Source organism: Sulfitobacter sp. R18_1 (genome assembly GCF_017743915.1).
Taxonomy (GTDB): Bacteria; Pseudomonadota; Alphaproteobacteria; order Rhodobacterales; family Rhodobacteraceae; genus Sulfitobacter; species Sulfitobacter faviae.
Window position 1 is genome coordinate 316,475 of record NZ_JAGHRG010000001.1, and the last position, 115,343, is coordinate 431,817.

118 protein-coding genes (2 of these 118 running past the window's edge) are annotated in these 115,343 nt (G+C 49.8%); 62 read left to right on the forward strand and 56 right to left on the reverse strand.

Translation table 11 applies throughout. The features are described 5' to 3' along the window. Positions 1–377 carry the 3' portion of a hypothetical protein gene (locus J7392_RS02260; RefSeq protein WP_209215970.1) on the forward strand. It extends 364 nt beyond the left edge of the window, so 377 of the gene's 741 nt are visible here — the last part of the coding sequence; the start codon falls outside the window, past its left edge; it ends in the stop codon at positions 375–377. A 108-nt stretch (positions 378–485) separates the two neighbouring features. Here the strand turns inward: J7392_RS02260 and J7392_RS02265 are convergent, their stop codons facing one another. From J7392_RS02265 to J7392_RS02285, 5 genes are all read right to left on the reverse strand, one after another. Beyond that, complete coding sequence (locus J7392_RS02265; RefSeq protein ID WP_209215971.1) at positions 486–1,106, reverse strand: acyl-homoserine-lactone synthase; 621 nt, start codon at positions 1,104–1,106, stop codon at positions 486–488. Between the two features lie 83 nt (positions 1,107–1,189). Then, complete coding sequence (locus J7392_RS02270; RefSeq protein WP_209215972.1) at positions 1,190–1,912, reverse strand: LuxR family transcriptional regulator; 723 nt, start codon at positions 1,910–1,912, stop codon at positions 1,190–1,192. A gap of 182 nt (positions 1,913–2,094) precedes the next feature. Then, complete coding sequence (locus tag J7392_RS02275; RefSeq protein ID WP_209215973.1) at positions 2,095–2,433, reverse strand: hypothetical protein; 339 nt, start codon at positions 2,431–2,433, stop codon at positions 2,095–2,097. 131 nt (positions 2,434–2,564) lie between these two features. Next, a complete protein-coding gene (locus tag J7392_RS02280; protein WP_348540682.1) occupies positions 2,565–3,173 on the reverse strand; it encodes a hypothetical protein in 609 nt (202 codons plus the stop codon). A gap of 456 nt (positions 3,174–3,629) precedes the next feature. Next, entirely contained in the window at positions 3,630–4,070 is a 441-nt protein-coding gene (locus tag J7392_RS02285; RefSeq protein WP_209215974.1) for a hypothetical protein, read from the reverse strand. A gap of 168 nt (positions 4,071–4,238) precedes the next feature. Here J7392_RS02285 and J7392_RS02290 point away from each other — a divergent pair, with 168 nt between their 5' ends. From J7392_RS02290 to J7392_RS02300, 3 genes are all read left to right on the forward strand, one after another. Continuing rightward, a complete protein-coding gene (locus J7392_RS02290; RefSeq protein WP_209215975.1) occupies positions 4,239–5,198 on the forward strand; it encodes a hypothetical protein in 960 nt (319 codons plus the stop codon). A gap of 37 nt (positions 5,199–5,235) precedes the next feature. Continuing rightward, positions 5,236–5,823, forward strand: coding sequence for a hypothetical protein (locus J7392_RS02295; protein ID WP_209215976.1), 588 nt, complete (start codon positions 5,236–5,238; stop codon positions 5,821–5,823). Between the two features lie 123 nt (positions 5,824–5,946). Then, on the forward strand, positions 5,947–6,318 hold the full coding sequence (locus tag J7392_RS02300) for a helix-turn-helix transcriptional regulator (RefSeq protein ID WP_209215977.1): 372 nt from the start codon (positions 5,947–5,949) through the stop codon (positions 6,316–6,318). On the opposite strand, the gene J7392_RS02305 is transcribed toward J7392_RS02300, so the two are convergent. Beyond that, entirely contained in the window at positions 6,315–7,004 is a 690-nt protein-coding gene (locus J7392_RS02305) for a restriction endonuclease (protein ID WP_209215978.1), read from the reverse strand. The genes J7392_RS02300 and J7392_RS02305 overlap by 4 nt on opposite strands. A 469-nt stretch (positions 7,005–7,473) precedes the next feature. On the opposite strand from J7392_RS02305, the gene J7392_RS02310 reads away from it, so the two are divergent. The 4 genes from J7392_RS02310 to J7392_RS02325 all read left to right on the forward strand — a co-directional run bounded on the left by J7392_RS02310 (position 7,474) and on the right by J7392_RS02325 (position 10,651). After that, positions 7,474–8,871, forward strand: coding sequence for a D-alanyl-D-alanine carboxypeptidase family protein (locus tag J7392_RS02310; protein ID WP_209215979.1), 1,398 nt, complete (start codon positions 7,474–7,476; stop codon positions 8,869–8,871). Positions 8,872–8,877: 6 nt separating this feature from the next. After that, positions 8,878–9,456: an isochorismatase family protein gene (locus J7392_RS02315; RefSeq protein WP_209215980.1), complete on the forward strand. Its 579-nt coding sequence runs from the start codon at positions 8,878–8,880 to the stop codon at positions 9,454–9,456. A 19-nt stretch (positions 9,457–9,475) separates the two neighbouring features. Then, entirely contained in the window at positions 9,476–10,000 is a 525-nt protein-coding gene (locus J7392_RS02320; protein WP_209215981.1) for a hypothetical protein, read from the forward strand. A 63-nt stretch (positions 10,001–10,063) separates the two neighbouring features. After that, positions 10,064–10,651, forward strand: coding sequence for a hypothetical protein (locus tag J7392_RS02325; RefSeq protein WP_209215982.1), 588 nt, complete (start codon positions 10,064–10,066; stop codon positions 10,649–10,651). Here the strand turns inward: J7392_RS02325 and J7392_RS02330 are convergent. After that, complete coding sequence (locus tag J7392_RS02330; protein ID WP_209215983.1) at positions 10,638–11,219, reverse strand: RNA 2'-phosphotransferase; 582 nt, start codon at positions 11,217–11,219, stop codon at positions 10,638–10,640. The two genes, J7392_RS02325 and J7392_RS02330, sit on opposite strands and share 14 nt — an antisense overlap. A gap of 143 nt (positions 11,220–11,362) precedes the next feature. Next, entirely contained in the window at positions 11,363–11,644 is a 282-nt protein-coding gene (locus J7392_RS02335; protein ID WP_209215984.1) for an HU family DNA-binding protein, read from the reverse strand. A 631-nt stretch (positions 11,645–12,275) separates the two neighbouring features. On the opposite strand from J7392_RS02335, the gene J7392_RS02340 reads away from it, so the two are divergent. Together J7392_RS02340 and J7392_RS02345 are read left to right on the forward strand one after the other, a co-directional pair. Continuing rightward, positions 12,276–12,974 carry a metallophosphoesterase gene (locus tag J7392_RS02340; RefSeq protein WP_209215985.1) on the forward strand — a complete coding sequence of 233 codons (699 nt, stop codon included), beginning with the start codon at positions 12,276–12,278 and terminating at the stop codon, positions 12,972–12,974. Between the two features lie 706 nt (positions 12,975–13,680). Then, complete coding sequence (locus tag J7392_RS02345) at positions 13,681–14,223, forward strand: hypothetical protein (protein WP_209215986.1); 543 nt, start codon at positions 13,681–13,683, stop codon at positions 14,221–14,223. 163 nt (positions 14,224–14,386) lie between these two features. Here the strand turns inward: J7392_RS02345 and J7392_RS02350 are convergent, their stop codons facing one another. Beyond that, on the reverse strand, positions 14,387–16,030 hold the full coding sequence (locus J7392_RS02350; RefSeq protein WP_209215987.1) for a zinc ribbon domain-containing protein: 1,644 nt from the start codon (positions 16,028–16,030) through the stop codon (positions 14,387–14,389). Positions 16,031–16,253: 223 nt separating this feature from the next. On the opposite strand from J7392_RS02350, the gene J7392_RS02355 reads away from it, so the two are divergent. From J7392_RS02355 to J7392_RS02375, 5 genes are all read left to right on the forward strand, one after another. Next, complete coding sequence (locus J7392_RS02355) at positions 16,254–16,640, forward strand: hypothetical protein (protein ID WP_209215988.1); 387 nt, start codon at positions 16,254–16,256, stop codon at positions 16,638–16,640. A gap of 87 nt (positions 16,641–16,727) precedes the next feature. Continuing rightward, positions 16,728–19,739, forward strand: coding sequence for a hypothetical protein (locus J7392_RS02360; RefSeq protein WP_209215989.1), 3,012 nt, complete (start codon positions 16,728–16,730; stop codon positions 19,737–19,739). Between the two features lie 78 nt (positions 19,740–19,817). Continuing rightward, positions 19,818–20,213, forward strand: a complete 396-nt coding sequence (locus J7392_RS02365) for a hypothetical protein (protein ID WP_209215990.1) — start codon at positions 19,818–19,820, stop codon at positions 20,211–20,213. Positions 20,214–20,215: 2 nt separating this feature from the next. Next, positions 20,216–20,776: a hypothetical protein gene (locus J7392_RS02370; protein WP_209215991.1), complete on the forward strand. Its 561-nt coding sequence runs from the start codon at positions 20,216–20,218 to the stop codon at positions 20,774–20,776. Next, positions 20,773–21,054 (forward strand): hypothetical protein, encoded by a 282-nt coding sequence (locus J7392_RS02375; protein ID WP_209215992.1) that lies wholly within the window; start codon positions 20,773–20,775, stop codon positions 21,052–21,054. Before J7392_RS02370 ends, J7392_RS02375 begins: the two co-directional genes overlap by 4 nt. 401 nt (positions 21,055–21,455) lie before the next feature. Here J7392_RS02375 and J7392_RS02380 read toward each other — a convergent pair whose 3' ends face one another. Next, positions 21,456–22,265, reverse strand: a complete 810-nt coding sequence (locus J7392_RS02380) for a class I SAM-dependent methyltransferase (RefSeq protein ID WP_209215993.1) — start codon at positions 22,263–22,265, stop codon at positions 21,456–21,458. Between the two features lie 52 nt (positions 22,266–22,317). Continuing rightward, positions 22,318–23,376 carry a restriction endonuclease gene (locus J7392_RS02385; RefSeq protein ID WP_348540684.1) on the reverse strand — a complete coding sequence of 353 codons (1,059 nt, stop codon included), beginning with the start codon at positions 23,374–23,376 and terminating at the stop codon, positions 22,318–22,320. A 286-nt stretch (positions 23,377–23,662) separates the two neighbouring features. On the opposite strand from J7392_RS02385, the gene J7392_RS02390 reads away from it, so the two are divergent. From J7392_RS02390 to J7392_RS02420, 7 genes are all read left to right on the forward strand, one after another. Then, complete coding sequence (locus J7392_RS02390) at positions 23,663–24,325, forward strand: hypothetical protein (protein ID WP_209215995.1); 663 nt, start codon at positions 23,663–23,665, stop codon at positions 24,323–24,325. 57 nt (positions 24,326–24,382) lie between these two features. Next, a complete protein-coding gene (locus J7392_RS02395; protein WP_209215996.1) occupies positions 24,383–24,601 on the forward strand; it encodes a hypothetical protein in 219 nt (72 codons plus the stop codon). After that, positions 24,598–25,041, forward strand: a complete 444-nt coding sequence (locus J7392_RS02400; protein WP_209215997.1) for a hypothetical protein — start codon at positions 24,598–24,600, stop codon at positions 25,039–25,041. The genes J7392_RS02395 and J7392_RS02400 overlap by 4 nt, the downstream gene beginning before the upstream one ends. 13 nt (positions 25,042–25,054) lie before the next feature. Continuing rightward, positions 25,055–25,519, forward strand: a complete 465-nt coding sequence (locus J7392_RS02405; protein WP_209215998.1) for a hypothetical protein — start codon at positions 25,055–25,057, stop codon at positions 25,517–25,519. A gap of 111 nt (positions 25,520–25,630) precedes the next feature. Next, entirely contained in the window at positions 25,631–26,239 is a 609-nt protein-coding gene (locus J7392_RS02410) for a hypothetical protein (protein WP_209215999.1), read from the forward strand. A 4-nt stretch (positions 26,240–26,243) separates the two neighbouring features. After that, positions 26,244–26,645 carry a hypothetical protein gene (locus tag J7392_RS02415; RefSeq protein WP_209216000.1) on the forward strand — a complete coding sequence of 134 codons (402 nt, stop codon included), beginning with the start codon at positions 26,244–26,246 and terminating at the stop codon, positions 26,643–26,645. A gap of 62 nt (positions 26,646–26,707) precedes the next feature. After that, positions 26,708–27,424, forward strand: a complete 717-nt coding sequence (locus J7392_RS02420) for a hypothetical protein (RefSeq protein WP_209216001.1) — start codon at positions 26,708–26,710, stop codon at positions 27,422–27,424. A 312-nt stretch (positions 27,425–27,736) separates the two neighbouring features. On the opposite strand, the gene J7392_RS02425 is transcribed toward J7392_RS02420, so the two are convergent. Genes J7392_RS02425 through J7392_RS02435 form a run of 3 tightly spaced genes read right to left on the reverse strand, consistent with a single transcriptional unit; the run spans position 27,737 to position 29,801 of the window. Beyond that, positions 27,737–28,339: a hypothetical protein gene (locus J7392_RS02425; protein ID WP_209216002.1), complete on the reverse strand. Its 603-nt coding sequence runs from the start codon at positions 28,337–28,339 to the stop codon at positions 27,737–27,739. A gap of 2 nt (positions 28,340–28,341) precedes the next feature. Further along, the gene (locus J7392_RS02430) at positions 28,342–28,656 is read right to left on the reverse strand and encodes a hypothetical protein (RefSeq protein WP_209216003.1); all 315 of its coding nucleotides are present in this window, start codon (positions 28,654–28,656) and stop codon (positions 28,342–28,344) included. Then, positions 28,641–29,801, reverse strand: a complete 1,161-nt coding sequence (locus tag J7392_RS02435; RefSeq protein ID WP_209216004.1) for an RNA ligase — start codon at positions 29,799–29,801, stop codon at positions 28,641–28,643. The genes J7392_RS02430 and J7392_RS02435 overlap by 16 nt, the downstream gene beginning before the upstream one ends. A gap of 116 nt (positions 29,802–29,917) precedes the next feature. Here J7392_RS02435 and J7392_RS02440 point away from each other — a divergent pair, with 116 nt between their 5' ends. Next, positions 29,918–30,859, forward strand: coding sequence for a hypothetical protein (locus J7392_RS02440; protein ID WP_209216005.1), 942 nt, complete (start codon positions 29,918–29,920; stop codon positions 30,857–30,859). Between the two features lie 30 nt (positions 30,860–30,889). Then, entirely contained in the window at positions 30,890–31,255 is a 366-nt protein-coding gene (locus J7392_RS02445; RefSeq protein WP_209216006.1) for a hypothetical protein, read from the forward strand. A 53-nt stretch (positions 31,256–31,308) separates the two neighbouring features. On the opposite strand, the gene J7392_RS02450 is transcribed toward J7392_RS02445, so the two are convergent. The 3 genes from J7392_RS02450 to J7392_RS02460 all read right to left on the reverse strand — a co-directional run bounded on the left by J7392_RS02450 (position 31,309) and on the right by J7392_RS02460 (position 33,883). After that, positions 31,309–32,040, reverse strand: a complete 732-nt coding sequence (locus tag J7392_RS02450) for a hypothetical protein (protein WP_209216007.1) — start codon at positions 32,038–32,040, stop codon at positions 31,309–31,311. Between the two features lie 69 nt (positions 32,041–32,109). Then, entirely contained in the window at positions 32,110–33,105 is a 996-nt protein-coding gene (locus J7392_RS02455) for a nucleotidyl transferase AbiEii/AbiGii toxin family protein (protein ID WP_209216008.1), read from the reverse strand. 46 nt (positions 33,106–33,151) lie between these two features. Next, positions 33,152–33,883: a type IV toxin-antitoxin system AbiEi family antitoxin domain-containing protein gene (locus tag J7392_RS02460; protein ID WP_209216009.1), complete on the reverse strand. Its 732-nt coding sequence runs from the start codon at positions 33,881–33,883 to the stop codon at positions 33,152–33,154. 184 nt (positions 33,884–34,067) lie between these two features. On the opposite strand from J7392_RS02460, the gene J7392_RS02465 reads away from it, so the two are divergent. Further along, a complete protein-coding gene (locus J7392_RS02465) occupies positions 34,068–34,445 on the forward strand; it encodes a hypothetical protein (RefSeq protein WP_209216010.1) in 378 nt (125 codons plus the stop codon). A gap of 127 nt (positions 34,446–34,572) precedes the next feature. Here the strand turns inward: J7392_RS02465 and J7392_RS02470 are convergent, their stop codons facing one another. The 4 genes from J7392_RS02470 to J7392_RS02485 form a co-directional block, all read right to left on the reverse strand. Continuing rightward, positions 34,573–35,418: an ATP-grasp domain-containing protein gene (locus J7392_RS02470; protein ID WP_209216011.1), complete on the reverse strand. Its 846-nt coding sequence runs from the start codon at positions 35,416–35,418 to the stop codon at positions 34,573–34,575. Positions 35,419–35,544: 126 nt separating this feature from the next. After that, positions 35,545–35,913, reverse strand: a complete 369-nt coding sequence (locus J7392_RS02475; RefSeq protein ID WP_209216012.1) for a hypothetical protein — start codon at positions 35,911–35,913, stop codon at positions 35,545–35,547. A gap of 91 nt (positions 35,914–36,004) precedes the next feature. Beyond that, positions 36,005–38,317 carry an AAA family ATPase gene (locus tag J7392_RS02480; protein WP_209216013.1) on the reverse strand — a complete coding sequence of 771 codons (2,313 nt, stop codon included), beginning with the start codon at positions 38,315–38,317 and terminating at the stop codon, positions 36,005–36,007. A 200-nt stretch (positions 38,318–38,517) separates the two neighbouring features. Continuing rightward, positions 38,518–41,355, reverse strand: coding sequence for a S8 family serine peptidase (locus J7392_RS02485; RefSeq protein ID WP_209216014.1), 2,838 nt, complete (start codon positions 41,353–41,355; stop codon positions 38,518–38,520). A 123-nt stretch (positions 41,356–41,478) separates the two neighbouring features. On the opposite strand from J7392_RS02485, the gene J7392_RS02490 reads away from it, so the two are divergent. From J7392_RS02490 to J7392_RS02510, 5 genes are all read left to right on the forward strand, one after another. Beyond that, complete coding sequence (locus J7392_RS02490) at positions 41,479–41,970, forward strand: hypothetical protein (protein ID WP_209216015.1); 492 nt, start codon at positions 41,479–41,481, stop codon at positions 41,968–41,970. A gap of 97 nt (positions 41,971–42,067) precedes the next feature. Further along, positions 42,068–42,331 carry a hypothetical protein gene (locus J7392_RS02495; RefSeq protein ID WP_209216016.1) on the forward strand — a complete coding sequence of 88 codons (264 nt, stop codon included), beginning with the start codon at positions 42,068–42,070 and terminating at the stop codon, positions 42,329–42,331. Continuing rightward, positions 42,328–42,819 (forward strand): deaminase, encoded by a 492-nt coding sequence (locus tag J7392_RS02500; RefSeq protein WP_209216017.1) that lies wholly within the window; start codon positions 42,328–42,330, stop codon positions 42,817–42,819. The genes J7392_RS02495 and J7392_RS02500 overlap by 4 nt, the downstream gene beginning before the upstream one ends. A 178-nt stretch (positions 42,820–42,997) precedes the next feature. After that, on the forward strand, positions 42,998–43,345 hold the full coding sequence (locus J7392_RS02505) for a hypothetical protein (RefSeq protein ID WP_209216018.1): 348 nt from the start codon (positions 42,998–43,000) through the stop codon (positions 43,343–43,345). A 17-nt stretch (positions 43,346–43,362) separates the two neighbouring features. Then, positions 43,363–43,626 carry a hypothetical protein gene (locus tag J7392_RS02510; RefSeq protein WP_209216019.1) on the forward strand — a complete coding sequence of 88 codons (264 nt, stop codon included), beginning with the start codon at positions 43,363–43,365 and terminating at the stop codon, positions 43,624–43,626. Positions 43,627–43,660: 34 nt separating this feature from the next. Here the strand turns inward: J7392_RS02510 and J7392_RS02515 are convergent, their stop codons facing one another. From J7392_RS02515 to J7392_RS02535, 5 genes are all read right to left on the reverse strand, one after another. Beyond that, positions 43,661–43,858, reverse strand: coding sequence for a hypothetical protein (locus J7392_RS02515; RefSeq protein WP_209216020.1), 198 nt, complete (start codon positions 43,856–43,858; stop codon positions 43,661–43,663). Position 43,859: 1 nt separating this feature from the next. Then, the gene (locus tag J7392_RS02520; protein ID WP_209216021.1) at positions 43,860–44,663 is read right to left on the reverse strand and encodes a manno-octulosonate cytidylyltransferase; all 804 of its coding nucleotides are present in this window, start codon (positions 44,661–44,663) and stop codon (positions 43,860–43,862) included. A 69-nt stretch (positions 44,664–44,732) separates the two neighbouring features. Beyond that, positions 44,733–45,464 carry a hypothetical protein gene (locus J7392_RS02525; protein WP_209216022.1) on the reverse strand — a complete coding sequence of 244 codons (732 nt, stop codon included), beginning with the start codon at positions 45,462–45,464 and terminating at the stop codon, positions 44,733–44,735. 1 nt (position 45,465) lies between these two features. Then, positions 45,466–46,593, reverse strand: coding sequence for an HD domain-containing protein (locus tag J7392_RS02530; protein ID WP_209216023.1), 1,128 nt, complete (start codon positions 46,591–46,593; stop codon positions 45,466–45,468). A 62-nt stretch (positions 46,594–46,655) separates the two neighbouring features. Then, complete coding sequence (locus J7392_RS02535; protein WP_209216024.1) at positions 46,656–47,339, reverse strand: response regulator transcription factor; 684 nt, start codon at positions 47,337–47,339, stop codon at positions 46,656–46,658. Between the two features lie 361 nt (positions 47,340–47,700). Between J7392_RS02535 and J7392_RS02540 the strand changes: the two genes are divergently transcribed. After that, positions 47,701–48,234: an NYN domain-containing protein gene (locus J7392_RS02540; protein WP_209216025.1), complete on the forward strand. Its 534-nt coding sequence runs from the start codon at positions 47,701–47,703 to the stop codon at positions 48,232–48,234. A 445-nt stretch (positions 48,235–48,679) separates the two neighbouring features. Then, a complete protein-coding gene (locus J7392_RS02545) occupies positions 48,680–49,102 on the forward strand; it encodes a MucR family transcriptional regulator (RefSeq protein WP_209216026.1) in 423 nt (140 codons plus the stop codon). Positions 49,103–49,157: 55 nt separating this feature from the next. Here J7392_RS02545 and J7392_RS02550 read toward each other — a convergent pair whose 3' ends face one another. Together J7392_RS02550 and J7392_RS02555 are read right to left on the reverse strand one after the other, a co-directional pair. After that, positions 49,158–49,937 (reverse strand): hypothetical protein, encoded by a 780-nt coding sequence (locus J7392_RS02550; RefSeq protein WP_209216027.1) that lies wholly within the window; start codon positions 49,935–49,937, stop codon positions 49,158–49,160. A 103-nt stretch (positions 49,938–50,040) separates the two neighbouring features. Further along, entirely contained in the window at positions 50,041–50,496 is a 456-nt protein-coding gene (locus J7392_RS02555; protein ID WP_209216028.1) for a single-stranded DNA-binding protein, read from the reverse strand. Between the two features lie 91 nt (positions 50,497–50,587). Between J7392_RS02555 and J7392_RS02560 the strand changes: the two genes are divergently transcribed. The 6 genes from J7392_RS02560 (at position 50,588) to J7392_RS02585 (ending at position 56,996) form a co-directional block, all read left to right on the forward strand. Next, positions 50,588–51,460, forward strand: a complete 873-nt coding sequence (locus J7392_RS02560; protein ID WP_209216029.1) for a hypothetical protein — start codon at positions 50,588–50,590, stop codon at positions 51,458–51,460. Between the two features lie 103 nt (positions 51,461–51,563). Next, the gene (locus tag J7392_RS02565) at positions 51,564–52,616 is read left to right on the forward strand and encodes an endonuclease/exonuclease/phosphatase family protein (RefSeq protein ID WP_209216030.1); all 1,053 of its coding nucleotides are present in this window, start codon (positions 51,564–51,566) and stop codon (positions 52,614–52,616) included. 80 nt (positions 52,617–52,696) lie between these two features. After that, complete coding sequence (locus J7392_RS02570; protein WP_209216031.1) at positions 52,697–53,464, forward strand: hypothetical protein; 768 nt, start codon at positions 52,697–52,699, stop codon at positions 53,462–53,464. Between the two features lie 163 nt (positions 53,465–53,627). Further along, positions 53,628–54,428, forward strand: a complete 801-nt coding sequence (locus J7392_RS02575; protein WP_209216032.1) for a hypothetical protein — start codon at positions 53,628–53,630, stop codon at positions 54,426–54,428. 322 nt (positions 54,429–54,750) lie between these two features. Continuing rightward, entirely contained in the window at positions 54,751–55,944 is a 1,194-nt protein-coding gene (locus tag J7392_RS02580) for a hypothetical protein (RefSeq protein WP_209216033.1), read from the forward strand. A 122-nt stretch (positions 55,945–56,066) separates the two neighbouring features. Further along, positions 56,067–56,996, forward strand: coding sequence for a DUF4349 domain-containing protein (locus J7392_RS02585; protein ID WP_209216034.1), 930 nt, complete (start codon positions 56,067–56,069; stop codon positions 56,994–56,996). A gap of 98 nt (positions 56,997–57,094) precedes the next feature. Here the strand turns inward: J7392_RS02585 and J7392_RS02590 are convergent, their stop codons facing one another. From J7392_RS02590 to J7392_RS02605, 4 genes are all read right to left on the reverse strand, one after another. After that, positions 57,095–57,715: a hypothetical protein gene (locus J7392_RS02590; protein WP_209216035.1), complete on the reverse strand. Its 621-nt coding sequence runs from the start codon at positions 57,713–57,715 to the stop codon at positions 57,095–57,097. Continuing rightward, complete coding sequence (locus tag J7392_RS02595) at positions 57,703–58,254, reverse strand: DUF882 domain-containing protein (RefSeq protein WP_209216036.1); 552 nt, start codon at positions 58,252–58,254, stop codon at positions 57,703–57,705. Before J7392_RS02595 ends, J7392_RS02590 begins: the two co-directional genes overlap by 13 nt. 11 nt (positions 58,255–58,265) lie before the next feature. After that, entirely contained in the window at positions 58,266–58,805 is a 540-nt protein-coding gene (locus J7392_RS02600) for a YcbK family protein (protein WP_209216499.1), read from the reverse strand. Positions 58,806–58,908: 103 nt separating this feature from the next. Then, positions 58,909–59,712, reverse strand: coding sequence for an adenylate/guanylate cyclase domain-containing protein (locus J7392_RS02605; RefSeq protein WP_209216037.1), 804 nt, complete (start codon positions 59,710–59,712; stop codon positions 58,909–58,911). A gap of 75 nt (positions 59,713–59,787) precedes the next feature. On the opposite strand from J7392_RS02605, the gene J7392_RS02610 reads away from it, so the two are divergent. Then, positions 59,788–60,747, forward strand: a complete 960-nt coding sequence (locus tag J7392_RS02610) for an ATPase, T2SS/T4P/T4SS family (RefSeq protein ID WP_209216038.1) — start codon at positions 59,788–59,790, stop codon at positions 60,745–60,747. Position 60,748: 1 nt separating this feature from the next. Here the strand turns inward: J7392_RS02610 and J7392_RS02615 are convergent, their stop codons facing one another. Then, on the reverse strand, positions 60,749–62,335 hold the full coding sequence (locus J7392_RS02615) for a hypothetical protein (RefSeq protein WP_209216039.1): 1,587 nt from the start codon (positions 62,333–62,335) through the stop codon (positions 60,749–60,751). Between the two features lie 102 nt (positions 62,336–62,437). On the opposite strand from J7392_RS02615, the gene J7392_RS02620 reads away from it, so the two are divergent. Continuing rightward, on the forward strand, positions 62,438–63,160 hold the full coding sequence (locus J7392_RS02620) for a hypothetical protein (RefSeq protein ID WP_209216040.1): 723 nt from the start codon (positions 62,438–62,440) through the stop codon (positions 63,158–63,160). On the opposite strand, the gene J7392_RS02625 is transcribed toward J7392_RS02620, so the two are convergent. Then, entirely contained in the window at positions 63,144–63,857 is a 714-nt protein-coding gene (locus J7392_RS02625; RefSeq protein ID WP_209216041.1) for a pentapeptide repeat-containing protein, read from the reverse strand. The two genes, J7392_RS02620 and J7392_RS02625, sit on opposite strands and share 17 nt — an antisense overlap. A gap of 100 nt (positions 63,858–63,957) precedes the next feature. Between J7392_RS02625 and J7392_RS02630 the strand changes: the two genes are divergently transcribed. After that, on the forward strand, positions 63,958–64,755 hold the full coding sequence (locus J7392_RS02630; RefSeq protein WP_209216042.1) for a hypothetical protein: 798 nt from the start codon (positions 63,958–63,960) through the stop codon (positions 64,753–64,755). Here J7392_RS02630 and J7392_RS02635 read toward each other — a convergent pair. Then, entirely contained in the window at positions 64,742–66,595 is a 1,854-nt protein-coding gene (locus tag J7392_RS02635) for a RecQ family ATP-dependent DNA helicase (RefSeq protein ID WP_209216043.1), read from the reverse strand. The two genes, J7392_RS02630 and J7392_RS02635, sit on opposite strands and share 14 nt — an antisense overlap. A 274-nt stretch (positions 66,596–66,869) precedes the next feature. Between J7392_RS02635 and J7392_RS02640 the strand changes: the two genes are divergently transcribed. From J7392_RS02640 to J7392_RS02650, 3 genes are all read left to right on the forward strand, one after another. Continuing rightward, complete coding sequence (locus J7392_RS02640) at positions 66,870–67,322, forward strand: MucR family transcriptional regulator (protein WP_209216044.1); 453 nt, start codon at positions 66,870–66,872, stop codon at positions 67,320–67,322. 138 nt (positions 67,323–67,460) lie between these two features. Continuing rightward, positions 67,461–68,600: a tetratricopeptide repeat protein gene (locus J7392_RS02645; protein WP_209216045.1), complete on the forward strand. Its 1,140-nt coding sequence runs from the start codon at positions 67,461–67,463 to the stop codon at positions 68,598–68,600. Further along, positions 68,600–69,517, forward strand: coding sequence for a L,D-transpeptidase family protein (locus J7392_RS02650; RefSeq protein ID WP_209216046.1), 918 nt, complete (start codon positions 68,600–68,602; stop codon positions 69,515–69,517). The genes J7392_RS02645 and J7392_RS02650 overlap by 1 nt, the downstream gene beginning before the upstream one ends. Positions 69,518–69,860: 343 nt before the next feature. Here the strand turns inward: J7392_RS02650 and J7392_RS02655 are convergent, their stop codons facing one another. Further along, entirely contained in the window at positions 69,861–71,426 is a 1,566-nt protein-coding gene (locus J7392_RS02655) for an exonuclease domain-containing protein (RefSeq protein ID WP_209216047.1), read from the reverse strand. Between the two features lie 93 nt (positions 71,427–71,519). Between J7392_RS02655 and J7392_RS02660 the strand changes: the two genes are divergently transcribed. Then, entirely contained in the window at positions 71,520–72,593 is a 1,074-nt protein-coding gene (locus J7392_RS02660; RefSeq protein ID WP_209216048.1) for a hypothetical protein, read from the forward strand. 71 nt (positions 72,594–72,664) lie between these two features. Further along, positions 72,665–73,783, forward strand: coding sequence for a flagellar motor protein MotB (locus J7392_RS02665; RefSeq protein WP_209216049.1), 1,119 nt, complete (start codon positions 72,665–72,667; stop codon positions 73,781–73,783). Between the two features lie 79 nt (positions 73,784–73,862). On the opposite strand, the gene recJ is transcribed toward J7392_RS02665, so the two are convergent. The 8 genes from recJ to J7392_RS02705 form a co-directional block, all read right to left on the reverse strand. After that, a complete protein-coding gene (gene recJ, locus J7392_RS02670) occupies positions 73,863–75,572 on the reverse strand; it encodes a single-stranded-DNA-specific exonuclease RecJ (protein ID WP_209216050.1) in 1,710 nt (569 codons plus the stop codon). Positions 75,573–75,602: 30 nt separating this feature from the next. Then, a complete protein-coding gene (locus tag J7392_RS02675) occupies positions 75,603–76,109 on the reverse strand; it encodes an RT0821/Lpp0805 family surface protein (protein WP_209216051.1) in 507 nt (168 codons plus the stop codon). 139 nt (positions 76,110–76,248) lie between these two features. Continuing rightward, the gene (locus J7392_RS02680) at positions 76,249–78,150 is read right to left on the reverse strand and encodes an ATP-dependent helicase (RefSeq protein ID WP_209216052.1); all 1,902 of its coding nucleotides are present in this window, start codon (positions 78,148–78,150) and stop codon (positions 76,249–76,251) included. A gap of 13 nt (positions 78,151–78,163) precedes the next feature. Next, on the reverse strand, positions 78,164–81,160 hold the full coding sequence (locus J7392_RS02685; protein ID WP_209216053.1) for an ATP-binding protein: 2,997 nt from the start codon (positions 81,158–81,160) through the stop codon (positions 78,164–78,166). 56 nt (positions 81,161–81,216) lie between these two features. Further along, the gene (locus J7392_RS02690) at positions 81,217–81,792 is read right to left on the reverse strand and encodes a 3'-5' exonuclease (RefSeq protein ID WP_209216054.1); all 576 of its coding nucleotides are present in this window, start codon (positions 81,790–81,792) and stop codon (positions 81,217–81,219) included. A 9-nt stretch (positions 81,793–81,801) separates the two neighbouring features. Next, entirely contained in the window at positions 81,802–84,516 is a 2,715-nt protein-coding gene (locus tag J7392_RS02695) for an AAA family ATPase (protein WP_209216055.1), read from the reverse strand. Positions 84,517–84,652: 136 nt separating this feature from the next. Continuing rightward, positions 84,653–85,471 carry an A24 family peptidase gene (locus tag J7392_RS24425; RefSeq protein WP_209216056.1) on the reverse strand — a complete coding sequence of 273 codons (819 nt, stop codon included), beginning with the start codon at positions 85,469–85,471 and terminating at the stop codon, positions 84,653–84,655. A gap of 55 nt (positions 85,472–85,526) precedes the next feature. After that, a complete protein-coding gene (locus tag J7392_RS02705) occupies positions 85,527–86,720 on the reverse strand; it encodes a hypothetical protein (protein ID WP_209216057.1) in 1,194 nt (397 codons plus the stop codon). Between the two features lie 73 nt (positions 86,721–86,793). On the opposite strand from J7392_RS02705, the gene J7392_RS02710 reads away from it, so the two are divergent. Continuing rightward, on the forward strand, positions 86,794–87,294 hold the full coding sequence (locus J7392_RS02710; RefSeq protein WP_209216058.1) for a hypothetical protein: 501 nt from the start codon (positions 86,794–86,796) through the stop codon (positions 87,292–87,294). On the opposite strand, the gene J7392_RS02715 is transcribed toward J7392_RS02710, so the two are convergent. Together J7392_RS02715 and J7392_RS02720 are read right to left on the reverse strand one after the other, a co-directional pair. Further along, positions 87,295–87,531 (reverse strand): GapR family DNA-binding domain-containing protein, encoded by a 237-nt coding sequence (locus J7392_RS02715; protein ID WP_209216059.1) that lies wholly within the window; start codon positions 87,529–87,531, stop codon positions 87,295–87,297. Between the two features lie 95 nt (positions 87,532–87,626). After that, positions 87,627–87,875, reverse strand: a complete 249-nt coding sequence (locus J7392_RS02720; protein WP_209216060.1) for a hypothetical protein — start codon at positions 87,873–87,875, stop codon at positions 87,627–87,629. A gap of 84 nt (positions 87,876–87,959) precedes the next feature. Between J7392_RS02720 and J7392_RS02725 the strand changes: the two genes are divergently transcribed. From J7392_RS02725 to J7392_RS02745, 5 genes are all read left to right on the forward strand, one after another. Further along, on the forward strand, positions 87,960–88,421 hold the full coding sequence (locus J7392_RS02725) for a hypothetical protein (protein WP_209216061.1): 462 nt from the start codon (positions 87,960–87,962) through the stop codon (positions 88,419–88,421). Positions 88,422–88,494: 73 nt separating this feature from the next. Then, the gene (locus J7392_RS02730) at positions 88,495–89,277 is read left to right on the forward strand and encodes a hypothetical protein (RefSeq protein ID WP_209216062.1); all 783 of its coding nucleotides are present in this window, start codon (positions 88,495–88,497) and stop codon (positions 89,275–89,277) included. Further along, positions 89,274–90,479: a hypothetical protein gene (locus J7392_RS02735; RefSeq protein ID WP_209216063.1), complete on the forward strand. Its 1,206-nt coding sequence runs from the start codon at positions 89,274–89,276 to the stop codon at positions 90,477–90,479. The genes J7392_RS02730 and J7392_RS02735 overlap by 4 nt, the downstream gene beginning before the upstream one ends. Before the next feature lies 1 nt (position 90,480). Continuing rightward, the gene (locus tag J7392_RS02740; protein ID WP_209216064.1) at positions 90,481–91,614 is read left to right on the forward strand and encodes a hypothetical protein; all 1,134 of its coding nucleotides are present in this window, start codon (positions 90,481–90,483) and stop codon (positions 91,612–91,614) included. Position 91,615: 1 nt separating this feature from the next. Further along, positions 91,616–93,277 carry a DNA topoisomerase gene (locus J7392_RS02745; RefSeq protein WP_209216065.1) on the forward strand — a complete coding sequence of 554 codons (1,662 nt, stop codon included), beginning with the start codon at positions 91,616–91,618 and terminating at the stop codon, positions 93,275–93,277. Here J7392_RS02745 and J7392_RS02750 read toward each other — a convergent pair. Then, positions 93,274–93,609 carry a hypothetical protein gene (locus tag J7392_RS02750; protein ID WP_209216066.1) on the reverse strand — a complete coding sequence of 112 codons (336 nt, stop codon included), beginning with the start codon at positions 93,607–93,609 and terminating at the stop codon, positions 93,274–93,276. The two genes, J7392_RS02745 and J7392_RS02750, sit on opposite strands and share 4 nt — an antisense overlap. Positions 93,610–93,627: 18 nt before the next feature. After that, the gene (locus J7392_RS02755) at positions 93,628–94,311 is read right to left on the reverse strand and encodes a ParA family protein (protein ID WP_209216067.1); all 684 of its coding nucleotides are present in this window, start codon (positions 94,309–94,311) and stop codon (positions 93,628–93,630) included. 531 nt (positions 94,312–94,842) lie between these two features. Here J7392_RS02755 and J7392_RS02760 point away from each other — a divergent pair. The 3 genes from J7392_RS02760 (at position 94,843) to J7392_RS02770 (ending at position 99,722) form a co-directional block, all read left to right on the forward strand. Next, on the forward strand, positions 94,843–96,249 hold the full coding sequence (locus J7392_RS02760; RefSeq protein ID WP_209216068.1) for an AAA family ATPase: 1,407 nt from the start codon (positions 94,843–94,845) through the stop codon (positions 96,247–96,249). Then, positions 96,249–97,298, forward strand: a complete 1,050-nt coding sequence (locus J7392_RS02765) for a ParB/RepB/Spo0J family partition protein (protein ID WP_209216069.1) — start codon at positions 96,249–96,251, stop codon at positions 97,296–97,298. Before J7392_RS02760 ends, J7392_RS02765 begins: the two co-directional genes overlap by 1 nt. A gap of 444 nt (positions 97,299–97,742) precedes the next feature. Further along, positions 97,743–99,722: a calcium-binding protein gene (locus J7392_RS02770; RefSeq protein ID WP_209216070.1), complete on the forward strand. Its 1,980-nt coding sequence runs from the start codon at positions 97,743–97,745 to the stop codon at positions 99,720–99,722. Positions 99,723–99,905: 183 nt separating this feature from the next. On the opposite strand, the gene J7392_RS02775 is transcribed toward J7392_RS02770, so the two are convergent. Next, entirely contained in the window at positions 99,906–100,499 is a 594-nt protein-coding gene (locus tag J7392_RS02775; RefSeq protein WP_209216071.1) for a hypothetical protein, read from the reverse strand. Between the two features lie 72 nt (positions 100,500–100,571). Here J7392_RS02775 and J7392_RS02780 point away from each other — a divergent pair, with 72 nt between their 5' ends. The 3 genes from J7392_RS02780 (at position 100,572) to J7392_RS02790 (ending at position 106,452) form a co-directional block, all read left to right on the forward strand. Continuing rightward, on the forward strand, positions 100,572–100,859 hold the full coding sequence (locus J7392_RS02780) for a hypothetical protein (RefSeq protein WP_209216072.1): 288 nt from the start codon (positions 100,572–100,574) through the stop codon (positions 100,857–100,859). A 16-nt stretch (positions 100,860–100,875) separates the two neighbouring features. Beyond that, the gene (locus J7392_RS02785) at positions 100,876–102,171 is read left to right on the forward strand and encodes a hypothetical protein (protein WP_209216073.1); all 1,296 of its coding nucleotides are present in this window, start codon (positions 100,876–100,878) and stop codon (positions 102,169–102,171) included. 99 nt (positions 102,172–102,270) lie between these two features. After that, entirely contained in the window at positions 102,271–106,452 is a 4,182-nt protein-coding gene (locus tag J7392_RS02790) for a bifunctional DNA primase/polymerase (RefSeq protein WP_209216074.1), read from the forward strand. On the opposite strand, the gene J7392_RS02795 is transcribed toward J7392_RS02790, so the two are convergent. Further along, on the reverse strand, positions 106,453–107,268 hold the full coding sequence (locus J7392_RS02795; protein WP_209216075.1) for a hypothetical protein: 816 nt from the start codon (positions 107,266–107,268) through the stop codon (positions 106,453–106,455). Positions 107,269–107,430: 162 nt separating this feature from the next. Here J7392_RS02795 and J7392_RS02800 point away from each other — a divergent pair, with 162 nt between their 5' ends. Next, positions 107,431–108,405: a hypothetical protein gene (locus tag J7392_RS02800; protein WP_209216076.1), complete on the forward strand. Its 975-nt coding sequence runs from the start codon at positions 107,431–107,433 to the stop codon at positions 108,403–108,405. A 90-nt stretch (positions 108,406–108,495) separates the two neighbouring features. Here the strand turns inward: J7392_RS02800 and J7392_RS02805 are convergent, their stop codons facing one another. From J7392_RS02805 to J7392_RS02815, 3 genes are all read right to left on the reverse strand, one after another. Continuing rightward, on the reverse strand, positions 108,496–109,095 hold the full coding sequence (locus J7392_RS02805) for a hypothetical protein (RefSeq protein ID WP_209216077.1): 600 nt from the start codon (positions 109,093–109,095) through the stop codon (positions 108,496–108,498). A 65-nt stretch (positions 109,096–109,160) separates the two neighbouring features. Then, on the reverse strand, positions 109,161–109,733 hold the full coding sequence (locus J7392_RS02810) for a hypothetical protein (RefSeq protein WP_209216078.1): 573 nt from the start codon (positions 109,731–109,733) through the stop codon (positions 109,161–109,163). Positions 109,734–109,841: 108 nt separating this feature from the next. Continuing rightward, complete coding sequence (locus J7392_RS02815) at positions 109,842–112,406, reverse strand: TraM recognition domain-containing protein (protein WP_209216079.1); 2,565 nt, start codon at positions 112,404–112,406, stop codon at positions 109,842–109,844. A 159-nt stretch (positions 112,407–112,565) separates the two neighbouring features. Between J7392_RS02815 and J7392_RS02820 the strand changes: the two genes are divergently transcribed. Together J7392_RS02820 and J7392_RS02825 are read left to right on the forward strand one after the other, a co-directional pair. Further along, on the forward strand, positions 112,566–112,739 hold the full coding sequence (locus J7392_RS02820) for a hypothetical protein (RefSeq protein ID WP_209216080.1): 174 nt from the start codon (positions 112,566–112,568) through the stop codon (positions 112,737–112,739). Positions 112,740–112,742: 3 nt separating this feature from the next. Continuing rightward, positions 112,743–112,973 (forward strand): hypothetical protein, encoded by a 231-nt coding sequence (locus tag J7392_RS02825; RefSeq protein ID WP_209216081.1) that lies wholly within the window; start codon positions 112,743–112,745, stop codon positions 112,971–112,973. A 28-nt stretch (positions 112,974–113,001) separates the two neighbouring features. On the opposite strand, the gene J7392_RS02830 is transcribed toward J7392_RS02825, so the two are convergent. Beyond that, positions 113,002–113,682 (reverse strand): hypothetical protein, encoded by a 681-nt coding sequence (locus J7392_RS02830; protein ID WP_209216082.1) that lies wholly within the window; start codon positions 113,680–113,682, stop codon positions 113,002–113,004. A gap of 146 nt (positions 113,683–113,828) precedes the next feature. Between J7392_RS02830 and J7392_RS02835 the strand changes: the two genes are divergently transcribed. Then, positions 113,829–114,926, forward strand: a complete 1,098-nt coding sequence (locus tag J7392_RS02835; RefSeq protein ID WP_209216083.1) for a hypothetical protein — start codon at positions 113,829–113,831, stop codon at positions 114,924–114,926. Here J7392_RS02835 and J7392_RS02840 read toward each other — a convergent pair. Both J7392_RS02840 and J7392_RS02845 read right to left on the reverse strand, forming a co-directional pair. Beyond that, the gene (locus J7392_RS02840) at positions 114,923–115,246 is read right to left on the reverse strand and encodes a hypothetical protein (protein WP_209216084.1); all 324 of its coding nucleotides are present in this window, start codon (positions 115,244–115,246) and stop codon (positions 114,923–114,925) included. The two genes, J7392_RS02835 and J7392_RS02840, sit on opposite strands and share 4 nt — an antisense overlap. Before the next feature lie 71 nt (positions 115,247–115,317). Further along, positions 115,318–115,343 carry the 3' end of a helix-turn-helix domain-containing protein gene (locus J7392_RS02845; RefSeq protein ID WP_209216085.1) on the reverse strand. It continues 976 nt past the right edge of the window, so the window shows 26 of its 1,002 coding nt (coding positions 977–1,002); the start codon falls outside the window, past its right edge — the gene reads right to left on this strand; the stop codon is at positions 115,318–115,320.

Here is a 115,343-nt window from a genome sequence, read left to right on the forward strand (position 1 = left end):
TCTCACCAGAGGCTTGCATCGCTTTTGTGCCGCAATACTCCATGCATCCCCAGATCATGCCAGGAGAACGGCGCTGGGCAGCCTATGCACGCAACATCACTAAGTGGAGCATTCCTTCCTTGGAAGGTTACTTTGGTCAAGAGACGCAGTTCTACGTCTTCTTCACGGCCGATCCGATGGAGCGACAGCATCTCGTGAAGTTTCCTGACCAAGACAACATCCAGACTTACATGGTGCGGACAAACGGTCACAATGTCGGGCAAGCCATGAAAGATGCAGGTATCCTATACCCCACGATTGAGGCCTGCATGAAACTGGCCCAGCCTGGGGAGATGCCTTTCTCTTTTGAGAAGTCCGGGCACATCCACGTCATCTGAGCAGATGTTGTTCATTACTTTGAACAACAAGAAGCTTTATGTGCAAAATAGTGAACAACGGCATAAGCAATAGATTGAGATGCCGTTGTTTTAGTTAAAAGTTTCGGTTCAACGCTGAAAACGCATCGAAGGTGTAGACATAGGAACTCCTTGTCGCGAAAGCAAAGACCGCATATTCTCTTCGACGTCTGCTAGACCGGCAATGGTTTTCAGTCCGCGATCATAGCGAACAACAGGACCGATCTGGTCGAACTTATATCCAGCGCGGCGCAGAATTCGTTGAACAAAAACATCGTATACCCCTATCAAATGCGAAATTCCCGAGTCGTACGCCACTTGAAAGCATGCATCTAGTAGCTGGTAGGTCGAGAGATTAACCCCTTGATGGCTAATCATCGCGTTCGACTTTACAACTGACAATCGAGACAACTCCCAAACCAAGGGGCTTCGAACGAACTCACCCTCCCCCATGACCTCGGGAAAGACGTCAGACAGCATATGGGGCCCACTGGTGGGAAGAATGCGTATCGAAGCCTGTAGCTCACCCGCGTCGCTGGATACAACGACATAAAGGGGGTCCATGTCATCAAATTGGTCATATTCGCGACCATCTTGTACTGTTACTGACCACTCCCGACGAACCTTGAAAGCCTCTGCTCGCTCGATAAACATCTGATCCAAGAGGTCTTTCTCGAGCATGTTTTTTGGTTTTGAAATGTAGTGTATCATATTGATGGTCCAATCTTAATAAAATCAGACCATCTGTATCTCAGGGAGATTAATTTCGCGTTAACGATTTTAGCGAAATCAAATCATATACTTATCAGCCCGTAGCTAATCGCTTTCGCAACAGCTGAAACCCGGTTTCCAGCGTGAAGCTTCTTGCATGCATTGGTAAGAAAGAAGTTGACGGTGCGCTCCGTTAAGCCGGTAATCTGAGCTGTCTCCCAAGAAGTTTTCCCGATAGCAGCCCAACGCAACATTTCGGTCTCCCGAGGAGTGAGTTCCACTTCCTGTGAGATAGACGCGTCGTTCTTTATGACATCGTCATGAATGAGATAGCTCAAATATGTAAAGTCAGCCACAAACTCCCGTTGGTACTTATTCCATTCCCTTGTGTTCATCTCTGTGTTCACCGAGAGGATGGCGCGTCGCTTCGCAAAATCTCTGATCGGTATGGTAAGGCCGTTTTCACAAACCCCCCACTCGGCAGCTTCACCAAAGAAATCCTTCGTGAGCTTATCCTTTTTTGTAAGCTTGGACCAATCCACGGGAAGAATACTTGTCAGTCCCTCTACTACCACCGGATCAATCAGATGGTACTTCTGCTCCTGGTATCTGTTTGTCCATCCCTCATCGTATGTCGAGAAAATTTTCGCCTCGGTGCTAAGCTGAGAATCTTCTGTGAGAGCCAAGTATGTAATGTTATTCAGACCAGCTTCATTACAAAGCTTGTGGAGAACATCCTTCATTGACACATCGGGATTTCTAGAGGAAATCTCAGAATACTGATCTGATATCTTTAAGTTTCTCAAAATACACCCCTGTCATAGTACTATAATTATATATGCATCCAGATTTTACTGTACACTACTGGAATATTAATCACGGCTATGGGCGATACTGCTGCGTACCAACAAGGACTGCAACCTAGGAGTGAAGATTCTCTGATTTTCCAGGCCTCGATGTGGCAAGAAGGACGCTTACCTTGCGTCAACTAGTTCAACTTAACGGAGTCAGCCTTATCCAGAGCTTCCATAAGGAAGCTAGGGCCGCGTTTCTTGATAACGTCACGTGCTGTCAATCCATCGCACCCAGGAATCGGTGATAACTGAAAATATTCATACGCATGATGGATATCACCGAATTTCGATGTCAATAAGCCAATTGAATAGATTACCGCTTCCGCCCCTAGGTCCTCTTGCTCCCAGGGGACAAAGATCTTTTGCTTTTCAATAGATCCAGATTGCATACGCTGCGCTTCAATAACAATGGTTCCCTGGTCGCGCTCATCACCTGAGAACGTAAGTAATTCTTGCCCGTCGCCAATGTTCATTTAATGCTCCTATATATCTATAATATATGTTTCCAAACACATGATCAATGAAGCAATAAAAGAAAGGTGCCCCGGGAGACATTTCTCCACGAGGCACCCGGCTCGTAATGTGTGTGTCCGAGCCTTACGCGTCAGCAGTTGCTGCGCGATACCGGGCCAGCAATCACAGGGTAATTGGGGCCAGGATTTGGAATGAACTCAACCATGCCAGTAATGCTGCGCATACACATGTCAGCTTGACCTGAACTCATGCGGCTACCATCGACATAAATGTCCAGCCATGGGTGGCCATCACGACCAGAATGGCATGGACCATTCTGCGGAGCGTTACCGTCACCGCATGTATCTTCAACAATGGCATATTTCTTCAGAGACGGAAGATAGAAGCGAGTTCCAGCGGGGAAGTCGAGGGTGTGTTTACGCCCAACCTTCTGGTGCCCAACAGCTATTGTCACGGGGTTGTCGTAGGTACCGGTGCCGCTTGCGCGGGAGTGGATGATCGGATGCGAAATTGCAGCTGAACCTGGAGGCGTATTGTCCCAATATGAGTAGCCGGTCAAAAAACCGGTGAAGCTATCTCGTTCCAGTAGATGTACGTACGGGCTATCACCGGATCCGATAGATGGGCGATCAATCGGTGTCGAGACACGTTGGGGTTCAGGGTCAGAGCCACAGGCAGATGCCATCGATGCCAAGGCGAGAGTTGCGAAAATGCTCTTGAAGCTAGTTTTAAGTATCACTTGAGTTATCCTTGCTTGGTGAGGACACCATGCATTACTCAAGTAAAAGTACGGTTAATTCAGAAGGGACAATCCTGCTTTACGCGGATTATTGTTGCTGGCATTGCAACAGTCATCTGTGGCACCCCCGAGATGCAGGAACCGACTACAATCCAGACCTCTCACAGCTTACTGGGAAGGCTCGCTAGCCTTGTTACTACAACGGGCGATGGGGCCGGAAGGTATGTATGGGTCTTGTTGCGCTGGAAGCTATCATAAGAAGAAACCGCAACTGGCAACACCAAAGCAGCAACAAGAGTGAGCCCGAAAAGGCGAAGGATGCCCTTATACATGTAATTTCCAATCATTGTGTCCAACTATACATGTATAACGAACTAACTATGTTGACAAGCCCAAGAATAGAAAAAGCCCACCAAGTCTGAGTTGGCGGGCTTAAAATTTCATCTGACGATGAGCTTAGTTGCTGCCGGTGCCGCCGGTGCCGCCAACGCCACTCAATGTGCTCAGGCTATTAAGAATTTGGTCGCCACCACCAGAACTAATACCAGCGGTACCGCCAATCATTGTCACCACGGCCGGGATCCCGCATAGGGCGGCTGCTACGCCAAGACGCCAGAGACCTTCAGAATACTTGACCTGTTGCCCTTGGCTGTCGGCTGCGGCTTTGAGACGCATAATGCCCATGATGACGAAGAAGACACCCACCATGAAGGCCCCACCCATACCAAATCTAACCAGAGATGCGAACGATCCTGCTACTTGGTCTGCCAATGCGCCAATATTCGCTGGACTACCTGAACCCGTGCTAGGTGCGATAGCCTGTGCCCAAGCACCTTGTGAAGTCGCCATAAATACAGCTGTTGTTGCCAGTGCTACCTTTGTCTTCAATGCTTTCATCTTTTCAATCTCCAATGTTCGCTAAAAGCGGTGTTCATGCACACCAAATAGAAGCCCTATATTTCTACATTCTTAAGAGATCCGCGAATATTTCATCAGGAACCAACTAAAGATTGTTCCCATATTTTAACCCACTGCGGATACCTTCAGCTCAAAGGGAATATTGTTATGAAAACGCTTATTACAAATATCGCGATAGCATCCGCACTATCTTCAACGCTCTCTATTGCCCCTGCGGCAGCTCAGAACGTAGCAATCAAGGCAGATTACGTATTTGCGGTGAACTCGAAATTGATGGAGAGATGTGCTGGAGACTATGAATTCAATATGGCGCTTTCCAACAATGCGACGACGAAAGATGACACACTTGCGGTGCGAGACCTCATCAGGACTTTTAGAGACTGCGAGAATAAATACAGACGCCCTCAGCACTTAGGTTTTAGCTACCTTGCCGTAGAAGCTTTGGAGTACTCACAATGCCCTGTAGGTACCTGCTCTGAGACAACCAAGAAAAAGCTCGCAGAGACAACCTTTGAGCTGTCCGACCAGTTCATCAAGGACTACGCTGAAGTCTTGCGTATTGAACTTCAGGACCACTGCCTCCGTGACAGCGACTTCCAATGTGCCATTTCCGCTGTGAAGGAGGCCAATTATCGCATTGAAGGCGCGGAGTTTGACTGGCTGTCTGCCGATGCGGAAGGACGCGTTTATACGGTCAGCGACACTGCGCCCGAGAAGGCCCTCAAGCCTCTGCCTGGTCTGACAACCTTTACTGAAGATATGATATCGTCAATTGAAGCGGTCTTCCCAGATGGGATAGAGGAAACGGGCGAGATTACCGCAAGCATTATCGATGACTTATCGGATCGCGGCTACGATGCAAATGAAGGCGGGATCTATATAGATGATATAGAAAACCCCATTCAGGTTTGGGCAAAAGGGGACATCGTGAAGATTGTATTCGATGCCAATTCACCAACCTGCTCATGGGTTGCAAAAAATTATGATAAATTGGGAGCCATTGAAGCGACTGTTGATCGGGAACTAATTCGTCCGTTCGATAAAGACATCTGTTCTGGTATCGACGAAATGAACATCTCGATTGCCTTCGACACCTCGAAAGAATAATGTCACCGTAAATATTAACTGACTATCGGAGACACACATGGAAACTCTGTCCCTCGGAAACCCTATTCCTGAACGCTGGAGGGGCAAATTCCCTAGTGAGGGAGGAGGTATTCTGGCCTTCAGCGAACATGATTTTCACATTTCCATCGGATTCCCCCTTTTATCTAGAAAAGAGGTGGTAGCTGGTAGAGAAGGCAAAATCAGGGCGGGGCTGCTGCCTCAGAAGGATGCCTTGATCATGCTCGCCGATATCGGTGGCGCCATTGTTGTGGATACCAGCTTTGATCCCTCCAAGGTGCATCCTGATGACCGGGGCATGCCGTCACGTAAAGAAGATGAAGGCTTCGCGGTGTCTTTTGCCCTATTTGATACCGCACAAGATATGACGATGGCCTTGCGGTTTGCTTCTGTCACTCCACAGTTCAGCTCCCTTCTAGAAAATATGATTTCTGATCTCTACACTAGGCTGAAGGAAGACCCCCGTTTTGATGGGGAAAAGTCGGTTCGTGAGGCTTACGAAAAATACCCCTCCCCGGCTGACATGTGGAAAGATTGTGTGGCAATCGAATATCTCGGCCAGAAGTTCCGCAAGGATGATCCTGCCCCCGCCAGCCCTGCGCTATAGTCGCGACTCTCAGGTGCCCAGGGAAGTGAGCGATACCGTGCCGTCAAGTGCTTTCGTGGGTCTTGCCTATCGATTTCATTTCTGTAGTAAGCAGGCAACCTTTTGAACTGGAATGATAACTCGATGACGCCACCGAACGCCCTGCCCCCGAAAGATGACGGTACACCCAACATGGATTACCCGAAGTTTCGCCTGCGTGAGATCAGAGACGAGCAGGGCATAACTCAAGCCGAGCTGGCCCGGAGAATTGGTGTTTCATGCGGATATCTGTCCCAACTAGAAGGCGGCTATAGACGAGTAAATTCGGACCTTTTGTTCAACATTGTATGTGCTCTCAACGTCTCGCTCTGTGAGCTCTATGACCCCATGGGCCTGATGATCCCAGAGATTCTGGCTGCCTTCAGAGGTCTTCCTCAGGAACGCCAGGAAGAAGTCCTAAGGTTTGCCCAAGAACAGCTAGCCGAGCACAGGGAAGATAAGAGAACATTAGCCTAGTTTCCGTAACCTGTTCTCTGACGCGTCAAAAGGTGCTGGTCGGACTGAGGTATGTCGTAATGGGTCATCAGAACGATATCAGTACTGGTTGCCAGCTGCTTTGCTGCTCTGGTGAAACTTGATGTGGTCAACACGGCCGCAACATCAAGACCATGAAACTGCTTCCCAGAGATAGCCTCTTGGACCGATTTGTTGCCAACTGCCGACGAATATCTCTTGCACTGTATCCCGACCTTAATGCCGTGCTTCTCCGCGATGACATCAATTCCTTGATCACCGGCGCCTGCCGTAGCCCGAGCCTTCCACCCGAAGCGCTCCAGCTCGCGCGCCACCCAGTGCTCGAAATCATGCCCTTTAACCGGTGCCGTGTCAGGTGAGAACCCAATTTTGGCAAACTCGATCTCCAGCTCAGAGATCACCTTAAGAACAAAGCTTACATAAACAGATTGCATCTCCGGTTCGGGTCTAACCCCAAAACTATCTAAGAACTCTAGTATTGCCTGGGGGCGAACATCAGAGATTACTGCTCCGTAATCATTGATTTTCAGGGACTTTGCGACATTGCGAGAGAGCGCCGGGAAATGATCAGTCGCCTGCTCAATAATATGATCTTGCACCCTCACCGGGATTTTATCCCTCTTAACCCTAAAGACAGCATGCAGCCATGAGGGCAGCCATTTAGACATCAACCGTCCCATTATTGCAGATACCAACACACCGGCCGCCACTGACCAGAGCGCGACTTGCCACCACGGTCCCGACAGATGTGGGGCAAGAGACCACCACGTATATCCTGTCACGGCCAGAAAACTCATAAACTTTAGAACGAGGGCCCCGGTTACTTCGGAGTTTTCTCTACCAGGTTCGTCATCCGAGGAAGTCATAGGGCACCAATATTCACGCTTCGTTCTTCAGCAATATGATGCATTGAAACTTCGGTTTCCATCGAAAAGGCTCCCTTCAATAAAAATATTAAGTTTACCAGCAGGTTATTGCTGAGCGCTCACAAGATCAGGCCAGTAATCGTTTCTGCCGCCCCTCTATCGCCACCGTTGTGACGATGAGTTTTGTGAAGATATCGATCTAATCTGCTGCACCCTTTACTTCTGTGAAGTAAATATAAGCTACCTTCCCCTCATAATAATGAGGCAGAAAATGCGTGAGCGACGGTTAACAATAATTTCGGCAATGATGTTCTGCATCGCGTTAGCAGTTACCATTGCTCAACCAAACACTGCCGCCGCAGCCCCAAAATCGATCTCATATATCGCAATAGATGTGAACACCGGGAAAGTTCTGGCGACAAAGAATGCAAACAGCCTGCGTCACCCGGCATCCCTAACAAAAATGATGACTTTGTACGTCTTGTTCGATGCTCTTGAAGAGGGTCAGGTGACCATGAACACCCGTCTCAAGGTCTCGAAGAACGCAGCATCAAAGCCTGCGTCAAAACTATACCTGAAGGCAGGCAGCACCATCACGGTGAATGAAGCCATAGATGCGCTCATCGTGAAATCAGCGAATGATGTCGCCACCGTTGTTGCTGAAAACCTATCTGGCACCGAGACAAACTTCGCTCGCACCATGACTAAAACAGCTCGCAATCTCGGCATGGACAAGTCTACTTTTATCAATGCGTCAGGTCTCCATGACGAACGTCAGGTAACTACCGCCAAGGACATGTTCATCTTAGGTCTCGCTCTGCAAGATCGCTTCCCGAGAATGTATGATCGTTTCGGAAAGAATAGCTTTGTCTACAGAGGAAAGAGGATCGGCGGTCACAACCCATTTACAGGGACCTGGAGAGGCGTCGATGGCATCAAAACAGGATACACAAATGCTTCAGGTTTCAATATTGTTTCCAATTACAATTCTGGAAGACGCCATATTTTGGCAGTCGTAATCGGTGCCGATACGAGCGCAAAGCGCAACGCAACCATGCGCTCGGTCCTTAATCATTCAATCCGCAAATCGACCAGCACTTGGCGCCGCACCGCTATGCTTGATCAGGATCTCGCGATCAACACTCAATACGCTACTGTGAATGTGGCGTCAAAAGGAACGCTCGTTACCGCATCACTGCTTCCTAGAGCCCGCCCAGGTACTGAAGATAACCTAAGTCCGGAAACTAAGGATGACCTCAAAAGCACTGTTGTTGCAGCTGTCGCTGAGGCCACCCGGCCGCTGCCACCAACCAAGCCCAGACTCTTCAAGGATCACCCCAACTTTTTTGCGCGCAACACCGAAATGATAGTCGTCATGGTCGAGTCATATGACAAAGCCTATGAAGAGCTACAGGCAGAGCAACAACAGATGTCAGCTGGTATAGAACCGGAGCCTAAACAACCCCGTAAAGCGCCACGCTGGCGTGCAGATGTCGAGACTTATCACATGAATACCTCAAACGTGAGCTACTCAAATGATAGCTTTGAGACTGTTTCATGCATGCAATCTAATACATGCTTTGTATCGGGGATAGTCCAAACCAAGGGCGGTCATTACCGCGTAGAAGACTCTGAAATCTTCGCCTTGATTACGAGTTCCGGGGGGTAGTAGGTCATGATGAAGCACACTGAGCGAAACGATGCCTTGCTTATCGTGAACGTCCAGAACGGCTTCCTCAATAGCCATACCAAACATTTGCCAGCACGTATCGAGTTCCTTGCTTCCTGGTTCGACACGGTAGTTATCAGTCGTTACTACAACTGCCCTCAAGAGCCTTCAGAAGATCTCATTCACCTGCTTGTTGACTGGGCCGCCATTGCACCAGAAGAGATCGAGTTTGATCATGCATTCGAGGCTCCGAGAGGCGCCATAAATATCGCAAGCCCAACATACTCCATACTAACCACGGACCTCATGTCGATGCTGACAGAACGAAATATTGGTCACGTGAACATCGCCGGTATGGATACAGATATCTCCATCAGAATGTGCGCCACTGAACTACTGATTGCTGGATTTGATGTATCCATACATGGCGACTACTGCGCCTCTACGTTGGGCCCATGGCGTCACATGAGTGCCCTTAAGCACATGCAGGATCTGTTGGTGAGCCAAGACGTACTCAAGCAAGAAACCCGGTCACATCACGTAAAACACGACAAGTTGCCACTAGGCAGGGGCGCTCGTCACTAAGAAAAAGGAGGAACCTGCCATGACACACGATATCGAGCGGCCCCAATGGGAATTCGATGCCATAGAATTCATTCGAGACGAGTTTCTTCAGGTTGGCTTAGCTATGCCACGCTTTGGCGGGGATCAATCCTTGTGGATCGCCACCTACGCGATTGCATATGGCTTCAATGAGGTGTGTCTAGAAACCAGTGATCGCGTCGAACTTGTTCTGAGCTACAACAATGGAATGCTTGGCTACCAAGTCGACTGCCGAGACGACAGGAACCTCGAGACATATGAGAAAATCCTCATGACCGTAGGAAGCGGTGACATTGATGGCGTCTTAAGTGGCGAAGCCCTGCCAGAGGGTTGTGATCTTCTTGATATCGACCATGAAAAAAATATCCGCATCATAATGTGCTTGGCGGACGGAAATGATGAGATTGCAGAAGAACTAATGGCTATCGGTATCGAGGACTACCGGGGAGGTGAACAATTTATGCCTCCAGCTCATCCTAAAGACGGTATAACGATAACAAAATTGCCATTTGGATCAGGCGATTAAGGTAAATTTGTCGAAACCATATTTTCTCATATCAATGATATGAATCTAAATCGTGGTGGGGCCATGGACAGCGAAGACATCAGTCAATCCGAGTTTGATCTCGTCGACTTCTTAAGGGAAATCTTTCCGCATGTTCTATTCGGGATGCCACGACTGGGATGCGACGAGGCAAACTGGAAACTGACCTATGTGGCGCTCTATGGCCTCAACGAGATCGCGCAGTGCTTCGGAGATCGGGTAGAGCTGGAGATCATCGTTTATGATGACCGGGTTCAATACGAAGTCCATACTAGGGTTGAGCGACTTCGAGAACTGTACCGTGAGATCATCTCTATCGTCGAGGATGGTGATATCGAAGACATCATAGAAAAGCGTGTTTTCCCAAACCTAAACAGTGGCGCTAGCATCAACCATAACCAGAACTTCGAGGCTATCGATATGCTCCTAGAGTTTGATGCCAATGATCCAGGGCGCCTACCCGATGAGCTACTGGATGCTGAAGATATCATCCTGTTCGGATCTGCATCCGATAAGATGATTGATGATGCTAATGAGTATCTTTACGAAATGACGATGTACAATGGCCTGAATTCTGGGGAGGTCATTCGTCCACGACACGGAATTGAGATCAGTAAGCTTACATCGGTTTGATTTGAGGCGGCGAAAAACCAGATATATGAAAGTAACCTGGCGCAACTTCGTCGGTAAGCCAAACGCCGCTTTCACTTCTGAAAAACGATTTTCCCTCTTCGTGAAGCCTTTTCGCTTCCACTTCTAAGATAACCGGGGCTCCATGTCTGCTCCCCACATTAATAGCCTGATCTACCGTTTCCGATAGATGCACATATTGCCTTTTCATAGGGACAATGCCGATTTCAAATATTGCCTCAAGAGACTTACCAGTAGTGCCATGATATAGAACTTCTGGCGGAGCTTCGCGTTCGGATCCAATATCGACTTCTATGGAATGCCCGTGGACGGCTCGCATTCTCTTACGATCTTCACTGAGCGCAAACCTGCCCTTGTTATCAGCTAGAATGATATCGATCACCTCTTGGTATGAGTACGGCTTTCCCGAGGACTTGAAAGGAACCCCATACTCACCACACTGAGAAATGAAGTGATCTATACGAACCCAACCATTTCTATCTATGTCGAGACCAATCAGGCCAGGCTCATGACGCAACACCCGCGCTATGAATTTAGATTTCTTGCTCATTAAATGGGCTCACGCCTCCTGATTTCGATATTAGGGATGTATCTGTTTCGATCCCATAAATCTAGCATAGCTAAATATACTCAAACTAAAAAAGGGGCCGAGATATAATCCCAGCCCCTTTAGTATAGGTTATTGTTGAGGCCTTAGGCCGCGTTCAGCGCGTCTTTCAGCTGCTTACCAGCTTTGAATGCCGGAGCTTTCTTTGCCGGAACATCGATGGTTTCGCCGGTGGCGGGGTTGCGTGCTTTACGGGCCGCTTGATCTCGTACCGAGAAAGAACCGAAACCACGGACATCGACTTTTTCGCCGGACTTCATTGCATCAGCAATTGTATCGAACACAGCATCGAATGCTTTCTCTGCCTGATCGGCGTTCATTTCCGGCAGCCGATCTTTCAGCTGCTTCACGAAATCAGATTTCTTCATTGTAGTCTCCATTAAGTTACCCGCTTTGAATATACTTTCTTCAAGACTTATGCAAGCAAATTCGTGGTTTTATTGATGATAACACCGATTTGCTTTTTATAGGTTCTTGACAATATCCAATCCACACCATCTAGCGGGCTGAATAATGTTATCTTCAAGAAAGGATAGAAAGAGTTCCATCAAAACTGTCAGTAAGGCTGCTGGCAGACGGGAATTTCTTATTCATCTCGCGCGATGTAGTTGCGTCCCGGCTTCCATTGGGTTTGTCATGTGGACACTTAACCGCAGCGAGTATGTGATCTCTAACATAGAGCCTATACATCGGATCGCTTTATCGGGGGCCTCCATTTCTGTGGCTATATGTATCTCGATAGCCTTGATGGTGCCCATGTCAGTACGCAGATTGAGGCATATTGGGCTTCATAAAAACTGGATAGTCGTCTGGCCTGTAGCTGTAATAGTTTCAATGTTCCTTCCTGGGGCATGGTTCAGCCTAACAAATCTTTTTCTCTACGGCGGCCTAGCGTTCCTATGCTTTACCCCCGGAAAAAAATGAAGAAAGTCTTCTTTCAATAAATCGGGTGTTTACCAGCGCGTGTCATATTGTATGCAACAAATAAGGCATAATAATATGACACAAAGTGTAGTCGCATACGGAGACCCCCACGGAGAATACGAAAACCTTTTCCGAGAGCTTGATAAAGAAACACCTGACGCTGTTATAATTCTTGGCGACATGACCAAGGACTCTCGCATTGGCGAGAAGGTTACACCTATTGATGAGGAGCTGGCTCCTTTGCTTGATGCAGGGATACCTACGTTCTGGATCCCAGGAAATCACGATAGCGACACAGAAGAACAATATGACGCTACCTTCGGCGCTCTGCCAGAGCAAAACCTGCATGGTAAGGTCCGCTCGATCTTTGGAGGGAAACTTCGCGTAGGGGGTCTGGGCGGCGTCTTTAGAGGTCGCATCTGGTTCCCGCACAAGGGGCTGAACGAGACACCAGCCTATTACTCCCCGGAAGATCTATTGGAAGACCTGCCGAAGTTCCAGCAGTGGAGAAACGGCATCCCGCTGAGACATCGGGCATCAATATTTAAGTCGGATGCTGATGCCCTGAAGATGGCTGGCGCCGACATCCTGGTGACCCACGAAGCTCCGTCGTCAATGCAATACGGGTTCCATGGACTAGACCAGCTTTCGGAAGATATGGGAGCCAAAGTTATTCTGCACGGACACCATCACATTGGATATGAGAAGGATCTCCCCAACGGACGTCGTGTGCGCGGGGTCGGCCTACGCGAAGCCATTCGCATTCGACTTTGATAAAAAGAAGGGGTCTCAGGCAATAGCTCGAGACCCCTTCCAACTAAAGTATACTTTAGAGATACAATAAGAACAGGAATTCCTCCCTGCCCGCCTCTATATATAGCAGGAAGTGCTACGTTTTTGTGAATAAAATATGATTGCCCGAGACCACAATTAGTGGCCCCATCATACCCAAGCATGCACTATACGTGGTACATATTCAGACTTACTAATATTCACATAGCATGAACCGATGATCGCTCTTCCCAGTTTTCGAGAATCGATTCCCGAGCTTCCCCGAAGAACTCAGTGACCCGCTTATCGGATAGAACGACGAAGACGCGGTGGTGACCCCCTTGAAGCTGCCAGATGAGAAGATCCCCGGGAGAGGTCCCACGAGAACACTTCCGATACCACATGGTGTGCTCAGATGGATCTAGCAGCATTGTCCGCTGGATTGCCTCAGCCGGGTCTTTAGCCAAGACATCTGCAACAGGGTGATAGAAGCCTCTCCCGATACTTTCCATTACCAGCTTAAGGGCAAAGATCGATCCCGCTCTGTAATGAATGGCCTCTAGTAGCTCACGCTGCTCCCGCTGTTCTGCGGTTTCCGGGCCTGTGTATCTCTGAAGCACTGTAAACATATGCGCAATATCTCAGTTTGCATTTGTATAGGCAAGGACAAACATGTATAGAGCGCGATATTAATTCAAATGAGTTTGTAATGCGCATTATTTTTAGTCGAAAAGGCTTCGACAGCGGGTCAGGTGGGGTACCTTCTCCAATTATCGATGGTTGCCCTGTAAGCCTACCTATTCCAAAGACGCCGCAGGAACCTTTTCGATATACCGACATTCAACATCCCCGCGCTGGAAACCTTGGCGACATTGTCTCTGATCTCACCAAGGAACGCTTCACGGGCGCCTCTCACGCGCATTATGATCCCCAGCTGCCCTGGGATACCGGAGTGGCATCATTAGGCCAGGATGGGGCCGCTCAGAGCCATTTGGTGAACCAAGGTGTGTCGTCCGGTGACCTGATCGTATTTTTCGGCCTCTTCAAAGATTATGACGCCCCCAAGCATAATGCTAACTCACGCCCTCACCATCGCATCTTCGGCTACTTGGAGATTGACCGGATGGAAGTTATCGGGCCAAAAGGAGCGACGACTCGATGGCGCCAGATGGGACTTCCCCGTGCTCACCCCACACCGAGCGTAGCGACATGCACACCTGATTTAGATCGCAACCAACACAGCATGCGTTAAATTGCCCGATCATGGCCCAGGTTGCTGCCCCCCCCTGAGCCCGGAATTGCGCCTAAGTATCGTAGGTCGACCTCCATCTTTTTGGAAACCCCCTATTTGGTTGCAAAGGCTTGGTCTAAGTTATCATCACACCTGATTTAAGTCGCAACGAACGCAACATGCGTTAAATTGCCTGACCATGGCCCAGGTTGCCATAGAGAGCGCGCAGCAGAATGCCGCGTGCTCCATTTACGTCTCGATCAACTACAATACGACCGTCACTGATCTGTTTTGCACCACCCAACTTGTCATGAATAACCCCATCCCAAGATCTGGTCTTGGAAGTATAAGCTTCATTCACCAGAACGAGGCGTTTACCATATTTACGGCACATCCAGTTTAGTTTCTGTTGAAACCGATAATGTCCCAGACCCAGCATAGATCTAGCAGTCTTCGTCCGAAGCTTCCGCTTCTGTTTCTCGACCATCTGGGACGTTTCAAACGTTGGCAAAAGCAGAACATCAAACCGTTGGACCAAGTCATACGCCACACGTCTGTGTAGATCATCGACCAGGTTTCTGGCTTTGATCATTAGCTTATTCAGGCGTTTTTGGTAGTGGCGCTTCCATTGATCATTACGGGCTTTTACCCGTAATGAGACCAACTTGTAAATCTTCTGAATCAAGGGCCAGATACGCTGGGCATAGAACCCTTCGCCGTAGGTGGTGCATTGGTTCTCTGAATATACAGTCCCGAAAGTCCGTACACCGGGGTCGATAGCCGCTATTGTTCGGACTTGAATTTCGTCCTGCCCAATCGTGGTAATGTATTTCTGAGCACAGATGAACCACTGCCCCCGCTCAGAAACAATTCTGGTGAGTTTCTTGAAGGCTTCCTCAGGAAGGTCTTCTGAAACGTCGAAGTGGCGTGTGACGAATCCAGGCGCCAACTTTTGGATGATGAAGCTCTGCCTCACATCCTTTAAGCTTTTGAAAGTAAATCCGCACTTCTTGCCTTGCCTGCGCTCACGGATGATCGCGTCTCGCGTGTTGAAGGCGCTAAGGACGGCTTCATCGCAGGCGGCCGAGGCGAAGCCCTCGCCCCTTTCTGCGACCTCCGAAGCGACAAACTCCCTAATTGTTCTACGTAGGTTGATCTTTTTCAGATCGTCGCCTTTTCGATCCACCAAGCCACGATCTGCTTCGATGAAACACGCAATAGTGAGGTTGTATGCGCGCCGATGTTGGCGGCATAGCTCGATCAGGTATTCCTCATCCTTCGGGAATACTCTGATTTTTCGCGTGCCTTTGATGCGCGCGCTTTCCGTGAATGGAGTTGCAGAAGGAAGTGATAAACGCAACGAGTTCTCGAACATCGAACGGATCGGTTTGATCGTCTTCTTCCAAAAGCTCGATTCCACCTCCCGATAGTTCAAAGATGTGCCTGATGAGAGGGAATCCGGATCTGGTGATGCGATCCGATGTGGTAGCCACCACTCGGACTGGTTCGCCTCGCAATGCGCGTTCCAATAAGGCGATAAAGCCTCGTCGTTTGAAATTGAAACCAGAGGCAACGTCACTGACAAGCTTTGCTTCTGGGTATTTTTCCCGCAAGATTTGCTCTTGGGTGTCGAGTGAGGATTGCTGTTTTTTGCTTGAGACTCGAGCGTAGATAACGATATCTGGATCGACGTCGATCCAGACCCGGAGGTGACCCCCATCGGTGCGTGCAACTCGCTCGTATTTTCCTGCTTCAATCCATCTACGGATGGTTTGAGACGTGACTTTCTCTCGTCGCGCGAGATTTGTTGTTGAGAGTCACATGTCATAATTTCCGAAACTATTTCCGTTTATTCATGCATCTATCTATAGTATGTTGCGTTCGTTATCAATATGCTGTTCAGCCCGGATCGCGGGCAGGCAGATCACCTAAGACTTGTTGCCAGAGGACAGGAATTCGTTTCACATGTTGGCGCAGATAGCGAAGCGCTTGCATGGGCCGATAACATCAAAAGCCTTATGGCCAACCAATGACGAGAAGAGACCAATTACATGCAAGAGTTCACCGATCAGCTAGAAGCCTACCTTGACGCACAGAGCGATTGGATGCCGCGCGATAGTAAGCGAGGGTTCAAAAATATGATCAATGCGTACAAGACTATTGAAAGTGAACTTGGCGAAAATCCTAACTGGGAAAAGATCGTCGATACCTGCTCTGACATCCGAAATATGAATGGTTCATTCTGGGGGCATCTCGCGGAGATGCGTGAAGCCGGTGGCGAGAGAGCGTCCGAAGCTGAAGCGCTATATCGCAGCCTCCATGAAAACCTAGAAGTGATCCGGGTCTGCAAGGATATGCCTCTCGACATCGTATTGGATCAGCTTGCTTTCCCAGAGGACAGCATTCCCGACTTCCCAACCAGCACAATGAGACCATAATTAATCGGGTCCAAGGTTATCGTCATGAGAAATGTTGACAACCAAGTACAATACATGCATTAATAGGGTAAGTATTCGAGGTTATACATGCTCCCTATCGTACCCGGCTCTGAAAAAATTGATCGCGACGAAGTTCTGCCCAGCGCAGGTAGCTACTGGCGGTTCAAAGGTGAACTGAATGAAAATGGCAAGTTCTCGCGCTGGGATGTACCGGAGCATGGCCTCGTCCTTCTCGTAAAAGAGGTTCGCGTTGTTGATGGAGACATCCATACGATTGTGATGAAGTCTCATCCGACTTGGGAAAACGGTAACGCATTTACGATCCGCATTCTGGCCGACGAGTTCTTCGAGAATTGGGCCCTGGAGCCCGAGTGGGAAAGCATCCGCGAGCACGAGATTGCGGAAGTCCAATCGCGCATCAATGGTATCACCTCTCGCATTCAGTCAGGCCCTGAGGAAGAGACTTTGCAGCTCCTTATCGCAGAGCAACGCGAGAAGCGCGAAGAAAAGGATGATAAGGCCGCAACCAAGTCAACCGAAGGGAGCGCCAATGTCCCGGCTGCCCTACTGCCTTCCGGTGACGTCCTGGCAACCCAGAAGAAGATCGAAACCGGACTCGATCTTGCTAACGCACAAGCCGCTTTCATTCAGGGACAAACCAAAGAAATCCAGAGTGAAATGAAGCTTCTGGTCGGTTTCCAGACTGAGAAATCAGAACAAGCTTTGGCCTCGGTTTCCGACGCCCAGTCGCAAGCTGAGGGACTTCTAAAAAATGTCCGGACGATGCGCCTATTCCTCGGTGAGGATAGTGCTACCCACACGCTGGTCACCGGCAAGGGCGCCCCTAAGGATGAGCCTCTCACGCTCTTACAGCAACTCCTGTACCTTGATGAAGAGGTCTTCGTTGAGGGTCAGTTTGCCGATGGCTTTGACCACAGTGCAGTGGGCGATATCGACACGTTGTTCCGTAAGCACCCCCAGATTATCGACCGCATGATGCCCTATGAAAGATGTGTCGTGCTGGCTCGCGTGCGTCGCCACAACCGATCCATCGATCCAGAAGCTAAGATGACGTTGACCGAAGCCTTTGAGCTGATCCAAGAGCGGGAACTCGACACGCGGGTTTTCCTGTTTATTCGGGATGGTGAGAACGTCCACATGGTCATGGCTGATGAGCAAACAAGTTCAGCAAAGCGCTTGTTTCCCTCGGCCGACGAAATCAATGCCATCTTCACTTCCGGATTGCATGGCAAGCGTGAAATCACAGTGAAAGACATCGAGTACAGCTATGCTCGAGAAAAACACGATGATCGGGCATTGCATTACAAACGCTTCTTGCTTCTCCTGTGGGGGCTACATGAGCGCGAAGGGTTGCTTGGTGACTTCATGCCCAAGGGCCAGAACTGGCTGACCGAAACAGTACATAACGAGCGTTTCCGCTTCGTCCACGACGAAGAAGGCGTGCTGGATGACGGCCGTCCCTCGCTTTCTGAGTTCATCAAGTCTGCCAACGAAAATATGACGGAAGGTTCGCGCATCGCCGTGAACTGGAATGAGGCAATCGACGAGTATTCTGCCCCGCAGGTCTACGATAGTACTTACCGAAAAGTAGATCCGGTAAATCAGTTTGAGATCGCAGTGCTTCGTAAAGCCGATAAGAATAAGCTTACCGCTAAATGCCTTTCTGAAAGCCGATGGGATCCAAGCGCTAAAATTCGCAACACAACCGTCGTTATCCAAAAACGCGAAAAGGGACGCCCTGTAGAACTCAATGGGCGCACAGAGTATCCTTTGCGTCCCCATGTTGCTGAAGGCGTGATCTGCCTCGATTTTGTCGACCTCCACGACATTGAGTATTACCTCAACAGCCGAGCGGCCCGAGTTCAATATCTGCGCTACATCCATTCCTTTGCGGAGGCTAGAAAGCTGCTTAGTGCAGAGAAGGCATCTTTGGATGCGGTCGCGAGGGATCTTCTCGCGAGCAACCCGCAAGCTAACGAGAGCATGATCAAGGATGCCATCGTTTTGTGGCGCAAGTGGAAGAACTGGGCACTGCCCGAAACCAATGCCCATGTGAAGGCTATCCAGAAGATCGTTGCCGCAATGCTTGCTGCACAAAACATTCGACGCCCTGAGCTGATCGAGCTTCAAGTCACTGGCAAGGGTGAGATCGTTGAAATTGAGCCTGTAGACCCAGGTTTCATTCCTGGCTTCGATATGGGGTTTGTGGTAGCTCGAACTCTGCTACTGGGCACCAAAGGTAATCTGACAGAGGTCTCTTCAAAGACAGTGGTGCGCAGCCTTACAGAGCCAGGCAAGTCCTCTCTCACAGTATGGCTGCGGGACGAAACCCCAAGGTTCGCGTACCCTTCTGAGATTAGATCGGTTCGCGATAACCTGTCTTCTGATAACGCATCTGCGGAGCTTGGAAAGATTGTAGATAGGGCATCCCGCTATGCCAAGTCAGCTAACCCTAATATTATTGGTGATAGCGTACGGACAAAAGCGTTCTCGAGTATTGATGTCGAGACAGCTGACGCGCTGATGGAGAACTTCTATAGATATGTCTTCTCGGATAAAAGAGATGCCGTACCTGGTGATATTATTCATCACACACTTGGACTGTTCGCTCTTACCCCAAAAACGGAGGGTTCTTCCTCTCACGGAACTTCGCTTTTTCAAGTTAACCTGGTTGTCGACCTGACGTCCCGACTTTGGGCCCAGGGGCATAGCGACACCGTGAAAAAGTGGATTAAGAGAATCTATCGACCTGAAGGCTACATTCGTCAAGTAGCCAACTTTGAAGACAATGCAGATAAGAACTGCGGTTTCTCCATTCGCGTTTCCCGTATCGACGAAGATGCTGTAAAAGGTGAGGACTACTTCGGCGGATTCAGCAATACCTTGGATACTGATGAAGTTTTAAGCCGTGGTCTTGATCGCGTGATTGCGGAGCACTTCAATCCAGCCACGTTCAGCGTCTTGTCGGCCAAGCATGTTGAGCCCACAGAAGAAGAAATCGAGGAGACACGATCTCGAATTCTGATGTCTCCCAACCTCAAAGAAGCTGCGGAATCTATCCTTAAGTCGGCCAAATAGATCGCAACTAATGCTTAGTTACTCTTGCCTACGTAAGTGATTTGCCGTAGTCTATTCACAACAAAGAAGGATATATCAATGCTGAAAACGTTGCCATTTGCGAATGCTTTCGCCATCACATGTGCAACCAGCCTGGCTGATGCTGTGAATAGTGTCTCCTATGAAAGCATCCTGGTGGGCGGCCATTTTGTTATCCTAATGGTGGTTATTCTGGGGCATAATCTTGCAAAGAATTGTCAGCACCCCTTCTTCAATGTTTTCCAGTGCTTGGTGGCGGTGATCTCAGGCTCTGTTTTGGTGAAGTTCGTTCCGGTCCAATTCCTGGATGGAAACTCGATCCTCTCTACTGCAATCACCATCATGTGCTTTGTGCTTGCCTTCTTCCGCATCCAAAGCATCCTGCGGAATCTCATCAATAGCCATGCTAAGCCGACGAAAGAGGCTTCCACCCAAACTGCCATGACTGGAGCCTGAAAATGGAAAACTCGAAAGAAATCAATCTGAGCAACGAATTTCAGGTTGGCCTATTAAAGAATTTTGCCTCAATCTCTTGGAGATACGCGGTTATCCCAGAGGAGACAACTAATCTGAATATGTACTTTGGTGGTGATGGAGAGCCGCATACATTTGAATGCGTCGCCGATAAGTTTGGCCTCCCGGCCGCAAAAGCATGGGAACAGGCTGTCAAAGCGCGACAGGATTTCTTCAGAGAAGCTTACGCACACATCCACGCTGTTGAAGATGGCACTTTTGGTACAGAGCCTCCCGCCAAAGAAGTTTCTGTGAAGCCACTTCAGTGGTCTGATGACAACGGCAACCTTTGCAGAGAACAGCAGGATGGTCAGATCGAACTCTACACATTCTGCGGCCGGTATGTCATCCGCCACCGATCCAGCGTGGATGGTGCCATGTGGGTGCCCCGATATCTAGGTCATCTGCCCTTGGCGGCACGTAGGAAGCTGTCAGAGGCTAAAGTAGATTGCCAGAAGGATCATGAGGCCCGCATCCGTGCAGAGGTCGGAGAAGACGCTCCATGACCGACAAGGTTCATGCTGATTACACCGCTGATCGCATCATCAAAGCTCTAGATAGCCAATTCTGGCTCGAGAAGGATGTATGCGGACACTGGCGCCTTGGCCTAGGTATTCGTGGTGTTGGACGTGGAGTTCGCGTTCCAACTAAAGAAGCCAGTAAAGCGACCAAAGATCCCCGCGTCGAGACCCGGGACACCGCCATGGGGGTCATCTACGTGGCAAAGAAAACTGCTAACGAACGCAACAATCAGGAGAATGCCCATGGGACGCCCCATCGTTAAGTTGCCCGACGGCCGGTATCTAGAATGGAGCGAGATTGTAGATGCTCCGGTATGCTACAGTGTTGATCGCGAGGAAGCTGTAGCAGAATGGGGTGAAGACCGCATTGCTCGGGCAGATCGATGGGGCACGAGCCTCTTACACAGAACATCCGTTGAAGAGATGATCGTAGCCAACCGGGCAGGCGACGGTGAGTCCAATCTTACCATCGAAGAGATCTGTGAAGCATACCATCCGAAAAACGCGCCAGCAGACGCGTAGCATTTTTGTTGTCATTCTGTAGGCATTAGGTTGTCGTTCCGTGGGCGCGTTGTGATCATTCAGTTGTCACAATGCGTCCTTTTGTGGCACTTGGGTAGGCAACAGGTGACACCAGATCGTTCTCGGGTATCACCTGGTCCAATTAGGCGGCAACTGCTTGAGGAAGAGCATACCGTCCTGGACCGGTTTGCTGGAAGTGCCGCCGTGCCATCTGACGGATCTTCTCTTTCCACCAGTTCGTTTCTGTCGGTCGCTTAGTGCTGATCTCTTCGTAAATGTCAGAGAGCTTCGCCTCTCCGCCCAGCGCGTGCAGAGCCTGTTCAAGCGCGGCCTTCCATACCGAGCCAGTTCCATTTTTGAGAGTGGCCGAGTATTCCTTCTTCATATTTTCGATATCTCGGGTTTCAGGATAGAGGGTCATCCCCACCCACTGCTGGCCTTCCTGTCGGAACATGGCGAACATCAGCGGCATCTTAATCCCGGGAAACAGTGTACGGGGCAGAAAATGAGGCTCCAGGCACCAGTCCATTGCATAACGAACCACTCTAGAGGGGGTCTGAAAGGTATAAGCGGGAAGGATGAAACCACAGCGGCCATGCGGCTTCAGTAGCTCCTTTGCCCGCTCCAACATCCCGTCAACGATACTGAGCTCGAAAGGCGGGTTACCTGCAATGAGATCGGCCTTACCTTCAATCTCAACCTTACGGAAGTCTCCAGTAATCACCTGGCGCCCAGTACGCTGCCGTGCGCGCTCGGCCATAACAGGGTCGATCTCTACGCCAACAGCATGCACGCCTTCAGGAATGGCTTGTAGGAACCGGCCGTCGCCACAGGAAGGCTCGATTACATAAGCGCCCTCCTCGATATCGCTAAAAAACGTCTCGTAGATGCGCTCAGCCGCCCATACAGGAGTAAAATACTGGTTCAGAAGCTTGGTGTTATCAGCAGGCATTAGGTACCCTCAAAGTGCTTGTTTCGTATATTTTAGCGAAGTGGTTCCCGCTTTAGATCAAATGAGGCTGCCCTGCTGTCTTACGGACGTCGACCTCGATCAATGATTTGATCTGATCGAAGTCAGATGCCTTCATCGCGACAAGACCTGCTTCCTGCGCATAGACTGAGATGTCAGCAGGAACCGCATGCGCGAATACAATGACCCCTTGATCGAGGTCATATTTTTGCATGCCCTGCACAGCCTCACGGACAAGGCGCTCACTAGACCCGGTATTGTGGAACTCACAACGCAAGCCAACCTTCTTGGCGCCTACCTCAGTGATCACGTCGATACCTGCATGATCACCTTGAGGGCTCAAGAGCGCTGGGCAGTCCATCGTACGCATCCGTTCCGCACACCAGATTTCGAAATCAAAACTGGACTGAACTTCCTCGAAGGACGAGAAAATGAGTTCCGTCTCTTCAATTTCAGACATCTCCATGAGCAGACGCATTGTGAATTTGGCCAACGTATCCTCAGTCATGGTTGTGATCTGAGCGCTGTTGTCGTTCTCTTTCCAGAAACGCTTTACAGCACGCATCCCACCGGCAAGGTCAGCTACCTTTGTGTCGGCAGACAGCGCCCCTTGCATTTCCGGGAGAAGCTTCGGCGCATTAAGGATCGCGATTTGTGTGGCCACTTCAGTGTCGTTTTCTCGCAACGACATGACCAAGGCACCTACCTCATTCCAGAAACCCTGAGAAACAAAGAACGGAGCTTGCTCAGCGATACCATCAGCGGTGCAATAGCCACCCTTCCAGCTAGAGAAGCTCTTCTGGTCCTCATAGAAGTCAGCTGCGATATCTTCGTCGGATGTCAGTAGTGCTGCGAAATTCTCCGCAAATTCTGCACCCCAACCAGCCGATACGACCGACCCTTGCGCACCGTAAGCTACACATGCCTGTCGAGAGATAGCCTCAAAATTACGCGTGCGGACCTCATCAGAAATCTCGTCGACGACCTCCATAAGAGAGCAGATTTCTTCAGCGGCTTCGATAGGAAGCGCAGCTGCAACAATTACAGCGATCTCGCTACGGCATTCTTCTACTGCTTCCACATCACGTCCCATCAAATGAATTCTCCTATAAATCGTTAGCCCCGTCTCAGCGGGAAATCAACTTATGCAGAGAAGATCATAAATGTTGACAATATGCAAGTATTATTTCCTTAACCTGCATGAATAACCGTTAACTATTCGGGACGTTAGCTATTTAGAGAAAGATCTCCCATAGGAATCTTAAAATCATAGGCATCTTATTCATGTATAATGTTGACAATCAATGCGGCGGCCAATAATGTTGGTGTTAACAGAGGGGCTCTCATTTGAGTTCTCGGTATTAATTGGAGTATTCAAGATGTCGAAAGAGAAAGCAGTCGTCACCAAAACCCAAATGGGCGAAGAGCACCGCCACCCAGCATTCGGGGTCGTGACTATCGCCGATACCAGTGCGCGCGGAATGGCCCTCTTTGGAACCAATATCGAGCACTCAGACTTCATTACAGTTCGGGTGTCTGATGCACTTCGGTTCCGCAGCAACAATCACGACAAGGTCCATGAAGAGAAGCAAATCGTTGAGTTCATGATGAGCCGCCAGCAGTTTGCTTCGCTTGCTTCCGGCCGCAGTAAGGCCAATGGTGTTCCCTGCACATTGCGCTGGGTCCGTCACGAAGGCAGAAAGCCCATGATCGATCCCGAAACAGAAGTTGAGCGCTTCTCCAAAGATGCTCAGGAAGAGTTCAAGAAACTGGCCCAGCAGATCGAGAGCCTTGTCGATGAGACGCGGGCTGAGCTTACAGCTGCGAAGGTCTCCAAGGTTCGTCAGGAAGCAATCCTCGCCCCTTTGGTTCTGATCTCCCGCAAGCTTGGCGGCACCCTGCCCTACCTGCAAAGCGTGTTCTATGAAACCGTTGAAGACATCGTGCACGAAGCGAAGTCCGTCATCGAGTCTTACGCCGACAGCCAGGGGATCGAGGAAACTCAAAAGCCGCGCATGCTGAAACCCTCGGAAGAGAACTGAAGTTTGCAGCGCGGGCCATACTTAGCTGGTAAGGCATAAACAAATAAGGACCTAGAGATGAGCAATCACGCCATTAAACTATTGGATGAAGTATCCCCTGAGGCGGCTGATACGGCCCTAGATCAAGGCTGGGATGAGCACTCAATTATCATTCACCTTCTTGGACTTATGAAAGATGAGGTCCCTCAGTTGAGCGATAAGCTGTCCAGTTATTTTTCGACTGTCGCCGAAGAAGAAAATGATGCCAGCGCTAGCCTTGGAGATTTTACCCGATGACAGTAAAACGACACCTTTATGATCACGAACTGGAAGCTTTCATGGAGCCGATTCAAGAGCGGCTAAACGAACTATTGGAGAGCAACGCTCGTCTTTCTGAGCATCTTTCACGGGAAGTGGAAAGGAAGATCCCTCAAACATCACTCAATCTTTCTCGGAAAATTGTGAAGAACAGTGAAGAAGCTAGGGTCCTAACCTCCATCCTAGAAAGATATGAGAAAGTACAAGCGACAGCCGCCCCTTCAAGATCGGAGGACGCCCTGGCACAAGAATGGTTTGAGTTGACAGCGTTAGATCTAGTTTCAATGATCGATCCATCTGGCAAAGAAACCGGTCATACATACCATGCTGGGCAAATCCTGAATCGCTACGCTAATCGTCGTACTCGCGTCTATCGTCGCGATAACGGTCTCGACGATTATGGCTCTCCAACACCGTAAACTGGAAGCCTTCATGCCGGTAATCAAGCAATCGTGGATCACGCGCGAAGATCTCAAATCTAATCCAGATCGCCTTTATATCTTCGGAGATAACGTGATCCGTAGAGGCTATGGCGGCCAGGCAAAGGCTATGCGAGGGGAACCGAATGCTATCGGGATCGCGACCAAACGCCTGCCCAGCCTGAAGTCAGATGCGTTTTTCTATGATACTACCTACGAAGAAAACTGCGAAATCATCGAGCATGACTTCGAGCCCGTATTCTCAGCACTGAAAGCAGGTAAAACCGTCGTGTTTCCTACGAATGGCATCGGAACCGACCGGGCAAGGATCCATGAAACTGCACCCCGCACTGCCGCCTTTCTCGATACCCTTATCAAAAAAATGATGTCCTTCGATAAGCCCGCCGATAAACCTCGACCGAGACTGAGTATTCGCCCAAGAGTGGCACGAGAAAGCAGCAGTAGTTTCAAGCCATGAGAACCTGACGAGTATTCGATATCCTAGTAGATCAGATCACGTTTTAACCTTACATAGGTTGCTCAATTCTTGACCTCTTCTACTTAAATAAGTGTAAGAAGAGGATCAAGCATGATACTTATTGGCGACGTTCATAAAGAGCACTGGAAAGAATACTTCGATATTATTTCCGCCCACCCGAAGACTGTCCAGATTGGAGACCTTTGCATTGGTCGCTCTGAGGTAGGCGCTCCTGCTCACAGGTTTCTGTACTCTTCAGTCGCGAAGGGAGATCACCGCTTTATCAAGGGTAACCGAGACAACCCTCTGGTCGCTGATAGAACCCCGTTCTGCATTCCAGACGGCACTGTCGAAGGCGATGTCATGTATATTGGTGGAGCACGTTCTCCTCACCGAGAAACTGACAACCGGTCACTCGAGTGGTGGCCCGAAGAAGAGCTACCACAGGAAACCCTAGATCATCTGATTGAAGTCTACGCCTCTGTGAAGCCTCGTGTGATGGTTACACATGATGGGCCACATAGTGTCGTTTCGCGATGGTGGCCTCAGTACAAAGATGAGCATGCCAAGAGCCGCACAGCTGCTGCCTTTGACACGATGCTAAATCTTTACAATCCGGACCATTGGATCTTTGGGCACCATCATGTATCGCGCCACGAAACCATCCAAAACACCCAATTTCGTTGCCTCGCGCGCCTCGAGACCATGGAGCTACCGTAATATTATGATCCGCAGCATCTCCGACATCGTCGATATCGACCAAGTAACGCCCTATGTAGATCGCATTATCTATATGGAGCTTGACGCAAAAAATGACGTCGTGAACTCTCATGCAACCGATACCATCAGAGATGAGATTCTCAAGCCTGCGATAGCTGAGTTCATCACTGACATCACAGGTGACCGAGATGGGTTTCCAGGCGTCTCTGCAAGTATGGTCGACACCTACTTTGAGACAGTAATGATGAGAATGGTTACTGGATCTGAATGTCCCCCGGAGAACACGACGGATAGAACGAAGGCAGCCTTGGATCAAATGTCCGATCTCATGCGTGAAATGCTGGACCTCACAATGATCCTTGATGAAGCTCCCGATCACGAGCAAAATGTGTTCATGACAATGTGATAAACCCTATTTGTACGACATCGTAAATCTTGGTGAAACCATGCTCGAAGTAAAAAACGAGCATGGTTTTTACATTTTCATCCCCCCGCATCATCTCTGCGGCATGCAAAGCTCTTACCGGTCTCGCTATTATCGGAAGCCTTTCTGCCTGCGTACAGCAGCCTACCGCCCGTTTTCAGGGCACCTCATATCTTCCGCATTCCAGCTCAAAGCCTGTCTATATCCCACAGTCCATTGATATGGACACAGCAGCTGGCCCAGAACTCTACACCTGCGCGGATTGGAGAGACGCTTATAGCGTTAGTCACTGGCCACAAGGAAACTCCTTGCAGGTGGTTTCTCAGATTGACGCGATGGTAAGAGACCGCTTCCACTACCTGCGTGAAGAAGTCGACTTTTGGCGTCCCATGCACAACACTATCCTTGGAACTCAGGATCATTTTGCGGGCGACTGCGACGATCTAGCGGCAACCACAGCAGCTATTGCTGTTTGTGCAGGCGTCCCGAAGGATAAGATCGGCTTTGCTATTAGCTCCACCCAAGGCGATCCCAATGAAGCCGACCATATGATCGCCTTCTTCAAAGACAACGATGGCACTCTCTACACCCTTGGTGATACACAAGGTGGTGTAAGACCCATGGCGAACACGCGCAACCGAGTGATTTATTGGAAATACTTCAGTACCCACGATCAGTGGTGGGCTCGAGAAGATTATCCTCTTCAGAAAGATAGAGAGAAGAACATGTCGAGCTGGGAGGTTGGCGCCAGCCCACTCTAAATATTGCGCATGCCAATGTAAAAAGGGCGCCCAGTGGCGCCCTTCATCGTTTACGGAAAAACGATAATATGCGTCCGCCCAGGATTTCTGAGCGGGCGCATATTATTTTAAAATTCTTAGGGTCTTCCTCGCAGACCGAGCCATCTGCGGGTCATGTTCCTCTATCCGGTCGCAGGTGTCCCTACAGGCTTCCCTGTGGGCCTCGTAGCGCTCTTTAAGGGTGAAGCTCCCACAGGAACATATAGGCTTCCTACAGACCCCATTCTCGCCCAGCGCTGGGCATGCAGAAGTATCAGACAATATCCACCTCCTTCAGTAGCTCATCACTGGCTGGCGTTCAAAAATATGTTTCACAACTTCCGAGAAGTCACTAAACCAGGTCAGCTCGGCAGGGGCATTTTTACGGTGCTCCAGATTGTGTGGTACCCGGCGGATCAGAACCTCATGACCAGCCTCCAGACCCGTCAAAGCATTATGGTAGTTATCCTCCACAAAAATAGTGGGCTCATACTGCTTCAGCTGGTCGAGCTTCGATGTCCCCATCGGGGTGAAATCGATCTTGGAGAAGGCACCCTCGCCGAAGACATTACTCACATTGGAAATGCGCCTCTGCATCGTCATCTCACTTTTGACACATGCTGTTACGATAACGGGATCATATCCCGCTGCTACCAATCTTTTGATGCCTTCTACGGCGCCAGGAACAGGTTCTAGCTCCCCGAAATATTTGGACGTGCTGAACTCTATGAGAAGCTCAAGGACACGTTCTTTCTTAAGTCCCGTCCATTTCAGCATATTCCAGTTACAGGGATCTCCACCCAGCGTCTTGATGCCGTAATATTTCCATAGAAACTTCGAGAAACCTTGGGGGAACTGAAGACAAATGTCGTCGCAGTCAAAAATAATCTTTTTCATAATCAATCCTTATTACAAACTTGATGGATACCGGTCAGAAACTCAGCAAGGGATCGATATCCCTCATAGAGTTCATAGTGTGACTGGCCATGCTTTGAGTTTACGTAGTCAAACAGGTAATCTTGCTGATGCCTGGTCAGGTGATGAGGACCAAACTGATCAATAAGGTCCTCTTTGAACTCGGAAAACCGAGATTTGTAGAGCTCATCCTTCTCTGGACAGATGGCAGAACTCGCGCCTTCTAGGTAATACTCCAGCGACCTTTTGAGCGAAGAACGACCGTTAAGGCGGATGAGGAAGTCTACTTCGCGAGCCATGCTTCAGCCTCCTCCCATCTGGTCATGCTTTCAGACTGCCGCATAAGGAGACGGAACATACGTTCCCGAATTTCGTCTTCATTTTTGGAACTGAGAACCAATGATCGATCTTGTTTGTCTTCGATAGTAGGAGCATATTCGGTTGCGAATTTCTTACGGTCATCGCCGCAGACTTCCTTGCCTTGCTTCCAAAGCGCCGTGAGGTGTTCCAGCTTCCCCGTGAAGGCAGCCCAGAAGTCACCTTCAAAGCTATCCAGATAGTCACGCTTTCGACCAACGGTCTGCGACTTTACGTCATCAATCTGCTCATTAATAATGAGAGCAGCGATGTGACGCTTGGATTGCGGCAAGTCAATGTTGCTGATGACTGCATGCAGACGCCCATACCAAGTATTCTTGGCTTTGAGCATATGGCCATTACGCATCCGAAATACAGCACCTTCCTCGTTGGTGCGCGCACGCAGTTGCTCTAGTTTATCCGCGATATCTCCCTCGAAGTGATCCCACGCCTCATAGATTTCTACGGGCTTGGGCCCTGCGAGACCGATCTCTTGTTCATCGAGATAGTTACCTGAATAGGTGTCCCGGACTGCCAATAGAGTAAGCTCAGGATCACCATATTTTACGACTACCTGGTTATCATCCCCGGTAAACTCGTAAACGGGTGTCAGGCCATTTTCGCAAGCCTCTTGGATCTCGGAGATCTCACGGCTGGAGTACTCCTTGTAGAGGTGATCCGTAGCTAAGTGAGCGGCATCCGAATACCCACGCTTTGTCATCATCACCAGACGGTCATCAAACACAATGGGACGGACCATGGAGCCATCCAGTTTTGGATAGGCACGCTCAAGGTCTTGCCACCGGATGTTCTCTACCCGGGTCTCGTCGCGTTCACCGATATTGAAGAATTTATGAGGAGGACGGCTGAGAAGACGGCCGCTCTCAGTATCAAACATCAGACCACGACACTCACGGCGCAAGGCAGCAAGCTCCGGATCATCGGTCATGTCGAACAGTTTAGGATCTAGGATAGCGTACTGGAGACAAGTCAGATGACCTACCTCCCGACAGTTAATGCCGTCCACACCCTCAATCGCAGGAAGAACATCCTCGAGGGTCTCGATACGTGGAAACTCATAGTTCATGAAACAGTGCTATCCTTATATATACATGCCTTAGTAAAGGATAGTTATGCACAGGTCAAGTCGAGTATAATCTTGCGTTCTTGCGACCATGTATAGTTATTATACGAGGACTTGTCATGCACCCTTCCAAAGAAAACAAACTGGACGTCCATATCGTCGCCATCATGGCGCTGGACAAGAAGATCAATGACCTTCAGGCCCGTACATCTGCTGATCTCATAGCGCCAAACGATGTTGGCATCTCTGCAAAGCCTAAAGAGATCAAGGACAAGGTAGAGGACATGATCACTGACAGCTTCGGACCTGATGCTTGGTCGGTACTCGAAAAGTCACTCGGGCTAGGAAAGAGCGGCGCCCTGCTAGACATAACCGACACTATTACCTCCGCTGACGACCTTCTGTATCGAGCACGGGCGAATATGATCGCAAATGGACGGCCTGCCGCATATGCAAGAGCCGCATATGACTTGCGGCAGCGCGCTACGACACTGACACTTGCCGCCCCCGCAGCAACTGCACTGGGAACACTAACTATAGCCGCGAGCACACCGGCCGCTCTGATCGCAGGGACTGTGGTTGCTTTGATGAGGTACAAGGCCTTGGCGAACACCGCTAGGCAGCTCTGCAATCTAAAAAACTACCAGAGCATGGATGCGCTCATCGAGAAGCGCCATAAACATGTTTTCGCCGCCAAGAAACTCACAGGCCAGATTAATCAGGAGAGGGCGCCGATCCTGAAAAATCTGGGTAAATCCTTCAAGGCTATGATGAAGAGCCCTAAGAACACAGGTTCTAATGTGCTTGCGATGAGTGAGAAAGGTAAGCCAACCGATATAATGCTCGAAGAGACCGAGATGAGTTTACTGGACGTTGTCAAAGGCGACAATGAGGCCATAAATTCTATAGTGAATGAGATCAACAAGAGTGCTGGTGAAACGAAGTTCCCTACCTATGCGGAATTCGATGAAAATGGTCAGGTAACCATCAAATACAAAGAAGAACCCAGACACGACATCGACGCGCACGTTCCCGATGTTGAAGCACATATGCCCCCATAATCCTGCCCTTACTTATGACGGAATACTTATATGACCACAAAATACTACCATATAACCGCTATGGAGAACCTAGAGTCCATACTCAAGGAAGGCTTGAAGCCTCAGATCGGACCACGTGCTCGTGAGATCGGAGAGAAGGAGGCTGCTGTGTACCTGTTCCCGACGATGAGCGACTTGGAAGACGCTCTGATGTCCCCTTGGGGAGAAGAAGCTTGGGATGAAGATCTAGACCACGCGATTATAGAAGTTACGTTCCCAGAAAACGCACGCATTGGACAGAATACTGATGTTGAGTACGAAGTTTCCTGTCTCGACCACATCCCCCCAGAGAACGTAAAGCTCTTTCGAATTGAACCGGCGGCCGACACAAGCAGGATTAATTTCCCAGGTATGTAAGAAAGAAAAGGCACCCGCGAAGATCATATTTTTGGTGGGCACCTAGGAATGAATTAGGGCGCTGGGCTCTCTACCGGTCTTGGCGTAGGCTCTTCTTTATGAACATCGGCGCCCGGCAGAACCTTCAACAGCTTCTCGACCTTTTCGTCGATCTTCTCTTCGGTAGCCGCCTCGAACTCAGCCAATATGGCATGCGGAAAGTAGCTTCCCGCAACCTTGGCTAACGCTGCCCAGTACTGCACTTCGTCTTCATACTCAGCACACCCTTCACTGCCATCGGCATGGGTGGTCATTGGAACGACGTCGATTTCGAGATAGGAGTGATCTTCCCAGCCGGAAGCCATAGTGTCCTCATTATTCACAAGGCTAACGACAAAGTCTCGTGCCTCAACTGGCCATAGAGCATTGGTATCCAGCTTAGCCTGTCTCGTCGGATTACCGTAGGTTTTATAGCCATCGGCATCTTCGTGTATGACCGTCGCGCCATTCAACCTTGGATCATCATAATAGATTATCTCTTCGCTATCGCTGAGATCCATCTGCGCGCGTGCCACATCAATCTGCTCTCTAGTCAGTGCCACATCAGGTGTTGGAACAGGCACCCAATCGAACTCGCCATCGAATTTAGACGGCCTCAAGTACACCGTACCCCCTCTCTTTTCGTCCCAGCGAGACACCCTCATCTTGTGCGGAGGAAGGAAAGACGGATCACCGTCAAAAATATGAAAGGTGTCGTTCAGGTTAGCGAGGTCTTCTAGATACTCTTCTTCGTTTTCAATAGGCATATTTCAAACTCCATTTGCTTTTATCTACGGCCAGGCCCCATACTCCAGGACCTCGCGAAATGTCGCACCCTACGAGAAGGTGTTTTCCATATTTTTTGACCAACCAGTGTCTGGAGACCAAACACCCGGTGACGGCCCTTCATCTCGCACATAGTCGACAACGGGACCGATGAATTCTCTGATTTCCTTGACACACTCCACGAAGTCCGGGATGTCACCACCATATTTTTCGCCGAAGGCATGCCACTGACGTTTTAAGCTATCCCCGTCGTATGTATTGAGCACCTCCGGATCGAGCACATCAATCTCACTCATGGGTGGCAACTCGACATTCAACTGCTCCAGGGTTCCCCGAACCTCTTCGGCTATTACGTCAGCGTCGATCTCAAGAACGGATGCAAACCTTTGCACATCGAAGAAGTCCTTCACGCGGCTCGTGGATAGCCCCCATACAACCATTGCTCGGAACTTCTCTGCTATGGCATTCTCTGGCGGCACAGCCAGCACAGTCACAGGTTCCTCACCCTTGATCATGGGAGGGAACTCAATAGTGCGCAGAGGAGCATGGATCTTATTCTCAAAGCCGAGATCAATATCCAGAACATAGGCCGACTTACCAACCTTCGCCTTCAAAGACAGCTTCTGACCGGCAATGGTCGCATGCGTACGATCCTTCTTGAGGCTCACTCCATCTTGAAGAAGGAATTCTACGCCGTCCGGTACCTTCGGCTGCTGGGTAAGGATATCTTTCAATGCAGCAGCGAGCTGCTTATCGTCCATAGCCTGGCTCACATTGAAGTCGATATCTTGGGTCGCACGCCAGTCTTCATTGGTAACTTTTCGCATCATCTGCGCGCCTTTAAGAGCAAACTGATCTCGATAGGAACTCATCTGTAGTCTTCGCATAAAAGCGCGATGAATGAATTCATAAAATAGGTTGTCAGGAGACTTGTCCGCTTTATGCTCACGACCCCTGATCTCAGCCTTTTCCTTGGCACGCTGCTTACTCAGCTCTTTGAGCTTGTCGCTGGCACCATGACCTGAGAGGCCTTTATTTTTAAGCATGACTACATCTCCATCTGTAAGGTGGAAATGCGTCTAAGCTTGCAAGCTAGAACTTCAGTGTGACGCCTTCGTCCTCGATGCTGCGAGAGGAATTCTTCATGGCGATACGAACTGCGTTTTCGACGCCGAACTCACGAGCCATCTTATCGAGCAAGGCAGGGTTCTTGTCGGGGTGACAGGCATACCTATTAAGAGCATCAACGGCCGTTTCCTCATCAACGTCACTGCGTCCGTTCAAAGGGCTATAGTAGACGAGATCAACGACCGTGCGTTCGAGATTGGTAATCCGGATAGGAACCCCACGGTGCTCCCCATAGACTTCTACACCTAGGTTGGTCTTTGGCCCTTCACTAAGGCGCCTGTATTTGAAGTCATCACCGGCAGGAAGACCTCTGTCGCGGTCGAGCCCCAGGGTCACATATTGGACGTTGCCGTCGACATTCAGCTCATGGAAGGATGCCGCTGAGTAAAGATGAACGAAGGCAGTATCTCCGCCGTTCTTGAGACCTAGCGAGAATGTCTCGAAGTTTGGATGAGGAGGATAGTTGCTCTCCTTTACATATTTTTCGTCAAGGTAATACACTCCCCGGATGAGCGTATGCACGATTTCTTGTTTCTCGAGCCTTTTTAGCACTCTTCGGTCGATCCCCGCTTCATCAAGTGCTGCTGTTGAGAAGAACCGGCCGCTTTTCATAACCTTTACGGCATCGCGCATTTTCGGACCCATGATAACCTCTATCTGTGCTTGGCTATCTGCAAGTAAGTCTCTCTTCAGCAAGATAGTAGTCAATTTTTTTGACTTTCTCATGAATTGTCAGGAACAGATCTGTGATTTATTTGTTTCATACATGTAAACAACATGGCCAGAATGGGACATTCTTTGGTGTTCAAATTGACAAGCGACCATCAATCCGTCTATATCTGGCTTTAGTAAGAAAAAATATAATTAGAGGTATCCTTTTATGGAACGTTTCTCGGCAGAGAATGAATTCGACCACGACGCACTCATGTCGAAGGTCACAACGAATTTGAACGGATCCAAAGATCGGCTAAAGAGCATTGAGAAATCACTGAGCGACATTTCGAAAAGAAGCACAGAACTCATGTCGGATTATAGCGATTGTGACGATATTGTAGAAATCGTAAGTGCTGCTATTTCAGCGAAAGCTGAGGCTCGAATGAAAGTACGGCTGGCCAAGAAATTCGTAGCGAACCCGATGCCACGGTATCAGGCTAAGTTTTCTTCTATTGCGGATGATGCTGAAGCCCACCTAAGGGTGTCTAAGCACCACCTCGCTAAGGCCGAGGGACTGGTTCCTAAAACGACTATGAAGATGTAAAAAATAAGGCCTCCTACTTTAGGGGGCCTTATTTTTAGTGGGTAGATAGGTAACGCAATTTCCACCTTATGACTACTAATTGCCTACTGTATGACTACAGAGCGACCACACCGGGGCCACCTGAACACTATTCAGCAGCGGGCAACCCAAACATCGCTGGCAACGAGCTCAAAAGCGCGGTCACGTCCATCCCGTCATAAAATCCAGATGTTGTAAGCCCATTCAGCTCCACGATCTTCGCCCCGTTGGGCGTGTCAGCCATGTCGATCACGAGGCTATCCTCGTATCCATCCAGGTATCGGATAGCCTTCTCTACAGCAGGGATCATATCGGCCGGTGGAGATCTCTTCTCATCTGGGAGAGTTGACCAGGAATAGGGTGCGTAAGTAGCGATCTCGCCCGCTACGATCCAAAATCTCCACTCCACCACATCAAGGGTCTTGCGCGGGAACAGAACGCAAATTTCCCCTGCGTCAATAGCTTCAAGCTGCTCGTAGGCAGACAGGTTGTGGGCATACTGATCCCAGGTGGTGTCAAACCCAGCGAACGGCTTCCATGGGCTATTAGGGCGGATGAAAACTCCGTCCTCACCAAAAGCTTTCTTTACTGTTCTGACCGTCATTGGATCACGCAAATACCCCCAGGGAAATAGAATGCCAAATGGATTTAGAAGCATGTCGTTTGGCAAATGCGTTGCATAGGATGACCACGTGAGTTTTGCCTGATCCGCAATTACACCAGATTGAACTTTGGTAAGCTTTTTATACTGGAGATGGCTGGCAAGTCTGATACCTGCGAATACCATGATCGGGTCATTAGGATCGAGAGCTGTCTTGAACAGCGTACGATCAATATCTTCAATGGAGTGTGAAAATCTTTCGGTTTCGATCTGATGCCCCTGCCATCCGAGAGATGAAATGGCTGAGGAGATATCCTGCCCTCTGATGATCTCATTCTGAAATACGATATGCATATGCTTTCCTTACAATTTGAAAATATGATCGATCACCACACAAAGCAACCGACCCCCAGACATGCGAAGGGCGCCAACTGAACATGAGTTGCAGCTGACGCCCTTAAAAGCTGTCTAAATTTGCAGTCAGCCCATCGCTGGGGCAGCCATGTCCCGTGCATTCTCGACTGCTTGAGCCAGAATATCATGGAGGCGGTTGTCCATGTGCAGATTAGCATCCTCGTTAAGGAGGTCGTTTACTGCCCGCGCAACTTCATCAAGAGTACCAAAAGACTGGTCTTGCTCGACACCGCCCACTTCGATCACGAAGCGACCGTAAGCTTCGACATGAACGATTGCATCCTCGATTTCGTGATGCTGGATAATCCGCTCGCCATTCGCTGTTTGAATTTTCGGAAGAATACCGACTCTGTTATTGACCGATTTTGTCATCTGTCTATTTTCCTGCTTCGCCGTAATGATTTCGGCGGTTTCGTTTATGGGTTCAACTAGCAAGTACAAGCTTCTTGTGCCTGTGCTTGCAACTTCTCATATTAATCTATGTCGTGCAAGATCAAAATACATTTGTTCTTGCTTTTCTTTGTTTTTAGTTAGCCATTCCAGGTGCATTATCCGCTGACGGTCTGGCGCTTAGCCCAGGACGCCGACGCAGCAAAGGACGCCGGGTAGCGGGCGCGAACCTAGAAGTCTTCGGAACATCAGATTCCAGCAAGAACGGCTCAAGCTGTTTCAGCTTACGAAGAGAAATCGACGTGTAGGTAAGGCGACGATTGCCCTCAACTTTCTTGATACCCTCCTCGAAGGCCCGTCGGCTGCCGATATTGACGCAGATATCCTTCATGCGCGTCACACCAGTATAGATCAGGCTACGCTCAAGCATATAGCTGTGCTCTGGCGTAACCACCATAATAATACCGGGGGCCTCTCCCCCCTGCATTTTATGTACCGTCTGGGCCCAAGCGTGATCCAGATCGTTGATGTCGGAGCCATCAAACTTAACCGTTCTGCCCTCGAACTCGACGAAAATCTGCTCTTTCCCTTTTTGCGGCATGGAAGTTTCCACCACGTACCCGACGGTACCGTTCATCACCTCTTTGTCGTAGTCGTTACGCGTCTGCATAACCTTGTCACCCACACTCCATTTACGACGACGGATTTCCACCGAGTGACGATAGTTGCCTTCACGGAACGGGTTCACAGAATCCTTGATGATCTCGTTCAAGCGAGCGCAGCCCAAGTCACCCTTTCTTTGAGGTGAGATGACCATCGTATCCTTCACCGGATCCAGACCGCGCTCAACGAAGTCCATATTGAGTGTCTCAAGAATGGCAGCTGTGATTTCCGCAGCATTGTCCGCTTCGATGAACCTAAAATCATCGTCATTGAACTTAGGCATCTCACCTTTTGAGATAGCTGCGGCAGCCGGGATAAGGCCACTGGAATCGGCTTGGCGATGGACGACCTTCAGGCGAGACACTTCGATTGCTTCACTTCTAATGAAGTCCGCCAGTACCTGACCTGGACCGACACTCGGAAGCTGATCGTCATCACCCACGATAATGAAGCGAGAACCGCTCTTCAGGGCCTGAAGGAGATCATAGGCAAGGCTGGTATCAACCATCGAGAATTCATCCACGATAGCAGTGTCTGCCGCCAGAGGATTGAATCTATTATACACGAACCCAGCGGACATCGGATCGTACTGAAGACCGCGATGGATAGTTTTACCTTCACCACCGGCCGCCTCACCCAAGCGATGAGCAGCACGACCAGTAGGAGCCATCATCGAGATGCTTTTTTCCTGTTCCTGGCGCAGAACGTTCAAGATAACCGACTGTGTAGTGGATTTACCGGTGCCAGGGCCACCCGTGATGATGGAAACCCCTGTACAAAGGCTGGTGATAGCAGCCTCGCGCTGACTGGGATCTAGAGTAATACCAATTTTGGCTTCGACCTGCGCGACCTGATCCTTGTATGCCTCTCGCTGCTCATCGCTGATCACAAAGCTTTCTTGCAGACGAATAATATCCTTAACAATATCACGCTCACGCTTAGCAATGTAGGACATCGTGTAGGATTCAACATCGTCATAATATGTAAGGATTTTCGCCTCGACCAAAGCGTCCAAGCGCTCGTCAATTCTTTGCTTATCCGAGATACCAATCCGGGTCACAGAGTTGATAACCTTGGTTTTACGCACCCGAGTATAGCCGGAGTTTTTCATCTCCTCTTCGATTGTAAAACGGATACCAGCATCATACCGGCTGTCTTTCTCCATCGAGACGCCAAGCTTTCGGGCAACCTCGTCCATGATCTTGAAGCCCAGCCCCTTTACCATCGTGGCAAACTTCCACGGATCCTCATGCAGTGCACCGGAGACCCCACCCATCGAATGCGCCATGATTTTCTGCAAGTATTTCATTGGCAAGATGTCATCGGCGACCAACTCGAGGATTTCATTAGGAATGCTCATCGACAACCAAGCTGCAACCAGATCCTCTGCCACTCCGGCCTTAATGTTGCCCTGCTGAGCCAATCGCTCCGGGTCTTGGAGTGCCTCATGCAAATCATCCGGAAAGGCTGCAATCAATTTTTCAGCCGACTTTACACCAAAGCCGCAAACCGGAGCTTGAAGGACCCATCCCTGCGCTCCCTTGTTGGTAGCCTCGGCATGCAGGGAAATGTAGGTCGCCGCGATCTGTGGCGCTCCCTTGTACTCTCCTTGCTCTCCCGAAAACTGGATTTTGCTGCCAGGCGAAATCTCGTGAATCGAAGTTCCCTTAACAGTAATTTCTCCGCCGAACACGTCACCCTCATCCACGAGCAGAATGAAGAATGCTCCGGCATCGTTAGGTGTCTGGAAAATAATCTTGCGTACGGTGCCCTTGAAATCAGCCATGGGAACTCCCCGAAATTTTGAAGTATCTGTTCGATCCGCTAAGCATAGCGGCTATACATGAAGTAGTAATGCATAATGTTGACTAGCGCAAGCGACAAACGCGGCAGACTCAAGCATTGTGTAGAACTATTCTTCTGTGTTCTTGCAAAACAACAGGGCCCCACCAATCTGGCAGGGCCCTGAAAACTAGTTTGCGCTCTTTACAGGATGAAATCTGCGTCGCTCAGCAGGTTGATATCAAAATCCGAAAGAGTGCAGATCTCGTACCCAGCCGCTGATGAACCACCTGGATTATAGCTCAAGTCCACATCTGAACCGTTCTGAATCATACTGATATAGCCACCTGAGATGGCGCCACCTGTATGGATACCAAGGTCGGTGATATCGATGAGATCGCTACCATCAGTGAAGTCGGTGATCTCATCAGCATGCCCAGCGCCCTCGTTGAAATCGAAGACGTCAGCTCCGAGGCCGCCTGTTAGGACATCGTTGCCCTCACCCCCTGCGATGGTATCGTTTCCGCGACCTGCATCCACGACATCATTCCCTTCGGCAGCATCGATCCTGTTGGCATACGCGTTGCCCCAGATGGCATTGTTCTGAGCATTCATCGTCAAGTTTGCGTTTTGTGCGCTATCAAAGATGCGTGCCAGTTCGGTGCCATTCCCTCCATCGAAGGATCCAGTGCCAGTAATGAAGACTGCATCGTAACCTTCGCTTGGGTTGTCCTCGCGAACACGATCACCCTCATTGTCGACAACATAGACGTCATCACCTCTGCCACCGTACATGTGATCGGCACCCTCGCCTCCATCAAGGCGGTCGTTACCGACGCCACCAAAGAGAAGGTCGTTGCCAATACCGCCATCGAGCTTGTCATTGCCAGAACCACCGGTCATGACATCGTAGCCTTCACCGCCATAGATCCGGTCATCACCATCATCACCATGAAGGAAGTCACGCCCTGCGCCGCCAGAGATGTGGTCGTGGCCAGCGCCGCCACGAATATAATCCCAGCCTGCTTCACCCCAAAGGCGGTCGTCACCGATGCCACCAGAAATATGATCATTCCCTGAACCGGCTTTGATGGTGTCATCACCGTCGTGTCCCCAGATGCGGTCGGCGCCACCTCCGGCGAAAACCATGTCATCACCCTCACGGCCGAGAACCCTATCGTTACCGGAACCAGTCATAATTCTGTCGTCACAGCCACCACCGTCAACGAGATCGTCGCCCTCACCGGAAATAATGCGGTCACATCCTTCGCCACCGGCAATAGTGTCATCCCCACCTCCAGTAACGATGTAATCAGAACCATCGAAGCCGAACACCAGGTCTTCACCGTCGCCACGACCCGTAAAGATCGTATTGTGCTCATCATTGCCCCAGATGCGGTCGCTCCCCTCACCCGTGATAATGTTTTCGATGATTGTTCCAGCAGCAATCTCCAACGCAGCCCCGTCGAAGCTGGTGCCTCGGCCTTCTTTAAGGGAGAAGACCACGTTCTGTCCCGAGGAGGCAAAGTTCAGAGTGTCTTCTCCGCCATCCAAATCAGTGATGAAACGGATTGCGCTATCATGATTGAAGCGATCACCGTATTCGTCGGTAAAGTAATACACGCTGTCCGGGCTGGCATTATCGCCGTAGAAGTTGATTCCGGCCTCCTCAGTGGTCACTTCGATAGCGTCCCCAGTCTCTGCATGACGGAACTCTACACGCCACACACCTGAGCTGCTCTCGCCCCAGAAGGCGTTCGAAGTATAGGTCCAATTCAGGCTGCCGGTATGATCTTGTGCGTGCGAAAGTCGAGATTCAGTGCCCTTTGGAGAAACCAAGTATAGCGAGACCTCTGAAAAGTCGTGGTAGTTCCAATCCAAACTCAAATCAACCATATCCAGTTCTATATCCTGACTGATGGTCATCTCAATTTCTGATACTGCCATCCCCCAGTTGTCTATCGTGCGGGACGCTTGAATCATATTATCGTAAGTCGACTGACCTATCCAATTTTGGGCCAAACGCGTTGCGGCAGACATGTCGACAAGACCGTGACCGTAATCACCTGAGAAAATCATACCGCCACCATTCCAATTCCCGGAACCATTCTCGACCCAATCGGACGCGGACAGGTCGTTGGTGTTTCCATCTGTCGCAAGCCCGTCATCAATGCGGCGACTGGTAATAGCCAGGATCTCTTTCACATCACGGAAACCTAGGTTCTCATTAGCCTCTAGCATGGCCGCCACTACGCCAGACACCAGTGGAGCCGCATAGCTTGTCCCGCTGCCGAAATAGGCAGTGTTACCCTCCTCACGCAGAAGAACAGTCTCCCCTGGCGCGGTGACGAGAAGGTTGGAGCCACGACTACTAAAATCTGCAAAATCTCCGTCTTCACCAATCGCACCAACGGTAATAGTCCCCAAGTGGTTCTGTAGCCAATGGGAGGTTGTCTCTACTCCAGTGTCACGGTCGTTACCCGCTGAGAAAACTACAACCTGGCCCAAACCATCACGACCATCTGACAGTGCCTCGGTAAAGTTAGCGCTGTAGTTGATACGGGGATAATGACTGAAGTCGCTATCATAATTTAGAGACCAACTGTTGTTGAGGATATCCGAACTGTTCAGGCCAGCACGAAAGCCCTGAGACAGTGTGCTCATGTCTGAAAAGCCTACACGGTAGCCATGCCACTCTACATCAAATCCGCTTCCTACAACCCCTTCGCCATTATCGGCAGCTACCAAAAATCGAGCGACTCTCGTTCCGTGCGCCTCTTTGCTTCCTGTACCTGAATCGTGAATGTAGTTATCACCATCTGCATAATCATAAGACCGCGAGGCGTTAAAATTCGCAGTCAGGTCGCTATCTGTTAGATCGAAACCATCATCCACGATACCTACTGTAATACCACTACCGGTAAAGCCGGTTTCCCAGGCTTCCTCTGCCCGGATGCCGTACTCTCCATCGAAATGCCAAGATCTTCCATACCCCGGCTCATCTGTCGGATCTGCGGGAATTGCTTTGATTTGATCGTTCATCGTAAAACTCCATTCTAATATGAATAATATACACGATGAACTTGAAGATACGTTTTCTGTTCTTGTTTTTCCTTGCTTGATCGCAAATTTTACTATAACACAACACCGATTACTGGATTAAGCATGCATAAATTTATTGTACTACCTCATAAGATCATCGAAAGCAGAAAGGCGGGTACGATGCTTCCCGTCTTCCACGACATTATGAGCGGCGACGAACATGTCTGCGCTGAACTCTTCGGGCCGGTCACCCTTAAGCAAGCGTCAGACTTTGCAAGAGACCCTCATTCAACCTGGTTTGAGACTGACGGAGACGTGCGACCTCTTAAAGGTAAGCCCAACCACTCCAGCAAACCCCATATCATCCACGTGAACCGATCCCACATCTCTATGAACAAGAGAGATCGCACAACGATCCCAGTCTTCACTGTAAAAAGCCCCGGGATGAAGGCACGCTACGGGCACCGCATCGAGATTGATGGACCAGTCTTGCTTATCCACTCTGCAACGCCCCTATCGTGCGGCGCAAGGGCTTGGATTGAGACGTTCACGCCCCCCAAAATCCATGATGAGAAGACGTTCGGGGAGGCTAGATCAGAAACTATTCATGGTTAATCATGAAAAAGATGTTGACTGAACCTGTCTTTGCTTGCTAACAGAAGAACAACGGGCCACATGTTGGCCCAATCACAAGCAAAAAACGGATTTTTTCATGCCCTTCGACGTAGCTGACGTAGCAACCCCTTCAACCGACCTGATGATAGAAGAAATCGCCCGACTAGAAGACGAAGCCTTCCAATCCGAAAAAAAGCTTCGTGAAATCACAAACCTGCTCGACCACGCTCGGAACATCTTGGCGTGCGACCCAGAAAACTACGACGACGCAAAAGAAATGATGACGGACGCAGACCAAATGCTGGCGGTCTGCATCGCTATCGGACTTAGAGGTCCGAAATACAGCGGTAAGTCCGCATGAAAAATAAGCACATCGAAGCTTATATGAAAGCGGCCTTCGTTTTCGCCAATCTTTCACACTCGAAGCGCCTGAAGGTTGGCGCCGTAGTCGTGAAAGACGACCGCATCCCCTCCTATGGATACAATGGAACTCCACCGGGATGGTCTGAACCCTGCGAAACCACCGTTTATGCTGAGACAGATACCGCCTGCGTAGAGGAGTTTCCCCATGTAAGTGAAGATGGGCGCCGGTATAAGCTGGTGACCAAGCCAGAAGTCATGCATGCAGAGTTCAATGCTATCGGAAAACTTGCAGGCTCAGGTGAGAGCTCGAAAGATGCCGTGATGTTTGTCACCAACCAGCCGTGCTTTGAGTGCGCCAAGCTCATCCATCGCGCTGGGATCAAAGAAGTATATTATGCAGAGCCCTATCGGCTCAAAGATGGGATCGAGCACCTTCGTAAAGCTGGCATCAAGGTAACCCACGTGGACGTCAAGCGACCGGAATAAGGTACCGTTCACAGAACTGATCGCCAGATGCCTGGCACCAAGGACCGCCTTCGTGGCGGTTTTTTGTTGCCTATATTTTTGAAACATGAACTATTCTTTAATTCAACCGTTGACAGACCATGTTAATGATGGATAGAACCCTATTAATCCTTGCAACACCAAGAATAGAGCAAACAACATGAACACTCCTCTTACAACCTTCGCACCTACTGCTGAAAAGACCATAGACCTCGACGTTCTTGCAGATGGCAACACTGCCCAACACATCGGCCTCGCTCTGCAAGCGGCCGTAGATACCATTAAAGAAGAGAATGATGTCGACGGAGACGTTCGCTTCTACATGGGCCCCAATGGTTTCACAGCATACTGGACACCTGTAAAAAAGCCCTGCGAAACCGCAGTAAAGCTTGCCGAGACCCGTGAAGAGACAATGGCACGGCGCCAAAAAGCAATCCGCACCAAAGCGAGCGCAAAACTCGCCTCAGCCTGCAAGGCCCTCGGTATTGAAAAAGGTGAGATGAAATGAACCGGGGACTTATCTACATGTCCCCGATTGATGTGCACTCGATCCTAACCGGTCACTGCACAATCATCAAAGGGATCGAAACCAACCTATCCGGCGCGATGATTATCGACCTAGTGGCAACCCACCCCACCAACAAGATGATGGGGCACGTTGTTGCTCATGTGGAGGAAAACAGCCTGGTTCTATCCAAGCCATTCCGCCTAGGTGAGCCGGACCCTATCCCAGTCACTCACGAAAATTACGTTATCGTGGTTAACGACCGGCCTTCTTTCAAAAACTGATCGTTGCTTTCAGTATCAGCTAGGGTCCGTCCTATCACGTTCGATCATCTTTTCTAAAAAAGCTTCTTATTTTACTGATAATCTTGGCGACGAAGACGACAACTAGATACATCCACATGGGGGCCGTAAAAACACAAATTGCAGCCCCCATAGCTTCCAGCCCCAACATTCCAGCAACCAAAAATCCCATAAAAATTGAGAATGCTACGAAGAGGAATTCAGTAAAGGTCATATTACTCTATGCCAGCCTCTCTAAGCATCTTCTCGATGATAGGCACGTCAGTCGGGTTGTTGAGTTCCCAAAACTGATAACCACGCCCCATTTCAACGCACTTCACCTTCACGCTATTTTCTAGGAAGCGAAGCTGCTCGAGACCTTCCCATTTTTCCCAGCGACCCTCACGAAGATCCATGTACCTCGCCAAAGCTTCGCGGCGGTAGCCATAAACACCAACATGGTGGAAAACAGGCATGCGCATCTCTTCGGGGACGCCCTCTCCCGTGTAAGGGAGAACTTCCTTAGAGAAATAGAGAGCTTCCATCTTATTATTAAAGACCACAGTGGTGCCGCCTACCCGACCGTTCGCTCTGTCATTTTTAAAGCCAGCCAAAGCTTCTGCATCACAACGCAGGACAGGCGTTGCTACCGCTATATTGGGATCATCAAATGCAAGTACGAGATCTTCGACAAAGGCTGCTGGGGTCAACGGTGCATCGCCCTGCAAGTTCACGATGATATCGTAGTTGCGGTATTTCTTGGCGACATATGAGCAACGCTCAGTACCATTGGCACAGCTTTCCGGGGTCATCACGACCTCGGCCCCAAAGCTACGTGCGTGCTTGCAAATTTCCTCTGAGTCAGTGGCGACGACGACTTTATCAGCCACCTTTACCGACATAGCAGCCTCCCATGATCGCTGTACCAGGCTTTTTGTCTTTCCGGTTGCGCCAGTTAGCTCTGCCAAAGGTTTCCCAGGATAACGCGTGCTCGCATATCTTGCTGGGATAACAATCAAAACTCTTTTGTTAACAGTCATAATAATCTTTCCGATATCTATGACTGCATCATATCGAACAGAAGTTATGCTCGAATGAAAGCTAGGCTATCATTTACCGCTTATCGAAAGGTTCCAAAGGGCCCAAGTATCGTCGCCATCATAGACCGGGAACCGCGTCATAGCAATAATATGGGCCACATACTGTGCTTCGCTCACATTGGTGCCGCTGGTCATTTTCAGACTGATAGGAACAGACACTTCCACCCAAGACCGGGATTTCTCGGCGACACTTCCCCGACGGACAATCTGAGCGTCCCCATCCGGGTTGGCTTCGATATACATTGGCGCGTCCTTATCGCCCATAAGTCCGATGTCCGTCAAAGCACCTCTTGCAGAAGAGGCTGCATCGGCTGTGGCGGCAAGGAAATCGTTGCGTTGGGAGATGACCTGTAGTTCAGCAGTGATTTGGTTGGCATGCGCGATCCGATTTGGATGCCAGAATGAGAATGTATCGACGACGGTATTGGTCGCCCACCGCTTAACGTAATCCTCGTCGATACCAACCAAATCGAGTTCGCTCCAAACCCCATCTCGGTCCACATCATATTTTTTGAAGAACGGCTGATGTCTTTTTCCCCAGCGCTCATGTGTCAGATCGCTCGGAAGGTTTGCCAATTCGTCATCTAGAAAGAGTTGAGATGTATCCTGGTACGACCCTGATCCCTCTGTGATAGTGGTGCCTCCACCTTGATATCCAGATCCCGAATAGCTTAAATCTTGAGCGCTAGCAGCGCCTGCAAAACAAATACTTAGAGTTGCAAAACAAAACTTTCTCAGCATGTTATCCTCCCATGGCACCAAGGTACGAGTTTCCTTTGAAATTGCCCTGGTCGATGCACCCTTCAAGAATTAGGCCTGATCTCGTCATGGCAAAAGCTTGTTTCCCCCGGCGGAGTATCATGTGACCATGAACACTCTCGACCACGCATTCTTTGAAACCATTGAAACCACCCGCCCAGCAGAAGATAGATTTCCGCAAGAACTCTCGGTCTTCTCGACCAAGATAGCGGGCTCTTCTAGAGAAAGATGTAGAGCTTAAGGATAGATTTTCACCAAAGGCATCGCCCCATAGTTGCTCCAGCGAGGGCGAAAACTTCACACCTGATGGCGAAGCAAAGTTCCCTGTAACCACATACCTGAAAAATGCCTGCCTACGGGCCAGCATTGATAGTGAGCTTTCATGCCCCTGCCAGGCATCTGCCTCAGCGAACACCCTTTCAGATTGTTCAAAGCTTGCATCTTTGCCCAACGCTACGGAGAAGAACAGGTCTGCATCAGATAATATTCCGCACATACTGATGAGAGTTTTGTTATCACGCAACATAGATAGCTGCTCAGGTATTTTCAGAAGTGGGGAAACAATATCCAAAGCGTCCATCTCGACCGCGTCCACCAACCTCATGATAAGCCTACGGTGCGGGGCGCATGTCGCTAGGATCAAAGTGCGAACCAATAGGATATCTTCTTGAGAGAACCCATGTTTTCGCATCGCTTCTACAACTAGGTCTGCGCTCCTTGTCTCGAGATCGAAGCTACCAGAGCTATCCATTCTACCGTCATGGCCAATATCATGCCCTAGAGCGCCAATGAACAAAAGAAACTTAAGCTTCGAGCTTAGTACAACCGATTGATACTCTTGTGCTAATATTAAGGCGACAAAAGCCACATGAAAAGCGTGTTCCGGAGAGTGGTATAGGTTACCTCTCATCGTACTAATGGCGAGCCTTGAAATTTCTTTTGCAGCTTCTCTCTCAGGCTCTGTCACCCATGAGAAATTGTTATCAATTAGAAATTCTACGCATCTAATAAAGTCAGAGGTCGTGAAATTGTTATAGACGCGCAGAAGAAGCTTCCGTTGCGGCTTACCCGCCAAGGGTAGTCGAAGGGCCTCTTCCAGTTTGTCTTCCATGACGCTTCCTGCTTCGCATGCGTTGCAAAGCAATTAGCGTAGCGGAGTTAAAAACCCGCCAATTAGGAGCTAAAGTCGAGGACGTAGCCCTTACCGCGCACTGGCTTAAGAATGACACTATCCTTATAGGCTTCCTTAAGCTTCTTGCGGATATTGGAGATATGCACGTCACATGACCTATCGCCATAGGCCAACTCCCGACCTAGCGCAGTCACCGTAAGAAACTCTCGGGAAACTGGCCTACCTTGGTGTGACATCAGTTCCTGTAGGATTGCTGCTTCCTTTTTCGTAAGGCTAACAACATCCCCTGTATGACCGACAAGCTTCCGGTCGATAATCTGGAGCCCGGGCTTGGAGCTTCTGGATCCCTTTGCCTTCATGCCGAGAGCTTGCGTGATATACACGCCAAACTCCTTAATATTCACTGGTTTCTCAAGCAAGAGATCAGCAGAAAGGCGGTTAGCTTCGCTTTCCACTTGGGTAGATCGCATCCCCGTCGTGAGGATCACTTTGCAGCCCGGCTTTTTCAGGCGAGCAGCTTTAATAATGTCCTCGACGAGCACATCACTACGAACGGCGTCACATACTAGCACGTCGTAGTCCTGCTCCTCACAGGCTAGAAGGGCTGCTTTGCCGTCAATGTAGTAGCTTGACGGCGTGCCCTTACGCTGGAGAAGGTATTTCTTCATCGACGCGGCTACCGCTTCATCGCTGTCGATAATCACTACCCTGGCTGCTTCACTCATAGGGTTCTCTTCAATCCTTAAATCAGACCTAGCGCCCAATCGAATCCCCCAGACTTGCACACAAAGGTTCCAAGCAGCATGCCGGGTCCCGCGTGGAGCGTTTGAAGGTGAACTTGCTTTCTACACTTAAGAGAAAACGATGCAACACCTAAAACGTTCCTTTCTTTGGGAAACTTTAGTGGACCTTACGTCAGGCAAGAGATGGCAAGATACCCATCAAGAAACAGTTGCCGAAGACCGATTCCACACCTTTTCTCTATACTGAAAAAATTAGTTGACGGCCTTTTAATATGGACCTAACACCCGAGGTCCGAGTTATTGAACCAGACTTAGCAAATATTAAACAGGAGAAAACCCCTGAATGTTCTATAAAGACGAACGCCTGGCGCTATTGATAGATGGTCCCAATCTGCACTCTGCAACTAAATCCTTGTCGCTGGAAATAGACTATAAGCGCATGAAGCAAGAGTTTGCACGGCGCGGCCGGTTGTTGCGGATGGTTTATTACACAGCGCTTAACGAGAAAGATGAATACAACCCTGTTCGTCCCCTTACAGACTGGCTGAGCTACAATGGCATCTCAGTAAAAACCAAACCAGTAAAAGAATACACGGACGCGCTCGGACGACCTCGCTTCAAAGGAAGCATGACAGTGGAACTCACCACAGACGCGATGATGATCGCTGAGCATGTAGATCATATGGTTCTGGGGACTGGCGATGGTGACTATCGATACCTTGTTGAAAAACTCCAAGACATGGGAAAAAGGGTTTCAATCATGTCTTCCCTGAAGTCCTCCCCGCCAATGGTATCCGACGAGCTGCGCAGACAAGCAGACAACTTCATCGATATTGATGATCTCCGCGAAGTCATCGAGCGGGAAGCTCGCAGCTGATCCTCAAGCAATATCAAAAGGAACTCGGCACTTCGGGTTCCTTTTACCCTCATTAAATGTTTGCCCTGTAATGTTGCAAGTATAGCAAACTACGGGTTTAAACAGATGAACACTCCTGACAATACACCTAAGATCGCTACCGTTGCCTTGCACGGAGACTACATCTCCGCTCAAGGTACCGTCCTTAAGGAATGGGACGTGAAGGGTAAGGACACAGTTACACGATGGGCTGAGGTCGACCTTGGTAACAGGGTGGTTTCTGGCCCACTAATTACACAGACAGACCACTAACCATAGATAGATCGCAAACTATACTTGTGGCGACTCTGCCACAGTTTTGACACTCCATGATCACTTACATTAATGTTTGTTTTACTTTCATGAACCAAAAGGTTAGAAAGTAGTTAAAGAACAACAAGCATTATTTGAAAGTATGGAGAACAAAATGACAGCATTTAACGCAGAACTGAACGCAAAGATTGTTGATCTGGTATCGGCTCGTGCAGCCACGACCGAGATGACAGTCGAAGAGATCGCGCATTTCACCCTTCGTCTTCACGAAGTAATGGGCTCTTCCGATACCGCGCCTGCCGCCGTGACACCCACCAAGCAGATCCCGGCAGTCCCCGTGGAAGACAGCGTTCAGGACGACTACATTATCTGCCTTGAGAACGGCAAGAAATTCACCATGCTGAAGCGTCACCTCAAGCAGGCCTACAACATGACACCTGAGCAGTACCGCCTGAAGTGGAACCTGCCTGACGACTATCCGATGACAGCCCCCAACTACTCGGTGAAGAAGGCGCGTGCGGCCAAGTCGGTCGGCCTGGGTCGCTACGAGCGGACCCGCACGCCCGAAATGGTCTGATCGACACCCAGGTGCTAAGAAGAGCCGCTGATCCTTAACTGGGTCAGCGGCTCTATTATTTATCGAGGTACTGAGCATTCACTGCAAGAGCAGCTTCTTTGCGGACACGGATCTCCAAAGGCGAAGCACCAAGATACCAAAACACATCCTTGTGTCTCTTCTGAGCCTCAGAGAGGACCAAGGATGCCCAGCTTCTCACCTGATCCTCCGTCATCGATAGAACCTCTTCAGGAAGCGTTTTAACGAATTTGGATAGATCCCCAACGTACCGCTCAGAGCATGCATATCGACGCTCAAAGACCGCGCCTTCCAAGATATCTACGTCTTCCTGTTCAGCTACCTTACTTCTACGCTCTGATGCTTCCTGAAGATTTAACTTCATGCGTGCTTCACGAACATTTCGGAAGGTCCCATGGTTGGTAATGCGCCAATCTGGGCGATCTTTATTTAGCCAGGTTGATCCGGCAGGTATGTTCGTCTCATGATTGATCACGATTTCGAAGTAGTGGCCATCCAACAAAACCTCTTGAACAGATTTCGGATCCACCATCGGCTTCATATTCTGATGTTCTAGTACGGTAGCGCTTTCAATAAACGAAACCGGAAGACCCCACAGTGGAATCAAGTTATCCCCCCAGCTGCGACGAGCTTGCGAAACTTCTTCAATCCAGTCTCCTACGGAAAGGGCAGGATTATTTATATCCTTCAACATGTCCAACAACTGTCGGCGAACTGCTTCGGTTATGTATACTGTAGGATGCCCCAGAAAATGCACCCCATCTGTTTGACCATCAAACACGCCAAATTTGGCAAACTGAAACTGAACTTTTCTCATAAAAGCCTCAAAAATGAATTGGGCCGCCCGGCATATACCAAGCGGCCCAACCCTTTAACCATAACATGATTAAATTACGATTTATTCATCTCTATTCATGCCGTTAAAACGGAATCTCATCATCGAGATCCTTGCTTTGATCTTGCGTACTACCGGAATTACCTTGTGTATTCATGTCGTAATCCAAGCCGGAGTCTTTAGCATCGCCGACAAGCGCGTATTCTTCATCTGTCATCTCTTCGTCAGTGCGCCAGAGATCCGAGAACATAAACTCGATCTGCCCCGAAGTCTCCGCAACCGTAACCTGAGACGAGCCTCCAGCGAAGTAGGTCAGTTCGCCCTGAACTGTGACCCAAACACCTTTTTCACCGCTTTTTTCGAGGACAGGGAACATCGAAGCTTTGAAGCATACGATACGGTGTTTCTGGAAAACCCAGCGATTCTTGAAAAGGCGTCCGGTTTGCAGGTTCATCACCGCATACTTCTTGCCCTGGCCGGAAGTTTTAAACTCAGGTTTGTCGTAGAGGCGCCCCACGAGACGAACGTCGTTGATGAACATAAATGCTCTCCTTTAAAATTCTATGGGATAACTTTTAACCGATCCGCACAAATATGCAAGCATAGATACGAATTATTCATGGTTATTTGTCATGCCCGCCCAGAAATCCTTTCCTTCGACCCATAGTGAAGCCGGTGAGACACTTGCCGGTCTCATCACAGATGCGCGCACAAGTCTCAGCGAGATCGAGACTGAACATACACATACAGCTACCCTTATTACGACCACACTTGATCGCATAGAAGACCTTACAAAGGTAATCCCCAAGCGCGCAAAAAATATGAAAACCACCCTCCAGAAGTGGCAGTCACTTCCTCGCCGGGTTGATTGCCCTCCACTGCGGCTACTATTTTCTACCGAGATTGATGGACGGGGTGTCCTGAAAGCAAGCTGGACAACAAAATTCGACAGCTACGATGACCAGCAAGCCTTCCACGCATTGCTCATGACTGGATGCGGACCAGGTGAGAACTCTATTTCAGCCCCTCGTTTCCGTGAGCTTATAATGCTTTTACAACGCCAATCGCTTGGCAATCCAGACCATCTCACCCTCGCGCTGCGGTACGCTGCTTGGTCAGGAATCCTCTTGGGCAGACTGTTTGCCAATAGCCTTGGTGAGGTCGTCCCCACTGCTCAGGTACGAGACCTAGACATCGACCTGACGGGGAAAGTTCACGATAAGAACTTGGAGTATGATCTCAGGACGAACCTCACTAAATGGCTCGAAGAGCACGACCACTTGATCCCCCTGCCCTTACTTCACCACGCCTACTTAACAGGGATGAGCGCAACCTCCCTGCGGGATATGTGCCGAAGGAGTGACATAAAGGAGGTCTCTTTACTCGAGATCGGCAGGGCCCTCAAAAACATAGGGTCAATAGTGGACTACAACAGATCTTGGTGGAGAACGGGTTCTATTATTACCCTGCCAGAGGCCAAAGGCTTTGCGCTCCGAAGCAGATAGAAGTGTCCATTATTAGATGAGCACAAAGCTATCTAATGTTGACACTATCCTTATATATTGCTAAGTTACCAATAATAGACAAACACATCTGGAAGATTATTTCATGTTAAGCCATCCTGCTGAGAAATTTCGCAACCTAGTCACTTACGTAGGCATGCTTCTCCTTGCCTGTGTGATCTGGACAGCTGAAGCGGCGGCCGACACCCGCATCGCTTCTTGGAACATGAAACGACTTGATAGCAGCGATGCGGATTTGAAATTTGAAACCGCTGCTCGAGTGATGGCACATTTCGATTTTATCTCAGTCCAAGAAGTCATGGACGAGCCATCGTTGTTGCGACTTGTAAACGAGTTGCAGGAAGTTACAGGTAGCGAATGGGGGATGATGCCCTCTCATGCCATCGGACGAGGCTCCTATAAAGAGCACTACGCATTCTTCTGGCGGAAGTCTGATGTCCAATACGTGGATGGCGCTGTGGTCTTCCTCGACAGCAGGGATGTGTTTGCTCGCGAACCTCTTTCTGCTCGGTTCCGTACAAACGAGGGTGAGACATTTGTAGCGGCCAATATTCACGTCCTCTACGGTGACGGGAAAGAGGATCGGGTACCCGAGATCAAAGCTTTGGCTTCTTACTGGGCTTGGCTGGGGGAAAGCTTCCCTAACGAACAGTTCTTCCTGATGGGTGACTTCAACATGGAGCCTAAAGAGTACTCCTGGGATGCGCTAAAGCAGGTAGCGACACCTTTGATTACTGTAGGCGGTACGACACTTGCCTACAAAGACGGCGAGTATGCAAACCTCTACGACAATATCTGGGTACCGAATAATCTACGGGCTCACGTCCAGGCGGGCATCTTTGATCTTCCAAGCTATACTGGGATGTCCAACAAACAAACGCGCGATCAGATTTCCGATCATGCGCCTGTGTACATGATCCTGAGCGATATGGATGAAGAGTCCGGCCATTTCGACCCCCGGATGCTGAAGCTCGAAGAACAGACTTCGCTTATTCGAGGCAACAAAAATTCTGAAATCTACCATCTTCCAGGATGCGGTAGCTATAACGACATGGCAAGATCTCCGAATCTGCAAGAGTTCGCAACAGAACAGATGGCAATTCAGGCGGGTTACCGTCGCGCCCGAAATTGCAGCTAAAGCACAATTAATCGTTCTTAAACGTTCTAGTTACCCCCGCTGCATACTCTGTGGGGGTAACTCTTTTAAAGGACGATTGAATGAAGAAGATTTTACTCTCAGGTGTACTAGCCATGTCTGCTTTGGCCGCTCCCCTACATGCGGCTGAATCCGGCTTTCTGATGGAGAACCCTCTCCTCGATAGCCCCATTTTCGGCGGCAACTCGAATGATGATGGCACCGGAGCAACCGCAAGCCTAGACAACGGTGGAGAGTTTTCTTTTACTCCCAACGTCAGCACACTTGGGTATGGTTTTGACGTGGGCTATAAATTCAACCAAAATCTGGGTGTCCGAGGCGTTTACAGCACCTACGATTGGGATGGCACCTACGACTATGAAGGCACTGACTTCAACATTGATGCCGACTTTAACTCCTACGGTGCCATGGTTGACTTTCATCCCTTTGGTGGCGGCCTGACAATCGGTGTTGGCGCTCGCAGAAATCAGAGTAGCGTAGCCATGGATGCAGCCTTCAACGGCACCTTCAACTATAATGGCACAACCTATACTCACCCAGATGAGACTGTCGTGAATGGCGAGGTTACGTTCCCCAAATGGGCACCGGTTGTCAGCGTCGGCTATCACGGCAATATCGGTGATCATGTGTCTTTCAACTTTGATCTTGGCGCGATGCACCAAGGTGCAGCTTCAATCATGATGGCAGCTTCGGGCGGTGTTGCTGACGATCCCAGCACTTCTGCAAGTTTCAGAAATGAGATGGAAGAACAGCGTCAAAACCTAGAAGACGAACTATCTGAGTTCAAAGTTTACCCAATCGCCAAGGTTGGTCTGTCGATCCGCTTCTGATCACCGAACACCTTGCAGTCAACGGAAACCCCCACCTAATGGTGGGGGTTTTTTCTTGCGCTGGATCTAGGATGCTTTTGCACCGTAAAGTTTAAGTCTTATTAAACCATAGTGAACGTGTGCTGCCTATTTGATGACTTGGACTTTAGATAGGCAGCACATAATGAAACTACTTACCACTCTACTAGCAACAACGGTCATGATCGCTCCAATGGCTTCAGAAGCCCGCGAACGCAATGGCTCGGTATATATGGAGACCGGACATTACGCATCGCTTCCAACAGCGTCTCCGAGCGAGGTTCTGGGCTCTTCAGGTCCGGTTGATCGCTTCACACAAGGCTTCAAGAGTCTCACCCCTGACTTCACGTCTGAAAAAGACCCCAACGATCCGTCAGGTCTCTACTTCACTCCACACGCCAGTACGCTCGGTTACGGTCTCGATGTCGGCATGAGAAGCAAATATCTGGGCGTTCGAGGGTCCTATAATAAAGGCAAAGCAGACCTCGATTTTGCAGCTGAAGGCGGCGAGTTCAACATGTCTGGCAACATGGAAAGCTACGGCGCCATGGTCGAACTCTACCCAACTGGCGGTAATTTCAGGCTAAGCGGCGGCCTTAGGATGAATGATCTCTCTTATGATCTATCAGGTACCCTTCCTGATGGATATTCTCGAGGTGGCACGAGCTTTATAGGATCAGGCGATACACAGGTCGCCGGTACGATCAGATACACGGATCCAGCCAAAGTCGCCACAATTGGTTATCACGGTGAGATCACCCCGAACATATTTTTGAGCGCAGACATTGGCGCCATGTTCCTTACCGGCCTCGACGTTGATCTATCTAGCTCGGGTGGAGCATCATCCGATCCAAGGTTCCAACAGGAACTTGATGACATTGAGGACACCATCAGCAAGTTCAAGATCTACCCCATCGCCAAAATAGGGCTGACTATCAAGTTCTGAGGAACTTCGCATAGGGTCGATAAACGGAAACCCATCAACCCTATGCTTGCACACTACTAAGAATATGGGGATTGTCCTTTTTTACTCATATTTTTTCTGCCGACTATAAGTATAGAATTTAGGTTATGCTTCATTATGCTTGTCATTATGACCAGCGCCTATCTCTCTTTTTGAGAACAGAATGAGAACAATGAGAGAACATATACAGATCTTATCCACAATTCGACTCACAGATGGAACTTTTTCATTTTTTTCATCAAGGATAGCTTGACGTTTTCTTTACCAGATGATTAAAGGGTTTTAATAATTTCGAGGGACACCAATGAGCGTACAAGCTGGTAAGACTGGAACTACAAATATCGGTCAAGACATTTTGAAGGCGGCTGCCGCAAAGGCCAATGAAAACAGCCAGATGACTGGCATCACAGTCTCCATGGAGGCGATGTTTTTCATGGAGACCAAAGAAGACGATGAGGTGAGCGAGAGCAAGTGTGCAAGTTTTGCTACTCGCCTCCTGGAATCCTTTATGCCGGACAAGAAGGTAGCCGTTCTACCCGAACAGCATGCAGACATCTTCGCGACTGATATGATGACGGCGCCGACACATTCGTCGGACCTGTACCTCTGCTCGAATGACCTCGACAACGAGAACTTTGGCGATTGCGAAGATTTCAGCAATTTCCGTCACTTTTTTAGCCTAATTTCTCGTCCTACAGTTGCTGCCGACATCCCCGCTATCATGATGGGGACGATGGACCGTTTGACTTCGCGGCCCTTCGGCACCTCCGAGGCGACAACCATGCGCATCCGGGTTGGCCACAACGATCTGCGCCATATTTCCTCTCTTGCCCTGGCACTCAACACGCCGGACCAAGACTGGATGAACCGTCTCAGCCGCCATAGCGGCAAGAAAATGGCCTCAGAACCGTGGGCAGAACGCACCCTGAAAGAGCGTCTGATCGCGAATGTTCTTAGCTCCGAGATCGACCTGAATGATGACCTCACAGCATCTGAATGGGCCGAACTCTTTGAACGTAAGTGTGACTTCGGGAACGCTGAAGACGATTTCTTCGTGACAAGTCTCGATGTTGGACATGCCTTCGTATCCTTCAACCACATTGCAGGTGAGGGCTATGAGGTGGATTTCGGGACCAACCTCGAAATCGTTGAAGAGATGTGCAAAGTCGTTGATCGTAGCATCGTCAAAAATGGGGAAGACTACTGGGATAAACCGGAGAACGCGCAAAAGATTGCCGCGCTCTTGAACGAGATTTCCCAGATCAAAGCTACGGCTGACCAAATCAAGTTTGTGAAGACACCGACCAAGCAGCCATCCTACCACATTGTTTCCGAAGGCGATAAAGTCGGCAAGGTATCCATTTATAACTCCGACGAAACTGGCTTCGAAGGCATGTCCAACTCCGTACTGTCCGTCGGCCCCCTTGCCGTTTGGATTGAGGATCAAAATTCTCTGCCATTCGAAGCAGCAATCCTAATGCATCGGACAGCACGGTAAGCAGGTCCGACACTGAACACATCAATGGCTCTCGTCCGGATGCGACGGGGGCCATTTTTTTATGCTGACTAGCATTTTAATGAAACGCCTCAATATACAACCTGATTGTCTTGGAGAATAATATGAAAGAGATTATGCGAAAAAAGAATTTGAAGATCATAGGCTTCGGTGCAGGCGGTATCGTAATTGCCGTTGCGATTGCTGTTGCCGCTTCCTTCACCGAAGTTAGAGGCCCTATTGCCCCAGAATCCTCGTTTCACCAATCAGAAGGCATAATGGCCGACGTTATGAGTAGCCGAGCTGTTATGAAAACGGCACCAACTGCGGCGATGTCTTCTGGTATGGCCTCAATGTCGCCCACCCCACAGGATAATGATAGGCGCGTAGAGGGATCTCATAATTTTCGATTTAAAGTCGACCGTGATTTGGTTGCAGATCAATACGAACGGGCGTTCAGCGCCTGCTCCTCGCAGACTTGCGAGGTCGTAAATGGGAACCTGAATGTTCAGGGCGTCACCAAGAGTGCCAGCTTAACGGTTCGCATCGAGCCAGATGACTTCAATCGCTACATGGACGTTGTGGGTGACGAGAAACACGGCGTGTCTTTGGTGAACCATTCCAGATCTGCTGTTGATCGCACCAACCAGTACCAAGACATTGAAGCCCGTCTGAATAGCCAGAAAGAGCTCAGAAGCCGCCTTAAAAGCTTAGTTCACAGCTATCAGGGGCAGAACATCCGCAGCCTTCTGGAAATCGAAAGAGAGCTTGCGCGAGTTCAGGGTCAGATCGAATCCATGGAAGCTCAAATGCGTGGCATCTCCATCCGGACTGACCGCATCACAGCTTCCATCAACTTCTTCAGCGACCATCTGAGCGAGACACCGGATCACCCACCGTACTTGAAGAATGCTCTTAAGGAAGTTGGCGTCATCTTTGAAAGCAATACAGCCAAGGTTGTCCGATTTGTGGCTGCAATACTACCCTATGTAATTGGGCTTACAATTCTATTCGCGATGTGGATTGCGATTTCTGCACTGCGCAGACGTAAGTAATACTATTGTAATGGTGTTGTCTTATTGACGGCATATAATCATGAAGGCCCGCTCTGAAATAACAGAACGGGCCTTTTCTATTAGGACTCGGAAGCCAATTACAGAAGGCTCATCTGCCTCTCGGCCGGATATCTTCGATCAATAATGCACTCAAAAATATCTTCAGCGCGCATCCCTGAGTACCGCTCCTCTCCGAGATTGAATACCATTGCATCTCCTGCCGCTCTGGCCTCCTCGATGAGCCTAAGAGCCATCGCGGTTCCGCCTTTCCATTTGCCCTCTGGCGTATAGCAAACGACAGTATCGGTTCTGGAATCTAAATTCTTACCAAAAATCTGCTGTGTATTACGGGCATGAAACATAGTCGACCAATCGGGAAGATGCCTCCATTTCGGATTATCGGAGGCTCGCGGCCAAGGCGCATCACCCTGGTCTATATCATAGTAGCGTCCTGCCAGCTCATAGTACTCCTGACCAAGCGGGGTAAACTCCGCCTTACTTCCGTTGAAACCCTTTTTAGGAAGGAAGATCTCCTTCCTTCCACCTGCTTCATCGCAGCCCATCTCAAACGCTATATCAGCCCCTTTTGCATGCCCGGAACGTAGCGTCCATCCGTCCTCGGCCATCATGCGACCGATCAGGACCATAATATCAAAGATATGAGACGGCAGGTCCCGAGACCCGATACCCGCATAGGGTTTATAGTTTACGATGTCCAATATCTCTGTTCCCCAGTGTCGATGTGAATAAAGTTCTGTGTTGGGTAGTAACCTAGTCCCCCAACTTGAAAACGACGAGCCGCATTCCTTACATCTTTCAAAGGTCTCTGGGGAAGAGTGAAATCTACAGCCCGCCCGAACATATGCAGACTGTTTTTGGAAGCGTTGTATCTGGGGTCTCGACGCAGCCAGTCATTAGTGCTCTTCGTGCGATAACCAGAAAGTACGATGACCTCTTTGCCATACCGTGTATCCAAACAGACGTTATGAAGGATACCGACAAGATAGGGATCAAAATCGATGACTTCATTTTTTCGCCAGTCACGCATGAAGTGATTAATCTCTTCAATAGCGCCAGCATCAAACCAGTCTCCGCGCCAGAAAGTAGCAGTTAGCCGCTCTCCGTTATTGGCGTTCATGAGACGAATGGACTTGTTTGTGGCGGGGTCATTAACCCCCGCCATTGCCGGTATAGGACTTGCCATCGCACCCGCAACTGACAGTGCAGCTGCCCGAGATAGAAATCTCCTGCGATCCATCCGTAACCTCCTTACCAGGTGCGTACGCGACCATTGTCGACGTGAACGAAATTGCTGCCTGTGTAGTAGCCCACGCCTCCAGCCCGCAGTTTCAGAGCAGTTTCACGAAGCTTCCACAGATTAACGCCAGGAACGCGAATGTCAGCGGCGCGGCCATCCAAATGCAGGGAGTACTTCGCTACACCCGAAGAACGGCTACGGAGCATGCGGTTAGTCGCTGGGCTACGGTAGCCGGAGATCAGATGAAGACCGCTTTCTTGGACGCCCAAATGTGTCTGAATACCATAAAGGATTTCGAACACATCCAAGTCGATGTTGTGAACTTGGTTATTGCGCCAGTCACGCATAAAGTGGTTCAGCTGGCGGATACCTTCCTGGTCATATTTACCATCGCGAACGAATGTCGCATGGATGCTCTCACGGTTATTAACATTGTAAATCTTCAGGGCCCGCGTACCGCTGCTTGCGTGCGCTTGTGCTACTGCCGGGAAAGCGGCCGCCATTGCTACTGCTGCACCACCCTTGATGAAACCTCTACGATCAAAATTCATTGTGTGTACCTCGTATAATCTTGTGATGTATCGAGGTATGCCAGAGACAGTTTAAAGGAGCGTTAATTCTACATGGTTGTACTTGCAAAATTCATGATCCCTACTACTGATATCCACCTTGGGGAAGGACAGGCATAGGATAGCCGGGAACGTGCTGCGTAGGCTCTTCGACGAGGTCTTTCTCATCCATATTTGAAACACGTGTCAGATTATAAGCTACCGACCACGAGAACAGAGCGGCAAAGACAACGACACCCAAAGCAGAGCCAAAAACGATCAGGTAGCGATACTGGGCATTGATCTGTTTTTTATGACGAAACTCAACGCTTCTAGACTGTGCTCGAGCAGACATAATCTCGTATGCCTGAATGGGTGTTGCGATATTTTTCAGTGCAATCTTACCTCGATCTGCGACCGGCATATCGATGACGCTCTGATCGGCAACCGAAAAGAAGGCCTCTGACATACAGATGGCGCCAGGCTCAGTGCTACCCTCAATCCGGGCAGCAATGTTAACACCCGCACCAAGGATATCCTTACCCCGAGAAAACGTCTCCCCCATGTGCAGGCCGATGCGAAACAGTAGTTTCTTGTTTGGCGGATAATTCTTGTTCGCGCGCCGTAGAAACTTTTGGATTTCGATTGAGCATTCTAGGGCATCGGTAGCCCCACCAAAAACCGCAATGATACTATCCCCAGCCGTGTTGGCGATCCGGCCACCGTAGCTGGCGATTTGGGCATCTATCTTACGCCTCGCCCTTTCTAGGAGAGCCAAGGTGCGTGCTTCGTCCTCTGCCATGAGGCGACTGTACTCGGCGACATCCGCTGCTAGGATAACTGAGAGCTGACGGCCCTCTTTGGATTTTTTTCTTGCCTTATTAGAAGGCGCTTTCTTTGCGAGCGTCATTTTGTGAACTTCTATTAAGCTATTGTAGATACCTATGTAGGGAACGCCGCTTAATGAAATATAACAAAGATAGCCATGAAGAGTCTCTCCAACATCGGATTTATGGATCTATACATCCACGTAAAAGGTGGAAGTACTGAGATCAAACCAACGCGGATGCGCCCCTTTACCAAAGGGAAGGACCTTCCTCCTATCGTCACGGTCCCACAAAAATATGACGAATGGGTTGGACATCTTCGGAAAGCTATTCTGGAGCGAAATGGGGGAGACTTCTCGCTGGAATACGATGGTGTTCGTTATCGTGTGAGCTGCTACAATACGTCTAACCGGGAAACTTGGGCGTCATTGCGGAAGATCCCTACAGACGTGCCGCATATGAGTGCTCTCAACATTCCTGGGTATGTTCAGAAAAAGCTCAAGTTTTTCGCAAAGGATTCTGGCCTCATCCTAATCAACGGGGCAACGGGCCAAGGTAAGACAACCACTGCTACCGCACTAATTGGGCACTATCTTGAGCACTGGGGTGACGTATGTGTGACTATCGAGGACCCGGTAGAATATGATCTGCAATCTCAGACATGGGGGCAATCAGGAACCTGCTATCAATTTGAGGTTACTGAAGATGAAGAATGGGCAGAATACCTAAAAATGGCCCTTAGATGGCATCCTCGGTACATTTACCTAGGGGAACTTAGAACACCTGAAGCCACCGCTCAGGCGCTGCGTGCGGCAACCTCAGGGCACCTGGTGATCACAACCATTCATGCAGGCACCAATCAAGATGCCATCCATGCTCTCAGGCAGCTCGCAGACCCTATCTGTGGTGACCGCAAAGATGCCCTGATTGCCGAAAGCTTCCTCGCAGCTATCAATCAAAAGCTCTCACCGCATGGCGTCGACATGTCTCTGCTCTATGCTGAAGTGAACGGTAGAACAGATCCTGTTCGCACTTTGCTTCGTGACGGTAAGATCGAGCAGCTCAGCACGGCCCTCGAACGACAGAACCTACCGGCTATGACACGCCGATACGGCTAAATTACCTAAAGCCTTGGCCGACCGTCTGCTCCATTTCCCGGAGCAACTCTTCATAGAGTTCTGAAACCTCTCTTGCTTCATAGTTCTGCCCATCCTGCGTTACGAAGTCGAGACCAGCGATCATGCTAGGATTAACCCCTGCCTCATTTTCCTCACGGAAGACAGGCTCCTGGTGCATCATATTTTCGTTCTCTTGGAGATAGCTTAAGTCCATCAGCCAGGTATCTACGCCCTCATTAGAGCGGGTCACTTCCATCTCGCGATTACGCTGAATATCGATATCAGCCCTCTCCACCCCGTTCAGGGCCGCCATCCGCTCACGCAAGAACTCCCGGATACCGTCCGCGTCAGCTCCTTCACGGTAGCCTTTGGAGATGGCAAACTCCTCGTGGAACATCATATGGCAATCCACACACACCATCATGAGCTTCTTTAGTCTCTGAACGCCGATCCCTTCTTGGGCATCTAGGACTTCGAACTCCCAAACCTCATGACAGTCTACTGTATCTCTTCGGGTTTGGTCCCCTGCTTGGGTGTAGAAGCTATCCAGCATCTTGCCGCCCTGTCCGCCACAAACCGAGCAGCGCTTACCTGTGGTGCCCAACATCGTGTCACGGATGAACGACCAGGACTCTTTCTCGAATACCTTGCGAAGGTTCTGACCCCCAGCATTCTTCGGCATCTCTTCAAAAGAGAATGGCTTCTTCTTCGTCCGGAAGATCAACGGCAGCTGCCTCTCAAACCGGGTCTTAATCAACTTGAGGTCTTTAGAGTAATCCAAATACAATGAGCTGATGCCAAACTTCTTGCCAGCAACATCATCGTCGACCCGGGCCCCCATTTTCTTTAGGCGTGCCTGCACAGACAATGGCGCCGGTAAGTAGATACGCGTGCTCCCGGTTGAAGTGATCTCTGACCGTATCTTTTCGGGATCTCGATGAACCGGAGAGGGGCGCTCCGCGAGCTCCATGATTTGGACACGCACATTATCAACCCAGCTTTCCATCTCAAATTTATGACGACTTAGGAAACTGATTAGATCAGCGCCTTTGGTGTACCCCTTCGAGGCCTTAATCGAGCGTGTACCCTGCTCAAGTCGGGCGACAAGCATCTCAAAGGATCCATCAAACCAAGATGAATGATGCCTTACAAACACTGAGAACTCTCTGAACCACACTGCGTAGTCTTTGTAGGTCCTAATTCGACCCCGCCTGTCCGCTGCGCCGTCAGATATTTTATTCATGGAAGCCTTTAGCTTCTTGGCAACTCGCGTCGCACTGTCCGCACGATCCTGAAGGGATTGGCTAGCCATTCGGCCAGCTATGGGAAGGTATCTAACAGCTAAAGAAGGCTTTGCTTCTTTTAGAATTTTGGCTTCGGCAAGAGATTCCTTGTACTGTTCTTTCTTGCGCTCATAGTCAGAATACATCTTCTTCAGAGCGTAGTTTTCCTTACTCGCCTCTGACTTCAGGATTGCATAGACGGTTCGCTCGACCTCCTGAAGTTTACTAAGAATGTTACCTGCATCGCGCATTAATTCACCGAGCTGCCTCTCACCACGAGATATGGTCAATTTAAAGAAATACATATGCAAATCATGTTAATGAACCATTCATATTGTTATGCTCAGACGTTTGTTGAAGATTAACCATGATTAGATGTATAAAAGGTCGAAATTGGAGTTTTCGATATGACAGTCCCCTACATGAAAAAACCGGATAGCACCGATCCAGAGTCGCTAGCTCTCATAAATGAAGAGCTACGCAACCGACTGTATCGAGCGTCCAAAATCCTTCAGCGCAAAAATGCGGAGATTCAAGAACTGCGTTCGGGAGAGGCTACTACTCCCAGTTCGACGGAAGTTCATCGTGAAGAGGATGCTGCTCCTGATGATGAGGAAATGTTGCGTACGATCTATGGATACGCAGGTACTCAGGAGTATCTTGAGTTAACCAACAAGATCGAGTCCCTGGAGTCAGAACTATACACCCTAAGCCTGACCAAATCGGATCTGGAGCATTCTCTTGAAAAGACGTTGAAGGGCGCCGAGATGAAAGAGGCTGAGCTTCGGGAAATCATTATTGGTGTTCGCACTGAGACGCGAAAGAAAGATCGCAAGATATCTCAGATGAAGGCTACTCTGCGCCGCATGTCGGAAACTCATGAGAGTGACGCTTCCAGCAATCAGATGGCCGTAAACTCCATGCATATCGCTGGTCTCGAAGCGCAGCTTTCTGCATTCCGCAAAGGCCACCCTGAGAGCAACCTGATGCAACCAAGTACCGATGGCCTAGAGCCGAACAAAAGCAGACTTCGCCTAATTTATGAAGATGCTTTCGACGCGAAGGGTGTGGAGTTGGGTGTTGTTAACCCCAAAAGCTACCGTCTCGGCACTGTCAAATCGCCGACCTGAATATTTCACCCGAGTCTTCGTGCATCATGTACGATACTCGGGTGAGCTTTCTCTGTACCGCATTCATGCACGACCATATGCTTTTGTATGACTGCGGTATCATCATTTGAATTGGCAAGCTGACGATATTACTGATTGGATGTCCAACACGGACATTTTTGAGCGTGCTGTCTGAAAATGGATCTCCCATGTCCGGGATCGCATCCCAGGTCTGAGCGTTGCATGAGGACCGATCAAACCAGAACACATTCCTCATATCGCAATCTATGAATTTACATCTGCTGAAGGTGCATCCATGGAACTTGCTCATTACGAGGTCGCATCCCCGAAAAGTCACGCCCTCGAAACGGCATTTACTAAACAAGGTTCCCATGGACCGGTCACCGGATGAGGCTTTATCCGCAATATGATGAAAGCTTGATTGCGAAATCGTCACGTCGGTCAACGTACATTGGATAAGCGAAGATCTCTCCATATTTTCAAAATCAAGTACGCAATTCTTAAGTTCTAAATCACCTAAAGACACCTGTTCTTTGATTGCGCTTGAGAAATCCAGGCTGCGCAGCTTCTTCCCGTTTTCCATCATCAATGTAGAAAATATTTCGTTCCACGTGGGAAGTCGTCCGCTCGCCGGGTGGGGAGAAAAGCGGTGACGCACCTGACCTTCGAGATCCTTTATTATGATGTCATTCGGCATGCATCGTTCCTATCGCCCACAATTTTAAATAGTGCGCGAAGCTTGAAAAATGTTTATTGTAGTCATATGGCATGTTCAAACGATGCATTCGGAGAAAATAATGGCGACTAAGACATCACTTCCCACACGCTTCCAAGCCCACGGGACACCGGGCGAAGGACTCCTTAAAATCACCGATACAGAGACAGGAAACTCTGGCGAGATACCTCTGAGCGCTCTACCGGTAGTGACAAACCTACTGGAAGGACTTTTTAGCGCCACGGTTACTCAGGAAACTGAAACTCCCAGCGACGTTAAAGCAGAAGAAGTCAAAGATTCTGAAGAAAAAGAAGTACCGGCACCTAAGCGTAAACCCAGCAGACCAAAAAAAGTGGCCTCGGAACCAGCATCAGAGGAAACCACCGAAGCGCCCAAGCGCAAGCCCGGCAGACCTAAGAAGGTACAGTCGGAGGAAGAAGTCAAAACAACTGAAGAAGCTGCTCCCAAGCGCAAGCCTGGAAGACCTAAGAAAACAGAAGCTAAACCTGAAGAGGTAAAAGCTGACGCTGAAGCAAAACCCAAGCGCAAACCCGGCCGCCCGAAAAAAGAAAAAACCGAAAGCGCCGAGGCCAAGCCAGCACCAGCGAAGAAGCCTTCCAAAGAGACTGCGCCAGCAGCAGGATCCGAGGATGAAATCGTAAACGAGGGCTTCAAGGTTGTGCGTGACCGCGAACTAGACGGCGTCGTCTATGACATTATCCTCGATGACGGCAAAGCTGTTGGCATTATCGAGATGAACGATGATGGAAAGACCTGCACAGTTCGCCCAGGTCCTCAAAGTTCACAAAAAGAGACCACACACGTAAGCCTCAATGGCGCCCTTGCGCGTATCTACGTCGACTGGGTTATAGATCTATAGAAAGATCGAACTCCTCAGGCTCCTGATCACGTGCCCATATAGCGGCGATTTCAGGGGCCTGAGACACAATGAACGCATTTTTACTTACACGTGACACTTCTTCCTCAGACTGCGGACGAGCTTCCACCAATCGCACAAGGTCACGCACAGGTACGCTCTTATCTTCAAGCTCATCGGAAAACATATCTCTAAGTGTGTCGAAGGCTTCTTTGAGTTCGGCAGGAAGCTTATCCCGCTGACCTTCAGCCAAAGCAGTATAGCCGCCCTCTTCCACCTTAGGCGCGATATCCACCCAGCTACCGATCAAAGGTATCCGAATGGGCTTGGTCATAATCTGACGTCCTAGGACGGTAGCAGATAGAGCCCCAAAGCGATCAGCATGCAGCGATAGAAGCCCCGCCCCAATCATTTGGCGGATAACCTTCTTCCAGTTGTCCTGACTAAGGCCGCGTCCACTTCCATAAACTGATAGGTCGCGCTTTGTCTCGTCGATAGTGGCATTCAGCGAAATATCCGGAGAAATGATAGCTGCAATCGTACTTGCGCCATACTTATCGCCAGTCTTTATGACGGCATTGAGAACTGTCTGCGCTAAAGCATATCCGTCTCTCGACTTCGGAGCATCAAGGCACCTGTCGCACTTCCCGCACTTAGCCTTAAGCTGCTCGCCAAAATACCTCAGGAGCGTACCACGGCGACATGTTGGGGTCTCAATGAAGGCCATAACGTTGGTGACCTTGGTCCGAAGTACAGATTTCCGTTCGTCCGACACTTCAGTATTCATCTCAACCTGGCCCCGAAGCTTTCCAAGTGCTTTCGAGTTGCAGAACAGGACAGCGACGCTTTCCTCACCGTCACGTCCTGCCCGCCCGATCTCCTGATAGTAGCCCTCAAGAGTGCTGGGCGGATCCAAATGGATCACGTAACGCACGTCAGAGCGGTCGATACCCATACCAAAAGCAATCGTAGCTACCACAAGGATCTCTTTCTCCTCAGTGAACCGCTCCTGTACCCTCTGACGCTCTGCACTCGGCATACCCGCATGGTAGCCAACCGCATTCACGCCACGCTTCACCAACTCCAGCACGGTATCATCTACCTTCCGGCGACTGGTTCTATAGATGATACCAGTGTTACCTGCCTGAGTTTTAATGAACTCCTTCACACCAGAAAAGGCATCGCTCTCACTCTCCACTTGACGCACATGGATTTCGATATTCTTGCGATCAAAGCTGGCTGAAAACTTCCGAGCATCAACGAGACCCAGGCTTTCACGAATGTCGGATTGCGTGGCTTCATCAGCCGTCGCTGTAAGAGCAATCCGAGGAACACCGGGAAACTTCTCGAGCGCTGCCCCGACATTTCGGTAGGCCGGGCGGAAATCATGTCCCCACTGGCTCACACAGTGCGCCTCATCAATAGCAAAAAGCGCAATCTTCAGGCGTTTCAAAAAGGCGACAAACCCGTCAATCTGGAGACGCTCAGGTGCTACATACAAGAACTGGATATCGCCACTCTTGAGACCATCGAAGATCTCTCGGGTTTCTTCAGGAGTCTGTGTGCCCCCAATGTAGGCAGCCCCAACCTTGCGTTTGCGCAACTGATCAACCTGATCTTTCATCAAGGAGATCAATGGAGAGATAACAACCGTCACCCCTTCTCGAAGCAACCCCGGAACTTGATAGCAAAGAGACTTACCACCACCGGTGGCCATCAAAACAAATCCGCTCTCGCCACACGCTACATGATTTACGATCTCCTCCTGCCCCGGTCTAAACTGAGGATAGCCAAACACAGATTGGAGTGCATCGGTTGCGCTGGAATATCTTGGTTGAGTCATTACTTTATCCTGAAATCACCTTTACTATATGCTAATAACTTGGGCCCATCAAGGTTAGAAGCGACTATAACCGTGATCTAATGTTACAAGAAAAGAGAACATAAACAGAACAAACGTGTTCTTTATGTTACAAATAGAGGTTTGGTCACGATTTCTCACAAGTAAATGTGATTTCTGCAAGTAAATTTCACAAGTATGCTTGACTTGACCACTTATTTGCTCGAAACATCTAGGTGTCAGACATCATAAAAACTAACCGAAAACGGAGTTTATCATGGACACTTTCTACTCTTCCTTCGCGGCCATAGGTGCAGCCTACGCTTCTCGCAAAGACAAGACCGATGAGGAAATCTTCGACTTCCTTGCAAATCTGAAGTCCAAAATTCCCGCCAGGGACGGCGAGACACCCGTACAAACTGAGCAGACGAGTTCAGCGCCTGCGGCGGCCCCCACCAACCAAATTCCAGCAGTAGATCCCACAGAGTCCGTCACAAAGGACAAGATCATCTGCCTCGAGTGCGGCCAAGGCTTTGCTATGATCAAACGCCACTTGAACGCAGCACACAGCCTCGCCCCCGAAGAATATCGCGCCAAATGGGGCCTTGATCCCAGCTACCCCATGACCAGCGCCAAGTTCTCGAAGAAGAAGCAGTTCGCTGCAAAGCAAATCGGCTTCGGAACTTACGACCGGTCAGAATCCAAGAAAAAGTCGACAGCCAAAGCCTAAACCGGCTTACAGCGCGATAACTATCCCGAGCTCGTCATGGAATTCCATGGCGGGCTTTATTTATATTCTCATTAGAAGGCTGATTTACAGCGATTTTAATCAGAGTGTGCTCAAATATAGGTACCAATGGAGCACGCTATGAATAAGATTAGACTACTCATCACCGTCGCCGCTACAGCTATCATTGCAGGCTGCACGGTACCCGGACCTCAAATTGAAATGACAACAAGCCCTGTTCCCACGGAGGCCTTGGATGAGGCCCGTGGAAACGAAAATTATGATCTAGCGGTGAAGTACCACCATGGGTTTGGCTCTCCCAAGAACCTTGCGCTTGCCCACGAGCACTACTCGAAGGCTGTCGCTCAAGGTGACACCCGCGCCCTCAACGAACTGGGCGTACTGCTACTTGATCGTCAATCGGTTCGCCATGACCCAAAGAAGGGCTACAGGCTTATTTCCCAGGCCGCTGAGCTTGGGAACTCGAGCGCTCGCTACAATCTAGGTCTCGCTCATTTTTATGGATTTGCAGGTGTCGAGCAAGAAAAGAGCACGGGTTTTGATCTGATTGCTACAGCTGCTCACCAAGGGCACTACAAAGCTCAATCCTTCGTTGTGGACTGGATTACCTACGAGGCAACTGCGGATGTCGATAAGTCGGCTATCCTGAAAGAGCGCGTGATGGAGCTTTCTGAGGATGGCAAGATCAGCTACTGGGACATTGCTACCCTAGATACCAACTACAGATCACTCTGGGAACGCTTCTTCGAGACCGACCTACAAGATCGTGAAAAGATGCTTTCTGACATCCTGGCTGTAGAGAGCGGTTGTAAGGATTGCATCTCCGACAGCAACTTCGAGATCGCCCGCAAGCTCAAGGAGGTAGAAACCTGGCGGAGTCAGCTCGATACCGATGCTGATGACACTGCCCGTTATAACCTGGGCCTTGCCTATCTGAACGGACATGGTGTCCCTACCAATCTGGAAAAAGGTGCCACCTATATTCTGAAGTCCGCTGATAATGGATATGTCCCGGCTCAGTACCTGCTTGGTAAAATCTTCATGGAAGGCAAAGGCATCGAGAAAAACCCTGGCATGGCCTACGCGTGGTTCAACATCTCAGCCGCTGACACCTGGGGGTTCAGAGAGGCTGAGTGGGCCCGTGCAATGCGTGAATGGTCCGCTGGCTACCTCACCCCAAGCCAGATCTCCGAAGGCCAGAAATGGTCGTCGAACTGGGTGAAAGGTTCCGCATGGTATCTGGGGGAAAGAGCGCAATAATGCCTCTCACATCGAAAGCAATAAAGGTCGCCTTGCTGGCGGCCACTTGCCTTTTTGCCCCTAGTGCTCAGGCGGAACCAGCTGAGGTGTTGAAAAACTTCATCAAGTCAGCTGCGCCCACCGTGGCAATGTGTTCACGTGAAAGACAAGCAATCGAGCACACGGTCTCTTCATTGGACGGAATAAGCTTCCCGTCTGAAGGCAAGTTTGTTCTCGTGAATATCCCAACTGGCATTCTCACAGCCTACGAGGATGGCTCCCCTGTCCTTGAGATGGACATCAAAGTTGGTACTGCCGAGCATCAGACACCAGTATGGACAACACGCCTTACCGAGGTTCGTCTAAACCCTACGTGGACCGTCCCCTGGACGATTGTGAGAGATGACGAATGGCGGAAACGCCTGGTGGAGGAGCCTGAGTTCTTCACACGTAACCGCTTTGAACTCAGAACGCGGGATAACGAGCTGCTGTCGATTGAAGAAGCCTCTAAAAACCCAAACAAGGTCGCTCGATTTGTGCAAAGCCCCGGCCGCTACAACGCGCTGGGAGAATATCGCTTCAATATTGAAAGCTCCTCTGCGATCTACCTCCACGACACGCGAGATCGTCAGAATTTCCATGATGGCAGCCCTCTTACCTTGTCACATGGTTGCGTACGCTTGGAGAAACCTCTGGAATTTGCCAAGTGGTTACTCAACAAGACCGAAGATGAAATCACGGACCTAAAAAGGGACGGGTCTACTCTCGACATTCCTATTGAAGATCACATCCCGCTCGTGATGGGGTACTTCACCGCATGGCCGGACTCTACAGGCGATATTGTTGTATATGATGACATCTACGAAAAAGAGGACAAGATCTGTGGTCAGTGGGAAGCCCATAAAGAACCCGAGTTCTCGCTCGATGATTTATACTAAGGTGTAACCATGAAAATTATCAAAGACATGATTGCCGCCGCCTTGGTCTGGGCCGACTTATCCATGATCGCACTCACCACAGGGATCTGCCTAATGGCAGGCTTAACCTGCTTGAGTATGTGGTCTTCGGCTATATCGCTATGGAACCTTGTAGCGTTCCCATTGGCCCAATGGAATGATTGGCCCGTCGTAAGCGCGTGGCTAACTCTGTCGGTTTCCAACGGGTCTCTCATGTCGGCAGCCTGGGCTTGGATGTACACTTGCGCCGCAGGATTTACGGGGACCGTAAGTGTCCTGGCCGGGCATGAAGCTTACTGCCGCCTTCGTGTGCGCTTAGGGTAACCTAGAACAAGCTTAGTTGCGTACCTGGATCGCAGGCGTCGTCATCTGGGGAAATCCGCTGATCAATGTCTCTGATTTCCTGCTGAAGTCTTAGCTCCAAAGCATCCAGGTATTGAGAACACTGCTCCCGCACACTGACATCATTCACAGTGTCGAGCTGCTCACGAGCCTCTGCCATGGTGGTAACGGCACCAAAGAGTTCAGGACCACCCTCCAGTCGCATGATGATCTCCTTGCGCATGACCTCTAAGCTTTCTGGAGTTTGAAGCTCACTGGGGGCATGCATCGCGATCAGTCGGTTCCCAAAAGCCCGCAGACGCTTGTCTGTCATATTTTCGACAAGAGAGACCCTTTTCTCCCAGTTCTCGGCAGCACAGAATGCGCGTGATACAAACTTGTCCGGAAATGCCCCTCCGTATAGCGTTTGCTCATCGGTCAAAGGCGCTTCTGAAAACTTGTCCTCGCGTTCTTTATCCATGAGCCTAGCGAAGGCTGCCATTTTTTCTTTTATCTGAGGAGTGTTCATGAGCTCAATCCGCTTTGATAGCTCCTCAGGACTAAGTTCTTGTTCTTGGACCTTTGAGGTGATCAACGGATCGTCCGAGGCAAAAAGATAAGGACAGGAGTTGGGACGGACGACCCTGAACGGCACATCTTTTCCGAAAGCGCCACCTGCCTCGATGAGTTCTTCCGGCGTCGAGTTTACCCACGTCTCCGGGTCCTTCGATAGATCGATGCAGAGGATGCCCTTGCTTGCGGTTTCCAGGACGGGGATGATCGGGTGTATCTCAGGACCCTCATAATACGTAAACAAGTATAAGTGGTCGTCTGCTGAAATCATATTTTTCAGCCAACCAGAAACTCGCTTTTGGTTGGACATCTCCACCAGAGAAGCAAGCACGTCTGGTGCATGATCATGGAATCTGTGAAGAAGACCGGCTGTCATAATGCTATCACCGAGAGCGTCATGACTTTGTCCCTTTTCAATTCCGTTGGCTTCGATGACCACTTCTAGTTTCCAGCTAATCTTGCCATCAGCGTCGTGCCCCGGCTTGATGAGCCCTGGTCGCAAGAAGCTTAGAAGACGTACCGCCTGAAAAAGATCAAGCTTTCGTGATGAGGAGCCGGACGTAACGTAAGGATACTGGAAATTGCGGAAGAAAAAATATCTCAGTAGCTGCTCATCGTAGCTTAAAGTGTTATATCCTGTGAATATCCTCTTGCCATTCCCGCGCTGACCGCCCAGAATAGTGCCAATCACGTTAGCCGCTTCGAACTCTGTTGTGCGATCCTCGTTGTCTAGATCTTCTGGTGATACACCAGTAACCTCCAATGCTTTAGGACCTGGGATAGAATACTTGTTACGCCTTATGCTGATGTTTACTCGATCAGTAATATCAAAATTTTCATCGAGTTTGACAAAGCCCCCTTGGATTGGTTGGTCTGTATGAACCTTGAGACCCAAAGCCTCGAAATCAAAGACAAGGTAGTCATCTTTTCTGGCGGCAACGTTTTGCGATCTTTGCGCTCGCGGTCTAATGTTGTTTGCAAATATACGTGACCGCATTGTAGATACACCTGTGTGAATGACTAGACCCCTAGGATATAAGCACAAAATGGCAAGTGATGTAGTTTCATCAGGGTTAAATTGGGAGAAAATATGCTGAGACGAAATTTTGCCAGGAGCACTCAAGTTTCCATAGAACGCCGGGGCAAGAAAAAGCTTCATGGAAACTATCAGAAATTCGACCCAAGCAGCATCTTCTATGATGTCGAGGAAACACCCGGCAATTTTATTGGTCAGGTGACACAGTCTGGTCAGGAGCCACGGATCAGGCTGATCAGTCACGCGCTCGGGAATAAGATGAATGAATTCACTATTCAGTTTCGCAAAGACCTGAACTCAGACACTCCTAAGGAGGCGCCTTCTTATTTTAAGCCTGGCGCCATGAACGCACCTAAGAAAGTCACCTACCCTGGCGAAAAGATGTCGGTCGGTGATATCGTGGAAATGCAGGCTTGCCATATAAGAAATGGCGGCTCCATTTTATGTCCTTGGAACTTCGAGTTGGTAGCCAGAAAAGATACAGCTAACGACCACATCATGATGCCCGAAATGCCGTCATGTTTGATATCGAAAGCAAAGCCCGATGAGCCAGAAAAGCGGGACTACCAGATTGTAAGCGCTGCCCGAGGCGAAGCTAAGACGATAACGAGCTTCCTCGACAACCTATCTATGCTCAAGTCATACCTCGGATACCAAACACCTATGGTGAACGGCTTCATCCTGAGAGGGCCCCTTAAACCAGGTCACAAAGTCTGGCATGGTATGACTTGCCTCAAGACATTAAGCGATATCGAAGAAGACCGCAGCAATGAAGAAGTCATATTCAATTTCTTGAAAGCCAAAGGTCACCACGTAGTCGACCATATTTCTGAAGACAGTCCATGGCAGGTCGTTCCTCTCTATGTTGGTCGACCAACCTTAAAGGTCAGAGATCGTCTAGACCAATCCTTCCAGCAGAAGCACTACATGTCTTTTGGTGTAATGGCCGCGACAGAGCTAAAGTTCGTGAACTGCAACATCGTACTAACGCCCACTATGACAGGTGCGCCAGTTATCAAACACTTCAATATCTGCCGCTCGAAGCCGCTACAGATGGATGCTTCCATCCCAGATCGTGCAATCGAGAAGAAGATCAAAGAAATGTCTGATAACCTGATGCCTGCATGAGCTAGCAAAAGTTAACCACGCATAAAGGCCTACTCCCCACATAGTCCGTAAAGGTCTAACGGGAGCAGGACATGTCTGATAAACAACGCCCAATTATCATTAAGAAGGTGATCGAAGAGGGCGGGCACGGCCACCATGGTGGAGCTTGGAAGGTCGCTTATGCGGACTTCGTTACCGCCATGATGGCGTTCTTCCTATTGCTATGGATCCTTTCCTCAGTACAGGAAGAGCAACTCGAAGGCCTGGCTGATTACTTCACACCCACCATGTCCGAGCAAAACGGAGCTGGTGGGGATGGTCTGCTAGATGGCACGACGGTAGGAGAGCCTGGCACACTAAGCTCTTCTAACTCCCCCATGTCCACGGTTGCTCTACCCCAGTTCGGACAACAAGATCCTATGGATGTACGCCAGACCGGAGAACCTGAAGTGATCACCGAATACATCGAAGTCGAAGCTGACAAGATGCAAGGTGAGCTTGAGCAAGCTATGAAGGCGAAAGACGAACAAAGCTTCGCTAATCTCGAAGAACAGATCGTGCAAGCCATGAACTCTGTTCCAGATCTAAAGCCTCTCATTCCGAACGTCATCTTCGACAAGACAGAAGAGGGCCTACGCATTCAGATCATCGACCAAGAAGGGCAATCCATGTTCTCCTCAGGCAGTGCCGTGGTCGAAGGGCGCACCAAGCAACTAATGAAGCTTGTTGGAGGTGCCGTAGCTCAGCTTCCTAATGATGTCATTCTTTCAGGCCACACGGATGCCGTACCCTTTGCCAACGAGAACGCTGAGACCGGCTACGGGAACTGGGAGCTATCAGCTGATCGGGCGAATGCCACACGCCGCATCTTTACCACATCAGGCGTGGAAATGAATCGCATCCACCGTGTGGCTGGTCTGGCCGACACCGATCCGTTTGATACTGAGAACCCCCGCGCAGCATCAAACCGCCGCATCAGTGTGGTGCTGAAATATGCAGAAGCACCCAACGCGGAAGAGATCCAAGACGCCATGAAGAGGGCAGGTGACCCAGAGGGCCCACATGACGCACACAACACGCCCACAAAGAGCCTACAGGATGACCACAGCGTGACCACCGTAACACCACAGGTCGACCACTCAGAGGGCCCGGCAAAGCGGGAGCGCAAGAACACGATATCCATCGACGAACTACGGGATATGGGTCCTTAAGAGACCTCACCAACGAAAGAGGGGCCCGAAGCATGATGCTAACGGGCCCCTCTTCATAGGATTTATAGAATTCCGTGAATTATATGAGTTCTAGATCATTATCAGACATACGCAGATCTTCAGGATTTTTCATCTGAAGCTTCTTTTCTCCGAGATACTCATTGATATCTAGCTTTCCATAGAGATCAACCTGATGCCCATCTGCTGACAGCAAAGCATCTCCCAGTGGAGTTCCAACACAGTTGAAAAGAATGACGTCAATCATCCCTTCAGCGCCGGTCAACTTACCTTTGACGTGTTCGTTCTTAAGCTTTTTCGCGTCATTGAAAACTCCGCCGGTCACAATGACGCGGGGCTCACTATTACCCTTCCCGAACGGCTTCAGCATATTGAAAGACTCGAGAACGCCTAAGCTCATTGCTCCGCATGAGATTTCGAGGTCTGCTTCAAGTGGCGGACGTTCAAGATCACGACCGCGCTCTCGCATGAATTCCCGCAGTTCTTCCAGCTTCGACGGATCAAGTGTCAGACCCGCAGCTGGAGCGTGACCGCCACCGCCGATCAGAACACCTTCCTCCACCGCAGCAATCACCGCAGCGCCGATATTGAAGCCATCGACACCCCGACACGAGCCCTTACCGCCTTTGCCAATCACAATCGCAGACTTGTCGAATTTATCTTTGATGCGAGAAGCTACGATCCCCACCACACCAGGATGCCAGCTCTCATCGTACACAACGATGACGTTAGTGTCCTTTTGCTGATTTGCTTGCTCGTAGGCAGCTTCCTGAAAGCTCTTTTGCAAAGCTTTACGCTCATTATTGATCTCAACCAACTCGCGCGCGATAACAGCAGCCTCTTCTGGGTCTTGGGAGATCAGGAGACGCGTTCCCCGTGAAGTATCATCGATACGGCCGCTAGCATTAATACAAGGCCCAAAAACAAAACCACAGGTCTTCTCATTGAAATCTTTCGGATCGACCTCGCAAGCTTCAGCCAGTGCCATGAGGCCGATATTTTCCGTCATCCATGGGATGCCGAGCTTAACGTAGGCGCGGTTGGTTCCTACGAGATCCATCACATCGGCGACGGTCCCCAGCGCAGCAATACCGAGCAAAGGACGCATATCATATTCTTCGCGGTTCTCGTAAATCCCCTGCTCTCTCAGGTCTCGACGAAGACCGCACAAAAAGAGGAATACCAGACCAGCAGCACAGAGATAGTAATATTCACCGCTTTCATCATTTCGGTTTGGGTTGACCAAAATACCCTCAGGATGCTCATCCTTAGCTGTGTGGTGATCCAAGATCACAACACCCATACCCAGCTCAGCAGCACGCTTCATCGGTTCAAAGGCCAAGGTTCCGCTGTCCACGACGATCAGAAGCTCAGTGCCTTTCGCTGCAATCTTCTCGATAGCTGGAGTGTTTGGTCCGTAGCCTTCCTTCTCCCGGTCTGGGATATAAAAATCCACTTCCAGCCCTAGGTCTCTAAGAAACAAGACCATCATAGATGTAGAGGTCGCCCCATCCACATCGTAGTCACCGAAAACGCAGACTTTCTCTTTATTCAAGACACCCTGACGGACACGCTCAATTGCTTTATCCATGTCCTTCAAAACCAAGGGGTCAGGCATAGACCCGGCCAGTGTTGGCTTAAAGAACTCTTTGAAATCTGTGATCCCACGTGCGGCAGCCACCTGCACGACTTCAGGGGGTACCCCTGGTACGGAAATATCTTTTGTCTCCGGTACAGTCCATTCCAGACCTCGGATAGATTTATTACTCATGAAAACCTCTAAAAATATGATTGTGGCTGCTTAGTCCTGAAGGAACCAGCCACCACCTTTGTTTTTGCAGACCGTGTTATCGACGATGATCTTGCCACCATTCATCAGGATTTCGGTTTCCAGCTCACGGCAGTAGCGGCCATCTTTGTTGAGTGCCTTGGTGACCTTCACATGGCCTTCCCGCTTCGTTGAACGGTTCGCCCAGCGCACAACATCGCCGGTGGATCGAGACGAAATCGCAGCATTTGCTGCCTTCTCAATATGTTCGTAGTCCGATTTGGCAAAGACGATCTTCGCGTTCTTAAAAATGTATTCGGCGACGTCACCACCGATGCCACTGCCCTTGTAGTAGCGAGCCTTGTTCGGTTCCTCATCGATCTCAATCGCAGGCATGATCGCGGTCGGCACCTTCACGGCAGGGGGCGATGCTGTTGGCTGTTCTGGAAGATAGACAGGAGAGATGTCTCCCACGGGGGCGGTATTGATGGTGCATGCAGCAGCCAACACCAAAATGCTTGTGGCAAGCAGAGTTTTCATAGTGATATCCTTAAATCCTGGGAGCAGTCTACACTCACAAGATCAAATGTCAACTATAGTTGCTAAACCGCAAGTAAAACCATATTTATGCCGAGCACTGCCGCATCTATTCATGAGATTTGTCGCCTAACGGCTTTTGTCAGTACTGCTCTTCAGGGGGAATGAGGGATTTCCCGCCTCCCCGCCGGTAAACCTTTCGCCCAGTCGAAGAACACACCTTAGGAGCCTTAGCACTTTGTTTGACAGCAGGCTTCTCAGCGCTTTCCATCTCGGGATCTGTCCATTTAAACTGACCACTCTTGGCACCATTGGGCAGGACGCTCTCGCGCAAGAACCGCGAGGGCTTCTTGGCTTTATCGTGTCGACGTCTAGCATAGGACACAAGAAGCTGATGTCGGGCCCTAGTCATCCCGACATAGAAAATGCGGCGTTCTTCCTCTAGATTATTGTTCCGGAAGTGCGGGAGCATGTCATCCTCAGCACCCACAAGGAAAACAACATCCCACTCAAGACCCTTTGCCGAATGTAGAGTGCTCAAGAAAACTCTATTCCCTTTGGCTTCCTGACCTTCGTGTAGCTTCTGATAGGCATGATCCAGGAATGCTTTGATGTCGTTCTTCTCAAGCAGCATATTCAGAACAGCTTCGACGGATGTCATCCATGCCCCACTGCGCTCGGGATCCAAGTTGCGAGGACGGTACTCCCACAAAACACGTGCAAGTGGGTTTGCTATCACACCCAGAGGCTCCCCCTTCAACTCCTCGGCGAAGGATCGGCACTTGAAGCCAGCTTTCGTCTTTCCAAAGCCAGTCTTCGTGTCAAATCTCTCATCGCCTACAACAGCAGCGACAGAGGTCACAAACAACGACACTTCAGGTAGCGTCCAAAAAGATCCAGCTCCAACCAGAGTAAAGGGAACCCCGACCTTCTCTAGGTGACGCTGAATGAAGGTAGATATACCAGCCGTTCTAAACAGGATTGCTGTCTTTCGTAGATCTGCACCCCCGTCTACGAGCTTCTTTAGCCTCTGAGCCACCCAGGCCGCCTCTGCCTCCGCATCCACGAACCCTTTATAGAGAACGAACTCACCAGGAGTGGCCTTGCGTGCTGGGCGCATCGTTTTGTCATAACGACTCGCGTTTCTAGAAATCAGCTTGCTCGCCATCCCGATGATAAGAGGGCTACATCTGAAGCTTTCTGACAGGTGATATATTTTAGCGCCTTTGAATATCTTTGAGAAATTCAGGCAATAGTAAGGGCTCGATCCCCTCCACTCATACAAAGACTGGTTTTCGTCAGCCACGGCCCACAGCTGACCGTACTTGCCCAGCGCAGCTTGCAGGAACTCGATCTGAGTTTTGTTGGTGTCCTGAAACTCATCGACAATGAAATGCGTGAACTTGCCATGGAACCACTTGGCGCCCTCCCCGCCTGACGTGAGAACCTTGGTAGCCAAAGTAATCATATCAGAGAAATCGACCTTGGCCTCAGCTAGTCGGGCATTTTCATATTTTTCGTAAGCCTTAGCAGCTCCGGTGGTGAACTTATCCCCGAGCTGTTGAGCTTCCCGCATCGCATCGTCGGGGGTGGATCCTGAATCCTTCCAACGCGAAATCAGATCGACGTAGTTACCTTCTTCCTCGTCCCATTCGATCCCCATAGCATACAGCATCTGCCTCTGATCATCGTCACTGATGATCTCAAAGTCATAGGGAAGACCGGCGTCAGTGGGGTAACGCTTTAGGATGCGAGCACATAGAGAGTGAAAGGTACCAATATGTGCGCCCTTGAGAACCTCATCATGATCCACAGCACCAGAAGCCTGAGCCACCAGAGTCTTGCGAAGACGATCACGAGCCTCGCTCGCTGACTTCTGAGTAAAGGTCGTCATAAAAATGGCATCCAAAGGCACGCCATGGCGCAGCAGCAGGCGACAACGCTCAACAAGCGTCGTTGTCTTACCGGTTCCTGGTCCCGCCAGGACAAGAGCGTGCCCATTTTTATGAGCAGCTGCCTGCTTCTGCGCTTGCGTTATTGGCATCTTATCACCTCACTTAGCTTTCTTGAGCCGCGATCTCCTTCACCAGGTCTTCGATCACCCCTTGAGAGTTATCGTCCACCTCATGTCCCATTTCAGACAGCCGGGCGATCCGCGTTTCGATATCCTGTTTGGCACTGCCCCCGGGGTACCGCCTCGCAAGGCGCTTCCTAGCCTCTTTCGGTCCTATTTCTTGATATAGGCGATTGCGAAGCATGGCGTCTTCGGCAGTGGTCGAGAATGACCACAACTCCAACGGTCCAAGGGTGTTTACCAAGAAGTGCTCATGGGCCCCGTCTTTCATATTCAAGAGAGCTAGGAAGGGAGCACCGCGTGGGCCTGGACCATTCAGCTTGTTCCTCAGAACACGATATGCGGCTGAAGACAGACCAAAGATCTCAGCGGCTCTCTTAGCCCCTGAGTCGGTACCGACACCCATCACCCATACCCCTGTGGCCATCTCAACCATGGAGTCGTCAAAGTCATCTAGAAGCTGTGATGCCAGAGCCACGTGAACACCCCACTTACGTCCTTCCCGGAAGTCGATCATCACCTGATCGCGCACCTGGGGACAGGCTTGGGTACGGTGAAATTCGTCCAAGACGATCTTCTTAGGTGTCTCTTTCAGAGAGCGAACACGCTTTAGGTGATGCTCTCTATACTCACGCGGCATCTGTGTGACAGCCTCTTCATTCAGGTAGAAGTCACGAGCAAGAACGAAGCGTGCAAGCATATAAATGATGCCGGTCTGTTTGTCGGCCGGACCACCACCCCGTGGCGCCACCTCGTCAATATCTAGAGAAACCACACGGCTCTCACCAATATCAAACCGGGTAGGAACGCTGAGGATGTCATACTCCCTGAGAGCAGAAGAAATAGCCCGCTGGAAAACGTCGATCAGAGACTCGCCATTGGCAGTCTTAGCAGAACCATAGACGTCCATGATCTGACCTTTGCGGACGATAACATTGAGGTCTTCAAGTCTTGGAACCGCATGGCGCTGGGCAAGCATAGCGCTGTGAGCGTCGCCAGCTTCGAACAATTGATCGACAATTGACCACCAAGTCTCTTCACTTTCGACCTTTACACCATGCTTAGTGATTGCCTTATCGACCCACGCATCCTCACCTGTCGTGTAGATGCGTGGGTTACCTTTACGGGCACGGTCATCATAGTGCTCATAAAGCTCATCCACGACCATACCGACCAGTTCCGATAGACCCTGAGGAGGCTTCGTCTCACCTACGTTGGTACCCACAAGTGAAAGGAAGTTCACCAGGAAGGCTCTTTCGAGAGGAAGCGGACGGCGGCAGCCCAACTGAGTATCAAAAGGATTGATCGCGTGGTCCTTCTTCATCTGCAAACGCCTGTACTGAGCCAGGTGACGCTGATCTGGTGGAAGCGCCTCTTTGAGCAGCGATATGAGACCCGAAGAAGAAGGTCCGACATCGATAATCGCTACACGAGGAAGCTGCGTACCGGCCGACGAAGAGGTTGCCGAAGGCGATAGACACAACGCCAAGTTACAGGTGTTCAAGAAAACCGACTTTGCCATGCCCGGAGGCGCGAAGATCAGGTCAATGAAGGTCGACTGCTTGGAGGAACCTGGCTCATAGGGCCATGGGCGCCCATCCGGTGTTCTGAATAGAACGGAGCCTTTCTCCCACGGGGAGGCATCCCTATTCCAAGGCATCATGTAGAGCGCGGTATCTAGCGTTGGAGCACCTGCTGGCGCCGTGGAAGCAACATCAACACCTAATGCAGAGGACATGAACGCGGCCAGCGGATCCCCGGCAGAGGATGAGACCGCACAATATCCCCAGCTCTCAACAGAACGCTGCAATTGTGAGATGCGCTCTTCCAAAGCCTGAATGTCAGTTGCAGGGGCCCAGGTCGCAAAGGATACACGATAGCGAACAACAACGTCACCGTTTGCTTTGCGCTCTTGCATCGCAAGGATAGCATCACGGATCTGCTTATTCTCGGAGTTCGTAACACCAACAATGGCAGCTAGCGTGGATTTGACCTGCATGGCACCCGAAAGACCGTTGCCTTCAATCATATAGGATACCCGCCATGGGAACTCTTTCGACTGGATCATACGGTTCAGAAGCTCGGAAAACGGACGTACATCCTGGGGACCAATGGACATATCGAGGGTCGCAAAATTATAGCGGCCGATACGCACGATCCGGGGACTTAGGACCTCAGCACCCCGGCTGAAAATCTGATCTCTCAGAGGCGGAGCAAAAAGATGACTTACGTCGGACTGGTTCCATGACGGGTTGCGAGGGAATACTTGATCGCCATGCAGCGTTGGCTTCCATGGCGCTCCTTCGAGATCAGGGTAAAGACTACCCCGGATCGCGTTCAAACCGTCATGAGCTTCTAGCGGAACAGCACGAAGGTTTAGTTCTCTCAAATCAGCAACCATCGACGCCACATAAGAGTCGTGACGGGTAGCAATTTGCTGAGAGGCCTTGAAGATATCTTGGGTATTCACTGCTGTGGGCCAGAAAGCAGGCCTTTTCGTGGCTTTCTTTACATTCTCAAGCTCTGTCTTCGTCAACACAGCCGGGCGGGTCCAAAGAGCTAAATAGCAGCTCTCCCGGGTAATGAACTTCGACAGGTGTTCCTCACGCTCATCAAAGAGGTCATCAAGCTCTAGCCGAAGCTTGCGCGATACGATCCGTGCAGGTCTATTAAGAGTGCCTACAAGTTCTTTTGACGCATCCGGATCCCGGCTAAACCAAACCTGAAGGCAGTGACCCACCTCACCGAAGTAAGTAGAGAACTTTAGCGCCATCTTTTCGATGGTCGCATTCATCTCTTCTGGTCCCACCATTTTCTTGAGACCATCAATACGAACGATGGTCACCATGGACCCATCGGCGGCGACGATATTATTCGTGCCGGAAATGCCGCTCTCTAAAAAGAAGAAGGAATCCATATTTTTCTTGAACATGGAAGACAGAGCCGAAGAGACACCTGACGTGATGGAATTGAAACCCATTTTTACACCGTTTGTTGTTTGGTGGTCATATACGCATCAAAGGTGAAAATGCGCTTTCATGGTACGAGACCTAATTCATGCAATCCCAAGAAAATGTCCTTGCAATACTTGCTATCCGAACCAGCCAAGTGAAGACTGGTTTCATCTACTTCTTTGCCAAGTACGCCGCTCACCGCCTCACCTAGCGTGGGATACTTATAGCCAGAGCCATACCTGATCCCTACGACCGGTGCAGAGTTTAGCATGGTGCAATAACATGGAGGTAGGATTGGAGACCTATATCCGCCAAGAAAGGCTTTCTCTATTTCAAGCATGGAGAGATCGAATTTTACATGATGCGCCACAAGGATATCAGACTTGGTGACCATATTGTAGAAACCGTCCAATGCTTCGCGGGCCGGAATTCCCATAAATTCACAGTCTTCGGTGGTCCACCCATGAACCATTTCGCTATCGTAATCGATAACCCAGCCATCAGGCTTTATGAGTGTGTCCATTTCTTCAAGAATATTACCTTTTTCATCGAAAAGGTGCGCAGCAATTTGCACCATGCGCGGCTGCTCATGATGAAGGTAAGGAAGATTTTCCCTTACTAAACCCGTGGTTTCTGTATCGAATGATACGCCTATCAACTGCGTCCCTTACGGAGAAAAGCTCTTCTCCGTATCTTGGACTTCATTGTTAACCGCCGGTTTAACCGAAGGTCTACGGACAGGAGGAAGCTTTCGTCTAGGCTTGTAGGGCGTTCCGCTAGTGGTCGGTCTAGGAGTAACCGTAGGCTTCGGAGCAGGAGGTTCGCTCACCGCTGCTGGCTTTTCTTCGCGCGCTTCAGCAGGCTTCTCATTGAGACCTGGACGTCTAACTTTTGGCCGAACCGGACGTGCGACTGGTCTGCGTCCGGAACCACTACTGGATCCAGCTGACGATAGGCCAGATAGGCTCGGACGATTGACCTTTGGAGTGGCGCCACGCCTTGCCTTGCGAAATGCATTGGTAGGCGGCACCGGCAACTCTTTAGCCGCTTCACGACCACCAAACAAAGTGACCTTGCCCGATCTCACATCAGGTGCCAACCAAGCTTCAACCAAGCTACGCATAATGGTGTAACGGTGTTTGTCTTCATCGTTTTGCACAGCGTGCTCGAGAACTTGCTTCTCCCCGATACCGATCACAAAGTCCTTCGCTCTAGTCCACGCTGTATAAACCAATGATTTCTTAGCCATTCCCATGTGCATGTCAGAGAATGGCAACAGCACGAACTTGTACTGGCTACCCTGAGATTTGTGACTGGTGATGGCATATGACATTGTAAGAGTTCGCCACTGAGACGACGAAATCTCAATGCGACGACCGTTATCAAGCTCCATCTCAACGAGTGATTTAGCAGGGTTATCTGGATCTTGGCGATGGCCCACCAACACGCCGTTATCTCCGTTCACAACATCCAAAGCTTCATTGTTATCCAAGATCATGACCCGGTCACCGATGCGAGGCATCGGGATCTTTGCATTATCCGGGTGAACCTCAGGCATACCGGGAATGGCGGCCCCTTCCGGATTGAGAAATTCTGATAGCGCTTTGTTTACTTCATATGTGCCGCCATGACCCGGACCCTGCGGACAAATAACCGCCACATCTTTTAGAATATCCACGCTAGGAATATGCTTGAGCTGAGAGCCATAAATTTGAAGGACGTTTTCTGTGATCTCTCGGCTTTCGCAATCAACAAAGCCAACGCCTCCCTTTATCCCTTCAGAGAAATCTGGCACTTCGCCATTATTGATCACGTGAGAGTCAGTGATGATCTTTGAGTCCTTATCCTGACGATATACGTTAACCAAACGCCCAACTGGGATAGCAGCCTGACCATCTATGTTGATTTCCATGAGATCAGAGATCACGCGACCAACACCCACTGATGGCAGCTGGTTCGGATCACCCTGCAAGATGAGCCTGCCACTGATCGGCATAGCATTCAGCAGGGCCGCAAGAAGCTCGTTATCCATCATGGAAACTTCGTCGACGATAACCACACAGTTTTCTGGCAATGGGTTCGACTTATTCCGGGTGTAGATAGAAGTGCCATCAGCACCTTCCCGCATCCCAAGCAGTCTATGGACAGTCTGAGCTTTGACCCCTGTCGTTTCTTCAGCCCGGGTAGCCGCCTTACCTGTCGGAGCCGTCACGATAATCTCGGAAACCTCAACCAATCTAGAAGCCTTAATGACGGCATCTGTGATGGTCGACTTACCAGTACCGGGACCACCAGTGATGATCGATATAGGATGCTGCACTGCGACTTTGACGGCCGCACGCTGATACTCATCGAGTATGGAACCTTCCAGAACAGTAGCGCAGGCAGCTTCCACCTTAGCAGGATCATTCCTGCGCCCTTTCCGGATCATATTTATGATGTTTTGAGCGGCCGATACTTCGTGCCCCAAGGAAGCCTTCCTCAGAACCACATCGTGCTCATAGCCAGGAAAAGAAGCCACATAGAGCTTGGAGTTCGGATCACTGTTAATCTTGGAGCGGAGAACATCGCTGACAAGATCTGATTCCAGGCTGAGCTTGTCGCAGACCTCTTCCACAGCTCCGGGCAGGGCAACAGATGATGAGCCTTGGTTTTCAGCTATCCGAAGGTGGTGAACCAAGGCTCCGATAATGCGTCTTTCATCCTGCTCTGAGATACCAAGCTGTTTGGCCAAGCGGTCTGCGACTTCAAAGTCGATGGTCGGAACATCCAAAATTTCATAAGGGTTCGACTTGAGTGTTGGAAGAGCCTTCTCTCGAAACTTGGACATGACCTGATCAATCGACTTCTCATCGAGATCGGCACCTTTCATAAGGTCCACAGCTTCACGGCCAGAAAGCTTCATCGCAAACCGTTCACGTAGAGCGAGGTAATCCTTACCCCGATCCTCTACAGGTATCACTCCAGCGAATGTGCTATAGATGATATCGAAGAAGCCATCCATATCATCGATGATTGCATCAATTGTTTTTTCTTGGTGCTCTTCGATAAACTTTGCCAGGTTCTCACGGCGGCTTGGTGCGTGGCCAACGTTGAGCTGACGGCGCAAGTAAGCCCATATCCCTTGGGTGGTTTTCGGAACTCCAGGGCGGATATTGCGAGCATTCAAGACATGTTGAACTTGGCCCTTATATTCAGAGGTATTCCATACGCCTTCGGCATCAAAGGCATCGCCTTCTTCAAGCGCACCAAGAAATCCGCCCAAACGAGCGGTTTCAAGCTTACCGGTATCTTCGTCTTCGTAGTCGATCAAAACGAAGCTTCTAGATCCCGGTCGGCCTTGTTTTAGAACTTTCTTGACGATTCCAGTAACTGTCGTCATTACGGCGAGCCTTGTTTTTATTTCATTTATTCACTGCGCAGTGAATATGCGCTAATCACTAAATAAGTGTACCGCTGCATAAAACGCTCGCAATTGAGTAATAAATTTGTCATTGATAATGTTTGCTTGATAATTCTCAAAAGAAGATTGCGATATAAACCAAGGCTGCAAACGACAGATGCGGTCCCCAAGGCACCATGACAACGCCTTTCTTCCAACGAAGCCATCCGGAATGCACGGCAAATATAAGCGCCGCAAGGATGAGGTAATTGAAAATATGAAACACCCCTATCCAAGCACCCATCAGAGCCAGGAACGCCACGTCACCTCCAGAATATGCGTCCACTCCCGACCTTTTCTCATAGTACCAAAATACAAGTGATACGGTCGCACCGCCTAACATGGCTCCCAAGACTCTCAGAAGGATTTCGGTTTCAAATGGAGAAAGAAGAAGCCCCATCCACATAAGCGGCGTCGTAATGACTGCGGGAATCCAATGATGTTTTATGTCGAGGCCGGTGATGACGAACATGCAGGACGCCAGTAGACAGAAAGAAGCCACCTCTCCCATTGTTGAGAACCAAAGCGATGAAGCGGCAAACAATAATCCGAGAGTAGCTTCTGTCAGCGGATACACCCATGGTACTGAGCCTTTGCAGATCCTGCATCTTCCCAAGCTTACTAGCCATCCTAGGATTGGTATGAGATCAATTGGGCTCAGAACTCTAGAACAATTATTGCAGCTCGATCTTGGTGTAGAGATCGTGTAATTTTCTTTGGGGTTTTCTATCCACCCCATTTGGTGGGGAAGCCTGTCAATGCACACTCCCCCAAAGGAGGCTATGATTGCACCCAGGAGGAATAACATCGCTGCCGTAAATAGAGGAAAATCAGAATGCGTAGACGATATCAGATCGCCTGATTGCTGAGTAAAGTTGACTATAAATTGAAACATCCGGGCGCCTTAATCTATTAATTGATCAGCTAGCGCCAGGAAATGAACACCTAGTTTAGGAATCGGCCTCGAGGGCTTTCAATGCGATATGCATACCGATGTCATCGATCTCGGTGTTCTCTAGATCATATTTTTGAACCCATCTGCCAAATCGTTCAATTACGGAGTCCAGAACATATCCTTCACCGTCGAAGCATTTTCTAAGCATGTGAGCTAGCGGCATATAGAGGACACTTGGTGTAGACACCAATACATCCACGATCCGGAAACCGATCAGTGCCTCGGGATCCTTTGCCATCCGAATATCGAATGCAGCGTGACCCTTCGCAGCCACCACAACAGGTGTCCACTCCTCAGATGCTGCTATTAATAGCGCTGGGAGCATTCCTTCCGAGCTGGTAACGAAATCAGACTCGACTTCAACACCAAACGAAAACAACTGACGATCTCGTTTTAGGGCGTCGAGGTACGTATCAATCATGCGCTCCAAATGCAGAACCCGCTTTGTAGAAGACATGTTCAGCTGAAACGGCTGGGCACGAGAAGGTAAGCGCACCGGTTTGGTGACAGCCATGGGCGGCACAGGAGCATCCTCTACTTCCTCAATCTGTTCCCGAACCTCGTCCAGATCGACATCATCTCGCTCGATCTCTTTGAGGATCTCATCCTCAAGTGCTCGGTCATCTCTCGGAGAGCTGACCTGCAATGCTTCCTTAGTCCCTCTCAGCTTAGCCTGAGACCCTGTTACAGTTCCTGGCTCGTATGGTGAGGAACCGGGCACTGTCTTCGCTAAGAACGCCTGTATCTGACCTACAGTGACACCTCCGTCCAGTTGCAGGCCATCAGCTGCATCCTCAACTGAGGACATACCAATGAGAGGAAGGTCTCCGTCCTCTAGGCTTACTACCGACGTCCCCGAGGTTATCTGATTCCCAATAAGCGCTACGGCTCCAAGAGCTACCCCCTCCGAAGCTAACATTTCCAAAGCTGCCTCGGCCACCTCATCAATATCTTCGCTCGCCCCATCCTCATGGAAGATACAGCATGCATCTGGATCAAACTTGGATGTGGGAGGTGTGATATAAAGGAATAAAGCTAGGGCTCCTGGCTTCAGAACGATGCAACCGCCAGCAACCGGCTTGTTCTGGAAAATTATGAAATCATCGGACGTGACATCCTGAAGCCTCCACAGAATATCTTTTTGCGCCTGAATGCGGAGCTTTGGCTTAGCCGGTACGATACGTGCCATTAATCACCTCTAATCTTTAACCATGAATATATTCTCAAAGGATAACTGGTGATTAAACAAAGAGGCTTCTACAATGTCAGACCTGTCAGACTACCATCCATTTCTCATCTGGTGCGCCTACCTGCACAAGCGCGGACTAGCTGACTTCAGAAAAAACGATGTCATCATGAACGACTATGGCGCCCGACGCTTTACGGTCGGTGTGGAAGTCGCAAAAGACGCCGGGTTGCCCGTTGTTGGTCTCAATGTACATGACGCAAAGGTTTTCCGGGAGTTTAACTGGAACACGGCCGGGATGGTTCTCGGACAAAAACGAAAGGACTGGATCGCCTTTGCCGCAAGGGATGTGCGCCATCGCGAAAGCATCGAGCCAGATCCTGTCCCTCTACGCCTATGGGTTCCCTATCCGCAGGGTGTGTTCGATGTATGGCTGGAAACACAGCCAGAGCGGATCAACATCAAGCGTGTAAAAAATGGAAAAGGGAGCACTCCCCAATTTGAGAAGGCTCCCTTTTTGTCGCTCCCCTTGAACATCAAGAACAAATGGGAAGACTTGGAGAAAAGCTTGGCTTGATTAGCCCAGGCCGACCGCCAACTTGTACATATCAAGGATAGCTTCTTCCTCTGCACGGTCATCAGGGTCTTGCTTGCGCAGTTTCAAGAGGGCAGCAAACGCCTTCATGTCGTAACCACGACCCTTAACTTCAGCCTTTACCTCCTTGATTTCATCTACTTTTTCCTGCTTTTCTTCCTCGAGGTTTTCGATGCGCTCCAGGAATGCAATCAGTTCATCGCCATTTTCAATCGACATGTGTTATATCCTCTTAACATGAATTTTGTTCTTGCTTACTAGCAATACTTTTCGCAGCAAGCAAGAACATTTTCATGGATAGCCAGGATTATTTTTTACCCCGGGAAGCCCGGACGCGGCGAGCTCCCAGGCTCGTTCTTGTAGTCGTCCGGCTCCAGGTCCTGACCGATGCTTGGGCCATCCATGTCCTTCTGAGGCGCCTGTGGCGTGATTGCCGACATAATCTGGCTTAGAAAGCCAGCGAACGTAAAGCTTTCCACGTTTTCACGCGCAACGAACTTCTTGGGGTCACGCTCATTGATAGAACCTTCATCAAACCCTTCAGTCGCTTTCAAATTTGTCATTCTCTAAATCCCTTCAATATCTCTTTACTTAGAAGACGTATCTAATCTTAGGAAAGACATGTATAAAAAGTTGCAACATATAAGATGCTAGACCTTTCTTCGAAAACACTTAGCGGATGGCTTGAGAGTCTTCCTGATGACATCAAAGCGGCTGTAGAGTCTGATCTCCCGGACGATGACGGCAGTATCTCTGCGTTCGCTAAGCTTGTGCATGATGCAGATGCCAGTGATCTAAAAGAGATCCTAGAAAGCCATGAGGACGTTATCGAGCAGCTGGGACGTGCAGGCCGCATCCGCTTGGCTTCGCATATCTCTAACCGGGTATACCCGTACCAAGTCCGCATCTTTCACGAAATTATGAATGAAGTCGATGACGAGGACGAAACCGGCGGCAAGAGCAAGGTCCAGGAATTATTCCTGGAAGACCTTAAAGCCCTCAATGAGGCCATTGCCGCGAGAGTTTACTCTAACAGCTTAGATTCGGAGGCACTCGAAACTCTGAGAGCTGCTGCCTATGAAACTGAGCCGCTTCCAGGACTTAATTAATATCTGTTTTCCCAAATTTCATTCATCAGAACATATATCAATAACAATTAATTCGAATAATAGGATAATTTCTATGAGAACCGCAATTACCTCTAGTGTAGCCGCAGGGATGCTCCTATTGGCGACACCTCTAGCTGCGCAGGAAGAACGCCTAGCTCAGATAAACTTCGTCAAAGGCGATAATAGTGGCGCGCTATCGGTGGCTGAAGGTCTCTACGGTAGGTCCTCCATTCTGGAGACAGCAATTCTTGATGTCGACGACGATGGGAATGCAGAAATCGCTGTTAAATTCACGGAAAGCTGCAAGAGCGGCGTCTGTGCAATGTCCATTCTCAAATTTAATGAGGCTGAATGGAAGCCAGTTATTGAAGACATTGCTAGCTCTTTAAGCCTAAGTAATACGACACTAGACGGTTATAAGACAGTATATTCCGGTTCAGCTTCTAAATGGGAGTGGACAGGTTCCCGGTATTTCCCGAAGCCAATTGTCGATATTTGGTCATACGATTTGGCGTCTGAAAACGTTACAGACATTGAACTTAGAAGCTCGGCGCTTTCAGGATTGACAGAGGCATCAAAAGTTACCCTTCCTGATTTTTCAACCGGAAAACTTTCCATAATTTCATCTCAATCGCAATTTGATTGTTTTCAGGTAAGCATCTGCCCCGCTGTTGTCATGCTAGACGACAAGAGCTTGGGTAGATTGTCTTCCCAAGGTGGCACTCTCGGAGTGTCTGAAGACGCCCTTTTTACCATCGATAAGGATGGATACTCGAAATATGCAACTTCGGGGCAATCTCTAAAAAGGATTGATATAAAACGAGCTGGGACTCGTATTACGGGGTACCAAAAATGAAGAATAAGGTTTCAACAATAGTTTTAGTATCCGGGCTCATAGCCTTAGGTAACCCTTCTTATGCATCTTACCTAGAGCACGTTCGGGGACAAGAAGGCGGGAATTATGACCAGTTCAATATTTTAGGGGAAAGTTCTGCTTTGGGAGCATACCAGTTTCTTTGCGGAACAGCAGAAGATCTAGGGTATATCCGTAGAAACGGGAGCAGTTGTGACTGGAATACAGTATCCTTCACCGACCGCGCTAGAGCTCATGGTGTTAATGATCTCAACTCTTTCAGATACGGACAATCAGCTATTAGCGTGCAAGACCAGATGATGTTTGATTTCACCCAAAGGAACTGGAGACATATTGAAAACAATGGCGGCATCAATGCTGTTGGTCGTGTCGTTAACGGTGTCACTATCAACGAGGCCTCTCTCCTTACCGGCGCACACTTCATGGGCGCAGGAGCTCTAAATGAATGGGCACGCGGAGGTCTTACTCTCGAAGCATTGAGAAATCACAGTGGTCTCCAGGCCATCATGAACGCTAATAGCTCGTATCCTACGGTTGAGGCGCTCCATGCGTACCTAATCAATAGAATGGCGGCCGGAGCTGATGCGGATGTTAGCCAGATCATTAACGGGGAAATGACACCCGGTGGCGGCACCTATGTTGAAGAGTCTATTATGTCCTGTTCTACTGAGGTCGCAGACGAGATGGGTCGTCGAGATGAAGAGTATGTACAAGCTATGGTCGCAGCCGCCCAAGATACTGCATTGGGATATTCACAGCCAGATATGAACTTTAGCGAAATGTCATGTATTGATTTTGCTTTCGCTGGAGGACTCGACGTTTTCTTCTCTACGCCATCACTTGCCGATATTGCCAGTCAAGCAACCGATATGGCCTGCGATACAATCAATAGCCATATTGCAGAAGCTACTGGCTCCCTACAAGGCGCTATGGGCGAAGCCGCGTCCTTTCTGTCATCTGACGGCGTCGATTTTGGTCCATTTGGGAACTATTTCGGAGTGCAAGTCCAACCTAGTGACTCATGGTCAGTCAGAACGGGATCCGGTGGCGTAAGTACTCCAGGAATCAACGTTGGCGGAACTGGAGGTGGGCTAGGATCTGCCGGTGGCACCTTCAACCCGGGTGGGGAACAAGCCACCATCGATTATCTAACAAATCTATTTGAAGAAAGTGGTGAGTTTTAATATGAAAAAGATTACCAAAATTTCGAGTATGCTCGTACTTTCAACCGCATTGAGCCTTACTGCCACCTCACCCGCCCACGCTCTTTTCGGGGGTGGATTTAGCAGTGCGGCAATCGTCGCGGCAGTAAACAAGGTAAAAGACTCCGTCCTAGGGGGTTTTAACACACTGAACATGACAAACATCATGGGCTTTGGTCAAATGACGCAGAACAGTCAAACTGAGATCGCGGCTGAAGCGAGAATGCGCGAAGCAGAACAGAGCTTAGATCGCATGCGACGCATCGATGAGCAGAAAATCAGAGCGAGAGATCGGTCTGCTAACACTCGAATGGACTGTGTTATCGAAACCAGATCACGATACATCCAGGGTGATGTTCAAAATGACACCATCATCTCAGCCGAAACTAAAGACGCAATGAAACAGATGGCGGCGATTAAGCTTGGTATGCAATTGGATGCTTCTGGAGCGCCAAAGCGGGCAGACAACCCAGAAGAAAAGGCAACCCATACAGTTGTAAACCTAGAAGGTCTGATTTCCCAATCCGGACCTGACGCTTTGCTCGCGTCGGAAACTGTGATGTTGGACTCCCCTTCAATTAACGATGATAACCGTCAAGCGTATAGAGAAGCTTGCGCAGCCTTTGCTCAAGTTTCAGACGGGTCAGTTCGGGACAACCTTGAATGGGCGGGTCAGTCTGAAAATGCGGATTCATCAACAACGAAGCTCGGAATATTCTCAGACCAAATGAGGGGGTCCCTCGCGCAAAAGACCTTCTTGGATGCCTGTATCAGAAATGACCCGAAAGTTTTCAGAGACTCATCTCCTGATTTGCATGGAAAATATCTAGCCAGAGCTAACGAAATTGATCAATTCAATGGCCTTGCGGATGGCGGGATAAGCCTGAACGAGGCTCGCAGAATTCGCGGTTTCGAATGGATCATGAAGCCTGAGGAATTGGATAACCTTGGTTCGGATGCTGCCTACTTGAAGCAGCTCATTCTTCTTACCGGATCGCAGAACGTGCAGAATAATGAATTGCAGGAAACGCTGGACAAAACGAACATGCTCCTGAGTGGCGTACTTATGTCTGTAAACGAACAAGCGGTACTGACACGAAAGCTTCTTGAGAAGTAACATGGTAAAATCACTTTTTGTCATAGAGGCGCCGGGGAAGATTAAATCCCTCGGCGCCATTCTTGACCGAATTGGTCTTGATGCGCGCGTGCAGGCTACTTCAGGTCACCTTTATGAGCTTCCAGAAGACCTTCGTGACGTTGGCTTAGACAAAAAGCTTATAGAGACCAAACGTACCGCAAAGAATGACAAGGTTATCTATTACCTTCGCAAAGAAGCTAAAGAAGCAGAGCAAGTATTCATAGCGACCGATGCAGATGCTGAAGGCGACGTAATTGCATGGGATACGTATGAACTGATCAAGGATATCCATCCTGATGTTATGCGGGTCAAGCTAAAGGGCATGGATCCTGAAAGCATTGAAGCATCGCTCAATGAAGCACGCCCCATCCGCAAAGAAGACGCCATTCCAGGCCGCACGAGAGCTATCGTCGATAGATTGATAGGACACACCTTCTCGAAAGATGGCGTGGGTGTCGGCAGGGTTGCGACAGGCCTTTTGGGTCTCATTCACCACTCACAAGGCAACATCTCAACCATGAAGGTTCGCCTTACCGCTCCTTCTAGGGACGGCACTGAGCCATGGGTAGCCCATTTCCATGTAAACAAGAAGGTCGACGAGCAAACAGCTGAGAAACTTGTAACCCTTCATTTCCCTGCTCTCGACATGAAAGCGAAGGCCCCCTCTTCCAACAAACTCATGCATATGGGCGAAGTGATGGTGAGGGCTGGTGATGAGCTAGGCATGACCCCTAACGAGACTGCGACAAGCATGCAGCGTATGTATGAGAGCGGACAGATGTCTTATCCCCGCTCTAGTGCTAAAGGGGTAAGTAAGGGTGCCAGCAGTCGCCTAGCACGCATGATCAAGAAGACAGGCTTCCGAGGAAAAGCAGAAAGGCTTGCTGAAAAGGAAGAGACTGAGGTTCACGACGCCCCCTACCCTATTGGTGACGTAGACGTATCCAAGGATCCTAGAAAACTCGGTGACGATCACGGCGTTCGAACGATGGTTGCACGAGAGTTCGTGAAGAGTTCTGTCTCAAGAGAACGCCAGCTTGCAGCGTCCAAGAAAATTTATGATTTCCTGAAGTCTGAGGGCTTCAGCGATACTGTGGCAGAGTACATCTCCAAACTTCAATGGACCAGAGAGATTGGCCCTCGTTTCCCCGGAGAGAAGTCCTTCCAAGAAAGCGGTATAGAGCGCCGTATGCCTGAAACGGTCCTGCTGGAGAAAGCCGTAAAGATCGGTCTCGGCCGCCCAAGTACGTGGTCCAAGCATATCGATAACTTCATGTCGCGCGGGCTATGCGATGAGGACCTCAATCTTACCGAAAAAGGGAAAGAATGGGTGGCGAAGTCGCCGCCAGAGCTTTTGGATCCTAGGGTATCGAAAGCAATTGAAGCTGCATGTGAAAGAGTTCTTCCCGGCATGATGGATGCAGACGGTCAGGAGCCTTGGAGTGTACTTGCGGAAAAGATTGTAGCGGGCGCCCTGCCCGAGAAGCTGTCAGGTCCCATGATGTCAGTGCTCGAGGAGCACGTTCCGGGTACGCCAACCAATTCTTATGCAGAGGACGTTCTTCGTGCGGATCCGGCACCAGAAACGCCGGACCCAGAGAATGTGCAGACTTCGACCTTTAAGCCGAAAGAAGCCTCTTAGAACTCTAGTTTGTTCTTCTCTTTATAGAGCTTCCACATTTCTTCCATGATAGCGGCATGGGTCAGCCCGACGGAGGCTGATTTGTGTGCGATCAGCTCTTCATAGGTTGATGTGGAAATACGAGCCCGGAAGACAGTCGTGGTGACCGGAGCCTTGGGAGCTGCACGTTGCTTCCCATACCCCTCAGGTAGATTGGTGATGTTTCCCACCCGTTCTTCATCAGCATCATCCTTTGGACGGCTACGAAGAGGCTCCATCGCCTTGTCTTTCTTGTAGTTCTGTAAGCCTCCGATGAGGTCGTTATCTTCAGCTGAGTTTGCTTTTGCTGTCATTTTGCTCGGTGCCTCTTCTTATGCTGCTTCTTCAACGTGGAGCACGTCGAGAAGTCTGTTATATATTGCGTCAGCAAATCTACCAGCCTCCGCAATAGCGTTCGCAAGCGAGGAGTGCGCTGGCATCTCACGCAAGCTGTTGCCCCGTGCATGAAGTGCGGAATAGTGAACACGACGAGATAGATATGGCGTGACAACATCCTCACCGCTTTGCTCAGTCAGAAACTTGACCACCTGTCGTTCTTCTTTGCTCGCGACGTGAGAGGTCTGGGTAATGACGAAGCTTCGAGGAATGGGCCGGTTCAAAGCCTCTTCTTCCAGCTCGATAACTTCACGGGCAGTAGCCACAGTATCGGTATCAAGCACCATTGGGCGAGTGACCAACATGACCAGATCAGCCTTAGCCATCGCTCTTGAGTTCACCAAGGAACGTCCGCCCTGGAGGTCGACTATGACAATGGTCCCGTCCTGATCATATTTTTTGATAGTGCTCATGATCGTACTGTCTTGGCGATCCACGACGACTTTGATGTTGTCAGGTACGTTTGTGGAAAGATCCTTCCATCGCTTGATGTGCTCATTTGCGTCAGCATCAATTAGAACGATGTTGATCCCTCTGTGGGCGAGTTCTGTCGCCAATAGAAGACAGGTCGTGGTTTTACCCACGCCCCCTTTTGGGGTCGAAGCAACGATGACCGGCATACTGCTCTCCTTATTGCCTGTAGTTTTTGTTCTTTTGTTTTCCTCACTATCTCAGCAGCTGAGTCATCGATCAAGGGAAAGTAGTCGTCACGTGTCATTTTTGTGGGGGATATGTGCCACTTAGTTCACCACTGGACTACGGAACTGACACCATACGGCCACATGATGACTACATCATGCCTACAAATATCCTACAAACCCGGAAGCTTCAGGGACGATAGAGGCAAGTAATCATTTCACTGTTGCTCAAGCCGATTTCATGTCCCGGGGCTCTGTGACCACTGGGTGCCGACAAGATGACTACCCGTCGACCACAGAACTCTCACAGATAGACTACTGAAGTGATACAGTTAGGCCACACACGCTGATAAACTTAACTACTCTTTCCTTGGTGTATTCCTTACAATCAAATTTACCGTGTGGCCTAACCCAACAATGTTCTGTAGATTCTCAGTAATTGACTATGTAGAACCCGCTAGTCATCACTTTTGACGCAAAGTGGGCGATAAACCGTGACTAAGAGGCGAGTCCATGCAGAAGATTTTAAATGAGATACCAGACCTTAACCAGAAAACCGGTGTAGGGCGCCTCACCCTATTTTTGAAGGCTATGCGCCGGGCTATGGAAGATCTCCCTAACGATGATGTTAGGGATCGCACCACGAACCGCCGGGTCGCTCGCCGGTACTCCGTTAGAGAAGCAGCGGAGTTTCTTGATGTCGACGCCACCTACTTGTCCCAGCTCATCAAAGATGACGAATTCCCCGAGGGTGAGAAAGAGAAAAGGGAACGTCGGTTTTCGGTATCCGACATCATGCGCATGCGGGCAATGTTGGCTTCCCGAACTGGGGCCCGTAAAAAGTTTCTACACTGGAGAACCCCGGGTGAAGATGGCCGTCCCAACACAGATCTTCCCGTCGTCAGCTTCTCGTCGCAAAAAGGCGGGACAGCCAAAACGGTCTCGGCCGCGCACTTCGCACAATACCTAAGTCTGTTCTATGGTCTGAGAGTTGGCGTCGTTGATGCCGATCCTCAAGCTACGATCTCTCTCTACTTTGCCGGAGAGCCACACGAAGTACATTATTATGAGGGGCCCAATCTCACAGATTTCATGGGCATCTCATGGAAGGATAATAACGCCGAGTATAAGCCTAAATCTGGCGACGAGCTCGATAAAATGTGGTCCGATACACCTTGGCCTGGCATTCGGCTGATGCACGGCAGTGGGGCGATCTTGGAAGCTGATATCGGGCTCATGTTGATCGCAGGGGAAGCTCCCGTCTATCGAGTGATGCTGGATGCTGTCGAACGCTGGAAAGAAGCCAACGCGCCAAAGACCACAGCAAAAGACCTCCGTGATGTGGATGGCAACTTTGATGAAGAAGCTTATCAGAGAGCTTTGCGTGAAACGCTGGATATCATCATCATTGATCACCAGCCTTCGCTAACCCTCACCCAGGTCAACTGCGTGTTTGCCGCAACCAATCTTGTCGTTCCGCAAACGATGAAGAGCCTAGATCTGAGTACGCTAGAACTCTATCTCAACACCATCCAATCTTATCTGGAACTGAGTACTGAGAAGGATAAGAAGATGAGGGATGTCGGGTCCGGAAACCACTTTGTACTCCCTACCCTGCTACCTCCGTCGACCTCAAACTATGACAAGCAACATGTCTATCGCATCATGGAGCACGGCCAAGATCTTATCCTGCCCGTCTGGTGTCATCGCAGCGATGCGTTTTCAAACCCAGCAGATGAATACATGTCGATCTACGAATACGACCCAGAACCAACCCGCCGAAAGGGTGCAAAGTTGTTCATGGAAAATGTGAACGCGGTGAACGACGCTATGGTTCGCCGTATTCTGGAACACCTTCCCGCTCGCGGTTACGCGGACAGTTTCGTTGAGAAGCACTTCAGTGACGAAGAGGAGCAGTGATGTCTCGCGCACCAAGAAATAAGATACGTCCGCCCAAACCTAGCTTGACCGTTTCACCCAGCACTTCTTCAGGTAACGATGATCAGTATCCCGAAACCCGAGCTATGACTTCTGGTGTTGTGGCAGCGGTGGCAAAGATCGATATCAGAAAAACTCTTTCTGACAGTATCCGTGATGGGCTTATGCCTGTGGATATACCGACTGAACAAATCGATGCCATAGCGGTGGATTCTGACAGGCAATCAGGTTGGGAAAAGGACGATGACTTCGCCCTTCTGATGAATAACATCAAAGAGCGCGGTCAGATCCAACCGATTGTGGTTCGCCCAGCCGAGACAGACTGGAAGCCATCAGAGAATACCCCGATGACTATGCGGGAGGGTGATCGTTTCATTCTCTTATCAGGTAGACGTAGGTTTATGGTTTGCTCTCAGCTTGGCATACCTGTCCGGGCGATTATCAGAGATCGTAAAGATGAGCTTGATATCGAAGAGCGCTTCTTTGAGAACACAATACGTCGAGGGCTCACCCAACTCGAGTATCATATTTCTGTCGCGCAAATATCCGAAGCTCGAGAGCTTTCTCAGTCTGAGCTTTCTCGCAAACTCGGTGTACCACAACCCACGATATCAAAATCGTTGAAGGTGCTGCGAAACCTACATGCACTTCTAGAACGGTATCCCGACGCCAACTCGCTTACTCGAGCTGACCTCTATGATGCAGTGGACATGATTGAGCACGGCACCCAGAACTCCGATCCGGGAGATCATGGTGAGCAGCGCTCAGGCGCGGTTGGAAGGCCATCTGAGCAGTCTGAGCAAGTGACGCCATCTACACCGACACCATCTCCACAGATCAAGACATCCCCAACAGAAGCTCAGGTGAGCGGTGGCCTGGAAAAGTTGAAAGTTAGGCGCGATGGTGTTTCCGGGACGCTGACCCGTAAGTTCAATAGATCCCAGCTAAGACTGACCCTGGATCTTCCATCAGACTTTTCCGAAGATGATCTTTCAGAACTCGCAGACAAGATCGAAGCTTTGATCTCCTGAGATAAACATCAGTCTTCTAAACCTACCCCCAAATTCCTCCAACTCAGGAAAAAGGGGGTAGGCACCATATTTCGTGACGATTACTCTGAAAGCGTGTATATATGGTGGCAATCCTGTAGTCATCTTGTAGGCATGCTGTATCAACACTGTGACAGTTCCTGTCGCGATACGCCTTTAGGATGCATCTTGATGGTGCCACAAGAAATCACTACCGCAATGCCACCCTCCTAAGCACGACCTATAATTACGGTTATAGGTCATCAAGGTTTACCTATAACCGTAATTATAGGGTGACCTCTGCCTAGCTATAATTACGGTTATAAGTCAGCTACCCTTACCTATAACCGTAATTATAGCTTCCATTTGATACCGCCTCTTAAGCTGTCCGAGCAACCTCTCCTATAGGACACCCGCCTTCACACAGCGGATACAATAGGAGCAATCATGCCATCTCAGAACATCACTCTGACAAACTTCCAAGGAACAGGCCATGTCGTAGATCCCGCACTGTTCGGCGGTAATGCTGTCTACTCAATCAACACTGACCAAGGCACCCCAAGCCAGAATTTTGAGAGAGCAGTCGGCGCTCTTGGCATCACAAACCTTCGGTACCCCGCAGGTCAAACCCACGTTCTCGATATTACTGAAATGCCGAATGGGGAACTTCGCCCGGAAGTCGTGGCCTTCATGGACTGGGCGCAGGCTAGAAACATCAGCGTAAACTTGGTTCTTCCCACCGTCGGAATGGAAGATCAGCAAACCATCCGTGAGTTTATATCTGCGAGTATAGAGGCCTATGGAGACACCATCGTCGCCTTCGAAGTAGGTAACGAATACTGGGGCGACATGACCGAGATGGAATACGCTTCCCGGGCAAACATCATCCTAGAAGCCTTGTCGGACACCCTACCCTCCTCGAGTCATAATCCTGACGTCCTCATTCAAATGGGAAACCCCGCAGGACGCGCGACCGCCTTCGACAGCAGCTACGGCTCATGGGGAACGCGCATCGAGGATGCTAATCACGCAATCATCGACGGACTTGATGATCGGTACTCCGGTGTGATCGATGGAGTGGTCGAGCACTACTATTACAATAAAAATAACGACGCTTATACGTTCGACTCTCAAGAGATGAACTCGATCAATCTCCAGTACCAAATGTGGAACGACCACTTCAGAGAGGGTATCGACCTCCACATCACTGAATGGAACGTTAGATCTACTGCTGCCGATCAACTCGGAATACGTGAGGCTTCGAACATTCTTCACCAGTTTGAGATCATGTTGAACCTAGGCGTCGACAGCGCTTACGCTTGGCCGATCCAACACAACACTACAAACGATCTCGGTGGAAACGTGGAGACCTGGGTCGAAGAGTCCCCTGGCGGCGTTACACTTGAATCGGTGGGAGGCGCCGTGCTTGACCTGATGTCTACCAATCTTCAGGGCGCCCAACTCATTGAAAGTGAGTTCACCGGTATATCTGCAAATATGGATATCACGAGCTATCAGGTCGGGAACGAAGTAATCTTCTACGTCTCCTCTAGAAGTATGGACAAGGAAGACATCAGCCTGGACCTAAGTGACCTACTACCTGAAACGGACCAGATCACTGGCACACTGATAGGGTATGATCCGACCTCTGCCGATGGACGTCATTGGAGCCCAGCAGACAATCAGTTTGTCGACTCCGATTTTGTGATGATCGATAACGAAAAATATTATCTCAATGAGCATGACGTCAGTGCTCGTATTGAGACGTTTTCCGCGTCTGACCTCGGAAGCATTTCAGACTTGGAGTTCACGCTCAATCCATACGAAGTTATGGAGATCAGAGTAGCGGCACCCGGCGCACAGCACATCGTTGGCGGTTTCAGAGATGACGTTCTCTGGGGGTCCGGTTTTGATGACTATATCGATGGTGATTGCGCTGAGGATGTCATCTACGGATTTGATGGTCACGACCTACTGATTGGTGGTCACGGTCACGATCAGGTCGATGGCGGAAACGGCAACGACACCATCCGGGGAGATGAAGAGAACGACACGCTGACCGGCGGGGCAGGGGACGATCATATTTATGGCGGTGAAGATAACGACGTTCTCATCGGAGGCACCGGGGCGGACATTCTCCACGGTGGAGAAGGCACTGACATCTTCGTCTTTCGCGAAGGAGACTCCACACCTGGAGATCGCATCGAAGATTTCGAAATCGGAACCGACCTTATCGTTATAGACATTCTAGGCGTGAACAGCATCTCCGATCTTCGTATGTATCAGAACTCCAACTTCGAGGGGATGAGCATTCGCTACCTAAACGGATCAGAAGGCGTCATCGATATAGCCGGGGAAATAGAATGGTCTGTGTTGAGAGATGCAGATAACTTCCACTTCGGTTCACTTGAAGACCTATCATTCTAAGACTGTGGGCAATAGGTGGCCTACGGAACACTCGATTACCACCTATTGCCTACATAAAGCCCACAGGATGACACTGTAATACTACAGTATGAACATCAAACGCCTACAAGATGACTACAAGCCTGCCACACTATGACCACTGGATAGATTTCGGACAAACGTGAGAATGACCTTCCAACTTCGTTAATCGTCGGCTTCACCAAAAATGGAAAGAAACTCGGGGTACTGAACCTCACTATCAGTATCGTCGTCTCCCTCCTCAAGAGTCCGAGACTTCTGAAATTCATCATCGATGATATCCCAAAACGTCTCTCCTAAAGAAATCAACTTTGGCTTACACCTGTGGTGCACGCGCATCGATCCTACTCGGCTATCATCCGACCCAGCCATGACATTGAAGCACTGAGGGCACATATGACGTGTCTTACCTGAAAGCAGATATTCAAGCAGGGCAGGGGAGTCCTGAATCTTGAGAAACTCGTTGTGACCCAGAGTAGCTAGGTAGTAACCTCTAATCATTGCCTTGAGCGACAACCTGCGAGATTTGGCATCTTCTGAATTAATGATCTCCCATTGTACGCCCTTGGGAGGGTTACCCACATCGAAGAATTCTTTCAGACTGTTGTTGAATCCCTCTTCGCGCTCCAAGGCAATCCAGAAGGCGTCTTCTGGCTCCGTTCCAATTCGGAACAGACGGGCACCCTCGTCCAGAATGAATTCTTGGACATCCTGTGGAATCGCGCCCCAAATGGTATCTTCGATAAATTCTGGTTTCATACTGTTTGATTATCTTTTCACCATTACTGCAAGATTAGTTATATATTGTCAATACAATGAAGGGATTTATTCATGCCTAGCACGCCCAAGAAACCACTTGAATATGCTGACATCCGTCAAGCCGAAGATGGCGGAGTGATGATCGCTGTCGACTACGCAGGTTTGATCGAAGATCAACCTGTCGTCATCAAGAAATTCAAGGATTCTATTCATATTTTGCAGAATTCCCGCTTGCGTGTTACGTTCAAGCTCCCGCTGAAGAAGCTTTACGACGACATCAATGCAGAGAATGAAGTTCTCGTTGTACAGGTCGATGATGATAGCAACTTGCAAATATTCGACAACCTTATCTTCAAGTAATATTGAGGATTACACCATGACAAAAGTTGATGCTTCCGCACCTGCCGGACGAAAAGGTCGTCGTAGACTAATTACCACGATCCCAAAAGAATCTGAAATCGACGAAGGTATGGACACGCCTGACACTGCTGCGTACCAGGCGCCCGAAATCGATGAGACGGAAACCTCCAAATCTCCTGAAGCCCCCAAGGCAGGGGGACTGGGTAACCTTGGCCTCGCTCAAGCGTATGCAGATAAGCACGCTAGTGAGACTGTCGATCAAGAGGCTGAACCTGAAGTGGTGAAAGCCGTTGCATCGAACATCCCGAAAGTGAAGGGAGAAGATCGCATTGAGGTTGAAGCGCCGGTTGCGACCGTGGCGGCCGCTGAAGATGACCTTGAGGATGAACCAGAAGTCTCCACAGCGCCAGCGAATGCCGAAGCTGTACCAGTAGCTCAGGACGATCCAGCTCCTGTCAAAAGCGAAGCAAAAGATCCTATCGCTAGCTTGAACCTTGCCGCACAGGTGGCTGCAAAGGCGTCGAAAATCGATGCCTTGGAAGATGACCTTGAGGATGACCTAGAAAACGATATGGCAGCGGCTCCAGCCCCTATCAAACCAGCGCCAAAGGTTCCTACGCCTCCTATGGATGATCTCGAAGGCGACATCAAAGAGACAGCTCAGGAGAAATCTCCAGCACCGGTTGCCGAGCCAGTGGCAGAAACACCTGTGGCAGCGCTGGAAGAGGTCGAGACCCCAGATGCACCAGAAGTAGAGATGTCTAAGGCGCTTAAGAAAGAACTCGCACGCGCGATGAAAGCAAACAATAAGCCGTCTGCTCTAGCCCGTCTCGCTAAATTCACTTTTGCTCCGCTTACCTTTACGGCAGGTTTGACCAAGCGCGTCTTGGGTAGCGCCCCGGGCCTAGCTGTAGCCGTACTGGCCTCCCGTCCAGCTAAGTTTGCAGGAAAAGCAGGTGGTGTCGCCGCTACTGCCGTGGCTGCTGCCTACTTCATGGGCGCGTCAGCATCGATCAACCCAGAAGGCAATGGCGCCTCTGCCAGCATCAACTTTGACCTTATGCAGCCTCGCTTTGAGCATGCACTGCAAACTGGCGAAGATATGATGGAGTTGGCGACCGACAGTGTGACCGGATACAAAGATACTGTCATGACCGCGTTTGAAAGTGATCCCGTATCACCGACCCAGCTTACTGAAGCGGATCTCGAAAAAGCGCTTGGCAAAGTTCTGACTGATTTGGGTATCAATACCGAAGACTTAGCAAAAGCTGTCGCCGCAAATCTAGCCGCAGGCAACAGCCCATCTAACTAAAAACAAAGACAGTCAAAGAATAGATTGCATGTTGTCAGCTCATAAAGTTGACAACATGCTTTCCTATGCTTATAACACAGTTCAAACACAAGGTTACACGTGCCCAGCGACTTTCTTGATATTTTTGGCGGCGTCCCGGAAGAAATTTCGGAGACCGAGGCTAAGCCCGATGTCGATCTCATGTATCGACCGGCTGAGCCTGTCTTTGGTGTCGTTGCTGATGATCTGGTCGCAAAGGGCTGGTCTGTATTCCCTCAGGATCAGGAACGCCGCCCGGGTCGTGTTAATGGTGAGACCATTGCTTGGTCTAAAAAGCACCGCCTTCCTTACGAACTACCTACACCAGAAGCTCTAAAATCGTGGAAAATTCAGTGCCCAGCGCATAACGTTGCGGTGGCATTGGGGCAGGGTAGTGGTTACACTTTTGCACTCGATATCGACGTTCTCGACAAGGTGCTGTCGGACAAAGTTACGGCACTCGCTGATGAGATGTTCGGGGAAACCCCTTTTGTACGCGTGGGTAAAGCCCCTAAGATCGCTTTGTTCTATCGCTATCACCCAGACGATCCAGTTTCCAACGTGTCTCGTACGTTTGCCCACACGACCGATGATGGTGAAGTGGTGCCTTCCGAGCACGCGGTCGAAATCCTGACTGAAGGTAAACCGATCACACTTTTGGGGAAGCACCACACAACTGGTCGATATTTCCAATGGCTGCGTAAAAGCCCCTTAGAAGCAGGCCCTGAGGAAGCACCTCTCGTGAGCTCAGAGCGGCTGGCAGCCTTCTTTGAAGCTGTGGATGAGAACCTCCAGCGTTTTTACAGAAATCCAACTGTCACTCGTAGCGTGGAAGAAATCGAATGGGATGAAAACCTTCAGGTTAACATTCCTAAGCTACACACGGCGGCCGGGGGCCAAGGCTGGGTAGAAAGCGCTGACGGTAAAATCACCGACGGCCGCGAAGCCTATATGACGAAGCTTGCCTTTGCGTTCGTGAAGGCAAACCCCACCATGCCTAAGCAGCAGATCATCAGCCTGATCTGTGATCAGTTTTTGCAAGACATCGAACCTTCGACAAAGTGGAATCCCAACCGCGTTCGCAACGATGTGACCAACAAAGTTGATCGGATCCATGAAAAGATCTCGATGGGCGAGTTCACCTTCAATGCACCGACCTCTACGAAAAAGTCTTCTGGCTCTCCTGATCCGATTACGGTCACAGGAAAATTCAAGATGCCTTTCTCTAAGGAAGTCCTGGAAGAGCGTGGCCTTGGATTCCTGCCTTCACATGAGCGTCGCAAAGAGCTGCCTGGTGCTATCGTCGAGAAAAAGGACCCAATTGTCCTTACCCCTAAGGAGCGCCAAAAGCAGATCGATGAGATCGGTGATGGTCTGATGAACGCGCTCGATGAGTTCTTCGAAGATGTGTTCATGTCCAACTGTGGCCGAACCCCGGATGAAAACCGTGTGCACGTCATCAAGGCTCCAACAGGCGCCGGTAAAACTTCACGCACCATCCACTACATCGGCGAGAAGAAAGACGAGCACCATGCCCGTGCTATCGCTCCTCGTATGGATGGACGTCGCGATCTCGATGGTTCGATCATCACAAAGGCCCAAGGTCTCGATCTCGATTATGAAGATGATTTCGGCAACCTCCAGACTGGCAAGAAGCCTATCGTTTTCCTTCTGCCTACCTATGCCAATATTGAAGAAGTCCGTATCCGTGCGGAAGTCTTGAACCTTGATGCAACGCTCTCCGATGAGGAGCTGAAGAGAGCTGCGTCTGAAAAGGGTCTCTTCCCTGAAGAAGAGATGGATTCCCGCCTTGGCGATATGAAGCGGGATGCGATGGATGCTGGTCTTGATGTCCTCGTGTATAAGGGAAAGATTGCTGCGGGCTGTCAGATGGCCGAGAAGGTACAGGCCGCAATGCAGGCAGGGGTTGGTACCTCTAGCTTCTGTAAGGCCAGCGTACAACGCGAAGACGGGACCTCAGAGACAGTTTACTGCCCCTTCTATGAAGGTTGCCCTGCGATCACCCAAAAAGAGAAGATCCAGCAAGCAGACCTGATCTTTACGCCGCACCCTTTCATGCAGCTTTCCATCCCTAAGGACTTGGAGCATGCACGAGCTGTGATTGCGGATGAACGTATCCACCACCTATTCTTGCACACAGCAGAATTCCCTCTGCATCACCTGACGTTGCCCCGCAAGTCGGTTCGGCTGACCAAAGACGAGTTGCGTGAAGGCATCACCGAGCTTGATTTGTTCGCTGCTCGGGAAGATGCAGTCTCTATTGCCAGCAAGGCTCTTCAGGAAGGTGAGTGCCCGGCCCAGGCGCTGTTCGAATACACAGAGGTTATCGACGGCCAAGAGCATAGGGTAGGGGCCTCGTTGGTCGACTACTGCCTTCGGATTTGCTCCAATGCTCTACGTAAGGACACAACACTCAATCCAGAGCTTGAGCTGGAAGAGGTTATTGCCCTGTGTTCGCAGCCTACCGGCCTACACGTTCGCGAAGAGCGCCGCTTTTGGGCAATCATCCAAGAACGCATCCATTTGCTTACCAATAAATATGAAATTGTGGGCAACCTTCAGAAGCAGATCGATGAACTCGACCGCCCGGAAGATGCAGAGCGCCGCCTGCAACTCCAAGAGCAGATCGACGCCTTCCTAAAATATGAAGATCTTCCACGTGGGGATCGGGATATGCGCATCCAGTTCATTCGTGAGCATACCCCGACTGGCTCGGTGAAGGAGCTTGTTCGCATCTCCTGGCGTACAGAGCCAAACTGGCTTGGTATCCCCTTGCTTCTGTTGGATGCGAGTGCTGCACCCGAGATCATCAATAAGATCTGGGGCGGTGCTGACGTGAAAACACACGACATCTCTGGTCCTCTTCATATGAAGACAATCGGTGTGGTTAACCGGACGTTCTCCAACGCATCTGTGGTTGGTGATCCTACCGATACGGAAGCCAAAAAATTGGTGACCGCCAAAGGCCTCAATAAGCTGCGCAACGCAATCAGTGCCGTCAGCTCCTGGTTTGGCGACTCCCGTGTTGTTTGCGGGTCATCTATCCTGCTGCGGAAAACTCTGAACACAAACTGGAAGGGCCCTGAAAACACTGACTGGTGCCACTTCGGTGCTATGCGTGGCCTCGACTTCGCTAAATTCCATGATGCTGCCTTCAGTATCGGCCGCATGGAGCTTCCAATCCGGACTATCGACGGTCTTGTGGCTGCCCTTACCTATGATGATGAGGAGCCTGAGCTTCCATTCGACGTAACCGGCACTGGCCTCACCAAAGAAGGCAAACCTCTGTTGATGCCCAGCGCAGAACAGCGACTGCAAATGCGCAGTGGCGAAGTTGTTTGTATTCCCACTCCGATGCACCCCGGGCGCTGGGGGCGTATGATCCAGAGACAGTACCGCGAAGAAGAACTGCTTCAGTTCTGTGGTCGCCTTCGTCCTGTGTATCGGGAAGGGGACGCTCCTATCTGGTTTGCTCTCAGCTCAGTAATTCCGGAAAACCTTATCATTGATGATTTGGTTCACATCGACGACCTCGTGCAGAAAGATACCTACTTCTGGGACGCTGCCCGACGCACCAGTGGTGTCATCCACCCCCGCGTTCTTCTTGGTACCTGCCCAGAACTATTCAAGGATCAGGCCCATGCGGTAAGCATGATGAAGAAGTTTGGCTTCAATCATATTGATGGCTCTCAGAATGGTCGACAGGCCCAAGGTTATACTGCTTACCGCATCAAGAACGGTACCGACGAAGAGTATGCGTTCATCAAGACGGTCCTAGAGGATCACGTCACGCGTTTGGGTGAAAGCCTGACAAAGTCTGGCATCGAGTTCGACAAAATCGAAGCAAAGAATGCGAACACCAACCACAAGAGCCTGGCCCGTAAGCGCGAGGCTGACAAGGTTGAGGAAGAGCTTGGCGATATGGAGATGCGGGCTGAGCTTGAAAACTTGACCTCACACCGTGCGACACGCCGCATGTTTGCTAAAGGTGTGCGCCGGGTAGACAAGATCCACCCGGCTATCCCATCGCACCCAGTGAAGTTCTCTGCGGGTCGGGATGAGGTTCTCAAGAGCTTGTTTGTCACGTTCTCCGACATGGAAGCCCATGAAACCCTAGATACCCTTTGGAACCGTATGGCTTATGAGAAAGGGCTCTCTTCCAAGAACCCTCTCGTTAAAGAAAACGACAAATCCTACGAGGATATGGGTAACCATATTGGAGATAATGATACGAGGTCTTGATTAGGACCTTCTTTGTATCCAGTCGTCATCAACGATATGGCTGAAGTCCAATGCTGGCGTTGGATTGGGCGCATAAACACGCTTCTTTAGGAATTCATATCCTTCCTTGGGCTCAGCATACTCAAGTCGAATTCTCATTTCTTTATCGCTGGTTCTCTCCATCTTGAGGATCTCGAAGGCAACCTCGCGTAGTGGGATGTCCGACATAGCAGGATCGGCATGTGTCAGGAAAGTTGGAGTGGCCGCGATCAGTCCCTCTACCTTCATAGAGAAAGCTTCCTCTTGCTCGGCCGGTATCTTCACCAGACCAATTAGACAGCGCTCTTCAACTGGCGAAAGCTCACTATCATATTTTTTGAAGTCCTCATTGTAAATTCGGGTTAGAGATTGCTGAACAACCTCGTGAGAAAACAGCTTTGCTGGTACTTGCCATTTGGTTCTGGTGTTAACCAACCCGTCGACCTTCTTCAGATAGTGGTGACACGGGTGACCAAGGGGCATGTCCAGGCGTACACCACCCTTCCCAGCAAACACTTCGAAGCCTTTCGCGACACAACCATGACCCCGTAGGATCTCAAGCACTTTGTCCCACTTAGGTGGCGCCAACTCATCAAGCTTAGCACTAATGGCTTCCACAATCTCTGGCGCACTCTTGCCACTGAACTGTGGTTTGACCTGCCAACACTTACGCTTGGGCTCCCACCTTCCCTTCATGGTTTTCAGAAATGAAGAGAACGAAGGGTCAAATGGGAATGACACCTCCACCAAATCATCCATTTCGTAAACTTGCACCGTCGCGAAATCAAGTTGAGCCATACCGCATCCTCTCAAGATTATTTTCCTAAAAGGTAAGGTTGCGATGGAGTGTTTAACCGGCGTGAAACCAATCTCATGTATTGAAGCAAAATAGAAAGATTTGCAGGTCTTCAAAACAGTTCTTAGTGGGCCCGCGAGCTGCCAATCTCTACAGGATGAATGATGTCAAATAAATCGATTGTTGAAAAAATTTTAGAAGCACCGGCAGAGGATAGACCGAGACTTCTACGCGAAAACATAGAACACCTCAAAATGTCTGATCTGAATCGGATCTCTGATTCATTGGTGAATAATATCAATGGAACGATTGAAGGCCTGGATGAGGCGGATGCCCAGAGCACCACGTCCAAGACCCAACCCGACGTATGGGAAAAGGAAGACGAGGAAGCCGTCACTAATATCTTCGGCTCCGGTGAAGATACCGATGAAGATGAGGAGGATGGCAAAGTTGATTACTATAAAATCGCCACGACCTCAGCAGAGAGCTTCAAACCGAAAGCAAAAGCGAAACCGGCCCCTAAGATGGTGGAGGAGCACACTAAGCCTGCCCAACGCCAGGACCCCATCAATCAGGAAACCCTTGTAGAAAAGGTAACCGAGAAGGTTTCTAAACCAGCTCCCGAGCCATTTATCTTGCAAATAGATAACCGGGTTTCGACTGATGAAGTCACTGAAGAACCTGAGGTTAAGGTGCAAGAATCCCCAGCGCCGGTACAACCGAAACGGCCTACTTTGGTAGCACCCGCGCGTCGTAAGTCAGACCTTCTGAAAGAAGCGGCACCTCTGGCACCTGCGGAAGATGAGGTTGATCAAGAACAAGCTGATGACGAAAAGCCAAAAAAGCAAGGCTTTGTGAAGAATGCCATCATGATGGTTTTGCTATTGGCATCCATGGCGGGACCACTGGTTTCCATATACTTGTTCGACAGCATATCAGGTCTTGGACTGAACCTCTCTAAGTCGGCCGAAATCGCAGCCGCAATTTTTGCAGGCGTGCAGGTCACCTTCTCTGTCATTATGTTTTATAATGTGGTCGCAAAGAAGATGCCATGGATTGCAGTGCTTTTCTATATCGCTACCTTTACTGCGCTTGCCGCTTCAGATGGCGTCAGAGAAATGGCGACGTCTATTCTCTAACTGACGAAAAGATACTTCTACAAAAGATAAAGATCGCGCTTCGGAAAACTGTAGCGCGATCTTTTACATTTCAGCTAATGATATCGCTGATCACTTAATTGATGCTGACGGTCCTTGCTCTCCATCAGGTGGGTTTTCTTCCAATGAAGCTTGCAAGGCTGCTCTACGCTCCATGTCTGCCTTTGCCCGCAGGAGTGCCCTCTGCCGATAAGCCTCTGCGTCGTGGATCGCGCTATCCAGGCCCTGGACGCTCTTTTCAGTTAATCTGGGTATGCTGCCTAGCAACTTCTGCTCCCTGCGCTCCTGAGCCTGTCTGCGGGCCTTGCCGTCAGATATTTTAGGCTGGGGGCCAGCCCACTCTGATCCTGCAAACTTCGAGAGGGCGTCATTGACGATTTCAGCCGCCTCTCGATTATCCAGCATATCTTTTTGGATCTTGTAAATCAGTGCTTCAGATACTTTGAGGAGGTGCTCTTTCCCGTTGCCAGAATCTTCATCCTTCTCGACACCGTCTGTATGACTTTCTGCCTTATCGAAAGCCATTAGAGCTTTCTGAAGTTCGAGTAGTTTTCCGGGGAATTTCTCGGGAGGAGTGTTCAGCCGCACTCTCTCCATGTCTTGCTTGACAGTAATAACCAAGTCCAAAGCACGTACTGCTTCGACAAGCCTTGCCATTTCCGGAGTAATCATCTTGGGTCCCCTTCATCCTTGAATGGATATAATCCCCAAAGATGAAAGTCCCTCAAACGCGAGGATTATACAGCGAACTCGGAGACCGGTTCATATGAGAACTCATCTACTACCGCCATGAGTTCCTTGCGGAAATCCTCAACGGTAGAATTATGAATGTCGATTACAGTGCACCCTTTAGGAGGCTCGACCCAACCACGGTTGTCGTTATCGAAGCTCTTACCTGCCCGGTGCACACGAATGAGAAGACAGTTTTCTGCCCCAAAATAGTCCACCAAATCTTGTGCTTCGTAATCCATACCGACATCAGTATTGACCACAAATCTAGTATCGATTGCAGGCAATTTATCGATCAACATCTTAGAGACCGCCCGAATATCAGTAGCCCTCAGCTTTCTGCTTGTCTCGATGTAATACTCCCTAGGGGACATGCCATCAAACAGAGATAGCGGCGTATCTTTGAGAGCTTCGTAGTGATCGGTTGGGCAGTTAAGACCAAGCGTCTTGTGGGCGTAGTCCTTAACTGCGGTCGTGAACTTCACAGCCGTCATGTCGTCCTCGAGCATGCCCTGGCAAATTTCTCCAGCGGTATCCTTGCCTGCTCTAGGCGGACCATTAAACATGACGAGCTTTTGCACCTGACTTTTCTCCTTAGCGTTAATCTGAAATACGATAAAATACGCAAGTTATTGCGATACCGCTTCAGGAGCACTCTACCCGGTGCATGGTTCACACCGGGTTAAACATTACTCGTCATCGTCATCATCCATGAAGAATTCTGACAGAAGCTGGGTCGTGACGTTCTGTGGCTCGCCGCTTCCCTCGTCATCATCCTCTTTCTTGGATGTCTTCAATGGAGCTTTGTCCTTAGGCTTCTCATCAGTTACGCCGTCCAAGTCATCGAATAGACCACCGGATGCCTTATCAAGCGCGCCCTCCATATCTGAGATGAGTGAGTCATCTGGATCAGGATCAGAGCTATCATCAGCATCCATAAATTCGGACGGATCCAGAGCTGACATCAGGTCGCTGTCAACGTCCTCCTTGGACTTACCAGGTTCATGGTCGAGTGCTGCAAGGGCACGCATGATACTATCATTACTCGCGAAATCGTCGGCCATATCGATATCGGTGTAGTCGTCATCATCGTCGCCTTCGATCCGAACACGGTGATCAATATCATCGTTAAGCGGTGTAACAGGGCGCTTACCAAAGCCGGGAAGCTGATCCTCATTGTCTGAGCTATCTTCGTTGGTTCCTGTGACCGCCTTAACCTTTTCATGAAAAGACGAAACAGCTGATCTCATGTCGTGGATAACCGCAGCCACGGCGCCACCAGCACACTCTACTGGCTTTCTTTTAGCCGCACGCATGTGATCGAAAGCCTTAATGGAGATGGCGATATCATCTTCACGGTCTGAAATACTGTCGACCGCATCCTGAGCATCCTTCTTAAGCTGCTCAACTGTCTCTTCCGAGAACATCTTTTCGATGATCTTTGGCATCTTCCGGGCCCGCTCAAGGTCATCGACATCTGGCTTTGGCACCTTGATGAAGTGGTTCGCTCGTAGCGACAGTTTTTTGTTGTCTACGGCGCCCTCTGGGTTTGCATAGAACGACTTGGCGCGAACAACCTTATCCTGGAAGAGGACGTGCATCATACCTTCTGTTTGCGCCTTCAGGTCAGTAAAGTTTACCCGGTCAGCAGCTTCCAATCTGGCCTCCTTCGTGTCGCGATAGCTTGTGCCCATATCTCCAGTTTCACCGGAGAAACCGCCGACCTGAGCACGCATACCCTTACCGGCCGTATCAACCGCAAGCTTACCAGTAACGTCTGCTTCTTCAGATCTCATAAAAATTTTCGTGTTGGTGTTCGCGATGATCGAAGCAGCTTCTTTTTCGTTAAGCCGCTTCATCGCCGGAATATCCTGAGACGCATAACACATAGAGAAGCCCAATGAACGCGCCTGGGCGGCCATAAGTGCCATCCCCTCAACTGTGTAATAGCCAACCTCATCGAGGACGCAAATGAACGGAGATGGCGAGTTAGTAGGTCTGTTCTCAACAACCTGCGCCCAGGTACCTTCCAGCTGCGAACCAAGGGTCGCACCCATCATGCCTTTGAGGGTCGCCACAACGATCTTACCCAAGTTCGCAATTTCGTCGCCCGACTTTTCAAGAGCTGGAAGCATGATGACAAGAATTCGGCGGTTGAGAACCACGTCGAACATGTCCACCTCACCATACGGTGTTTTAAAAATATGACCGTAAACGTCCGCAAGCGAGCCAAGGATCTTGGTAAACTGCATTTCCAGATAGCCGTGCTGGTCAAGCGTAGTCTGAGCCTGCTTATGCCCCTTTTCGGGAGTGAAACCTGGTAGAGACGTCAGGTAGCTGGTGATCGACTTTCGGATTGGTTGAGGAATGTCTTTATAGTCGCCAGTCTCGTCTCCCAAATCGATAATTTTCCGGAGAGACATGAAACTACGGATTTCGCCAACGTTCAGGTCAACGCGACCCTCATCACGCAGCCAGGTCAAAGCACGCATCACACCTGTAAGCATGGCGGTCGCACGACCTTTCCACATGGCGCCATCACCACCGGCATCATCCATCAAGGACACGACCATCTGCGTCAACGAGTCCGACGAACCGGTAGAGAATGGATTCAGGGTGTTCGACATGATTTTGCCGCCCGATGCCCCGAGGTCTTGGTTACCCGTCATAAAATTGAGGACGAGGAGGTCATCTTCACGGCCGAACCGGCGGGCGAGGGCATATACTTTGGCGAAGAGAGCAACGTCACCCTTACCATCGCAAAAAAGGAAACCAGAGCCCCAAGTTAGAGCGTTTGCGGCAAATCCCAAAAGTGACTCGGTCTTACCAGCACCAGTGGTACCAACCACCAAAAAGTGCTGACGCGCATCATCGTTGGTTAGCCAGACCTCTTTGCCGGTCTTCATCTCGTTACCAAGGAAGAAGATGCCCTTACCTTCTGTTGGAGCACCAGTAGCCGGGTGAGGTTGATGAGGATCCAGGAATTTGGATTGAATGGGCATCTTCAGGGGCGCAGTTTCTTCGCGCTTCATGCCCCACCGGAAAAATCCGAAAGCCACAACAAACAAGAAAAGAGCGAGAGCGGGCACCAAAAAAGCGGCCGTCGCAAAGAGGCCAAGTAGGACAACCATATTGTCGGGTACAGTGATCCAATCGACAAACTTTTTGACGGTGGTACGCGTGTCGCGGAAGAGAAACTCTTCGTTCAGCTCCTGCTCAACCGTTAAGCCTCTGGTTTTCTTTTCGTTTGCCATAATTTACCGGTAACTGTCAGTTCACTATGCATGTGGTTACCAATATTAAAAATCAGCTGAAACCTAGAGTGCTTTATCCGTCATAGATCAACTTTAACGATGATTTGACGTCATCATGCTATTCTTATTCATCATTAACACAAAGAGAGAATACTTACCGTGGCGAAAGCAAAAAAGGGGCTGTCCTTCCCCATGATGAAGGGGCGTCGCAAGAAGCCGAGCCCTACAGCGAAGTTTATCACCAACGAAGAGAGTGACGCTATTGCAGCTTACCTCGCCAATAATGAGGTAACCCAGTTGCCTGCCAGAACAGAAGACGACGAAGAAGAGTAAGACATGGAGTATTTTAGCTTCGAGTTCACCGCGAAAACCGACAATGTCGATAAATTCGAGGACGAACTGTTCGAGAACGGTTGCCGTGACGCCACCGTGATCATACAAGGCGGCCAGCTGATCGTCAGCTTTGACCGTGAAGAAAGAAACTATAAGAAAGCGACTGATAAAGCCCGGGCTGAGATTGAAGCCGCAGGCGCTAAGATCGTATCAGGTCCGCACCAAATTTATTAAGGTGACTAATGAGGTCATGCGATCAACTCTAGAAGCGCATGACCTCATTAAGATCTGAGTTTTTACAAATTTTGTAAGCCTCACGAAGGGTAGGGATATCCATCTTGTTGATGTTTCCTTCTTCGTGACCCTTTTCCTTCATTGTATGAGCAAGAAACCGATAGGCCCGTGCCTTCGCTTTATTCACAACCTTATGCATCTCACTCATATCGCCATCCCAGTTGACGATATCAGGAGCCTGTTTCCACAGTCTTTCAAACATTGTAGTGGTGAGCTTGCGCGCATTTCTGGTTTCTGCATTGACAGGCTCGCCTGAAATCTTTCCTGGCTTGGATGCCGCGTAGACTGTTTTGCATCCGCTTTCATTGCGCGAGCACAGATATTTCCAAGGTGACTTCGGCGACCCGATTTTGAAGAACTTTTTGCGCAGCTCAAGATGACCTTCGCAGTCAGGGCAGGGGGTTGAAGGACGGATCCACTCCGAGCCGCTTTCAACCTTGATGCAGAGGTTCCCAGTACCTGTGTCCAGAACGATTTCCCCCACCTTCATGTCCTCAAGATCATCTCGGGTTTTACCGGGGCTCATTTCACCAATGACGAAAGCTTCGCTGATCAGCGATTTCCTGGCATCATCCTCTGCCCAATTTTGGAATTTCTCTGCGCCCTTTTTGACGCGATAATAAACATATCGCTTTTGTTCAGTACTCATGAATTACCTCTATTTGGAAGTGAACTTACACCCAAACCATGTATTAGGCAAGCATATCCAAAATACTTTAGTATCATAATTTCGAAACGATGATTTAATGCAAAAAGATGTATGATGCCGCCATGTATATACTACGCAAAAATACGATGACACTGATCATGTGCAGTGCTCTCGGGTCTTTCTGTCTGGCAAGCTCTGGCGCCGCACAGGAAGCCATTAACTCGTCGGTGCATGGTAGCTTTGAGCCAGGCTCGGTTGAAATCGTCAACAGTGATCAGATCAGCGCTGAAGAATGGACTTTCAGGTTTAGAGTTCGCGACGTTGATATGTGGAACGGTCGCCAAAAAGCGATCCAAGGTGCTACTGACTTCATAGCAGTTGTTCTCAATCAAGAAAGTGGCATCCCTCAGCACCAAGTGATCGATAAAATGCTGATCCTTGATGAGACCTACAAGGCAGATGAGCGTAGCTATGAGGCTTATCTACGTGTTCACTCAGCACTGGAAGATCCTGCCTACCAACTCGCTTCAACCCGCAACGCCAGCTTTGAAAGCGGAGGCACTAAGATTGCTCCCCCTGCGTGGGTTCTATTGGTACCTGCCAATGTTGAAGATAATGTCTGGAGCCTGAGCAGCAAGAAGGCACCTTGGTCTTCTAAATGGCGTATTCCGTTCCGTGATGGAGCAACCCAGTTTGTTCCGGCAACGGTTGATGCGGATGATATGTCAGCGGCAAACAAGGCAGAAGATCTCGCTGAGATCGCATCTCAGCTGGGCAAACGCTATAATGCTCCTGCCGTGCTGATGGTCGCAAAGGGATCTAGTTTAGACCTGGAGATGGCATATTTTAAACCTGATGATGATGGTAACATGCTCTCGGTGACCGGCGCAGTAGAAACCAACTTGTCAGACATCACGACAACACGTGCGTCAACACTGGAGGCCTTTTGGATGCTGCACCAACAGCTAGAAGAGGAGTCTCAATTCGTAGGTGAGCCTATAAGATACAGGTTCGTTGGTCGTCCGCGCTTGGATGGGTATCCAACCATCCTTACCTTGCAGATTATCGCTGCCCACACATCGGGTTGGGATGATATCATGCGACGTCTAGAGCGCCTCGAAGGCGTTCAGATCCTCAGATATGCTGACCATGGTAGCTCTTACCTGGTCACCCTAGATTATGCAGGGACACCGGATCTAGAAATCCAGCTCGAAGCTTTGAACTTCACTGGGTCGCTATTTTAGCGGCCCAGTGCCATGCTTGAGCTATTCTCGAGCTTCATGACTGCACGTTCCAAGGCAACGTCGATGTCGACACCCTTTCCGATTTTTTGGAAAGGGCCACCATCTTCAGATCGACTAACCGTGAACTCAGGGTAAACGGTGTCACCCAATGTTTTCACATTAGACTCGATTTGGTATTCCACACCGTCCTCTTCTGGAAGGCCGAAATCGCTTTTGAATTGGACTAGGACCTTGTGGCCACGCTCCGATCCAAACTCTGAAATAGCTTCCTCAGCAAGACGCCGAATCCTTTCGATGTTATTTTCAGTTTCCTTAGACATGTTGTCCTCACCTCTTCTATGATGGGAAGATACCAACCCACTCTGCAAGCAACAACGTCATAAGATTGAGACTAGGTAAACGAACCTAGAGGAATAT

Excerpts from the sequence above, each read along its gene's own strand:
- J7392_RS02305 (WP_209215978.1), bottom strand. The coding sequence starts at position 7,004 with ATGTCTAAATGGCTGCCCTCATGGCTGCATGCTGTCTTTAGGGTTAAG.
- J7392_RS02805 (WP_209216077.1), bottom strand. The coding sequence starts at position 109,095 with ATGATTACTCCGGAAATGGCAAGGCTTGTCGAAGCAGTACGTGCTTTG.
- J7392_RS02765 (WP_209216069.1), top strand. The coding sequence starts at position 96,249 with ATGTCTCGCGCACCAAGAAATAAGATACGTCCGCCCAAACCTAGCTTG.
- J7392_RS02510 (WP_209216019.1), top strand. The coding sequence starts at position 43,363 with ATGTCCCCGATTGATGTGCACTCGATCCTAACCGGTCACTGCACAATC.
- J7392_RS02275 (WP_209215973.1), bottom strand. The coding sequence starts at position 2,433 with ATGAACATTGGCGACGGGCAAGAATTACTTACGTTCTCAGGTGATGAG.
- J7392_RS02385 (WP_348540684.1), bottom strand. The coding sequence starts at position 23,376 with ATGGGACGTGATGTGGAAGCAGTAGAAGAATGCCGTAGCGAGATCGCT.
- J7392_RS02825 (WP_209216081.1), top strand. The coding sequence starts at position 112,743 with ATGGAGTATTTTAGCTTCGAGTTCACCGCGAAAACCGACAATGTCGAT.
- J7392_RS02330 (WP_209215983.1), bottom strand. The coding sequence starts at position 11,219 with ATGAGCAAGAAATCTAAATTCATAGCGCGGGTGTTGCGTCATGAGCCT.
- J7392_RS02570 (WP_209216031.1), top strand. The coding sequence starts at position 52,697 with ATGAAGAAGATTTTACTCTCAGGTGTACTAGCCATGTCTGCTTTGGCC.
- J7392_RS02720 (WP_209216060.1), bottom strand. The coding sequence starts at position 87,875 with ATGACAAATTTGAAAGCGACTGAAGGGTTTGATGAAGGTTCTATCAAT.
- J7392_RS02710 (WP_209216058.1), top strand. The coding sequence starts at position 86,794 with ATGTCAGACCTGTCAGACTACCATCCATTTCTCATCTGGTGCGCCTAC.
- recJ (WP_209216050.1), bottom strand. The coding sequence starts at position 75,572 with ATGAGTAATAAATCTATCCGAGGTCTGGAATGGACTGTACCGGAGACA.
- J7392_RS02785 (WP_209216073.1), top strand. The coding sequence starts at position 100,876 with ATGACAAAAGTTGATGCTTCCGCACCTGCCGGACGAAAAGGTCGTCGT.
- J7392_RS02615 (WP_209216039.1), bottom strand. The coding sequence starts at position 62,335 with ATGTATTTCTTTAAATTGACCATATCTCGTGGTGAGAGGCAGCTCGGT.
- J7392_RS02600 (WP_209216499.1), bottom strand. The coding sequence starts at position 58,805 with ATGAATTTTGATCGTAGAGGTTTCATCAAGGGTGGTGCAGCAGTAGCA.
- J7392_RS02310 (WP_209215979.1), top strand. The coding sequence starts at position 7,474 with ATGCGTGAGCGACGGTTAACAATAATTTCGGCAATGATGTTCTGCATC.
- J7392_RS02445 (WP_209216006.1), top strand. The coding sequence starts at position 30,890 with ATGACCACAAAATACTACCATATAACCGCTATGGAGAACCTAGAGTCC.
- J7392_RS02780 (WP_209216072.1), top strand. The coding sequence starts at position 100,572 with ATGCCTAGCACGCCCAAGAAACCACTTGAATATGCTGACATCCGTCAA.
- J7392_RS02440 (WP_209216005.1), top strand. The coding sequence starts at position 29,918 with ATGCACCCTTCCAAAGAAAACAAACTGGACGTCCATATCGTCGCCATC.
- J7392_RS02375 (WP_209215992.1), top strand. The coding sequence starts at position 20,773 with ATGACCGACAAGGTTCATGCTGATTACACCGCTGATCGCATCATCAAA.
- J7392_RS02325 (WP_209215982.1), top strand. The coding sequence starts at position 10,064 with ATGGACAGCGAAGACATCAGTCAATCCGAGTTTGATCTCGTCGACTTC.
- J7392_RS02730 (WP_209216062.1), top strand. The coding sequence starts at position 88,495 with ATGAGAACCGCAATTACCTCTAGTGTAGCCGCAGGGATGCTCCTATTG.
- J7392_RS02640 (WP_209216044.1), top strand. The coding sequence starts at position 66,870 with ATGGACACTTTCTACTCTTCCTTCGCGGCCATAGGTGCAGCCTACGCT.
- J7392_RS02480 (WP_209216013.1), bottom strand. The coding sequence starts at position 38,317 with ATGGCTGATTTCAAGGGCACCGTACGCAAGATTATTTTCCAGACACCT.
- J7392_RS02705 (WP_209216057.1), bottom strand. The coding sequence starts at position 86,720 with ATGGCACGTATCGTACCGGCTAAGCCAAAGCTCCGCATTCAGGCGCAA.
- J7392_RS02515 (WP_209216020.1), bottom strand. The coding sequence starts at position 43,858 with ATGACCTTTACTGAATTCCTCTTCGTAGCATTCTCAATTTTTATGGGA.
- J7392_RS02770 (WP_209216070.1), top strand. The coding sequence starts at position 97,743 with ATGCCATCTCAGAACATCACTCTGACAAACTTCCAAGGAACAGGCCAT.
- J7392_RS02745 (WP_209216065.1), top strand. The coding sequence starts at position 91,616 with ATGGTAAAATCACTTTTTGTCATAGAGGCGCCGGGGAAGATTAAATCC.
- J7392_RS02725 (WP_209216061.1), top strand. The coding sequence starts at position 87,960 with ATGCTAGACCTTTCTTCGAAAACACTTAGCGGATGGCTTGAGAGTCTT.
- J7392_RS02755 (WP_209216067.1), bottom strand. The coding sequence starts at position 94,311 with ATGCCGGTCATCGTTGCTTCGACCCCAAAAGGGGGCGTGGGTAAAACC.
- J7392_RS02465 (WP_209216010.1), top strand. The coding sequence starts at position 34,068 with ATGGAACGTTTCTCGGCAGAGAATGAATTCGACCACGACGCACTCATG.
- J7392_RS02545 (WP_209216026.1), top strand. The coding sequence starts at position 48,680 with ATGACAGCATTTAACGCAGAACTGAACGCAAAGATTGTTGATCTGGTA.
- J7392_RS02645 (WP_209216045.1), top strand. The coding sequence starts at position 67,461 with ATGAATAAGATTAGACTACTCATCACCGTCGCCGCTACAGCTATCATT.
- J7392_RS02555 (WP_209216028.1), bottom strand. The coding sequence starts at position 50,496 with ATGTTCATCAACGACGTTCGTCTCGTGGGGCGCCTCTACGACAAACCT.
- J7392_RS02635 (WP_209216043.1), bottom strand. The coding sequence starts at position 66,595 with ATGACTCAACCAAGATATTCCAGCGCAACCGATGCACTCCAATCTGTG.
- J7392_RS02350 (WP_209215987.1), bottom strand. The coding sequence starts at position 16,030 with ATGACATGTGACTCTCAACAACAAATCTCGCGCGACGAGAGAAAGTCA.
- J7392_RS02800 (WP_209216076.1), top strand. The coding sequence starts at position 107,431 with ATGTCAAATAAATCGATTGTTGAAAAAATTTTAGAAGCACCGGCAGAG.
- J7392_RS02840 (WP_209216084.1), bottom strand. The coding sequence starts at position 115,246 with ATGTCTAAGGAAACTGAAAATAACATCGAAAGGATTCGGCGTCTTGCT.
- J7392_RS02580 (WP_209216033.1), top strand. The coding sequence starts at position 54,751 with ATGAGCGTACAAGCTGGTAAGACTGGAACTACAAATATCGGTCAAGAC.
- J7392_RS02560 (WP_209216029.1), top strand. The coding sequence starts at position 50,588 with ATGCCCGCCCAGAAATCCTTTCCTTCGACCCATAGTGAAGCCGGTGAG.
- J7392_RS02365 (WP_209215990.1), top strand. The coding sequence starts at position 19,818 with ATGCTGAAAACGTTGCCATTTGCGAATGCTTTCGCCATCACATGTGCA.
- J7392_RS02370 (WP_209215991.1), top strand. The coding sequence starts at position 20,216 with ATGGAAAACTCGAAAGAAATCAATCTGAGCAACGAATTTCAGGTTGGC.
- J7392_RS02685 (WP_209216053.1), bottom strand. The coding sequence starts at position 81,160 with ATGGGTTTCAATTCCATCACGTCAGGTGTCTCTTCGGCTCTGTCTTCC.
- J7392_RS02415 (WP_209216000.1), top strand. The coding sequence starts at position 26,244 with ATGATCCGCAGCATCTCCGACATCGTCGATATCGACCAAGTAACGCCC.
- J7392_RS02430 (WP_209216003.1), bottom strand. The coding sequence starts at position 28,656 with ATGGCTCGCGAAGTAGACTTCCTCATCCGCCTTAACGGTCGTTCTTCG.
- J7392_RS02380 (WP_209215993.1), bottom strand. The coding sequence starts at position 22,265 with ATGCCTGCTGATAACACCAAGCTTCTGAACCAGTATTTTACTCCTGTA.
- J7392_RS02450 (WP_209216007.1), bottom strand. The coding sequence starts at position 32,040 with ATGCCTATTGAAAACGAAGAAGAGTATCTAGAAGACCTCGCTAACCTG.
- J7392_RS02610 (WP_209216038.1), top strand. The coding sequence starts at position 59,788 with ATGAAGAGTCTCTCCAACATCGGATTTATGGATCTATACATCCACGTA.
- J7392_RS02620 (WP_209216040.1), top strand. The coding sequence starts at position 62,438 with ATGACAGTCCCCTACATGAAAAAACCGGATAGCACCGATCCAGAGTCG.
- J7392_RS02435 (WP_209216004.1), bottom strand. The coding sequence starts at position 29,801 with ATGAACTATGAGTTTCCACGTATCGAGACCCTCGAGGATGTTCTTCCT.
- J7392_RS02740 (WP_209216064.1), top strand. The coding sequence starts at position 90,481 with ATGAAAAAGATTACCAAAATTTCGAGTATGCTCGTACTTTCAACCGCA.
- J7392_RS02290 (WP_209215975.1), top strand. The coding sequence starts at position 4,239 with ATGAAAACGCTTATTACAAATATCGCGATAGCATCCGCACTATCTTCA.
- J7392_RS02320 (WP_209215981.1), top strand. The coding sequence starts at position 9,476 with ATGACACACGATATCGAGCGGCCCCAATGGGAATTCGATGCCATAGAA.
- J7392_RS02715 (WP_209216059.1), bottom strand. The coding sequence starts at position 87,531 with ATGTCGATTGAAAATGGCGATGAACTGATTGCATTCCTGGAGCGCATC.
- J7392_RS02835 (WP_209216083.1), top strand. The coding sequence starts at position 113,829 with ATGACACTGATCATGTGCAGTGCTCTCGGGTCTTTCTGTCTGGCAAGC.
- J7392_RS02360 (WP_209215989.1), top strand. The coding sequence starts at position 16,728 with ATGCTCCCTATCGTACCCGGCTCTGAAAAAATTGATCGCGACGAAGTT.
- J7392_RS02575 (WP_209216032.1), top strand. The coding sequence starts at position 53,628 with ATGAAACTACTTACCACTCTACTAGCAACAACGGTCATGATCGCTCCA.
- J7392_RS02535 (WP_209216024.1), bottom strand. The coding sequence starts at position 47,339 with ATGAGTGAAGCAGCCAGGGTAGTGATTATCGACAGCGATGAAGCGGTA.
- J7392_RS02265 (WP_209215971.1), bottom strand. The coding sequence starts at position 1,106 with ATGATACACTACATTTCAAAACCAAAAAACATGCTCGAGAAAGACCTC.
- J7392_RS02520 (WP_209216021.1), bottom strand. The coding sequence starts at position 44,663 with ATGACTGTTAACAAAAGAGTTTTGATTGTTATCCCAGCAAGATATGCG.
- J7392_RS02525 (WP_209216022.1), bottom strand. The coding sequence starts at position 45,464 with ATGCTGAGAAAGTTTTGTTTTGCAACTCTAAGTATTTGTTTTGCAGGC.
- J7392_RS02505 (WP_209216018.1), top strand. The coding sequence starts at position 42,998 with ATGAACACTCCTCTTACAACCTTCGCACCTACTGCTGAAAAGACCATA.
- J7392_RS02675 (WP_209216051.1), bottom strand. The coding sequence starts at position 76,109 with ATGAAAACTCTGCTTGCCACAAGCATTTTGGTGTTGGCTGCTGCATGC.
- J7392_RS02345 (WP_209215986.1), top strand. The coding sequence starts at position 13,681 with ATGCGCATTATTTTTAGTCGAAAAGGCTTCGACAGCGGGTCAGGTGGG.
- J7392_RS02425 (WP_209216002.1), bottom strand. The coding sequence starts at position 28,339 with ATGAAAAAGATTATTTTTGACTGCGACGACATTTGTCTTCAGTTCCCC.
- J7392_RS02650 (WP_209216046.1), top strand. The coding sequence starts at position 68,600 with ATGCCTCTCACATCGAAAGCAATAAAGGTCGCCTTGCTGGCGGCCACT.
- J7392_RS02405 (WP_209215998.1), top strand. The coding sequence starts at position 25,055 with ATGCCGGTAATCAAGCAATCGTGGATCACGCGCGAAGATCTCAAATCT.
- J7392_RS02585 (WP_209216034.1), top strand. The coding sequence starts at position 56,067 with ATGAAAGAGATTATGCGAAAAAAGAATTTGAAGATCATAGGCTTCGGT.
- J7392_RS02490 (WP_209216015.1), top strand. The coding sequence starts at position 41,479 with ATGCATAAATTTATTGTACTACCTCATAAGATCATCGAAAGCAGAAAG.
- J7392_RS02410 (WP_209215999.1), top strand. The coding sequence starts at position 25,631 with ATGATACTTATTGGCGACGTTCATAAAGAGCACTGGAAAGAATACTTC.
- J7392_RS02300 (WP_209215977.1), top strand. The coding sequence starts at position 5,947 with ATGACGCCACCGAACGCCCTGCCCCCGAAAGATGACGGTACACCCAAC.
- J7392_RS02680 (WP_209216052.1), bottom strand. The coding sequence starts at position 78,150 with ATGCCAATAACGCAAGCGCAGAAGCAGGCAGCTGCTCATAAAAATGGG.
- J7392_RS02630 (WP_209216042.1), top strand. The coding sequence starts at position 63,958 with ATGGCGACTAAGACATCACTTCCCACACGCTTCCAAGCCCACGGGACA.
- J7392_RS02420 (WP_209216001.1), top strand. The coding sequence starts at position 26,708 with ATGGTTTTTACATTTTCATCCCCCCGCATCATCTCTGCGGCATGCAAA.
- J7392_RS02390 (WP_209215995.1), top strand. The coding sequence starts at position 23,663 with ATGTCGAAAGAGAAAGCAGTCGTCACCAAAACCCAAATGGGCGAAGAG.
- J7392_RS02400 (WP_209215997.1), top strand. The coding sequence starts at position 24,598 with ATGACAGTAAAACGACACCTTTATGATCACGAACTGGAAGCTTTCATG.
- J7392_RS02565 (WP_209216030.1), top strand. The coding sequence starts at position 51,564 with ATGTTAAGCCATCCTGCTGAGAAATTTCGCAACCTAGTCACTTACGTA.
- J7392_RS02540 (WP_209216025.1), top strand. The coding sequence starts at position 47,701 with ATGTTCTATAAAGACGAACGCCTGGCGCTATTGATAGATGGTCCCAAT.
- J7392_RS02550 (WP_209216027.1), bottom strand. The coding sequence starts at position 49,937 with ATGAGAAAAGTTCAGTTTCAGTTTGCCAAATTTGGCGTGTTTGATGGT.
- J7392_RS02500 (WP_209216017.1), top strand. The coding sequence starts at position 42,328 with ATGAAAAATAAGCACATCGAAGCTTATATGAAAGCGGCCTTCGTTTTC.
- J7392_RS02735 (WP_209216063.1), top strand. The coding sequence starts at position 89,274 with ATGAAGAATAAGGTTTCAACAATAGTTTTAGTATCCGGGCTCATAGCC.
- J7392_RS02775 (WP_209216071.1), bottom strand. The coding sequence starts at position 100,499 with ATGAAACCAGAATTTATCGAAGATACCATTTGGGGCGCGATTCCACAG.
- J7392_RS02315 (WP_209215980.1), top strand. The coding sequence starts at position 8,878 with ATGATGAAGCACACTGAGCGAAACGATGCCTTGCTTATCGTGAACGTC.
- J7392_RS02795 (WP_209216075.1), bottom strand. The coding sequence starts at position 107,268 with ATGGCTCAACTTGATTTCGCGACGGTGCAAGTTTACGAAATGGATGAT.
- J7392_RS02660 (WP_209216048.1), top strand. The coding sequence starts at position 71,520 with ATGCTGAGACGAAATTTTGCCAGGAGCACTCAAGTTTCCATAGAACGC.
- J7392_RS02595 (WP_209216036.1), bottom strand. The coding sequence starts at position 58,254 with ATGGATCGCAGGAGATTTCTATCTCGGGCAGCTGCACTGTCAGTTGCG.
- J7392_RS02695 (WP_209216055.1), bottom strand. The coding sequence starts at position 84,516 with ATGACGACAGTTACTGGAATCGTCAAGAAAGTTCTAAAACAAGGCCGA.
- J7392_RS02285 (WP_209215974.1), bottom strand. The coding sequence starts at position 4,070 with ATGAAAGCATTGAAGACAAAGGTAGCACTGGCAACAACAGCTGTATTT.
- J7392_RS02750 (WP_209216066.1), bottom strand. The coding sequence starts at position 93,609 with ATGACAGCAAAAGCAAACTCAGCTGAAGATAACGACCTCATCGGAGGC.
- J7392_RS02355 (WP_209215988.1), top strand. The coding sequence starts at position 16,254 with ATGCAAGAGTTCACCGATCAGCTAGAAGCCTACCTTGACGCACAGAGC.
- J7392_RS02815 (WP_209216079.1), bottom strand. The coding sequence starts at position 112,406 with ATGGCAAACGAAAAGAAAACCAGAGGCTTAACGGTTGAGCAGGAGCTG.
- J7392_RS24425 (WP_209216056.1), bottom strand. The coding sequence starts at position 85,471 with ATGTTTCAATTTATAGTCAACTTTACTCAGCAATCAGGCGATCTGATA.
- J7392_RS02395 (WP_209215996.1), top strand. The coding sequence starts at position 24,383 with ATGAGCAATCACGCCATTAAACTATTGGATGAAGTATCCCCTGAGGCG.
- J7392_RS02470 (WP_209216011.1), bottom strand. The coding sequence starts at position 35,418 with ATGCATATCGTATTTCAGAATGAGATCATCAGAGGGCAGGATATCTCC.
- J7392_RS02495 (WP_209216016.1), top strand. The coding sequence starts at position 42,068 with ATGCCCTTCGACGTAGCTGACGTAGCAACCCCTTCAACCGACCTGATG.
- J7392_RS02830 (WP_209216082.1), bottom strand. The coding sequence starts at position 113,682 with ATGAGTACTGAACAAAAGCGATATGTTTATTATCGCGTCAAAAAGGGC.
- J7392_RS02335 (WP_209215984.1), bottom strand. The coding sequence starts at position 11,644 with ATGAAGAAATCTGATTTCGTGAAGCAGCTGAAAGATCGGCTGCCGGAA.
- J7392_RS02655 (WP_209216047.1), bottom strand. The coding sequence starts at position 71,426 with ATGCGGTCACGTATATTTGCAAACAACATTAGACCGCGAGCGCAAAGA.
- J7392_RS02485 (WP_209216014.1), bottom strand. The coding sequence starts at position 41,355 with ATGAACGATCAAATCAAAGCAATTCCCGCAGATCCGACAGATGAGCCG.
- J7392_RS02455 (WP_209216008.1), bottom strand. The coding sequence starts at position 33,105 with ATGCTTAAAAATAAAGGCCTCTCAGGTCATGGTGCCAGCGACAAGCTC.
- J7392_RS02530 (WP_209216023.1), bottom strand. The coding sequence starts at position 46,593 with ATGGAAGACAAACTGGAAGAGGCCCTTCGACTACCCTTGGCGGGTAAG.
- J7392_RS02760 (WP_209216068.1), top strand. The coding sequence starts at position 94,843 with ATGCAGAAGATTTTAAATGAGATACCAGACCTTAACCAGAAAACCGGT.
- J7392_RS02340 (WP_209215985.1), top strand. The coding sequence starts at position 12,276 with ATGACACAAAGTGTAGTCGCATACGGAGACCCCCACGGAGAATACGAA.
- J7392_RS02605 (WP_209216037.1), bottom strand. The coding sequence starts at position 59,712 with ATGACGCTCGCAAAGAAAGCGCCTTCTAATAAGGCAAGAAAAAAATCC.
- J7392_RS02665 (WP_209216049.1), top strand. The coding sequence starts at position 72,665 with ATGTCTGATAAACAACGCCCAATTATCATTAAGAAGGTGATCGAAGAG.
- J7392_RS02625 (WP_209216041.1), bottom strand. The coding sequence starts at position 63,857 with ATGCCGAATGACATCATAATAAAGGATCTCGAAGGTCAGGTGCGTCAC.
- J7392_RS02295 (WP_209215976.1), top strand. The coding sequence starts at position 5,236 with ATGGAAACTCTGTCCCTCGGAAACCCTATTCCTGAACGCTGGAGGGGC.